The sequence below is a fragment of the Thalassotalea sp. Y01 genome, assembly GCF_012932945.1.
Lineage (GTDB): Bacteria > Pseudomonadota > Gammaproteobacteria > Enterobacterales > Alteromonadaceae > Thalassotalea_A.
In genome coordinates, this window is record NZ_JABBXG010000004.1 from 288357 (window position 1) to 378518 (window position 90162).

General features: G+C 44.1%; 87 protein-coding genes, 1 pseudogene and 1 riboswitch (1 of these 89 cut by a window edge). Of the genes and pseudogenes, 20 read left to right on the forward strand and 68 right to left on the reverse strand.

All coding sequences use genetic code 11. The features are described 5' to 3' along the window. Nucleotides 1-134, forward strand: partial view of an EAL domain-containing protein gene (locus tag HII16_RS07915; RefSeq protein WP_169129039.1) — the 3' end only. It extends 1864 nt beyond the left edge of the window; 134 of the gene's 1998 nt are visible here — the last part of the coding sequence; its start codon lies beyond the left edge, outside the window; the stop codon is at nt 132-134. A 111-nt stretch (nt 135-245) separates the two neighbouring features. After that, nucleotides 246-1331 carry a GGDEF domain-containing protein gene (locus HII16_RS07920; protein WP_169129041.1) on the forward strand — a complete coding sequence of 362 codons (1086 nt, stop codon included), beginning with the start codon at nt 246-248 and terminating at the stop codon, nt 1329-1331. 63 nt (nt 1332-1394) lie between these two features. Here the strand turns inward: HII16_RS07920 and rep are convergent, their stop codons facing one another. Further along, entirely contained in the window at nt 1395-3425 is a 2031-nt protein-coding gene (rep, locus tag HII16_RS07925; RefSeq protein WP_169129043.1) for a DNA helicase Rep, read from the reverse strand. Between the two features lie 163 nt (nt 3426-3588). Between rep and HII16_RS07930 the strand changes: the two genes are divergently transcribed. After that, nucleotides 3589-3855 (forward strand): accessory factor UbiK family protein, encoded by a 267-nt coding sequence (locus HII16_RS07930; protein ID WP_169129045.1) that lies wholly within the window; start codon nt 3589-3591, stop codon nt 3853-3855. A gap of 52 nt (nt 3856-3907) precedes the next feature. Here the strand turns inward: HII16_RS07930 and ilvA are convergent, their stop codons facing one another. The 3 genes from ilvA to HII16_RS07945 form a co-directional block, all read right to left on the reverse strand. Beyond that, a complete protein-coding gene (ilvA, locus tag HII16_RS07935) occupies nt 3908-5419 on the reverse strand; it encodes a threonine ammonia-lyase, biosynthetic (RefSeq protein WP_169129231.1) in 1512 nt (503 codons plus the stop codon). Nucleotides 5420-5512: 93 nt separating this feature from the next. Continuing rightward, a complete protein-coding gene (gene ilvD / locus HII16_RS07940) occupies nt 5513-7369 on the reverse strand; it encodes a dihydroxy-acid dehydratase (protein ID WP_169129047.1) in 1857 nt (618 codons plus the stop codon). Between the two features lie 129 nt (nt 7370-7498). Next, complete coding sequence (locus tag HII16_RS07945; protein ID WP_169129049.1) at nt 7499-8425, reverse strand: branched-chain amino acid transaminase; 927 nt, start codon at nt 8423-8425, stop codon at nt 7499-7501. Nucleotides 8426-8602: 177 nt separating this feature from the next. Here HII16_RS07945 and HII16_RS07950 point away from each other — a divergent pair, with 177 nt between their 5' ends. Both HII16_RS07950 and HII16_RS07955 read left to right on the forward strand, forming a co-directional pair. Then, nucleotides 8603-8821, forward strand: coding sequence for a hypothetical protein (locus HII16_RS07950; RefSeq protein ID WP_135438572.1), 219 nt, complete (start codon nt 8603-8605; stop codon nt 8819-8821). Between the two features lie 167 nt (nt 8822-8988). After that, on the forward strand, nt 8989-10527 hold the full coding sequence (locus HII16_RS07955; RefSeq protein WP_169129051.1) for a YifB family Mg chelatase-like AAA ATPase: 1539 nt from the start codon (nt 8989-8991) through the stop codon (nt 10525-10527). On the opposite strand, the gene ilvY is transcribed toward HII16_RS07955, so the two are convergent. Continuing rightward, entirely contained in the window at nt 10524-11414 is an 891-nt protein-coding gene (ilvY, locus tag HII16_RS07960) for an HTH-type transcriptional activator IlvY (protein WP_169129053.1), read from the reverse strand. The genes HII16_RS07955 and ilvY overlap by 4 nt on opposite strands. Nucleotides 11415-11546: 132 nt before the next feature. Here ilvY and ilvC point away from each other — a divergent pair, with 132 nt between their 5' ends. Next, nucleotides 11547-13031 (forward strand): ketol-acid reductoisomerase, encoded by a 1485-nt coding sequence (ilvC, locus tag HII16_RS07965; RefSeq protein WP_169129055.1) that lies wholly within the window; start codon nt 11547-11549, stop codon nt 13029-13031. 134 nt (nt 13032-13165) lie between these two features. Next, entirely contained in the window at nt 13166-14242 is a 1077-nt protein-coding gene (locus HII16_RS07970) for an asparaginase (protein ID WP_169129057.1), read from the forward strand. A 56-nt stretch (nt 14243-14298) separates the two neighbouring features. On the opposite strand, the gene HII16_RS07975 is transcribed toward HII16_RS07970, so the two are convergent. Next, nucleotides 14299-15552: a glutamate-5-semialdehyde dehydrogenase gene (locus HII16_RS07975; RefSeq protein ID WP_169129059.1), complete on the reverse strand. Its 1254-nt coding sequence runs from the start codon at nt 15550-15552 to the stop codon at nt 14299-14301. A 2-nt stretch (nt 15553-15554) separates the two neighbouring features. Then, nucleotides 15555-16667, reverse strand: coding sequence for a glutamate 5-kinase (proB, locus tag HII16_RS07980; RefSeq protein WP_169129061.1), 1113 nt, complete (start codon nt 16665-16667; stop codon nt 15555-15557). A 305-nt stretch (nt 16668-16972) separates the two neighbouring features. On the opposite strand from proB, the gene HII16_RS07985 reads away from it, so the two are divergent. Next, nucleotides 16973-18223, forward strand: a complete 1251-nt coding sequence (locus HII16_RS07985; protein WP_169129063.1) for a mechanosensitive ion channel family protein — start codon at nt 16973-16975, stop codon at nt 18221-18223. Between the two features lie 91 nt (nt 18224-18314). Here HII16_RS07985 and tesB read toward each other — a convergent pair whose 3' ends face one another. The 4 genes from tesB to HII16_RS08005 all read right to left on the reverse strand — a co-directional run bounded on the left by tesB (nt 18315) and on the right by HII16_RS08005 (nt 23529). Next, nucleotides 18315-19172 carry an acyl-CoA thioesterase II gene (gene tesB / locus HII16_RS07990; RefSeq protein ID WP_169129065.1) on the reverse strand — a complete coding sequence of 286 codons (858 nt, stop codon included), beginning with the start codon at nt 19170-19172 and terminating at the stop codon, nt 18315-18317. 128 nt (nt 19173-19300) lie between these two features. Further along, nucleotides 19301-19400, forward strand: a riboswitch (cyclic di-GMP riboswitch). A 127-nt stretch (nt 19401-19527) separates the two neighbouring features. Further along, complete coding sequence (locus tag HII16_RS07995; protein WP_248289540.1) at nt 19528-21291, reverse strand: DUF885 domain-containing protein; 1764 nt, start codon at nt 21289-21291, stop codon at nt 19528-19530. After that, nucleotides 21284-21775, reverse strand: a complete 492-nt coding sequence (locus HII16_RS08000; RefSeq protein WP_169129069.1) for a DUF523 domain-containing protein — start codon at nt 21773-21775, stop codon at nt 21284-21286. The genes HII16_RS07995 and HII16_RS08000 overlap by 8 nt, the downstream gene beginning before the upstream one ends. After that, entirely contained in the window at nt 21775-23529 is a 1755-nt protein-coding gene (locus HII16_RS08005; protein WP_169129071.1) for a monovalent cation:proton antiporter-2 (CPA2) family protein, read from the reverse strand. Before HII16_RS08005 ends, HII16_RS08000 begins: the two co-directional genes overlap by 1 nt. Nucleotides 23530-23656: 127 nt before the next feature. On the opposite strand from HII16_RS08005, the gene HII16_RS08010 reads away from it, so the two are divergent. Next, nucleotides 23657-24301, forward strand: coding sequence for a peroxiredoxin-like family protein (locus tag HII16_RS08010; protein ID WP_248289541.1), 645 nt, complete (start codon nt 23657-23659; stop codon nt 24299-24301). Between the two features lie 25 nt (nt 24302-24326). Here the strand turns inward: HII16_RS08010 and deoA are convergent, their stop codons facing one another. Beyond that, nucleotides 24327-25640 carry a thymidine phosphorylase gene (gene deoA / locus HII16_RS08015; protein WP_169129073.1) on the reverse strand — a complete coding sequence of 438 codons (1314 nt, stop codon included), beginning with the start codon at nt 25638-25640 and terminating at the stop codon, nt 24327-24329. A 30-nt stretch (nt 25641-25670) separates the two neighbouring features. Continuing rightward, nucleotides 25671-26090: a cytidine deaminase gene (locus HII16_RS08020; RefSeq protein WP_169129075.1), complete on the reverse strand. Its 420-nt coding sequence runs from the start codon at nt 26088-26090 to the stop codon at nt 25671-25673. 178 nt (nt 26091-26268) lie between these two features. Here HII16_RS08020 and HII16_RS08025 point away from each other — a divergent pair, with 178 nt between their 5' ends. Continuing rightward, nucleotides 26269-27036 carry a hypothetical protein gene (locus HII16_RS08025; RefSeq protein WP_169129077.1) on the forward strand — a complete coding sequence of 256 codons (768 nt, stop codon included), beginning with the start codon at nt 26269-26271 and terminating at the stop codon, nt 27034-27036. A gap of 38 nt (nt 27037-27074) precedes the next feature. Here HII16_RS08025 and HII16_RS08030 read toward each other — a convergent pair whose 3' ends face one another. The 6 genes from HII16_RS08030 to pulA form a co-directional block, all read right to left on the reverse strand. Further along, complete coding sequence (locus HII16_RS08030) at nt 27075-27911, reverse strand: fused MFS/spermidine synthase (protein ID WP_248289557.1); 837 nt, start codon at nt 27909-27911, stop codon at nt 27075-27077. Nucleotides 27912-27939: 28 nt separating this feature from the next. After that, nucleotides 27940-28572 (reverse strand): fused MFS/spermidine synthase, encoded by a 633-nt coding sequence (locus HII16_RS08035; RefSeq protein WP_169129081.1) that lies wholly within the window; start codon nt 28570-28572, stop codon nt 27940-27942. A gap of 148 nt (nt 28573-28720) precedes the next feature. Further along, the gene (locus HII16_RS08040; RefSeq protein WP_169129083.1) at nt 28721-29752 is read right to left on the reverse strand and encodes a LacI family DNA-binding transcriptional regulator; all 1032 of its coding nucleotides are present in this window, start codon (nt 29750-29752) and stop codon (nt 28721-28723) included. Between the two features lie 131 nt (nt 29753-29883). Next, the gene (locus HII16_RS08045; RefSeq protein ID WP_135438590.1) at nt 29884-31341 is read right to left on the reverse strand and encodes an MFS transporter; all 1458 of its coding nucleotides are present in this window, start codon (nt 31339-31341) and stop codon (nt 29884-29886) included. Nucleotides 31342-31367: 26 nt separating this feature from the next. Beyond that, complete coding sequence (locus HII16_RS08050) at nt 31368-33374, reverse strand: glycoside hydrolase family 97 protein (RefSeq protein ID WP_248289558.1); 2007 nt, start codon at nt 33372-33374, stop codon at nt 31368-31370. A 68-nt stretch (nt 33375-33442) separates the two neighbouring features. Further along, nucleotides 33443-36229: a pullulanase-type alpha-1,6-glucosidase gene (gene pulA / locus HII16_RS08055; protein WP_169129086.1), complete on the reverse strand. Its 2787-nt coding sequence runs from the start codon at nt 36227-36229 to the stop codon at nt 33443-33445. A gap of 428 nt (nt 36230-36657) precedes the next feature. Between pulA and HII16_RS08060 the strand changes: the two genes are divergently transcribed. The 5 genes from HII16_RS08060 to HII16_RS08080 all read left to right on the forward strand — a co-directional run bounded on the left by HII16_RS08060 (nt 36658) and on the right by HII16_RS08080 (nt 44959). Continuing rightward, complete coding sequence (locus HII16_RS08060; RefSeq protein ID WP_169129088.1) at nt 36658-39414, forward strand: TonB-dependent receptor; 2757 nt, start codon at nt 36658-36660, stop codon at nt 39412-39414. A 117-nt stretch (nt 39415-39531) separates the two neighbouring features. Beyond that, nucleotides 39532-41022, forward strand: coding sequence for a tryptophan halogenase family protein (locus HII16_RS08065; protein ID WP_169129090.1), 1491 nt, complete (start codon nt 39532-39534; stop codon nt 41020-41022). A gap of 1 nt (nt 41023) precedes the next feature. After that, the gene (locus tag HII16_RS08070; RefSeq protein ID WP_169129092.1) at nt 41024-42529 is read left to right on the forward strand and encodes a tryptophan halogenase family protein; all 1506 of its coding nucleotides are present in this window, start codon (nt 41024-41026) and stop codon (nt 42527-42529) included. Between the two features lie 11 nt (nt 42530-42540). Beyond that, complete coding sequence (locus tag HII16_RS08075) at nt 42541-43458, forward strand: aldo/keto reductase (RefSeq protein ID WP_169129094.1); 918 nt, start codon at nt 42541-42543, stop codon at nt 43456-43458. Between the two features lie 82 nt (nt 43459-43540). Then, nucleotides 43541-44959: an MFS transporter gene (locus HII16_RS08080; RefSeq protein WP_169129097.1), complete on the forward strand. Its 1419-nt coding sequence runs from the start codon at nt 43541-43543 to the stop codon at nt 44957-44959. A 15-nt stretch (nt 44960-44974) separates the two neighbouring features. Here the strand turns inward: HII16_RS08080 and HII16_RS08085 are convergent, their stop codons facing one another. The 3 genes from HII16_RS08085 to HII16_RS08095 form a co-directional block, all read right to left on the reverse strand. After that, the gene (locus HII16_RS08085; protein ID WP_169129099.1) at nt 44975-45721 is read right to left on the reverse strand and encodes a transposase; all 747 of its coding nucleotides are present in this window, start codon (nt 45719-45721) and stop codon (nt 44975-44977) included. A gap of 106 nt (nt 45722-45827) precedes the next feature. Next, the gene (locus HII16_RS08090; RefSeq protein WP_169129101.1) at nt 45828-46019 is read right to left on the reverse strand and encodes a helix-turn-helix transcriptional regulator; all 192 of its coding nucleotides are present in this window, start codon (nt 46017-46019) and stop codon (nt 45828-45830) included. Then, nucleotides 46016-46444, reverse strand: a complete 429-nt coding sequence (locus HII16_RS08095) for a hypothetical protein (RefSeq protein ID WP_169129103.1) — start codon at nt 46442-46444, stop codon at nt 46016-46018. Before HII16_RS08095 ends, HII16_RS08090 begins: the two co-directional genes overlap by 4 nt. A gap of 198 nt (nt 46445-46642) precedes the next feature. Between HII16_RS08095 and HII16_RS08100 the strand changes: the two genes are divergently transcribed. Beyond that, nucleotides 46643-47947, forward strand: coding sequence for a M24 family metallopeptidase (locus HII16_RS08100; protein WP_169129105.1), 1305 nt, complete (start codon nt 46643-46645; stop codon nt 47945-47947). A gap of 81 nt (nt 47948-48028) precedes the next feature. Here HII16_RS08100 and HII16_RS08105 read toward each other — a convergent pair whose 3' ends face one another. The 5 genes from HII16_RS08105 to HII16_RS08125 form a co-directional block, all read right to left on the reverse strand. Beyond that, nucleotides 48029-49873 carry an alpha-amylase family glycosyl hydrolase gene (locus HII16_RS08105; RefSeq protein WP_169129106.1) on the reverse strand — a complete coding sequence of 615 codons (1845 nt, stop codon included), beginning with the start codon at nt 49871-49873 and terminating at the stop codon, nt 48029-48031. A gap of 37 nt (nt 49874-49910) precedes the next feature. Then, entirely contained in the window at nt 49911-52094 is a 2184-nt protein-coding gene (gene malQ, locus HII16_RS08110; protein WP_169129107.1) for a 4-alpha-glucanotransferase, read from the reverse strand. Between the two features lie 4 nt (nt 52095-52098). Beyond that, entirely contained in the window at nt 52099-54246 is a 2148-nt protein-coding gene (gene glgX / locus HII16_RS08115) for a glycogen debranching protein GlgX (RefSeq protein ID WP_169129108.1), read from the reverse strand. A gap of 13 nt (nt 54247-54259) precedes the next feature. Further along, on the reverse strand, nt 54260-56449 hold the full coding sequence (gene glgB / locus HII16_RS08120; RefSeq protein ID WP_169129109.1) for a 1,4-alpha-glucan branching protein GlgB: 2190 nt from the start codon (nt 56447-56449) through the stop codon (nt 54260-54262). Between the two features lie 102 nt (nt 56450-56551). Then, nucleotides 56552-59011, reverse strand: coding sequence for a glycogen/starch/alpha-glucan phosphorylase (locus tag HII16_RS08125; RefSeq protein ID WP_169129110.1), 2460 nt, complete (start codon nt 59009-59011; stop codon nt 56552-56554). Between the two features lie 435 nt (nt 59012-59446). Between HII16_RS08125 and HII16_RS08130 the strand changes: the two genes are divergently transcribed. Beyond that, nucleotides 59447-59995, forward strand: coding sequence for a PH domain-containing protein (locus HII16_RS08130; protein WP_169129116.1), 549 nt, complete (start codon nt 59447-59449; stop codon nt 59993-59995). Further along, entirely contained in the window at nt 59988-61535 is a 1548-nt protein-coding gene (locus HII16_RS08135; RefSeq protein ID WP_169129127.1) for a PH domain-containing protein, read from the forward strand. The genes HII16_RS08130 and HII16_RS08135 overlap by 8 nt, the downstream gene beginning before the upstream one ends. A gap of 66 nt (nt 61536-61601) precedes the next feature. On the opposite strand, the gene HII16_RS08140 is transcribed toward HII16_RS08135, so the two are convergent. From HII16_RS08140 to HII16_RS08240, 21 genes are all read right to left on the reverse strand, one after another. Beyond that, nucleotides 61602-63377, reverse strand: a complete 1776-nt coding sequence (locus HII16_RS08140) for a sodium:solute symporter family protein (protein ID WP_169129129.1) — start codon at nt 63375-63377, stop codon at nt 61602-61604. Between the two features lie 3 nt (nt 63378-63380). Then, nucleotides 63381-63668: a DUF4212 domain-containing protein gene (locus HII16_RS08145; RefSeq protein WP_169129236.1), complete on the reverse strand. Its 288-nt coding sequence runs from the start codon at nt 63666-63668 to the stop codon at nt 63381-63383. A 390-nt stretch (nt 63669-64058) separates the two neighbouring features. Further along, nucleotides 64059-64574 (reverse strand): GNAT family N-acetyltransferase, encoded by a 516-nt coding sequence (locus HII16_RS08150; protein ID WP_169129131.1) that lies wholly within the window; start codon nt 64572-64574, stop codon nt 64059-64061. A gap of 83 nt (nt 64575-64657) precedes the next feature. After that, on the reverse strand, nt 64658-65797 hold the full coding sequence (gene chrA, locus HII16_RS08155) for a chromate efflux transporter (RefSeq protein WP_169129133.1): 1140 nt from the start codon (nt 65795-65797) through the stop codon (nt 64658-64660). A 137-nt stretch (nt 65798-65934) separates the two neighbouring features. Continuing rightward, nucleotides 65935-66285: a DUF5329 domain-containing protein gene (locus HII16_RS08160; RefSeq protein ID WP_169129135.1), complete on the reverse strand. Its 351-nt coding sequence runs from the start codon at nt 66283-66285 to the stop codon at nt 65935-65937. Between the two features lie 14 nt (nt 66286-66299). Further along, nucleotides 66300-66761, reverse strand: a complete 462-nt coding sequence (locus tag HII16_RS08165) for a cupin domain-containing protein (RefSeq protein WP_169129137.1) — start codon at nt 66759-66761, stop codon at nt 66300-66302. Nucleotides 66762-66775: 14 nt separating this feature from the next. Then, complete coding sequence (locus HII16_RS08170) at nt 66776-67147, reverse strand: VOC family protein (RefSeq protein ID WP_169129139.1); 372 nt, start codon at nt 67145-67147, stop codon at nt 66776-66778. A 179-nt stretch (nt 67148-67326) separates the two neighbouring features. Beyond that, complete coding sequence (locus HII16_RS08175) at nt 67327-67599, reverse strand: DUF4242 domain-containing protein (RefSeq protein WP_169129141.1); 273 nt, start codon at nt 67597-67599, stop codon at nt 67327-67329. 56 nt (nt 67600-67655) lie between these two features. Next, on the reverse strand, nt 67656-67907 hold the full coding sequence (locus tag HII16_RS08180; protein ID WP_211183448.1) for a superinfection immunity protein: 252 nt from the start codon (nt 67905-67907) through the stop codon (nt 67656-67658). A gap of 57 nt (nt 67908-67964) precedes the next feature. Then, nucleotides 67965-68468 (reverse strand): GNAT family N-acetyltransferase, encoded by a 504-nt coding sequence (locus HII16_RS08185; RefSeq protein ID WP_169129143.1) that lies wholly within the window; start codon nt 68466-68468, stop codon nt 67965-67967. 49 nt (nt 68469-68517) lie between these two features. Beyond that, the gene (locus HII16_RS08190) at nt 68518-68886 is read right to left on the reverse strand and encodes a cupin domain-containing protein (protein WP_169129145.1); all 369 of its coding nucleotides are present in this window, start codon (nt 68884-68886) and stop codon (nt 68518-68520) included. A gap of 30 nt (nt 68887-68916) precedes the next feature. Continuing rightward, entirely contained in the window at nt 68917-69306 is a 390-nt protein-coding gene (locus HII16_RS08195) for a hypothetical protein (protein WP_169129147.1), read from the reverse strand. Between the two features lie 245 nt (nt 69307-69551). Further along, entirely contained in the window at nt 69552-69989 is a 438-nt protein-coding gene (locus tag HII16_RS08200) for a DUF1353 domain-containing protein (protein ID WP_169129149.1), read from the reverse strand. Between the two features lie 44 nt (nt 69990-70033). Further along, a complete protein-coding gene (locus HII16_RS08205) occupies nt 70034-70447 on the reverse strand; it encodes a nuclear transport factor 2 family protein (protein ID WP_169129151.1) in 414 nt (137 codons plus the stop codon). Between the two features lie 28 nt (nt 70448-70475). After that, nucleotides 70476-70907, reverse strand: a complete 432-nt coding sequence (locus tag HII16_RS08210; protein ID WP_169129153.1) for a GNAT family N-acetyltransferase — start codon at nt 70905-70907, stop codon at nt 70476-70478. A 110-nt stretch (nt 70908-71017) separates the two neighbouring features. Continuing rightward, complete coding sequence (locus tag HII16_RS08215) at nt 71018-71377, reverse strand: nuclear transport factor 2 family protein (protein WP_169129155.1); 360 nt, start codon at nt 71375-71377, stop codon at nt 71018-71020. A 63-nt stretch (nt 71378-71440) separates the two neighbouring features. Continuing rightward, a complete protein-coding gene (gene bla, locus HII16_RS08220; RefSeq protein ID WP_169129157.1) occupies nt 71441-72187 on the reverse strand; it encodes a subclass B1 metallo-beta-lactamase in 747 nt (248 codons plus the stop codon). A 9-nt stretch (nt 72188-72196) separates the two neighbouring features. Then, nucleotides 72197-72814 (reverse strand): DUF1287 domain-containing protein, encoded by a 618-nt coding sequence (locus HII16_RS08225; RefSeq protein WP_169129159.1) that lies wholly within the window; start codon nt 72812-72814, stop codon nt 72197-72199. Nucleotides 72815-72834: 20 nt separating this feature from the next. Then, nucleotides 72835-73629, reverse strand: a complete 795-nt coding sequence (locus tag HII16_RS08230) for a PhzF family phenazine biosynthesis protein (RefSeq protein WP_169129161.1) — start codon at nt 73627-73629, stop codon at nt 72835-72837. A gap of 28 nt (nt 73630-73657) precedes the next feature. After that, nucleotides 73658-74062: a hypothetical protein gene (locus HII16_RS08235; RefSeq protein WP_169129163.1), complete on the reverse strand. Its 405-nt coding sequence runs from the start codon at nt 74060-74062 to the stop codon at nt 73658-73660. A gap of 31 nt (nt 74063-74093) precedes the next feature. Further along, nucleotides 74094-74399: a hypothetical protein gene (locus HII16_RS08240; RefSeq protein WP_169129165.1), complete on the reverse strand. Its 306-nt coding sequence runs from the start codon at nt 74397-74399 to the stop codon at nt 74094-74096. Between the two features lie 159 nt (nt 74400-74558). On the opposite strand from HII16_RS08240, the gene HII16_RS08245 reads away from it, so the two are divergent. After that, a complete protein-coding gene (locus tag HII16_RS08245) occupies nt 74559-75284 on the forward strand; it encodes a hypothetical protein (protein ID WP_169129167.1) in 726 nt (241 codons plus the stop codon). A 15-nt stretch (nt 75285-75299) separates the two neighbouring features. Here the strand turns inward: HII16_RS08245 and HII16_RS08250 are convergent, their stop codons facing one another. Next, nucleotides 75300-75584, reverse strand: a complete 285-nt coding sequence (locus HII16_RS08250; RefSeq protein ID WP_211183449.1) for a hypothetical protein — start codon at nt 75582-75584, stop codon at nt 75300-75302. Between the two features lie 129 nt (nt 75585-75713). Then, the gene (locus HII16_RS08255; protein ID WP_169129169.1) at nt 75714-75998 is read right to left on the reverse strand and encodes a DUF3861 domain-containing protein; all 285 of its coding nucleotides are present in this window, start codon (nt 75996-75998) and stop codon (nt 75714-75716) included. A 233-nt stretch (nt 75999-76231) separates the two neighbouring features. On the opposite strand from HII16_RS08255, the gene HII16_RS08260 reads away from it, so the two are divergent. Beyond that, entirely contained in the window at nt 76232-76888 is a 657-nt protein-coding gene (locus HII16_RS08260) for a methyltransferase domain-containing protein (RefSeq protein ID WP_169129171.1), read from the forward strand. A 9-nt stretch (nt 76889-76897) separates the two neighbouring features. On the opposite strand, the gene HII16_RS08265 is transcribed toward HII16_RS08260, so the two are convergent. The 18 genes and pseudogenes from HII16_RS08265 to HII16_RS08345 form a co-directional block, all read right to left on the reverse strand. Beyond that, complete coding sequence (locus HII16_RS08265) at nt 76898-78175, reverse strand: cellulase family glycosylhydrolase (protein WP_169129173.1); 1278 nt, start codon at nt 78173-78175, stop codon at nt 76898-76900. 93 nt (nt 78176-78268) lie between these two features. Next, a complete protein-coding gene (locus HII16_RS08270; protein ID WP_169129175.1) occupies nt 78269-78463 on the reverse strand; it encodes a DUF4177 domain-containing protein in 195 nt (64 codons plus the stop codon). Between the two features lie 47 nt (nt 78464-78510). Then, complete coding sequence (locus HII16_RS08275) at nt 78511-79035, reverse strand: GrpB family protein (protein ID WP_169129177.1); 525 nt, start codon at nt 79033-79035, stop codon at nt 78511-78513. 2 nt (nt 79036-79037) lie between these two features. After that, nucleotides 79038-79715 (reverse strand): alpha/beta hydrolase, encoded by a 678-nt coding sequence (locus tag HII16_RS08280; protein WP_169129179.1) that lies wholly within the window; start codon nt 79713-79715, stop codon nt 79038-79040. A gap of 25 nt (nt 79716-79740) precedes the next feature. After that, on the reverse strand, nt 79741-80244 hold the full coding sequence (locus HII16_RS08285; protein ID WP_169129181.1) for a rod shape-determining protein: 504 nt from the start codon (nt 80242-80244) through the stop codon (nt 79741-79743). A gap of 45 nt (nt 80245-80289) precedes the next feature. After that, a complete protein-coding gene (locus tag HII16_RS08290) occupies nt 80290-81456 on the reverse strand; it encodes a serine hydrolase domain-containing protein (RefSeq protein ID WP_169129183.1) in 1167 nt (388 codons plus the stop codon). A gap of 68 nt (nt 81457-81524) precedes the next feature. After that, nucleotides 81525-81635: pseudogene (locus tag HII16_RS16915) on the reverse strand (aldehyde-activating protein); the annotation flags it as partial. 104 nt (nt 81636-81739) lie between these two features. Beyond that, nucleotides 81740-81952: a hypothetical protein gene (locus tag HII16_RS08295; protein ID WP_169128580.1), complete on the reverse strand. Its 213-nt coding sequence runs from the start codon at nt 81950-81952 to the stop codon at nt 81740-81742. 23 nt (nt 81953-81975) lie between these two features. Continuing rightward, nucleotides 81976-82185 carry a hypothetical protein gene (locus HII16_RS08300; protein ID WP_169129185.1) on the reverse strand — a complete coding sequence of 70 codons (210 nt, stop codon included), beginning with the start codon at nt 82183-82185 and terminating at the stop codon, nt 81976-81978. A 343-nt stretch (nt 82186-82528) separates the two neighbouring features. Beyond that, on the reverse strand, nt 82529-84058 hold the full coding sequence (locus HII16_RS08305; protein ID WP_169129187.1) for a serine hydrolase domain-containing protein: 1530 nt from the start codon (nt 84056-84058) through the stop codon (nt 82529-82531). A 56-nt stretch (nt 84059-84114) separates the two neighbouring features. Beyond that, complete coding sequence (locus tag HII16_RS08310) at nt 84115-85017, reverse strand: alpha/beta hydrolase-fold protein (RefSeq protein WP_169129189.1); 903 nt, start codon at nt 85015-85017, stop codon at nt 84115-84117. Then, entirely contained in the window at nt 85001-86047 is a 1047-nt protein-coding gene (locus HII16_RS08315; protein ID WP_169129191.1) for an acyltransferase, read from the reverse strand. Before HII16_RS08315 ends, HII16_RS08310 begins: the two co-directional genes overlap by 17 nt. Before the next feature lie 50 nt (nt 86048-86097). Continuing rightward, entirely contained in the window at nt 86098-86451 is a 354-nt protein-coding gene (locus HII16_RS08320; RefSeq protein ID WP_169129193.1) for a GFA family protein, read from the reverse strand. Nucleotides 86452-86468: 17 nt separating this feature from the next. Beyond that, nucleotides 86469-87260: a polysaccharide deacetylase family protein gene (locus HII16_RS08325; protein WP_169129195.1), complete on the reverse strand. Its 792-nt coding sequence runs from the start codon at nt 87258-87260 to the stop codon at nt 86469-86471. 201 nt (nt 87261-87461) lie between these two features. After that, nucleotides 87462-87902, reverse strand: coding sequence for a hypothetical protein (locus HII16_RS08330; protein WP_169129197.1), 441 nt, complete (start codon nt 87900-87902; stop codon nt 87462-87464). A 28-nt stretch (nt 87903-87930) separates the two neighbouring features. After that, entirely contained in the window at nt 87931-88302 is a 372-nt protein-coding gene (locus tag HII16_RS08335; RefSeq protein WP_169129199.1) for a hypothetical protein, read from the reverse strand. A gap of 124 nt (nt 88303-88426) precedes the next feature. Further along, the gene (locus tag HII16_RS08340; protein WP_169129201.1) at nt 88427-89629 is read right to left on the reverse strand and encodes a hypothetical protein; all 1203 of its coding nucleotides are present in this window, start codon (nt 89627-89629) and stop codon (nt 88427-88429) included. Between the two features lie 123 nt (nt 89630-89752). Next, a partial coding sequence (locus tag HII16_RS08345; RefSeq protein ID WP_248289542.1) for a VOC family protein occupies nt 89753-90162 on the reverse strand: 410 nt, incomplete at its 5' end.

Sequence of the window (90162 nt, forward strand, 5' to 3'; positions counted from 1 at the left end):
CAGAGGGTCTGGAAAATAAACGCCAATGGCAAAAAGCCATCGATGCCGGTTGTCACTTTGGTCAAGGCTATTACCTTGGCCAGCCAAAATTGTTAAACAACAAACAAGATGATGACATCGACCATTGCGCTTAACACTTTACATAGCGTTAAATGCCCATTCAATATGATTTCCCATAATACATTGTGTATCTTTGTCTGGAAAAGGTAGAATCGATACTTCACCTTCTCTAGCAAAGTGGCGCTATGCTTAAACAGATTGTTCAATATGGTACAGAGTTGAAGCCGTTTCATCAGGCTGCACGAATTCGCATGTCTAATTACGTGTCAATTTTTACCGTATTCATTGCCCTTAGCTATTCACTACTTTATTTGCTGGTATTGGGTAAACCGCTTGTCGGCATTATTAACCTTACCTTCACCTTCGCTTACACCATTGGCCCGTGGCTGATGAAGTATAATCGTATCTACTTAGCGAAAAATTGGTTCTTTGGCGTATTGTTATTGCATTTGTGGGTAACCACCAATGTCTATGTCGATAACCAATCTGGCATGCATCTGTACTATTATCTAGTGCCTACTGGGGTGTTCTTATTATTTGATACGGCGCAAATCAAAACCAAAGCCTTGCACAGCATTACCGCCATTGCCTTGTTTTTGTATTGCGAAAATGTGCCTAACCCGCAGCCATTAATTGTGCTTGATGATGCAATGAACCATGCGATTTATCAGTCCGTGGTACTGTTTACCATGGTCGAAGTTATTATCGTGTTAGTTTTATTCTCGCGCCAATCACGGGTGTACGAAAATCAGCTCAGCATCTATGAGACAACCGATATGCTCACCGGCTGTACCAATAAGCAATACTTCTTAATTGAATCAGCAAAGCTGTTTAACGATGCCCGCAAAGCCCACCGACCATTAAGTTTAATGGTGGTGCTTATTAGTGAATCACAACAGATGATTAAGAACTATGGCCACCAAATCACCGAACAATATACGCGTCATGTCGCCGATAAGTTAAAGTCCTTGGTCGGTGAAGGCATGTTATTGGCACGAGTCAGCGATCGAGGGTTTGCCCTAGTGATGCCGGAAACCACTATGGTAGAAGGTAATCATTTACAAGATCGTATTCAGAATATATTTGCCGATGATGTCATGTCCGTCGCACAACTTAAGGTACAAGCGCCGATTCATACAGGCATCAGTGCCATGCTGTCAGATGCTGACGACGTTGAAGAGTTATACCATCGCGCCGAATTAGATATGTTAAAGCAACAACCTGAGCACAAACCTGCCGAGACGGTGGTTGATAAATTAGTCACCACCTAATGTTAACGACTTAGCGTTAGAGACCTCGCGTTAACGGCCTGATGCTAAAGACCTTAAGCGAGGTTACTCTGAACTATTTTTTTGTGCCAGCATCGCACGTAAGCCTGCCACTCCAGCCTTGCCTTTGGCTTGGGTTTCCTGCGCACTTTGTTGGCGTTTGCCACTTTGTTCCCACTGCAAATCGTCTTGCGGCATTTCATACAAAAAGCGTGATGGCTCGGTACGAATCACTTCACCGTACTGACGACGTTCTTGTGCATAGGTGAAAATAAGTTCACGTTGCGCTCGAGTAACGCCAACATAAGCCAGGCGTCGTTCTTCTTCAACATTATCCTCATCAATACTGGTTTGGTGCGGTAACATGCCTTCTTCCATGCCAATCAGATAGACATAAGGAAACTCCAAACCTTTAGAGGCATGCAAGGTCATAAGTTGCACCTGATCTGCGTCGTCCTCTTCTTCGCCGCGCTCCATCATGTCACGTAAGGTTAAGCGAGTTACCACTTGCGCTAATGTCATCGGCTCATCACGTTCCGTGCCTTCGAGCATATCGGTCACCCAACTAAATAAGGTGGTGACGTTTTTCATGCGCATTTCCGCAGCTTTTGGGCTTGGCGAGGTATCGTACAGCCAATCTTCGTAGTTGATGCTCTGAATAAAACTACGCAAGACTGCGGCGCTGTCACCTCGGTTAGCGTTGTCTTCAGTTTCAACAATCATGCGGCCAAATTTTTGCACCGCGGCCAAACCACGGCCAGACAAAGATCGCTCCAAGTCAGGGTCAAAACTGGCGGCAAACATACTGATTTGTTTGATATTGGCAAAGCTTCCCAGCTTTTCTAATGTCGCTGGACCTATTTCACGCTTTGGCACATTCACAATACGCAAAAAGGCATTGTCGTCATCGGGATTAACGATAAGACGCAGGTACGCCATAATGTCTTTGATTTCCGAACGCGAGAAAAACGACGTGCCACCACTAATCTTGTATGGAATACGGTTTTGCATTAACACCTTTTCAATCACTCGCGACTGAAAATTACCGCGATAGAGAATGGCGTAATCTTTGTACTTACTTTTATTTAGGAAGCGATGCCCCAGTAATTCACCGGCGACCCGTTCAGCTTCATGATCTTCGTTTTTGGTTTTAACCACTCGCAACTCTGGACCATAACTTAATTCACTAAACAGTGATTTGTCATAAACATGCGGATTATTGGCAATCAATACATTGGCACATTTGAGTATACGGCCGCTGGAACGATAATTTTGCTCCAACTTGATCAACTTCAAATTGGGGAAATCTTTACCCAAAAGCACCAGATTTTGCGGCTTCGCACCACGCCATGAATAGATAGACTGATCGTCGTCACCAACCACGGTAAAGCGTGCGCGTTCGCCAACCAAGTACTTAACCATCTCATATTGGCTGGTATTGGTATCTTGATATTCATCGACTAACAGGTATTGAATTTTTTTCTGCCAACGTTGTTTTACCTCATCATAATTGCGTAATAATAAGGTTGGAATTAAAATCAGATCATCGAAATCAAGTGCGTTATAAGCACGCATATGTTGATGATATCGTTGATAAAACTCAGCAAACAAAACCTCGTCGGCACCATTAGCGCGTTTTAATACGCTATCCGGCAACAACAGGTCATTTTTCCAATTGGAAATCGTGCTTTGCAACCGTGATAATAGTTCTTTATCACCATCAAGTTCTTTTTCGGTAAGCTCTTTTAACAATGCCAAGGTGTCTTGGTCATCAAACAGAGTAAAGCCGGGTTTAAAGCCTAATATTTTTAGCTCACGACGAACAATATCTAGCCCCAAAGAGTGAAAGGTCGAGACCGTTAGACCACGACTGAGGTCGCGACCGAGCATTTTGGTCATCCTTTCCTTCATCTCGCGCGCCGCCTTATTGGTAAAGGTCACCGCAGCGATATTACGCGCCTTGTAATCACATTCCTGAATAAGGTAGGAGATTTTCTGACAGATAACACCGGTTTTACCTGAGCCGGCGCCAGCAAGCACTAGGCAGGGTCCACTCACATAATTTTTGGCTTCGTTCTGTCTGGGGTTGAGCTGCATAAAAGACAATATTGGTTGATCAACAAAAAACAAATTTTACTTGGTTTTTGATGTTGATCATAGAATTTTAGCGCCATCGATGACTATTATTTTCGCTGATTCGCTACCATTTAGGATAATCAGGCAGTATTATTGTCACAGTCGTAAAAATGAGAGTAACAAGATGATCAACGCCAAGAAAATTGAAGACATAGCCAAACAAATCACCGAGGCGATCCCTCCTCAGGTTAAAAATGTCGCCAATGATTTTGAAAGTAAGGCTAAACAGGTACTGCAAAGCAAGCTATCACAGCTAGATGTGGTCAGCCGCGAAGAGTTTGACGTACAGACTCAAGTGTTAATTAAGACACGCGCAAAGCTTGATGAGTTAGCCGCTAAAGTCGCTGAACTTGAAGCCAAATTAAACGACGAAAACGGTTGTAACGACTAAGTTATTAGGGCTCTGTTATAAGAGCTAAGCTGTTAGGGCTAGGCTACTTGGCCTAATCCCCTAAAAACAGCTGATATGCCGGGTTGTCGGTTTCTTCTTTAAACTGATAACCCAAGTCTTTCAAATGGCGGAAAAACGCCAGCTCGTCGTCATCTTGCACCTGCACCCCTGCTAACACCTGGCCAAATGCTGCACCATGGTTGCGGTAATGAAACAACGATATATTCCAATGCTCACCTAAAGTATCGAGAAACATCTCTAATGCACCGGGATGCTCGGGAAATTCAAAGCTAAATAATCGCTCATCAACGGTATCATGGCTAGAGCCACCAATCATATATCGCACATGCAACTTAGCCAATTCATTATCGGTCAAATCATTGACTTTATAACCACTGCTGCGCAAATCAGCAACGATGTCTTGCAGTTCTTGCTTACCCTCAGTCAGCCGCACGCCGACAAAAATATGGGCATTATCCGACTTACCGTAGCGGTAGTTAAATTCGGTGATGGCTTTACCACCTAAGGCTTTGCAGAATTGCCGAAAACTGCCCTTTTGTTCCGGAATTTCAACCGCTAATACCGCTTCTTTTTGCTCACCCAATTCACATCGCTCAGAAACATAACGCAAAGAGTGGAAATTCATATTCGCGCCAGATAGCACCGCCGCCAATTTTTCATTACCTTTGGAGGTTTGGCAGTATTTCAATAAACCAGCTAGCGACAATGCCCCAGCAGGCTCGGCAATAACTCGAGTTTGTTCGAAAATCTCTTTAATCGATGCACAGATTTCATCACTTGAAACGGTGATAACTTCATCGCAAAAGTGACGGATTAACGAAAAGGTATGCTCACCAATGCGTTTTACCGCGACCCCGTCAGCAAATAGACCAACATGACTAAGATCGACAGGTTTACCTGCGTTTAACGCAGCCGCTAAACAGGCGGAATCTTGTGCTTCGACGCCGATGACTTTTACCTGAGGGTTTAATTGTTTGATGTAAACCGCCATACCGGCAAGCAAACCACCGCCACCAACAGGCACAAATACCACATCCGCATCCGGTAACTGCTGCATTAATTCTTTGGCAACGGTACCTTGACCGGCAATCACATCTTCATCGTCAAAAGGATGAATCATGGTTTTTTGCTCATCAGCCGCCGCCAACAATGCCGCTTGCGCCGCTTCATTAAAGCTTTTACCGATTAAACGCACTTCGCCGCCAAAGCGACGTACATTGTCGACCTTAATATCAGGGGTGGTGATTGGCATCATAATGGTTGCCTGCACGCCAAGACGTTTTGCCGCCAAGGCCAAGCCTTGCGCATGATTACCAGCAGACGCGGCAATAACCCCCAAAGACTTTTGCTGATCGCTTAACTGACACAAACGGTTGTATGCACCACGCAATTTAAATGAGTGCACAGGTTGTTGATCTTCACGCTTTAAATAGATGTCATTGCCGGTTTGCAGCGACAGTCGCGACAATTCCGTTAAGGCGGTTTCTACCGCCACATCATAAACTGGCGAGGTTAGAATACGGCGTAAATAATCCAGTCCCATTTCATTAACCGCGAGTTGTTCATTGGCGGTTAGCGGCACGTTATCAGCGTGCCATGAGCCTTGGTTTGCATCGGTATCAGCCATAACTGGCTCCTAGTCTTGCTCGTCGAGTAACTGGGTATTACGCACCGCGCCCATATCGGCACTAGTAGCTAACATTGCGTAGGTCTTTAGTGCATAACTTATTGGTCTAACACGATTGACCGGTTTGAAGGCGTGCTTGCCTTTTGCTTGCATCGCCTTGCGACGCTCAGCCAATACGTGATCATCGATTTCAAGATTGATTTTACGGTTAGGAATATCGATGGCAATGGCATCACCATTTTCAATAAGTGCTATCGCGCCACCGGCAGCGGCTTCAGGAGACACGTGACCAATTGAAAGACCCGAGGTACCACCTGAGAAGCGACCATCGGTTATCAATGCACACTTGGTGCCCAAGCCCATCGATTTCAAATAGGTCGTAGGGTATAGCATTTCTTGCATACCTGGACCACCTTTAGGCCCTTCATAGCGGATAACAACCACATCACCTTCAACAACCTTACCGCCAAGAATGCCTTCTACCGCATCATCCTGACTTTCAAATACATGGGCAGTACCATTAAAGACTAAATTTTCCGGGGCAACACCAGCTGTTTTCACAATACAGCCATTTTCAGCAATATTACCAAACAGCACCGCCAAACCACCGTCAAGGCTAAAGGCATTATCTAGACTACGAATACAGCCTTGCTCTCGATCAACATCTAGGCTGTCCCAACGACAGCTTTGTGAGAATGCCTGCGTAGTACGAATGCCGGCAGGACCTGCGCGATAAAAAGTTTTTACCGCTTCATCGTCCGTCACTGCGACATCATACTTGCTGAGCAATTCTTCTAACGAGCTACACAATACATTGCGCGCCGAGGTATCCAGTAAACCGGCCCGGGCCAGTTCACCTAAAATACCCACCACACCACCGGCACGGTGCACATCTTCCATATGGTATTTTTGCGTGCTTGGGGCAACTTTACACAAATGCGGCACTTTGCGAGATAAGCGATCAATATCACTCATATCAAAATCAACATCACCTTCAATCGCTGCCGCCAATAAATGCAACACCGTATTGGTCGAGCCGCCCATGGCAATATCGAGACACATGGCATTTTCAAAGGCACGCTTGGTGGCAATATTGCGTGGCAATACCGAGTCATCGTCGCCAAAATAATAACGCTTAGTTAGCTCAACAATTTGTTCGCCAGCTTTTAAAAACAGTTGTTCACGATCCGCATGGGTAGCCAGCATTGAACCGTTACCAGGCAAGGCTAAACCAAGTGCTTCGGCAAGACAGTTCATACTATTGGCGGTAAACATGCCCGAGCAAGAACCACATGTTGGACACGCTGAGCGTTCAATTTGCGCCGACTGTTCATCAGACACACTTGGATCGGCGCCTTGAATCATGGCATCCACCAAATCCAATTTAATGATTTGCTCACTGAGTTTGGTTTTACCGGCTTCCATTGGTCCACCGGAAACAAACACAACCGGTATATTAAGACGCATTGCTGCCATTAACATGCCTGGGGTGATTTTGTCACAATTGGAGATACAAACCATGGCATCAACACAGTGTGCATTGATCATGTATTCCACAGAGTCGGCAATCAGCTCGCGAGATGGCAATGAATACAGCATGCCGGAATGCCCCATGGCAATGCCGTCGTCAACTGCGATGGAATTGAATTCTTTGGCAACACCGCCGACTTTTTCTATGGCACCAGCAACCAGCTGTCCCATATCTTTGAGATGTACATGACCAGGAACGAATTGTGTGAACGAGTTTACAACCGCAATGATCGGCTTTCCAAAATCATCATCGGTCATACCTGTGGCGCGCCATAGGGCACGGGCGCCGGCCATATTTCGGCCCTGCGTTGAAGTTGCCGATCTCAATTTAGGCATAGTGTTTTCCTTAAAACCAAAAAAATTTGTTTTATACCAGGACAGGCTTAACGCCTGCCCTTTGAACACCTGCCTGAATCAGAAATCAACTTAGTTGGAGATAGTTGAAATCCGAATTAACGAGACAGGTTATTTAACAGGGTCTAACCAACCCCATTTGTCTTCGGTGCTACCGTCAAACAAGCCAAAGAATGCATCTTGTAGCTTCTTGGTGATTTCACCACGTTTGCCAGTACCAACGGTCATACCATCAACGGTACTTACCGGTACGATCTCTGTCGCTGTGCCACACATAAAGAATTCGTCGGCAAGGTATAGACCTTCACGAGCAATTAACTCTTCACGTACTTCAAAGCCTAGCTCTTTCGCCAACGTGATAACCGTATCACGGGTCAAACCAGGCAAGATTGAACAGGTCGCTGGTGGCGTGTAAATAACACCTTTGCGTACCAAGAATAAGTTCTGACCTGCGCCTTCACTGACATAGTTGTTTACGTCAAGGGCGATGCCTTCGGTGTAGCCGTGACGCGCCGCTTCACGTGAAATAAGTTGTGAAGAAAGGTAGTTACCACCAGCTTTAGCGCCAGTTGGCATGGTGTTTGGCGCCAGACGATTCCAGCTTGATACACCAACATCAACACCGCTTTCCATAGCATCAGCACCTAGATAGGCATCCCAGCTAAACGCGGCAATCATTAAATCCGCAATGGCATCATCCGCTGGACGCAAGCCCATACCGATATCACCAAGAAACGCCAATGGGCGCAGGTATGCAGATTTCAGACCATTTTCCGCGACTGAATCACGACACGCTTGCATCACTTGATCAACCGAGAAAGGAATGTTCATACGATAAATCTTGGCAGAATCGAACAAACGCTCAATGTGCTCACGATGACGGAAAATACACGTACCTTTGTGCGTGTCATACGCACGGATACCTTCAAATACTGATGAACCATAATGAAGAGCATGACTCATTACGTGTACCTTGGCATCACCCCAAGGCATCAAATCACCATTAAACCAAATTTGCTCAGCGTTTACTTTAGCCATTGTTTTTTCCTAACTATTTGTCGTGTCTGGCCACAGGCCTGAATTTTGCTGGCATCGATCTTCAACATTTTTATGCTCTATGTCGACCTTTTTAGTCAATTTGGTCAATTTTATTTCGACTTTTTTGTCCACTTCTGGTGACACTTGCTCTGTTACCCTTATTTTTCAAGAATAACTATGCAAGAAAAAATAAACCCCCCGGTTCTTATCGAAGCGGGGGGTTGTAACATCGGCAAACCGAATCAACAACGCACCCGCGTGTGGAGAATAATCACCACGCGAATTAGTTTAATCAGTTCAAGTTTGCTAAATTTCATACCAGTTTCTTTTATTTTCGTTTTAAGTAACGACAAAGCAAAAATCGCCATTAATGCCCTGTCAGTAACGATTCATTAATATTTAGCATAGCTGATTCTGCGATACAAGATATTTTTTATAACTATTTAAAACCATTGAAAGCGAATAGTTATGCATTCAATTCAACTCAAAATTCAATTTTACAGTTATCACCATTGCCAACTAGACTTAATGGCATAGGGAAAACATCTTGATAAGGACATCAAATGAGTTTAGCCAGTATTTACAGTCGTGCCCGTATTGGTCTCGACGCACCGCAAGTATGTATTGAAATTCACCTCAGTAATGGCTTACCGGCATTTCACATGGTCGGCATGGCAGAAACTTCGGTAAAAGAAGCGAAAAACCGAGTACGCAGTGCCATCATCAATTGTGGCTTTGAGTTTCCACAAAAGAAAATCGTCGTCAACCTCGCACCGGCTGACTTGCCAAAAGATGGCGGCCATTTTGATTTGCCTATCGCTGTCGGTATCCTAGTTGCATCGCAACAATTACCAAAAAACCAAATCGACGATTATGAGTTTGCCGGTGAACTGGCACTGAATGGTCAATTACGAAAAATCGTTGGCGATATTCCTATGGCAATGGCGGTTAGAGAGGCTAACCGGCAATTGTTTTTACCAAAAGCCAACGCCGCGCAAGCCAGTCGAGTTGACGGTGTGGCGATCATCGCCCTGCAGCGTCTTGATCAGTTATTCGCGCATTTTAGTGGTCAGCAACGGTTACCATTGCATCAGCAAGCCGAAGATGCCGCTGCTCAACAAGCCCTCAAACCACCATGTCACTCTGCCGATATGCAAGATGTCATTGGGCAACCGCTTGCCAAGCGCGCACTCGAGCTTGCTGCTGCAGGATCACACAACCTTCTGTTTATCGGCCCACCGGGCACCGGTAAAACCATGTTGGCATCACGTCTACCTGGCATATTGCCCGCGATGACCGATGAAGAATCATTACAAGCAGCGGCAATTCAATCGATTTGCAGCGATGATTTTGATACCAGCCGTTGGCATATTCGGCCATTTCGCGCGCCGCACCATACTGCGTCATCAGCAGCCTTGGTTGGCGGCGGTTCAACACCGATGCCCGGTGAAATATCCTTAGCCCACAACGGCATTTTATTTCTCGATGAACTGCCTGAGTACGATCGCAAGGTGCTCGATGTATTGCGCGAGCCAATGGAGTCTGGCGAGGTGACCATTTCCAGAGCGTTACACAAAACCACCTACCCGGCTCAGTTTCAATTGGTGGCGGCAATGAATCCCAGCCCAACCGGTTTTTACAGCGATCGACGCAGCACCCCCGAGCAAATATTACGCTACCTCAACAAACTGTCAGGGCCGTTTTTAGATCGTATTGATATTCAGCTAGAAGTGGCTCGTCTGCCCAAAGGCGCTTGGAATCAAGCCAATGGCAATGAAGAGAGTAGTGAGTTTATTCGACAACGTGTGGTCGCCTGTCGTCAGCGGCAATTAACACGCCAAGGCAAAGCCAATGCCCACCTAACCAGCCCGCAGCTAAAGCGTTACTGTCGATTGGTCGATGACGATGCTGAGTTTCTTGATTTGGCAATGGAAAAACTCGGTCTGTCGACCAGAGCACATCATAAAATTCTAAAAATTGCCCGTACCATTGCCGATCTTAAACAACAAACCGACATACATCGAGCCGATTTAGTCGAAGCGTTAAGCTATCGAGCCATGGACCGGCTGATACGTCATCTGACCGAAAGTGTTGGCCCTTAATCCGCTGTGTTGTTTTGCAACGATTGATAAAATGCTGCTATCAAGGGTTCGCTGCGACGCTTTTGCTGACAACAAAGTCCAAGCACAAATGGCGCAATAGCGACATCACTGGCTAACGAGCGAATGCGCTCTTTAACTGGGCTGTTGTCAATTACCACCTGTGGCGCGATACCAATACCACAGCCAAGCGCTACCATAGATACCAAGGCTTCATGCCCGGATACCGTGGCGTATACCTGTGGTTTACTGACCCCATGCGCCTTTAAAAATCGCTCAAAGCGTTGTCGTGCAGGACCGTGATCGGGAAAAATAATCGGTAGCTGTTGCCATTGCCCGCCTTCATCGAGTTGCCGTGTTATCTGACAATCTATGGTGGGTGCAATCAGCGTTAGTGGGATATGTGCTAAGTCTTGAAAGCACACAGCGTCGGATTGTTTATCATCTTGCGCGGCAATGGCAAGATCGGCTTGCCCCTGCAACACCTTGTCTATGGCGTCATTGGCATTACCGGTTTGCAGCATGATTTCCACTTTGGGATGTTGGCGACGAAAACCATCAAGCATGCCAGGCAAATGCGAATAGGCCGCGGTCACCGAGCAATAAATGGTTAATCTACCGCTTAATTCGTGCTGGTCTTTGGCTAATGCCAATGCAAATTGTTGCCACTGAGCCAACTGGGCCTTGGCAAAATCACGAAATTTTTCACCTGCATCAGTCAATATGACGCTGCGATTATCACGAATCAGCAAGCGCAAACCAATGTCATCTTCAATACGCTGAATCATCCGCGACAAAGTCGACGGACTGACATGATGTGCCTGTGCTGTTTGGCCAAAGTGCAACGAATCACACAAGTGCACGTATACTTGTAATAACTTTTTATCCACCGTCAGCCCTTAAAAACAAACATCATTTCACATAATGAAACATAATAATGCAAATATATCATTTTAAGCAATACATGTTTTAGGCTAAGGTTATGGCTCATCCTAAAATCTGCCACCTCAATGGAGTCCGTTATGGCAAATTATTTCAATACCCTAAGCTTGCGCGATCAACTTAAACAGTTGGGCAAGTGTCGTTTTATGAAACGCGAAGAATTCAGCGATGGCTGCAACTTCATCAAAGACTGGAACATCGTCATTGTTGGCTGTGGTGCACAAGGTCTGAATCAGGGTCTGAATATGCGTGACTCTGGTTTGAACATCTCTTATGCATTGCGCGAAGCAGCAATCAGCGAGAAACGTCAATCTTGGCAGTGGGCTACTGATAACGGTTTTACCGTTGGTACCTATGAAGAATTAATTCCTCAGGCCGATTTGGTATTGAACTTAACTCCTGATAAGCAACACACCAATGTTGTTACCGCTGTTATGCCATTGATGAAGCAAGGTTCAACTCTGTCGTATTCGCACGGTTTTAATATCGTTGAGGAAGGTATGCAGGTTCGTGAAGACATTACAGTTGTGATGGTCGCGCCAAAATGCCCAGGTACTGAGGTACGTGAAGAATACAAACGTGGTTTTGGTGTGCCAACCTTAATCGCTGTTCACCCTGAAAATGATCCAAAAGGCGATGGCTTAGCGATTGCCAAAGCATACGCAAGCGCCACCGGTGGTGACCGTGCGGGTGTATTAGAGTCATCGTTTATTGCCGAAGTTAAATCAGACTTGATGGGTGAGCAAACCATTTTATGTGGCATGTTGCAAACCGGTGCCATCCTCGCTCATGAAAAAATGATCAGTGACGGCTTAGACAGCGCCTATGCGGCAAAACTTATCCAGTATGGCTGGGAAACAGTAACCGAAGGCCTGAAGCACGGTGGCATCACCAATATGATGGATCGCTTATCGAATCCAGCAAAAATCCGTGCCTTTGATATGGCAGAACAATTGAAAGTGATTTTGCGTCCGTTGTTTAACAAGCATATGGATGACATTATCGATGGTCACTTTTCACAAACCATGATGGCCGACTGGAACAACAATGATGACAACTTGTTGACCTGGCGAGAAGGCACAGCCAATACCAGTTTTGAACAAGCTGGCACAAGCGATGCCGAGATCAGTGAACAAGAATTCTATGACAAAGGCATTTATCTGGTTGCTATGGTCAAAGCCGGTGTCGAGTTGGCATTTGAAACCATGTGTGCTGCCGGTATTATCGAAGAGTCAGCCTATTATGAATCACTGCATGAAACGCCATTGATTGCCAACTGTATTGCCCGTAAGAAGTTGTACGAGATGAATGTTGTTATCTCAGATACTGCGGAATATGGTAACTACTTATTCTCGCATGCGGCAGTGCCTATGTTGAAAGACTTCGTTGCCGATTTAACAGCCGAAGATATTGGCTCAGGCTTGGCGTCAGCATCAAACGGTGTAGATAACGTGCGTCTAATTGAAGTCAATGAAGCGATTCGTAGCCACCCTGTCGAAGTGGTTGGTAAACAACTGCGCGGCTATATGACCGATATGAAACGTATCGTCGAAAGCGAACAATAGTCTTATACTTAAGACTGTCGCAACAAGACAGTCGCAAGCACTGAAAATAAACGTCGGCATTACCGGCGTTTTTTTGTTTGTGTGTATGAAAAAATTGCGTAAAATGGCGAAAAATTTAACGGCGAAACATTATCATGAATCAAAGCAGCAATAAGATACTGGTTATCAATACCGGCGGTACCATCACCATGGCGGCAAAAGCCAGTGGTGAACTGCAAGCTTCCAAAGGCGAAGTATTGGTTGAGCTTATTGAAGATTTGACCAGTGATTTATGTTCAAAAATTGAAGTAAAGCCATTGCAACTTAGCAATGGTGAGGTGATTGGCACCAGCGACTCCAGTGAAATTGGCCCAACCCATTATAACGCCATGGCGGAGATGATCATTCGTGAGAATGATGACTACGATGGTTTCGTTATTTTGCATGGCACCGATACCATGAGCTATACCGCCTCGGCATTATCGTTTGCCTTGGCGCAAAACAACAAACCTGTGGTGATCACCGGGGCTCAAGTGCCACTTAGCAAGCCAGGCAGTGACGGTTTACAAAACCTGCGCCTAGCCCTGTTTGTTGCCGACCAAGCCGGAAAGTCTTTACCGCAATTAACCGAAGTGATGATTTGTTTTGCGGGCCAGTTATTTCGCGGTAATCGTTCACGCAAATCCAGTACCCGCTCGGCGATTGGCTTTAGTACCCCGAACGCACAAATTCTTGGTGAACTGTTTCCAGTGCCAACCATTTTTGCCGAACAATTGCGTCGCCAGCCGAACAGTTATCCGCCATTAAACAGTGACTCACTAGGGTTTAGCGACAAAGTATTGAGCATTAATCTTAGCCCAGGTTTTAGCGGTGAAATGCTGTTAAAGATCATTGAAGGCAGTGATATTGAAGGCTTGGTGGTTCGCGTATTTGGTAGCGGTACTGCGCCAAATAATTTTAATTTAGCCGAAGTGGTTAAAGAAGCCAAACAGCGTACTGGCGATCGCTTTAAGTGTGCGGTCATTGTTACCGATGTATACAATGGCAGCCTTGATATCATGCGTTATGCCGCCGGTAAAAACCTACGCAGCGAGTTTATTATTGATGGCCGAGATATGACCCCTGAGGCAGCGACGACCAAGCTGATGTGGGTATTGGGCTCAACAGAACGTAAGAAGCAACTGGTGAAAATTCTCGGTACCGCAATATGCGGCGAGATGAGTGGTCAATAACAACCACTCATTTATATTAGCCACAGATATAAGCCAGGCATATAAAACACGCTAGATTACGGTCGCACCTGACCATCGCCTAAAACCACAAACTTTTGCGTAGTCAATGCTTGTAATCCCATTGGCCCATAGGCATGTAATTTACTGGTGGAAATACCAATTTCAGAGCCCAATCCAAGTTCTCCGCCATCGGAAAAACGCGATGAAGCATTGACCATCACCACCGAAGAATTTACCGCACTAACAAAGGCATTAGTACGAGAATAATCTTGGCTAACAATCACCTCGGTATGATCCGATGAATAACGCTCAATGTGAGCAATTGCCGCAGCAAAACTATCTACCTGTTTAACCGCCACTTCTTGCGCCAAATACTCTGCGGCATAATCTGCGTCACTGGCAAGGCTGGCTTGCTGAAAATAATCGATACTGTCAGCACAGGCATGCACACTAACCGCAAACGGTTTTAACGCAATATTTGCCACAGGTAAAAACTCAGCGGCGATGTCTTTATGAACCAGCACAGTTTCAATGGCATTACAGGCGCTAGGTCGTTGGGTTTTGCCATTAATAAGAATATTAACCGCTTTATCCAAGTCGGCGTATTTATCAATGTATAGGTGGCAAACCCCTTTAAAATGTTGAATCACCGGTATGCGCGAGTTGTCGCTGACAAAACGAATTAAGCCTTCGCCGCCGCGCGGGATCACCAAATCGATGTACTGATTTAAGGTCAACATCTCACTGATCACTTGTCGCGATGGATCAGGAATGACGGTGGCAATGTCCGCGCTTAATTGACACTGTTGCAAGCTTTGGTGCAACAATTCAGCGATGGCCAAATTCGAGTGTAATGCCTCAGAGCCACCACGCAGAATCACCGCGTTACCAGATTTTATGCACAACGCCGCCGCCTCAGCGGTGACATTAGGGCGAGCTTCATAAATCATCGCCACCACGCCTAATGGAATACGCATTTTGCTTACTTCGATACCATTTGGGCGCTTAGTGACTGCCGACTTATTGCCGACGGGATCGGCCAAATTCACGATATCAATAATCGCCGCGCGAATACCATCGATGCGCTCGTTGGTTAACAACAAACGATCTAACATTGCCTCGGATAAGCCTTTACTGCGCCCAGCGGCAATATCTTTGCCGTTAGCATCAAGTATTTTGCTTTTGTTGGCAGCAATGGTATCGGCCATCAAGGTTAACAATTGGTTTTTACTGTCTGTGCTGAGTTTAGCAATCTGTAATGAGGCTAAACGAGCCTGTTGAGCTGCTTGCTCAATATTGAAATTTGTCATGCTTAGTCCTCTTCTACTTCTTCAACTAATAGCACCATATCGTCGCGATGTATCACCTCAACCGATGGGCAAAAACCTAATATTTCAACAATTTGCGCTGAGTTTTTGCCCATGATGCGTTGCAGTTCATTACTGCTGTATTGGACAATGCCTTTGGCTAATATGCGTGTGCCACAATGCGCGGTGATATTGACCGTTTCACCTTTGACAAAATCACCGTAAATCTCCTTGATACCACTGGCGAGCAGTGAGGCGCCACGTTCAAGCAAGGCGGTTATCGCCCCTTTGTCGATAACAATCGAGCCCTGACTGAGCAAGGTATGTTTAAGCCAATGCTTTTTCGCTTTCTTTAAGCTGCGATTGGCAACAAAATGGGTACCGGGATTTTGCGCCGCTAAAAACGCTTTAAAACTGTCACTGTCAGAGCCATTGATGATATAGGTATGAATACCATGTTCACAGGCTTTTTGTGCCGCTTCAATTTTGGTGCGCATCCCGCCAGTAGCAAGGTGATTACGTGTGCCGCCAGCCATGGCAAACACCGAATCATCGATATGGTCAATTTGATTGATCAATTGCGCATCTTTATTGCTGCGTGGATCGGCATCATAAACGCCATTAACATCACTTAAAATCAATAACGCGTCGGCATCACACACCATAGCAACCAAGGCCGCTAAATTATCATTATCGCCTACTTTCAGCTCTTGCGTGGCGACAGTGTCATTTTCATTGACAATAGGCAGGATGTTATTTTCCAGCAACAAACGCAGGGTATTCTTAATATTGATATAACGCGCACGGTCTTTTAGATCGCCATGGGTGATCAACAACTGTGAACATGGCCCGTCAAAAAATCGCTGCCATTGCGCCATCAATTGTGACTGACCAACCGATGCCATCGCTTGTTTTGCGGCAATCGAAGGATTGGCACTGCCGTGGGCAATATGGATACGTCCTGCCGCCACTGCGCCAGACGACACTAACACCACTTCAATACCTTGCTGCTGAAACTCACGAATAAACTGGGCAATGGGCAGCATATGGCGAGAATTACAACCCTTGCCATCCGGTGCGATTAACGCACTTCCCACTTTTACCACCACCCGCTTCATTTTTATGTCCTTAATATAGGTTATCTTGTTTTGACTTATGACTGATTGCACCGAATATGGCGACAACCTTTTGACAACAACTTTATGGCAACGACAGATGCCGGATGCGCAATCGCTACCCGGCCAGGATTGTTACCCACTCGCTATTACCTAAAGAAACCAGAAACCGCTCAATTAAGCAACAACCTTTTAATAAACACTTATAATTACTTGTGTTTTCTTATTCCTTTCACCTGAAAGTAAAGGTGTTGCCGTTTGCATGCGACAGAGTTAACCTATTGGAAAACTGCTAATAAACTAAAAATATGTCTGAACTTATCCAACATTATCTATCGTTAACTGGCTTATCCGCCAGAATGATTCCGTCTGTCTCCGCCGCAATTGGCTTTTTCTTGTTGCTCATGGTGTGCTGGTTCAGTTTCTATATCGCTAAAAACCAAGTATTAGCACTGGTACATCGCTTGGTCAGCAAAACCCGCAACGAATGGGATGACTTGCTGGTCGAGCACAGTGTGTTTAGTCGTTTTGCTTGGTTGGTTCCTCTGGTTATCATGCTTGGCGCCAGCGGCTTTTTTATTGGCGAAAATCCAAGGTTAATGTCGGCATTAGATTTGTTTGTCAAAGTGCTGATCGCCATTCAGGTAGCTCGCTGTTTTAGTGCCATCCTCAATGTTATCTACAGCCTGTTTGAAGAACAAAGTAAAGAAAAGTATCTGCCGCTTAATGCCACCATTCAATTAATGAAATTGGCGATATACATGGTCGCGGTGATCCTCGCTGTCTCCATCGCCATCGATAAATCGCCGGTCATACTACTAAGTGGTTTAGGTGCATTAACCGCGGTATTGTTATTGGTGTTTCAAGATACCATCAAAGGCTTGGTTGCTAGTATTCAAATTTCTGCCAATCGCATGGTGGCGCCGGGTGATTGGATCTCGATGCCACAATATGGCGCCGACGGTGATGTTTTAGAAATTGCGCTGAATACTGTAAAGGTCAAAAACTGGGATAACACCATCACCACCATCCCAACCTACGCATTGATCAGCGAGTCGTTTAAAAACTGGCGTGGCATGAGCAAATCCGGCGGCCGTCGCATAAAGCGCAGCATTCGCATCGATATGAACAGCATCAGCTTTTGCAGTGACGAGCTGCTCGACAAACTGTCGCAGTTTGAGTTTTTAAACCAATACCTGCAGTTGAAGCAAAACCAGATAAGTGAATATCATCAGCAAAAAGGCATTAACGATTTAAGCAATCCAAATAGCCGACGATTAACAAATATTGGCACATTTAGAGCCTATATCACCGAATATTTGCGTCATCATCCAAATGTTCACAACAACATGACCTGCATGGTTCGCCAACTTGAACCAACTGAGCTTGGTGTGGCATTGGAAGTGTATTTCTTCTCCAATGACATTGTCTGGGTAAATTATGAAAATTTACAGGCGGATATTTTTGACCATTTGATGGCTATCGCACCATTATTTGAGTTGCGACTATTTCAAGCACCTACCGGTTTTGATTGGCAAAGTACACAAGCGAAAATCTAACCAGGCGATAGATATAACAACGGGGCTAACAGTTATCTGCTAGCCCCGTTTTTTATTTCACTAAATCAAGTTTGTATGCCAAAAGCGTTAATTAGCGCTGGCGAATAACCCCTTCTTGAATGGTCGATGCCACCAACTGACCATCGCGATTAAAAATCTTGCCTCTGACCAGACCGCGACCACCACTTGCCGATGGGCTATCAATGTCATACAACAACCAATCGTCAAAACGAAATGGGCGATGAAACCACATGGCATGATCTATGGTGGCGATTTGAAAGTTTTTCGACCAAACACTGCGTCCATGCGGGTGCACCGAAGTTGGCAAGAAATTATAATCTGAGGCATAACCGAGCACGTATTTGTGGATACCTAAAATATCCGGCATATCACCTTTGGCACGCATCCATACTTGATTCCAAGGTTCGGATTTTTGCGGGTTGAGCCAGTCATATTCTTTAACGGGGCGAAACTCGATAGGTCGCTCGGCAAATATGGTGGCGTGCATTGCTTCTGGGATTTTATCTTTATGTTTAAGCTGCAAGTCGTAAATGCTCATCAAACCATCAGGACCAGGCACATCCGGCATCTCATCTTGGTGCTCAAAACCATCTTCGACGATTTGAAACGACGCCATTAAGTTAAAAATAACCTTACCATTTTGCATCGCTTGCACCCGGCGAGTCGAAAAACTTCTGCCATCGCGACTAATATCCACCATATAAATAACTGGTTTTTTGGCATCCCCAGGCAATAAAAAGTAGGAATGAAAGGAGTGCAAAGAACGCTCTTTTGCCACGGTTTGCCTAGCCGCAGACAATGCCTGTCCAATAACCTGGCCACCAAATAAGGCGCGAAAACCCAAATCCTGACTTTGACCAACAAATAGGTTGTCATCCAATGTCTGCAACTTTAATAAACCGAGTAATTCGTTTAAAACTTGACTCATAACTATTGATAATTCCCTTAAAAATCATGTCTTTTAGACAATAATGGTAAAATTTTACCACATTTTTTTAATATTTTATTTACAGCGCGAACTTTTTGGCTATAATCACACATAGGGCTACTTACCTAGCTCGTCCAAGGCAAACCTAGTGAAAACTAGGGACGCAAAGTTACCGGTCTTAGATCATTTCTCGCAAGAGTTAATGATGATGACAGCGGGACTGCCGACTAAGGTACAGTGGGGGCTTACCTTGCTTTGCACTCTTAGTTGTTATTGATCGTATCTTTGCGTGCCTTGTCTTATCCTCTGAATTTCTTCATTGTTTCCAACAAAACACACAATCTACAACATGGCCTTATTGCGCCATTGTCGCTTGCTTTTGCTCAGCAATATAATCATTAATACGTTGTTCCAGCAATGACAGTGGAATAGAACCGTTTTCTAAAATGCGGTCATGAAAATCACGTAAATCAAAATGACTGCCTAGCTCTTGCTCTGCTTTGAAACGCAACTTCTTGATGGTGATCTCACCTAATTTGTACGAAAGCGCTTGCCCCGGCCAGCTGATATAACGATCAATTTCGGTCTTCACATTATGTAATGACAAGGCCGAATTGCTGGCTAAATAGTCCATCGCCTGTTGTCGAGTCCAGCCTTTCATATGCATACCCGTATCAACCACCAGACGCACTGCTCGCCACATTTCATATGTCAGGCGACCAAAGTCTGAATACGGATCTTGATAGAAGCCCATTTCGGTACCTAGGTATTCACTGTACAGACCCCAACCTTCACCAAACGCGGAAATATACGTCTGACGACGAAATTGCGGTACATTCTCCATTTCACGGGCAATCGAGCCTTGCAAATGATGGCCGGGAACCGCTTCGTGCAAAGTTAACGCTTCCAATACATACAGAGGACGACGATCAAGGGCGTAGGTGTTTACCCAGTAATTACCCGCCTGATCATCACGGCTAGGGCCTGAGTAACGACCCGTGGTATATTTAGGGGCAATGGATGCGGGTACTTCAATCACACCGTACGGAGTGCGTGGCAGAGTTTTAAATAGGCCGGGTAATTTTGCATCAGCCTTTTTCGCGATAAAAGACGCTTCTTTTAACAGTTGCTCTGGAGTTGTCGCATAAAATTGCGGATCGGTACGTAAAAATTCAACAAAATCGGCAAAGCTGCCGTCAAAACCAACGTCTTTAATAATTGCTTCCATCTCACCACGTATACGCGCCACTTCATTCAAGCCTATCTGGTGGATTTCATCAACGCTTAAATCCAAGGTGGTGTAGTGCTTAACGCGATTTTTATAAATGGCTTCACCGTTAGGCCAGTCTTTGGCGGCAATAGTCTGTCTTGCCCCTGGAATATATTCATTGACCATGAAGTCATAGAACTTTTGATACGAGGTCGTTACCGACACGCTGATCGCCTGTTGCGCCAGCTTTTGCAGTTGCTGCTGCTCAGCGACATCGATATACGCTGGCATTTGTATAAATGGTCGATAAAATTGGCTTTTGCTAGGGTCGCTGACAATAAAGGCACTGATAGAATCTTCAAAGCCCTTTAACACCACTTGCGGTTGAGTGATTCCACTTTTAAGTCCCTGCTGCATCCAATAGATTTGCTGTTCAAAATACGTAGGTAAAGCATTTAGACGGTCAATATATAATTGATAATCTTCTGCCGTTTTAAAACTTGAACTCGATACCATAAAGGTTAAATAGGCGTGGAATCCGGCTTCGGCGGTGATCGGTAAATAGTGATCAAAATTATCATAAGAATCGATGTCATTTTTTATACGATAGGCCAGAATCGAATGATTAATTTGCTGCTCGCCTGACAAGGTGGCGACATCAATTGCCATCAATCGCTGATAGATAGATTCTAAAATGACGTTATGATTTGCCAAGGTTTCTGCCGACAGATCGTAATAAAGAATGTTATTTTCTTTGATAAACGGGTTATTGCTGTCGCGAAACACCTGTTCTTCATCGATTAATTGACGCAATTCAGCGTCCGCTGAATATTGCTCGCTGTTGTCCAATTGCGCACAGGAAAATAATAGGGTTGAAAATAATAGCGGTAACCAACGGTTTTTAATCATTGTTTTTCTCATTAAGTCTTTGTTCTATATCTGTAATCATTTGTTCTAGGGTTAACTCGCTATAGACACGGATGCCATTAGCATTAAGTAATTTTGCGGTTTCGCCCATACCATTAATGCGCTGCCCAGAAAAACTACCATCGTAAATTTGTTGCGAGCCACAAGAAGGACTGAATTCTTTAAGCAAAGCATAACCAATATTGTGCTGCTCGCATAACGCCAGCGCGACTAGTGCACCGCGCTCAAATGCCGGAGTCACATCATCGCCAAACTCATTCACTACATGGCCGTCTTTTTGCTCTGCTCGTGGTCTTGGCGTTGGCAAACCACCGGCTTGCTCAGGGCAGATGACCACTAATCGTTGTTGTTGTTGCCACAAGTTAATCTGTGGATGACGCAACCCTTTGCTTTGTCCGTCATAGCGCACAGGGTTGCCCAACAGGCAACTGCTGATCAGTATCTTGTCACTGACGCGTTTGCGCATTAGTTATCCTGCTCATGGTCATTTTTAAATAAAGTCTCAAGCTCGGCACGGCTTTGCTTCGACATTTTTATAACTTCGTCTAAGTCATAATGTTGCTTGTGATAAGCCTTATCTAATAGCTCTTCATCATGGATTTTAAACACCTGCACCATGTTTTCGGCTCGCGCTTCATCAAAACCATACTCTTGTAATAACAATTTAGCTGCATACAACGAGCTGTCAAACATTTCGCGAACACTGGTATATACATCCAGATCACGAAATTGTAAGACACTTAAACGACTTTTGGCTCGAGCGATAATACGAATATGCGGGTAATGCTCTTTCACCACTTTGGCAATGGCCAAACCGTGTTTATCTGAATCGGCGGCGATAAACATGATTCGCGCGTGATCAACGCCAGCGGCCTTAAGCAATTTTAATTGCGTTGCGTCACCATAAAACACCTTATTACCAAACTGTTTAACAAATTCAATATGCTCGGCATTATTATCTAAGGCAGTGAAACGAATATTGTTGGCAGATAGGATACGACCAGCGATCTGACCAAAGCGGCCAAAACCAGCAATGATCACTTCAGGGTCAGTTTCTTCGCGTTCATTATCATAAGCTGGAGCCTGATGTTTTTTGCGTTGCAGGTATTCATAAATCATCACCAACGGAGACGTTAAGGCCATTGATATACCCACCACCAAGGTCGCTTGGTCAGTAATATGTTCAGGCAATAGGCCATCGGCTATGGCGACACCAAAGATAACGAAAGCAAACTCACCACCTTGCGACAACATCAAAGCCAATTTTACAGGGTGACTGCCAGGTTCCTGATTGGCGCGCACCAGAAAATAAATAATCAAGGCTTTTACTGCCACTAAGGCGACTGCCATAGGCACTATATACGGATTACTGGCAAACAGCTTTAAATCCATATTCATGCCAATGGCTATAAAGAATAAGCCCAGTAATAAGCCCTTAAATGGCGCGATTTCAACTTCCAGTTGATGCCTAAAACTTGAATTAGCCAATAATACACCGGCTAAAAATGCCCCCAAGCCCATGGACAACTCGGCCATTTGCATCAACATCGCGGTGGCAATAACAATCAACAACGCAGACGCCGTCATAACCTCAGAGCTGCCATAGCGCGACATCAGGCTTAATACAGGATTAATCAAATAGCGACCGCTTAATAACACCCCAGCAATAGCTAAAATACCAACCCACCAAGGAGCACTATCTGCAGCTGCCGCGCCGGATAAGCTGGACACCAACAACAAGATAGGAATAACGGCAATATCCTGCATCAGCAATATTGATAAGCCTTTTTGTCCTAGCGGCGATTTAAGTATGTGCTTTTCTTCCATTAAGCCAATCGCGAACGCCGTCGACGATAACGCCAATGCCAGACTCATCACCAGTGACACTTGCCAGCTGAAATCGAATAAGAATAACGGAATGGCTATGGCTAGGGCACATAATAGTAACTGGCCGCCACCTATAAACAATATTTTATTGCGCATGCGCAACAATTTTTCAGGCTCCAGTTCCAAGCCTATAATAAATAACAGAAAAACAACGCCTAACTCGGCGAAGTGCAAAATATCTTCTGGATCACTAATAAAACCAAGAACAGATGGACCAATAATAAGGCCTGCGGTGAGATAACCTAAAATAGCGCCCATTTTAAAACGGGTAAAGATGGGTACGGCAATTACAGCTGCCGTTAAAAAGACCACAACAGAAGCTAGAGAAGACATGAATTTCCTGAAATATTCTTTATTTAGCGAATCATAGCAAAAGCGAGCGGCATTTAGCAGATTTTATGAAATTTATTCTCAGTCATCGGGTCTATTGAATCAAATAGTACAAAAGGAAAACACCATTATGACACTAACAAAAATGTTAACCACTGCGCTTTTCTCGGTAACGGTTGCCGTATCGCTGCCAGCAATGGCCAATAAAACCGTTGCCGAAAGTGCCGATCAGGTTAGCCCACTGCTACCAGGACAAATGATACCCGAGGTCAGTGCCACCAATATCGATGGCGTCAGCCAGCCATTAGCGAACACATTAGCAGGCAAGCCAACCATATTATTTTTCTACCGCGGTGGTTGGTGTCCATTCTGCAATACTCAGATGGGTCAATTGCAAGGCATTAGTGATGATTTGAAAAATATGGGCTATCAACTAATTGGTATCTCCACAGATAACCCAGAAGATTTGCAAAAAAGTCTAAAAGATCAAGAATTGAGCTATCAGTTGCTGTCGGATTTCGATTCACAAGTCAGCCAAGCCTTTGGTCTGGCATTTTTTACCTCGCAAAAAGTTACCGATCGTTATCTAGCAAAAATGGATTTAAAGAACCCACTGCAAAAGAACGCAGCGGGTGAAGAACGATTAGTATTGCCAGCACCGGCAGTATACGTGATCGACAAAACTGGACTTATTCAGTTTCAGTACGTCAACCCAAATTACAAAACTCGTTTACACCCTGATTTGTTAATTCACGCCGCCAAATTAGCCCTGTAAGCGCTACCCACCAATGATAAAGTGATCAGCTGATCACTTTATAAATCACTGGATTTAACGCTTCAAACTTATCCGCTAAGGTCAGCGCCTGAATATATTCGGCACTGGCCTTATTGGCGGAGTCTTGATCTTTGGCATGAATACGCGCCAACACGTCGCCTTTACTGACCTTAGTTCCAATTGGCAAAATACGGTCAAAACCGACACTGTGGTCAACATCCTGATCGTTACTGACACGGCCGCCACCTAAACCAACCACTAACATACCGATATCCCGGGTTTGCATACCAGCGATAACACCGTCGCCAGGACTGACAATATCTTGAATCACATTGGCTTTTGGTAAATAGGTTTCATAGCGCTCAAACAAATGTGCTGGACCGCCCATGGCGGTGATCATATTGGCAAAGACTTCCGCCGCTTTACCATTGCCAAGCACATCTTCTACCATACGCTCAGCTTGGGTTTGATGTTTCGCCAATTTGCCATCAATCAACATACTGACGGCTAAGGCGCTGACGATTTCATGCAACCGCGGCTCTCTGAACTTGCCACTTAAATAATCGAGTGTTTCGACGATTTCCACCGCATTACCAGCACTCACTCCGAGTACTTGGTTCATATCGGTGATCAACGCTTGGGTTTTCACCCCTGCGCCATTGGCAACGTTAACAATACTGCTAGCCAAGCCGACGGCATCGTCCATGCTTTGCATCATAGCGCCGTTACCAACTTTGACGTCCATCACCAAGGTATCTAGCCCTGCGGCTAATTTCTTCGATAGAATCGAAGCGGTAATTAACGGGATAGAATCGACGGTGGCGGTGATGTCGCGAATACCATATAAACGTTTGTCCGCGGGAGCGATGTTGCTGGTTTGGCCGATAATTGCCACGCCGACTTCTTTAACTAACTGCTGAAACTTGTCTTCGCTGGGTTGCACGTCAAAGCCGGGAATCGATTCGAGCTTATCGACAGTACCGCCGGTATGACCTAAACCACGGCCAGAGATCATCGGCACATAACCTCCATTGGCCGCTACTATCGCCGCCAACATAAAGCTAACTTTATCACCGACCCCACCGGTAGAGTGTTTGTCGACGATTGGACCATCAAGGTGGTCCCAATTAAATACCTGCCCTGAGTCTTTCATTGCTAGCGTTAGGCTAACCGTCTCTTCAACAGACATGCCTTTTAAAATCACCGCCATCGCCATAGCACCAACTTGAGCATCATTAAATGAGCCGTTCGCTAGGCCATCAACAAAGGCTTTGATTTGATCCTGTTTAAGGTTTTTGCCATCACGTTTATCACGAATAATCTCTTGGGGAATGAACATGTGCAGTCTCTCTATTTAACAAGGTTTGAGTTAATCATCATTTAGGTTTTTTGGCGTAAACGCATCCGGCAGCAAGGTCTTTACCCGCCACTCGACTTTGTCTCCCAAGTGATTACAGGCAAATACACTGGCATCGGGTTGCAAAAATTCCGCGATTACTTGTCGACAGGCGCCACAAGGCGGGGTTAATTTTGCCATTTTGGTAAAGATCACGATGGTTTTAAATTGTTGTTCGCCATTAACGATAGCTTGCGCTAAACAATTTCGCTCAGCGCATACCGTTAAACCATAGGATGCGTTTTCAACGTTACAACCGCTGACGATATTATCGCCAAAGGTTAACGCCGCAGCACCAACTTGGAAATTACTGTAGGGCGCGTATGCATTGTCATAAGCGGACTTGGCGGCAGCTAATACCTGCTCAAACTGGTCATCGTTTTTGTTTGCCAAAATAGCCTCTCTTACAAAAATTGACAGAGTTTATCTATAAATTTTCTTTACCGGTTGTTAAAAAGCCTGTTATAAGTTTAAGGGGCATCAGGATCCTTTGATGCTTGGATATTAATATAGCAAAAGCTGATAATTCTGGATGATAATCTGCGCTGTATTGTCAGAAATCGAGGTGGCTATGAAAAAAGTACTGATTTTGTTATTGCTATTAATAATCAGTGCTGCAGTTTGGTGGCAGTATCAACAGCAATCGGCAGAGCAAGAGATTGATCTTGGTGAAGCCATTGAAGATATCGAAGAAGTCATCGACGACATAGTCGAAGACGAATCATTTTCGCAGTCAGCAAAAAGCAAAGCTGAGCCAGAAAAAACTCAAAAGCCCATCAAACCAAAATTAAAAACCTCAATTGAATCAATGTACTCACAAGCATTTGAACCACAAATTGCCTATATCGAGTCACGCAGTAACCTTTTTGAATTAGCGAAACGCAGTGAGTATCAAATTGAGCTAGATGCGTTACAGTTTAATCCTTACTTCGGCTTGGAAGCTGAATTTGCTAACCTAAATGTGGCTCATAAAGGTCAAGAAGGTGTGCTCGATAAAGCCAGCGAAGTCAACTATCGCAAAGGCACCGAATCGGCGGCGTTATTGCTGAATATCAAAGGCATTTTACCGCTGACCAATAAATCGGCGATATTTGCCAAAGTCGGTCTAAATAGCTGGCAGATAGAAGAATCGCAACTAAACGGTGGTCAAGTGGCGGCAAATCGTGGTTATGGTCCAGCCAATTTTGGTGTCAACAGCAACCAAGGCACCGATGTTTTTTACGGCGTAGGGTATCAATATACCTACGAACAATATGTATTCTCTTCAGAAGTAAAAGTATTTGAAATTGAAGGGGAAACTTACGAAATTTATACCATAGGTGGTGGTTTTAGATTCTAGAGCTTAGTGCTCCAGAATCTAACCATATACGTTTCATTTTACAGCAGGTTGGCTGGCGAATATTGGTCGGTCAGTACTCTGACATCCTCATCGACATCATCGTTTAATTCCATTAACGCCAATACCGTATTGATATCAACGCCATAAGGGCGCAACGAGCCTTTTAGCTGCTCAATGGCTTTACTGACATCGCGCGATTTGTTGTTATTGGTGGCAACAATCACTCGATTGCCACGTTTAAAGCCTTTTTCGATTTCATAAAAACTGCCAAACACTGCATGATAGGTGGCGGTTTCATGATCATAAAGCTTGCTTGATGAAAAGGTATTGGCAACCAGCACACCATTTTCAGATAACACGCCTTGAGTTTCCTGCAAAAACTCTTTAGTTAATAGGTGTTCTGGGATGTATTCACCATTAAACGCATCGAGGATAACAACATCATATTGCTGCTCTTTACGTAGCGCTCGCTTGATAAAAATACGGCCGTCTTGTGGGTAACTTTTTACCTGTTCGGATTCTTTAAAGTCAAAGTACTTGCGCGCAACTTTGATTACCGCAGGATCAATCTCAACATTATCAATAACGATACCTGGATACATTTGCGCCAGGGTATTGGACAAGGTGCCTCCACCTAACCCTATGATAAGCACGCGCTTAGGGTTAGGGTGAAATACCAAGGCTGCCATCATATATTTTGTGTAATCAAACACCAATGTATCTGGACTTGCCATATTGATACAGGATTGGCTTGAAGTTTTGCGTTTGACCGAAAATTTTAAGCAACGCAAATCGCCTTGCTCTTCTACCAAAATATTACGATATAGAGAGCGCTCTTCGCTGATCACCTTAGCTTGAGCGCTACTGATCACCATAATGGTGAAAACCAGCAGTGCCAAAGATTTAGTTTTTAACAAGGACTTGCGCATCTTTTCCTTCCAAATGATTCAGACTAATGGCGGCAATACCTAATGCCACCAACAATAAACAGAAACTGATTAAAATCGTGTTTACTTCAAACCATAACACCAGATAAAACGATGTTGCCAAAGTTCCCAAGGCAGAGCCTAACGTCGACACAAAGTAAAGAACACCGGCGACTTGGCCACTTTCGTGCTCATTGGTGACCAATAAACGTACCGAATATGGCGATATCATGCCTAAAATCACCGTAGGTATAAAAAATAATAATGTCGAGGCGACTAGCGAGCCATAACGCGCGTCTTCTATTCGATCAAAGACCCACTCCAACATCGGTAATGCCGCCATTATCAGCGGTAATAACATCGCACCTGCGGCAATAAAAATAGTGCCATATTTTTTCAAGCTAGGCTGATGCAAAGACAATCGACCACCGAGCAAATAGCCTAATGATAAGGCCAACATAAACACGGTGATAATACTGCCCCAAACATGAACGCTGGAACCAAAATATGGTGCAAGAATACGACCTCCAAGAAGCTCGATACCCATGATCGAGAAGCCGCTGGAAAACGCGAGAACATATACGAAATAATTATGCCAACGAGATTGCATTGTCTTTAATAAACTACCTAGTTTTTAATACTATGCATCAAGACTACCAGAGAAAACAGGGGAACAAAACCGTTAAGTAAACGTGTTGTAAAAAGACTTTTGTTAAGCTGTCACGACTGAGCTAGTTATTAGCAAAACATGTCTACGATTATTTCGCTAGAGAGGAATCGCGCACTACCAATTGACTTGGTAACAGGGTGGTTTGCGGTGGTTGACCATTGATCAAGCCTAAAACATTATCCACCAACATTTCACCGGCCAATAAAGTGTCTTGTTTGGCGGTGGTTAAACTTGGTCGGGTAAATTGGGCAATGGCAATATCATCAAAACCGGCGACGGCAATATCCTCTGGAACTCCAAGGCCTTTTTCGCGTATCGCACGGATAGCACCAATGGCAATCAAGTCACTGGCAGCAAACAAGGCATCAATCGACTTATCAGACTCTAACAATGCCTTGGTTGCCGCAAAGCCAGCTTCTTCGGTCGAAATAGCATCCCGCTGCAGCTCCGCGTCAACTTGTATACCGGCATCACTAAGGGCTTGGCAATGACCTTTGTAACGGTCAAAAAACTCCGGAGCACGCCGCGATGCAGTGCCAACAAACGCACACGTTTTACGATTTTGTTTTAATAAGTGTTCAGTAACCTGATAGCCTCCATGCACGTTATCGCAACCTAAGGTAGCGATATTCATGTCCTTTACTTCGGCTCCCCAGCGCACAAAATGCGTACCTTGCGCGTGCAGCTGCACCAGCTTTTCCTTGTAATCAACGTAATCACCATAGCCAAGCAATATAATACCATCGGCTTTATTGGTGTCTTCGTAATCAGAATGCCAGTCACTGTCCATCTGCTGAAACGATACCAACAAATCGTAGCCACGATGAGCTGAGGCACGGGTAATACTACCAAGCATGGTCATGAAAAAAGGGTTAATTTGTGAATCGTCTGAGGTTGGGTCTTCAAACAAAAGCAAAGCAAGGGTTTTGCTTTCCTGTGAGCGTAAACTACTGGCGTTTTTATCCACTTTATAGTTGAGCTCTTTGGCGATCGCTTGAATTTTTAGTCGAGTTTCCTCGTTCACCAGCGGACTATTGCGCAAGGCACGCGAAACGGTCGATTGGGAAACACCCGCACGATAGGCAATATCAAAGGAAGTAGCTTTGGAACCTGATTTCACGAATTATCTACAGCAATTACAAACTGAGAAAATAGTAACTGAGAAAAATTCAATTGTATAGCTTTACATATCAAGGGGTCAGAACACTTGAAATTTCATCTGTTCTGACCCCTTGAAAATGGAAGGGCGTATTATTCTGCGTCGTGTTCTTTTACGAGGAATACCGACAATGATGCGAGCACCATAGATACACCGGCCAACATAATGATATAGATGGCTTCATTATCAAACACCGAGCTTAAAATCCAACCGGAGAAGATACCAGAAACGATTTGCGGTGCCGCGATAGTGAAATTGAAAATCCCCATATAGACACCGGTTTTACTGGCAGGCAAAGAACCGGCCAAAATCGCATAAGGCATTGCCAGGATAGCCGCCCAAGAAATACCAACACCAATCATAGGTAATAATAAGCTGACCGCAGCTTCTGGCACTTCAACCGAGGTGATCAGTAAATCAACCATTACTGGTTGCGGGTTATCAAACGCCATAAAACCAAAGTAACCTAGGGCACCGGCCATTAATGACATTGAGTACACCAATTTACGGCCAAATTTGTCAGCAAGCTTTGACAACACCACGGAAAATACCGCGGCAAACAAAGAATAAGCGGCAAAGATAATACCAACCCAATCACCGGCTGCGCCTTTCGCCGCGGCAATATGTTGTGGCACGCTACCGACCGACTCAAGATAGGCAGGGTCAAACCATTTAGCTTCGACACCCCAAATATACTGAGTGATCGCCGGCATCGAGTAAACCCACATAATGAACAATGCGAACCAAGAAAAGAACTGTACCACCGCCAATTGACGCATGGTATCTGGCATGGTTTTCATTAACTGCCAAAATCCGACTAAACGCTCAGCGATTGATTTTTTCTCAGCGTGTTCTTTCGCCACAGCCTCATGATCTTCACCACGATACGCATAATAATCTTTTGGCTCATACTCTTTGGTACGGAACGTGGTCCACAATACTGAACCAAGTAATACCGTCGCACCGATGTAAAATGCCCAGGTTACCGATGGCGCAACTTGACCAACTTCTGCGGTGTTTTCAAGTCCGACAACATTGGTCAAAACGAACGGTAAGATCGAACCAATAACCGCACCAATGTTAATCAGCAAGGCTTGGATAGAGTAACCTTTGTTACGTTGTTTGGCAGGCACCATATCCGATACCAGTGATCGGAACGGTTGGAAGCTCAAATTAAATGACGCATCCATAAACGCCAAGATTAGCGCACCAAACAACATTGGCGCCATAAAGGCTACCACCATCGAAGCATTTGGCATCAAAATCATACCTAATGCTGCACATATTGCACCGGCAAGAATATATGGCTTACGACGGCCGACGCGATTCCAGGTGCGGTCCGAGGCGGCACCGACGATAGGTTGAACAATCAAGCCCATAATCGGCGCGACTAACCAAAACAGTGACAGAGAATGCAGGTCAGCACCAAGATCCGACAGGATACGGCTAACGTTGGCGTTTTGCAGGGCGAAACCAAATTGCACACCAAGAAAGCCAAAACTGACATTCCAAAGCTGCCAAAACGATAATTGCGGTTTTTCTTTATTCATTAGCTCATACTTCTGATTATTGTTTGTTACTGCGCCACTTTAAAGCGGATCGCAAAGCCACCACTGGCAGCCATATTTAATGTTAATGTTTCTGTGTTGGTGACCGGCTTTTGCTCAATAACCATCTCATAAGGATTGGTTTCCCAATGCGCCTTGTCACCATCACGATAAATTTCAGCGATATAGCGTGTGTCTTTCGCAAGAAAATCTAAGTCTAAGGTAAACGCTCGCTCCTGTTCATCGGACAAGCCACCAACAAACCATTCTTCGCCATCGCGTTGTTGACGAGCAAACACCACATAATCACCGATTTCCCCAGCCAGCGCAACGGACTCTTGCCAATCTGTTGGCACATCACGAATAAACTGAAATGCGTCTAATTTTGCTTGGTAATTACGCGGTAAATCTGCCGCCATTTGAATTGGGCTATACAACACAACATATAATGCCAGCTGTTTAGCTAGCGTGGTTTGTGGTCGATCTGAGTCTTTGTCTAAGCCATTGAAGCCCATATCAAAGATACCGGGAGTGAAATCCATTGGGCCGGCTAACATACGAGTGAATGGCAATATCGCCGTATGTTCAGGCGGGTTTGGCGGACTGCCCCAAGCGTTAAACTCTTGGCCTCGGGCACCTTCACGGGCGATCCAGTTAGGGTATGTGCGGCGCAATCCGGTATCTTTTACCGGTTCATGGGTATTGATACTAATGTTACGCTTTGCCGCTTGCTCAATGTTGTAGAGGTATTCACCCACCATAAATTGGCCATCGTGCCATTCTTTATAGACCACACCATTTTCATCAACACGTTTGATGTTGCCACCGTCTGCAACATAGCCGGTTTTAACTTGTTCAACACCGATGTCGGCATACAAATCAAAGGCATCTTGCATTTGATTGCGGTAATTTGTGACATTGCCTGAGGTTTCGTGGTGACCAATCAGTTTAACGCCCGTCTTTTTACTGTGTGCTTTGATTTGCTCGATATCAAAATCAGGGTAAGGCTCGGTAAAGCTGAACACATCACCATTAAAGAACCAGTTACCGTCCCAACCTACATTCCAGCCTTCAACTAAAACGCCATCAAAACCATATTTAGCGGCAAAGTCCATGTAGCGCTTCACTTCACTGGTGGTTGCACCATGAGTGTCGCCACTGCCCCAGGTATTTTCTTTAACGTGCATGCCCCACCAAATACCAATGTATTTGCCCGGGTTAACCCAACTGACATCGCCAAGCTTATTTGGCTCATTAAGGTTGAGAATCAAGTCAGAATTTAACAGGCCGGTGGCCTTATCGCTGATCTGAATCGTGCGCCAAGGGGTTTTAAAGTCGGTTGTTGTTTTAACCAAGATGCCATCTGACCACGGTGCTAAATCGGCTTTAAAAGTGCCTGGACGACGCTGATCTAAAGACATACCCGCGTAATCTATCAGTGCGGCTTCATGGATGCTGATGTGTACACCATTGGCCATTTTCACCGTAAACGGAGTATGCGCACGGTCTACATCCTTAATGCTGCTGGTATTATAGACGTATTCATAACGATTCCAACCACGACTCGGAATCCAATATGCGGTGCCGTCTGTCGCCGCTTTTTGGCCCAAATTAAATTCCGTTAATTCGTTAATAATAGCGACGCTATCTAAACCAGCTTGCTTGCCGACTTCATAGCGAAAGCCAACACCATCATCAAACACGCGAATTCGCAGTTTATATTCATTAACGGTGTCACGCTCATGGCTCAAGGTCAGCAATAATTCATTATGGTGATCGGTGACCGTTTTGCGCTCGCCCCAAGGCTGTTGCCAGTCTTGTTTGACTGCAACGGTTTTACTGTCGCTGATTCGAAAACCTTCGGTGAGGCCATGATTGTCTTTAAACATCATGCCCAAATTTGAGGCGTCAATCACCGTTTCACCTTGAAAATCGACTTGGTACTGCACCATAGCCGCGTCATCAGACACGCTAAAACGCAACTCGCCATCAGGTGAGTCTACTGCGACGGTTTTTGCTAAGGTTTGCGATGTCATTAACAGGCTTGTTAACGTCAACGCCAGTGTCGCTTTGCTTACAGTAATCATTGCTTATCTCCCTGACATTATTTACGTACAAATACCGCGGCGCTGAATTTCTCAACTCGAAAGCTGTCGCCTTGTGCTGCATGTTGCTGGGCCAATGTGTCGCTGCTTTGTTGCAATACCGGATGCAAGCTAAACTCCGCGGCACCTTGATACGCAAACGTTTGTGTTGTTGGCGACGAATTAAAGATCACTATCATCTGTTGATAGTCTGGGTCGATGTCATCGCTATCCGTAAGCTGCATAACGATAAGACCTGGTGTTTGTTTACTACCGGTATTTAAAAAGCGCAATTGCGAGTTAATTTGTTCGACACTGCTTAAGCGCAATAGCGGTGATGTCATACGAATATTCAGTAGATCAATAAATCGCTCTGACATAAAGCTGATGTGTTGCGCATTGACGATATCTCGACCTTGGTTTTGGTCAATAATTTTGCCAATCACTTGCCAATTTTGCTGATCTTTTTCTGCAGGCGGTAAGCCGACATTGTAATTATTACCTTGTTTGCCAAAGTCGACGGCATTGAACCAGTCGCCATAGTCATAACTATCGCGTAAGTAGGATTTCGAGCGCAACAGCTCTGACCCCATATGGATAAATGGTATACCTTGCGCCAACATTGCGTACGACAAACCTAACGCCTGCATACGAACACGATCTTCGGTGCTGGTGGCAAAATGGATACGATATTGGTTGTTATCCCACAATGTTTGGTTATCGTGTTTTGATACATAGTTAATGGTATCGGCCGGATCCAAAGCATAACCGCTCGGCTGATCACCATAAGGTACATCGGCACCAGTGACTTGCTTGTCATTGCGATCAACAAGACGATAGCTGGCCAAGTTAGCCGCCAAACCGACACGCAATTGATCGGCAAACAATAAATATTGTTGTAACGAGTCTTGTTCGCTACGTAATTCATTTGGCAGGGTATAAAGACCGTTACCAATACCTTGTTGTTTGCGGATATCATCGCCAGCAGAGGTCATGCCACCACCGCGCACCGCATCGCGTAAACGGTCGGTAAAGGTACCAATTTCGGTGCCGCCTAAATTGAGTTGGCTGGCTTGTTCAAAGCGCTGATTATTGGCCACTTCACCAAAATTCCAGCCTTCACCGTAAAAATAGGTATCTGCGTCAACCGCTTGTACTGCTTGACGACTGGCCAGCATGACATCTTTCGGTTGATGTGCCATTAAATCAAAACGAAAACCGTCAATCTTATAATCACCAGCCCAAACCACTAATGAATCGGTCATCAATTTGGCCATCATCTTGCGTTCGGTCGCGGTATTATCACAACAGGTTGATTGTTCAATGGCACCGGTTACTGGATTAAGGCGCTGATAATAGCCCGGTACAATTTTATCGAGTACCGCAGTCGGCTCAAGACCCGCTTGGTGAGTGTGGTTATAGACCACATCCATGATCACCCGAAAGCCCATATTGTGCAGGGTTTGCACCATGTCTCGAAATTCAACGATGCGACTTACGCCATCAGGGTTTTGCGCATAGCTGCCTTCTGGCACGGTATAGTGAAATGGATCGTAACCCCAGTTGTAATCATCAACGCTGCGTAACTGACTTACCACCGCCTGCGCGTGTTGCGTTTGGCTGTCATAGCTTTGCAATACGCTTGCAATGGTTTGTGACTTTTCGACGCTTTTATCGCTACAAAGCAGGTGGCTTTCTTGAATTTCACATAATTTAGCCACCGTATCGCTCAAACTAACCCGTTGTTCGGAGACTTCGTTTACGGTACCAATATCAAACGCCGGTAAAAGGTGAATATTGTTTAATCCAGCCTGGCGCAATTGTTGTAAATGACGCGCACCATCACTGTCGGCTTCTTTAAATGCCGCGTATTTACCACGTACAGCTTCTGACGACAACTTGTTATCTGCTGCGCTGAAATCGCGAATATGCAATTCATAAAATACGTTGTCTTCAAAATTTGCCACACTAGGATCGTCTTGCTCATCCCAGCCTTCAGGCTTGCTTGACGCCGAATCTAAGTTGATAACCTGCGAGTGTTCACTGTTAGCTGACAAGCTCAGTGAATACGGGTCGGTAGTGACTATGGTTTCAATATTACCGGTCGCTGGGTGAAACACCTCAATCTGGTACTGATAATAATACTCGCTCAAATCTTGCTGTGCGGTTGCCTGCCAAACACCGGTTTGCACATCAAATTGCATGGCAAGCTGCGCCGGTGAATAGCGGGTTTTGTCTTTATTGAACAGTAAGACATCAATCGCACGGGCGGTCGGTGCCCACAGTTTAAACTGGGTATTACCGTTTACCACCATACTGCCAAGATCAGTAACCTCGTCAGCGTCATTGTCACCATTGGTGTAAAGTGCATCAATTGCATTACCGGTTTGCACGCGTGTTTTACTAACTAGATTGCCGTTTGTATCACGTACTTGCACAAATAACGGCGCTTTAAGCAATTGCTTTTGTTCACTCAAGCTCGGTTGTTCTGCAAAGCTTAATGCTTGACCATTGGCCACTAGGTGTGGAAACTGCTTCTGCTCACCATCTGACAAGATAGCTGCATTTAGCGTATATTTAACCGCATTTTCACCGCCGTTAACTAATTCATAGCTAACACCTTCGACCTTGTCACCGTAATAAAACAAACGTTCATTCGACAAAAAATGTCCTTGCGCAGCGGTTACTTTAATCGTATCGCTGGTGACATTAACAACAGGTTGCTGCTTATTGGTTGATGGCTTGTCAGAACAGGCTGTGATTGCCGCTAACGCCAATAAACTTATTGATAATTTGTTATGCATCATCCCCACCACAAAGCATATTTGGTTTTTTCAAAGTGACTCAAGGGTGTTCTATGGCATGCTATAAATCAACTACATACGTATGCAGTACCATGGCAATTCCCTCAAATCACGCTATTTTCGGTCAAATACACTACACTTACCGGCAAATGTTAAATTACTGTAAACCTTGTAAAAACAAGGTGTATATAAACATGAATACGTATGCATGCAGTTCAATCTGTAACGGATTGTAACTAGAATCTGCGGCCAATTGGTGTAAGTGCCTGATAATGAATACGTATGCAATCTGTTCATATTGTAATCAATTGTAATTAGAATTAACGAAAATAACTTATTGAATAAAAACATTCGGTAAGGAATACAAAAAATACTCGTAAAGGGAATACGGGTCAACCAAAACTACCAGGATGGTACGGGGAGATAAAAATATGTTTACTTTCAAGAGGAATAAATTGACCTCTGCTTTGCTTTCGGCAGGCTTAGTGTCAATGAGTTCAATGGCTATTGCTGCTGAAGAAACAGAAGCATTAGCTGAAGAAGATGTAGAAATCATCGAAGTTACCGGTATTCGCGGTAGTCTTCAAAAAGCTCAAGCTATCAAAATGAGCACCAACTCTATCGTTGAAGTTCTTTCAGCAGAAGATATCGGTAAACTACCAGATACCTCAGTAGCAGAATCTTTAGCACGTCTACCAGGTCTAGCCGGTGAACGTCGTAACGGTCGTACAAGTGGTCTATCTGTTCGTGGTTTCAATGAAAACTACGTAGGTACCTCATTAAACGGTCGTGAGCTTCTAGGTATGGGTGACAACCGTGGTGTTGAGTATGACCTTTACCCTTCAGAAATCGTAAGCAACGTTGTTGTATACAAGACGCCAGAAGCTGGTCTTGTTGCTCAAGGTATCGGTGGTACGGTTGACCTACAAACTGTTAGCCCATTAAACGCTGACTCTACTTTGGTTGTTAACGCTAACTACGAAGAAAACCAAGAAGACGCTGCTAACCCAGATTTTGACAACGACGGTCACCGTTTCTCTCTAAACTTCGTAGAGCAATTTGCTGATGACACCATTGGTGTTGCATTAGTTCTTGCCACGCAAGAAACACCACGTCAGGAAGAAAACTTCCGTGCATGGGGTTACGCTGATACTGAAGACGGTAACAAAGTTTTAGGTGGTCACGATTCTTATGTTCGTTCTGCACTACTTGAGCGTGACTCAGTTGCAGCTATCATCGAATGGGCGCCAAACGATCGCTTAAACGTGCAACTTGACGCACTATACATCGACTTTGAAGAAAGTGACGCACGTCGTGGTATCGAAGAAGGTGGTCCGGTATGGGGTGGTGTTAACTACACTGCAACTGAAGTTGAAGACGGTCTAGTAACAGCTGGTTACTGGGATGGTTTCCATTCAGTAATCCGTAACGATGCACGTAGCCAAACGTCTGAACTCACCACATTCGGTTTGAACGTTGATTACGCTCTAAACGATGACTGGTCTGTTGAACTTGACGTTTCAACTGGTGAAGTAGACAAAACTATCTTCGACGTAGAAAGCTACTCGGGTGTTGGTCGTGCCGGTGTTGATGGTCGTCCTACGGCAGCTCGCTCTTGGGAAATGACATCATCTGGTGTGTACTACACAGATCACCCAACATTATCTTCTCCAGATTACACAGACGAAAACTTAGTTCGTCTAGCGGGTCCTCAAGCTTGGGGTAACCCAGCTGCTGCACCGTCTGATTCACAAGATGGTTTCGTTAACCGTCCAGAATACGACGAAGACTTAGACAGCGTTCGTTTATCTCTTGCTGGTGTGGTTGAATGGTCAATCATCTCTGGTATTGAAGCTGGCGTAATGTACTCTGACCGCAGCAAATCAAAAACTAACGAAGGTGACTACCTAACAGCACCTGAGTACCCAGGTGACGGTCCAATCCCTAACGTATTAGGTGTTGCAGATCTTGGTTTCATCGGTCTTGGTGGCATCTTGGCATATGACTCATTAGGTCTATACAAGTCTGGTTACTACACTGCAGTTGAAGCATCATTGGTACAAAATGACCGCTTAGGTGATACCTACACTGTTGACGAAGAAATTACCACTTTCTACACCAAGTTAGACCTTGATGCAGAATTCTGGGGCATCTACATGTCAGGTAATTTTGGTATTCAATATGTTGACGTTGACCAAGAATCAAAAGGTTTCTCTACTACAAGTGATGAAGTAGGCCGAACGGTAGCCACGCCAGTTTCTGGTGGTGCAAGCTACTCAGACGTACTGCCAACTCTTAACTTGAGCTTTGAAATTGCTGAGAACCAATTTATCCGTACTGCTATGGGTAAAGTACAAACTCGTCCACGTATGGACCAAATGCGTCCTAACAATCAGGCATCATTCTCGTTCAATGATAACCAAATCAATAACCCTGATCCTGAAGGCGGTCCTTGGAGCGGTAGTAAAGGTAACCCAGAGCTTAAGCCTCTAGAAGCGAACCAGTTCGATATCTCTTATGAGAACTACTACGCTGAAGACGGTTTCTTCGCTACGACGTTCTTCTATAAAGATCTAACTAACTGGCACCGTACTGGTAGCACCGTAACTGATTTCTCTGACGTTTACATGCCAGACTTCCACCAAGGTACCGAAGGTCAAGCACCTGCGACTCTTGAAGGTTTGGTTTCTGAAACTCAAGACGGTTTCGAAGGTTTCGTACGTGGTTACGAATTCCAAGCAAGCGTTCCATTACGTTTAGCTGCTGACTTCCTAGAAGGTTTCGGTCTTGTTGCGTCTTACACCTTACTTGACGGTGAACTAGACGACGGTGGTCGTATCCCTGGTCTTTCTGAAGAGACTTACTCACTAACGGCATACTATGAATACGAAGGTTTTGAAGTTCGTGTATCTGGTACCAAGCGTGATGAATTCCTAACAGAGACTCGTGGTACTTCACTTGCACTTGTTGAAACAGAAAACTTAGGTGTTGAAATTTGGGATGCACAAATCGGTTATGACTTCAGTAAGTCTGGTATCGAATGGCTTGACGGCCTACGTGTTACTCTACAAGGTCAAAACCTTACAGATGAAGACGACATCACAGCGCAAGCTGGTGACTCTCGTCAAATCAACACGTTCCAACACTACGGCCGTAACTTCTTGCTAGGCGTGAACTACAAGTTCTAATCTGGCGATGTTATAGTCTAATGGAAAACCTGCTAGGATAACTTCTAGCAGGTTTTTTACTAAATACAGGTCTAAATCCTTGTTTTTCTTACACCTTGTTAACACGGTATTAATTTCATGAATAAAGCAATTAACAAAGTCGTCATATTAGGTGGTGGTACCGCCGGTTGGATCTCTGCCTCGCTATTGCAAAAGCTTATTGGTCCGCAATTGCAGGTTGAATTAATTGAATCAAATGAAATTGGTACAGTCGGTGTCGGTGAAGCAACCATTCCACCTATTCAAAATTTAAATCAGGTGCTTGGCCTCAATGAAGCCGAGTTTCTGCGCGAAACCAAAGCAACCATCAAACTGGCCATTAAGTTTGAAAACTGGAAAGAGCAAGGCCACAGTTATTATCACACCTTTGGCGCGGCCGGTAAGTCATTAGCATTTTGCCATTTTCATCATCTACTAAAACGTGCAGGGCAATTAAATGACGACAGTCACCTTTGGCAATACGATTTAAACGCCTTGTGTGCCGAGCAGGGTAAATTTGCTCACATCAAAGCCAAAGATCCTATTTTAGATTTACCTTACGCCTATCATTTTGATGCTGGCTTATACGCCCAATATTTGCGTAAAGTCTCAGAAAAAATGGGCGTTAAGCGCACCGAAGGCACCGTTGTTGACGTCAAACAATGCCAACAAAGTGGCTACATTGAAGAGCTAACCTTAAAAGACGGTCGCAAAGTACAAGGCGACTTGTTTATCGATTGTTCTGGCTTTGCCGCTTTATTGATTGAGCAAAAACTATCAACCGGTTATGAAGACTGGAGCCATTGGCTGCGTTGTGACCGTGCAGTAGCCGTTGCCTCAGAACGTTTTGAACACACCTTGCCATACACGCGTTCCATCGCCCATAAAGGTGGTTGGCAATGGCGCATCCCATTACAACATCGCAATGGTAATGGTCTGGTATTTCAAAGTAATCAATACAGCGAACAAGAAGCCATCGACTTGTTGATGAATAATCTCGACAGCAAGCCTCTGACCGACCCAAAAGTATTGAAATTTAAAACCGGTCGACGTTACCAGCAATGGAATAAAAACGTCATTGCCGTTGGCCTATCCAGTGGCTTTTTAGAACCGTTAGAATCCACCAGTATTCATCTGATTCAATCGGCGATAGTGCGTTTAGTGCACTTGTTCCCGCATGCTGGTATTGCCGATACCGATGTCACCGAATACAACAAACAATCGAAGTTAGAATTTGAACAAATTCGTGATTTCATCATCCTGCATTACCATGTTAATGAGCGCAACGACAGCTTGTTTTGGAAAGACATGCGCAATATGCAAGTGCCAGAAAGCTTGACCCATAAGATTGAATTATTCCGTCAAACCGGTCGTCTGTTTCGTGAACAAAACGATTTGTTCCATGACAGCTCTTGGTTACAAGTAATGTTAGGTCAGGGCATTATCCCACAGGATTATCACCCAATCGCCAACACCCTTAGTGATGAGATGTTAAAAACCAACCTACAACGCATCAAGGCAATCAAAAACGAGCCGATTGCGCAATTACCAAGCCATGATCAGTTCTTAAAAAACTATTGCGGTATGTAATATGAGCAACGACAAAGCGTTTGATATTGTTATTGTTGGCGGTGGTACTGCTGGCTGGATGACTGCAACCTTGATGGCGAAAAAGTGGCAACATCTACCAGTTCGTATTACCTTGGTCGAGTCGCCAGATGTCAACATCATCGGTGTTGGCGAAGGCTCGACACCAACCTTAAAACGCTTTTTTGAGATCATTGGCGTGGCTGAATCCGAATGGATGGCAAAATGTAACGCCACCTATAAGGTCAATATTCGTTTTGCTAACTGGAGCCCTGCGTCAGGCATCGACAGCTATTGCCACCCGTTTCCAGCACAAGTCGATAGCTTTAGCAGTCGTGCGTTTTTGGTCAATGGCCGTACCCGACGTTTAGGGCTGGATGTAGAAACGCAGCCAGAGAAGTTTTTACTTAATGGTCTGTTAGCCGAGCAAGGCAAAGGGCCATTAACACCGGACAACTTCCCATTCAAAATTGAATACGGTTACCATTTTGATTCTTCATTGCTGGGGCAATACTTGCGCAGTGTGGCAGAATCCCTTGGTGTACGATACCAACAATGCCATATCGATCAGGTGCAGCAACAACCAAATGGTAACATCAGTCGTTTGTGCACTAAACAAGGCGAGACCATAGACGGCGACTTTTTTATAGATTGCACCGGTTTTGCCTCCTTGTTGATGCAAAAAACCCTTGGCGTTAAATTTAAATCATTTAAAGACAACCTGTTTAATGATTCGGCGGTGGTCATGCCAACACCGATCACTGAGCAGATCCCAAGCGAGACATTATCAACGGCATTATCGGCTGGCTGGTGCTGGAAAATCCCGCTGACCAACCGCTTTGGTAATGGCTATGTATTCAGCTCTGATTTTATCAATCAAGATCAAGCCGAAACCGAGTTCCGTCGCCATATTGGCATGCTCGACAGTGAACAAGAGTGCCATCATTTAAAAATGCGAGTCGGCCAAGTCGAAAAGCATTGGCATAAAAACGTGTTGGCTATCGGCTTATCACAAGGCTTTATTGAGCCGCTCGAAGCAACGGCTTTGCATCTGGTGCAGATTGCCATCGAGATGTTTATCATCGACATGGAAAAAGGTCAGTTTACCAATCAGCTGCAAGACAGTTACAACCAAAAAGTCAGCGAACGATTTGAACGCGTGCGCGATTATATTGTGGCTCATTACAAACTCAACACCCGCAATGACAGCGACTACTGGCGCGCCAATCGCGACAACAATCATATTTCTGACTCTCTTCTTGGGGTGCTTAAAACCTGGTACAACCGCGAAGATTTAGCGGCAGAGATTGAGCGCCAGAATATCTCCACTCACTTTGACAGCATGTCATGGAACTGCTTACTGGCAGGTTATGGCGCATTCCCTAAACTGGCGCCAAACCAACCAGGCCAAGGTGATCTTTACCACGAAAAAAATATCCAAAGCTTTGTACAGGGCTGTGCATTGAACTTTCAAAGCCATCAGCACAACCTGAAAAGCATCAGTAAATAATAGAGAACCCTATGAAAACCATTCAAATAGGCCATTTAAATCAGCCATCTTCCCGATTAATTTATGGCTGCATGCGCATTAATGGCGATAACTCAGCCGACGCTATTGAGCAAGGTAAAAACGCTATTCGAGCAGCGGTTGACGCTGGATACAACCACTTTGATCATGCTGACATTTACGGCAATGGCGAATGTGAGCGAATTTTTGGTGCAGTGATCAAAGAATCACCTGAGTTGCGCGATCAGTTAGTCGTCACCTCCAAAGCCGGCATCCGTTTTGCGGGCACTCCAACCGCTGACGATGTTGGTCGTTACGATTTTTCAAAAGAGTACATCACCACGCAAGTGGAAGCCTCATTACAGCGTTTGAATATTGACGCGTTGGATTTGTTTCTGTTGCATCGACCAGATTATTTATTCGACCCACAAGTGGTTGCGGAAACCTTCGAGCAATTAAAACGCCAAGGTAAAGTGAAACAATTCGGTGTCAGTAACTTCAGCCCGTCACAAGTTAGTATGTTGCAATCGTTTAGCACCGAAAAGCTGGCGGTAAATCAAGTAGAGATCAACATCCACAATATCAGTGCATTTGAAAATGGCACTTTAGATCAATGCCTTGAAAAACATATGGTACCAATGGCTTGGTGTCCAATTGCTACCGTGGTGTATGAGGCATGGGGTAATACCTTTGATCAAGATACCGTAAACCGCATTCATCAGGAACTGGATCGTCAAGCGCAATTCTATAACGAAGAAAAATGGATTGTGATTTTAGCCTGGCTGATGATTCATCCTGCCAATATATGTCCTATTGTTGGCTCTACTAACCCTGAGCGCATTAAAGCCGCTACCAGAGCATTAGATATTAAATATCGTCGAGAAGACTGGTATCGCCTGTTACAGGCGCGTAATGGCCAGCCTGTGCCTTAGCCACAACTCAGACACCCAGCGGCGAGCAGATTAATAATAACAATAACGCTCGCTTTTATTTGCCAAATGATAGTAAGAATTTATGTTAGATATTCAAAAAAACCTCTCTAGGCGTTTTTATGCCTTACTCAGCCTGCCGTCGACGGCGATGGGCTTTGCGTTATCGGTACAAATAGCCGCGCTAAGTTGGATCTTGACCACACAATACGGTCTCGATATCCATGAAGTTGGTCTGGTATGGGCGGCAGGCCCTATCGCCGGTATTTTGGGACAAGTGATCATCGGTATCATTTCCGACAAAGTATGGTTCTGGAATGGTCGACGTCGACCATTTATTGTTATCGGTGGTGTGCTGGCAGGCTTAATGCTTTTGGCTTTGCCAAACATCGACATCGTCTCAACATCCATGGGAGTCGAAAGCTTATTGGCGATGGCTATTGCCATTGCCTTAACGTTAGATTTGGCGATTAATGTTAGCTTTAACCCAACCCGTTCGATTATTGCTGACGTGACGCCAGAAGGCGACAAGCGCACCTTAGGCTACACCTGGATGCAAACCATCTCAGGTACTTTTGGTATTCTCGCCTACGCTATCGGCGCGGTCTGGGGTAACTACGTACTGATTTATTTGGGCGCTGCATTGGTGCTGATTCTATCGGTTATTCCACCATTTTTTATCACCGAACCGAAGCAATTACCGGTCAGCGTAGACGGTCAGCAAGGCTCATTAAGTTTCAAAGAAATTCTCATTAATATTCGCCCGTTATGGGGTTTTATCATTTACGATGTTTATGCCATGGCGCGACAAATATCCCGTGTTGAAGTAACCCATTACTACGCCGAAATGGCCTGTGCCTTTTTAACCTTAATGTTTGTTTTGCAAACCATTATGGCAAAAGAAGAAGGCCACAGTGACGCTAAGGCCGGCTTGATTGGTTTTCGTAAAGTATTGGCAGCGCATTCCTTTAGTTGGGTTGGTGTACAAACCATGTTTGTCTTTATGTTTGCCTTTTTACAAGACAAAATGCCCGCCATTAGCGATAAAGAATTAGGGCAAATCATCTCCATTGCCTTTCTTATTTTAAGTATCGTTGCCGCCTACTTACCAGCCTTATTGCTTGAGCCTATGGCGAAAAAATTTGGCCGAGTTAAAGTGCATACCTATGCCATCGCATCCATGGCGGTCGGCTACTTCGCTGTGGCGATGATTGGTGAGAGCAAATACACCTTGTATGTATTGATGGCGATTTTGGGCATTGGTTGGTCATCAATCATTTCATTGGTATTTGCAATCATGTCGGAGAAAATCGATCAAAACAAAATGGGCATGTACATGGGATTGTTCAACCTCTCGGTTGTTCTGCCACAATTGTTGGTCAGCTTAGGTGTTGGTTTGTTTATCTCACAAACTGGCGACAAGAGCGCCATATTCTACTTGTGTGGTATCGCCTTAACCCTATCAACTATTTGTTGGACTCAGGTAAAAGAGCACCGCAAATAACTTCAAGGGGTCAGATCACTTGAACGGTGAATCTGGCCCTTCCCCCTTTTTCAAGGGGTCAGATTGGTTGAAACGGTGAGATCGTCGGTCACCTCCATGGCAATTAACGCTGATCTTTATTTTTAATTCGTCTTTCAATTGTCGTTTATAGCTATCACTGCCATACACAGTGGCTCTATTAATTGAATCTCGTAACTTTTCTAAAACATGGTCACTGAGTTCGTCTGCAAATAAAGCCAAATACAATTGCTGTCTTTTGGCATCTGAATTTGCGATTGCCAAATAGCATGAATGGAACTCTATAAAATCAGACTTTTGCCCCAATGCATTCACTGCAAAACTACTCCACATAAAATCTCCAGGATTTTCCACCATAAAAGCGCGCACAGGGTTTAACTCGATATAGCGACTAACAGTCAGGAAATATAAACCCGTTTCAATAATACAAGACTTAAATCGACCTTCCCAAAGCGTACCTGTGCGCTCATATTTCTTATTAAAGTAACGAACATATTTTCGACCGATAGCCTGCATAAAAAGACTAACAGCACCATTTTTTCGAGGTGTTAATAATAGATGAACATGATTAGTCATCAAAACATAGGCGTGGATGTCTACCTCAAACCTTTTGCCATATTGGCCTACTAGTTTTAGATAGTATTGGTAATCTTTTGCCTCAACAAAACAGTTGCTGCGATTATTACCACGCTGAATCACATGAAGGGGGATATCTGCTATGCAGAGTCTATTTGAACGAGGCATCCTTTTGTTCCTTTAAATATCATCCATGATATTTAAAGGATAGGTTAGCTTAATTTAATTTGCAGATTAAAAGAGAGTTAGTTTCAAGTGTTCTGACCCCATGAAACTAGTCTTCACTAAATATCTCTTCAATCTTTAATTCAAACAGTCGGGCTATTTTAAACGCCAGTGGCAAACTCGGGTCAAACTTACCTTTTTCGACCGCATTGATGGTTTGTCGCGATACCCGCAGTGCGGCGGCGAGATCAGCTTGAGTCCAGTCACGTTCAGCCCGCAATACTTTTAAGCGGTTGTTCATCGATACTTCACTCCACCTTTGATCATGCCAATCATATAGGACAGACACATGACGATAACCATATGTGCCAGTTCAGGTTCAAAGCTAATCAAGCGCACATTGTGCAATAATTGATAACAACAGCCGACCACCAATCCGACACCAAGTGATAAGGCCATCGCCTCACTTTGAATTTTCTGCTGCATCTCATCTAGTGAGCGCAAATGAGCACGATTGGCCATGATCATCGCCGTACCGGTTAGTAAGTTAACAATTACCGCGATAACCGTTAGCAGCGTATTAAAGTCCCATAAAAATTTAGGGCCAAATGCCAATAACGCCGTTGCGATCAACCAGACAAATGTACATAGGCCAAGTGTTTTGACCTTTTGCTTTTGCTCTGTCTGCCACTGTTGATGTTCATTTTGTAAATCTTGCTTAACCATTGGTATACCTCACTTGTCATAATGTAAAATAAACTTGACTTAACACAACAATAGAGTGTTTTTTAAACCATGTCAAATAAACTTTACTTTATGTATTATGTATTTTACTTAAAGTTCGATATTTATCGGTCATTAGCTATTTGCATTTACGGCAATTGTCAGTACAGTTAATGCAAATAGAATCAAGGAATTATCGATATGAGACGTTTTTTATTGCTCGCCTTAATGGTTATAGTCAGCAGCGCTAATGCAGCTGGCCAATATGATTTTAAAGGCCCATCACCTTGGCCTGAAATTCGCAAACAACGAATCGCACAGCTATTACCTCAGGCGATGCAAGCGGCGAATGTCGATGCCTGGGTGGTTATTTGCCGCGAAAATGACAACGATCCATTAGCGGATCATGTCGGTGGCGAAAACGCCGGCGGTGAAGCCAGCCTGTTGTTTTATATCAGCGACAAGGGCTTACAATCCGTGGCCTTTTCACCTGAGAGTGAATCCACCGCCTTAAGCGAAGCCGGTATTCACGATAAAGTCATCGCCGTGAAAAAGGGCGAGTCGAGCATGAAACAAGCGGCAGCTTTCATCAAGCAGCAACAATTTCAACGTATTGCTGTTAACAATTCTGACAAGAATGCTCAAGCCGATGGCCTCAGCTTTAGCCAACGCATGCGCTTGCAACAGGCGCTTGGCAAAAGTCTAACCGATAAGTTGGTATCATCTGAAGAGCTGGTATATGAGTGGTTATCGATTAAACTGCCGGCAGAAATCGACATCATGACCGCGGCGGCAGAGCTGACCGCGCAATGGCAGCTAGAAGCTTATCAGCAGGTTATACCCGGTAAAACCACTGACGCCGAGGTTGCTGCGTTCTTAAAGCGAAAGATGCAACAATATGGTGTCAGCGATGGCTGGGCGCCTGATCAAAACCCTAACGTGAACTCCGGTGTCGATCGCGGTCACTCCCATGCCACCGACAAGGTGATCATGCCCGGCGACGTGATTCAAACCGATTTCGGCATTCGCGTTTACGATCGTTGGGTAACCGACATTCAGCGCTTTGCTTATGTACTCAGAGCCAATGAAACAACAGCACCAACTGACATCGCTAGTTATTGGCAACACGCCAAAGCGGGCGGTTATCAAGCGTTTAAAGCAATGAAGCCTGGCGTAAAAGGCGTTGAGGTAGACGCGGCGCAAAAAGAGTTAATGGTGCTGGCCAAATCACTACCTGTGATCTGGAGTACCGGGCATCCGGTGGGTTATGTTGCCCATGATACTGGACCAAATCTTGGTGGCTCACACAGCCCAAGTTCGAGGCCTGCAGCACAAAAAAAGTTAAAGCAAGGCATGGTCTTTGCCTTTGATGGATTTCATAGCTGGCATCTTGAAGATGGCGGCGTGAAAACCATTTCCGTTGAAGAAATGGTGGAAATTACCGAAGATGGTGCCCGCTACTTGATTCCCAGACAACAAGACTTGGTGCTGATAAAGAGCAAATAAAACCGTTGCGATGGCACCTTCGCTGAGAATAAAAAAGGCCGGATTATCCGGCCTTTTTTTTCTATTTACTTACCGCTAAAATTATTTCTCACTACGGTAAATAGCGTAACTAAGTGGTGCCAAATTTATGTTGATGGCGCCAGCTTGTTCGGTCTTATCTTTGGCAACAACGATAGGACGATAATCCTGTAGTGACATCTGTAAGTCGACATTTTGCTCGCTATTGGCCGTATTTGCGACAACCAAATATTGATATTCATCGTCAGTACGAGTAAACGCAAAGATGCCCGGCGTAGCTTGTGAATACATCACCTCTTGCGAACCTTGACGTAACGTTTTGTGCTGACCATAAATGTTGGCTAGACCAACCAAGTCTTGATACAACACATGGCTTTGGTCAAAGTTGTCGTCGGCGGTGGTTTTGTCGGTGCCAAGCAAGTCGTCGTCGTTATAGATGGCTACTTTTGATGGCATCATATCCTGACGCGCGTTTTTGTCATTACCGTCTCCAACAAAACCCTGTTCGTCGCCGTAATAGACCACAGGAATGCCGCGAGAGAAGTACATTAATGCGTTCGATAATTTGATACGCTCGAGCTTTTCGGCTTCCGTCATTTGCGGGTGTTTGTCATTAAGCATAAAGGCAAAGCGACCCATATCATGGTTACCGGTAAAGGTTACCAAGGTCGAGGCATCGCCATACTCACCATTGTATAAATGGTCTTGATCAAACAGCTTTTGCAATTCGTCACTGCCTTTACCTTCGATCAACGCACGATGAACCGCACCTTGGAAGGCAAAATCAAGAATAGACTGTAATTTACCGTCATTAACAAAGGTGCTCAGATTTTTCGGTTCACCGTCGTACACTTCACCAAACATAAAGAATTGTGGAATGCCTTCAGCTTTAGCATGCTCGAGAATCGCCGGTGAAAACTCTTGCCAAAATTCCATATTAACGTGCTTAACAGTGTCAATTCTAAAACCATCCGGTTTGAATTCAGAGACAACGCCTTTAAATACTTCGATTAAGCCGCTAACAACCTCAGGATCTTCGGTATTGATATCATCAAGGCCGGCAAAATCGCCGTATATCGCACTTTCACCTTTCCACAGGCTATCACCCTGATTGTTATAATATTTAGGGTCATTTAACCAAGCAGGTACTTTAAGATTTTCTTTGCCTTCAGGCACAAATTCCGTATAGCTATCGCCATTCGCAACTTGCTCTTTGGTTTTATAATCACAAAGACCAGGGGTTTCATGTAGCCACTGATCGCCGTTTTCGCCGTGACACTCTTTAAACTTGATCACGTCGGCTGTGTGGTTGGCGATAATGTCGAAGAACACTTTCATGTTTAACTTGTGTGCTTCATCAATCAGATCGACAAGATCCTGATTCGAGCCTAAGTGCGGGTCGATTTCGGTGAAATCCAACACCCAGTAACCATGATAGCCAGAACTGTCGCCTTGCACCGCCTGATTACGCATAATAGGCGTCATCCACAATGCGGTAATGCCCATTTCCTGTAGGTATGGCAGTTTTTCTTTCAGGCCTTTCATATCACCACCGTGGTAGTGACCATTACTGCTGCGATCAAAGCCACCATATGACTCAGGCTTGTCTTTGCTGCCCAAGTCATTGTCAACATCACCATTGTGGAAACGGTCTGGCATAACAAAGTAAAACACTTCATCACGAACATCACGTTCTAGGTAATGTGGTAATTGGCTGCTGATCGGCGCAATGCTAATTTTTTGCTGCTGATCATCCGTTGCGGTTACTTCAATCTCTTGTTCTGCTTGCGTGACTTGTTCTGTTTGCGCCACTTGTTCTGCTTGTTGCTGTTTGTTATCGCTGCTATCACAGCCGCTTAAGGCTAACGATAGTGCGATTGCTGAAGATACTAACGTTAAATGTTTCATTAACTCCCCCATAAAATCTTCATTGTGAAAGGTGCCATTAGGCACCCTTTGGACGTTCTTGATTCATAACATCAACCAGGTTTAACATATCGGTTTGTGACCAAAAATCATTGATATTAATAGGTAAACGACGACGCCAGTTTGGATGCTCATCAACCGTACCAGGAATATTTACTTGCTCATGTAAGCCTAGTGAGTCTTCCAATGGCACCAACAACACACGACTTGGCGCTTTCGCTAAGAACGCTTGTGCTGCTCGTGACAGGGCATGATTCATTTGCGCCGGCTTGGCTGATGGAAACTCATCACGATTAAGCACGCCTTCGTATTCCAATGCCGCTAATAATTGTTCACGGTCGGTAACTCGGCCAGCACGTTCGTCGATACCCATTTGCTCATTCGGGTATAAATTCAAATCCTGACGCCATTTCAGGTCATTGCCTGTCCACCAACCAGCTAGGGTTGATAAATCATGGGTAGATACCGTAACCATAGATTGCTCAGGGTATAACTCTGGACGGAAATATAAGCCATTTTCCCAACGCTCAAAAAACAGCACTTTGTACGACAACAAGCCAGACTCGGCCATAACATCGCCAAAACCGTCCGGCACATTACCCAAGTCTTCGCCAATCACCACACAGTTATTGCGACGTGATTCTAGGGCAATTATGCGGAAAATTTCTTCCAGTGGGAAGGTAATATAAATACCCTGATCTGCCGCCATACCTGGTGCAACCCAGTATTGACGCATCAAACCCAATACGTGGTCAATACGCAAAGCGCCAGCGTGACGCATGTTACTGCGCAAAGCTTTCACCAAAGGCATATAACCTTTCTCGATCAGTGCCACAGGATTAATTGGCGTTAAGCCCCAGTCCTGACCTAAAGTGTTCATTGCATCAGGTGGCGCGCCAACCGCTGCACCGGCAACATAGCTGTGTTTATCTGCCCATACTTCAGCACCTGAACCGTCACAACCTACCGCCAAATCCATATACAAGCCAACAGGCATGTCATTATTTTTCGCCTCACTGGCCGCATCGCCCAACTGGCTATCCGCTAGGAATTGTAAAAACTTGAAGTAACCAATACGCTCAGCGTTTTCTTTCTTAAAGGCTTCAACTTGTTCACTATGTGGGTCTTGAAACTCTACTGGCCATGCTTTCCAGCCATAAGCGTTCTCGTCGATATTGCGAAAATGCTCATACAAGGCATCAAAGGTGGCAAGCTCTAACAGGTCATCAGCCATCAAGCTAACAAATTGATTGAAGGCATCGGCAAAAGCACTGTTTTTCGGCAAATGATTGGCGACAAAGTCACGGTACAATAACTCTAAAACCTGAAATTTCAGGTGTGCCGCGTAAGGGTAATCAATGAAGTCCTTACTGTTGGCGTCATTCACGTGCTTTTTAAAGTCGGTTGAATTAACCAAGTCCTGTGCCGGCTTACAGCTAGCAAAGTTGGCAACACCCGTCACATCAATGTACATGGTGTTTAAGAAACAACGACTAGTTGGTGAATACGGGCTAATGTGACCTGGGTTATTTGGATACAATGGGTGTAAGGGGTTTAAACCGATGGCGGTAACGCCGCGCTTGGCTGATTCAGACACTAGGTTTTTCAGATCGCCAAAATCGCCCATGCCCCAACTGTTGTCCGATTTAAGCGAGTATAATTGCGCCGCTAAACCCCACATGCGGTAATCTGCCACTTCATTAGGCGACAAACAAGTTTTTGGCGCAACAATGATATGACAGCTTTCGCTGCTGCCATTCACGCTGACCGTTAAGGTGTGGTAACCCTCAGTCAGCGGTGGTAATGGCAAATCTAATTTTTGGTAATGCACACCATCAACGTTGCCTTCATTGATAATTGCCAAATCAGCGAGGTCTTGGCTGCCATTTAACGACTGGCCATTCTCAAGCGCCAAAGTCCAGTTAACGGTGTTGGTTTTTAAGGCACTGTTGATACTTAGTGGTGCGGTGAACTGGCTCAATTCCGCTTTAACTAAATGGGTAGCGGGAAGCATGCGTTGCCACACACCATTTTTTAATTGTTCTGCTGCTGCCAGAATTACTTCATCAGAAGATAAGTCATAATCCATTGCTTCTAACAGGGCTTTTAGCGCATCCTGATTAGCAAATACGGTATTGCCGTAGCAATCCTTATAACTCGGGTGAAAGCCCACTTGTTCAGCAAGCTGTTGCATTGGTGTCATAATATCATTCCTGAGTATCAAATTGGCTATATGTCAGCACTATCATGCTGTGCGCCTCTACGCTGAGCTCGGTATCATCTATGCGATTGCAGGTGATAACGGCGTCCAGGTTGGCGGTATTTATTATTTCGGTCCATACGCCTTTCAACTTAGGCAATTGAAAGCGAGTCGGGTGACTGTGCGCATTGAATATGATCAACAAGCCGTCATCGACGGTGATGTCACATATGTCACAGAACTGACTTTGTTTGGCGTACAAACTTCTGCGGTCATGGTTCGTTTCAGCAAGCATCATGGCAAAGCTCTTTAGGGCTTTATTGTGCCAGTTGCTTTCATCCATGGGTTCACCATGACAATTAAACCAACTCAAATCTTTCAGGCCGGTTTTCTTTGAAACCTTTTGACCGTGCTGATAGTGCAAGCGGTTTAATAATGGATGTTCTTTGCGCAGCTTGATTAACTGCTGGACGAAGCGCAATTGCTCTTCATCTTCTTTATGCCAGTTAAGCCAGGTTATTTCATTATCCTGACAGTAGGCGTTGTTGTTACCATGTTGGGTGTTGTTGCGTTCGTCGCCCGCCAACAACATCGGCGTGCCTTGCGATAGGAACAAGGTGGCTAGAATATTGCGTTTTTGCTGACTTCGAACTTGATTAATTCGGCGATCTTGGGTTTCACCTTCAACACCGTAGTTGCAACTGAAATTGCTACCATGGCCATCGCGATTATTTTCACCATTAGCATGGTTGTGACGCTGCTCAAAGGTGACCAAATCGTGCAAGGTGTAGCCGTCGTGTGTGGTAACCACATTAACGCTGGCATACGGTCGGCGACCGTGGTGTTCAAAAATATCTCCACTGCCGTGCAAGCGTCTCGCTAACTCCGGCACCATACCTTCGTCACCACGCCAATAACGTCTTACCGCATCACGGTAGCGGTCATTCCACTCCTGCCAGTTACCCGGGAACTGCCCCAATTGATATCCGCCGTGACCGATGTCCCAAGGTTCGGCAATCATGCGCACATCGGCCAGCACAGGGTCTTGACGTAAGGTGGTAAAGAACGCGGTATAGGAGTCAAAGTTATCGTTGTTTTGATAGTTTTTGCGACCAAGGATCGGCGCCAAATCAAAACGAAACCCGTCAACGCCCATAATCTCTACCCAGTAACGCAAACTGTCCATGACCATTTGCAATACTCGTGGATGAGCCAGGTTTAAGGTGTTACCGCAACCCGAGTGGTTTACATAAAGACGCTTGTCTTCTTTTTCGAGACGGTAATAACTGGCGTTGTCGATGCCTTTAAAGCTGAACGTTGGCCCAAGGTGATTGCCTTCGGCAGTGTGGTTGTATACCACATCGAGGATCACCTCCATGCCAGCGTCATGAATGGCGGCCACCATATTTCTAAATTCGCTAAGCTCTTCTTGTTGGGCGTATCTCGGCTCCGGCGCAAAAAACGCCATCGAGTTATAACCCCAATAGTTTTTCAAGCCTTTTTCTAGAGCGAACGCTTCGTCAAAAAAGCCATGTATCGGCAAAAGTTCAATCGACGTGATACCAAGTTCTTGTAGGTATTTGATGACTTTTTTGTCAGCCAAACCTTGGTAAGTACCGCGTTTTTGCTGAGCAATGTCTTTATTTAATTTGCTGAAGCCTTTCACGTGTGCTTCGTAAATGATGGCTTCGTTATCTGGAATACGAACCTTATGCTCGACTTTCGGTAATGGCTCTGTAACCACGCATTTTGGCATAAAACCGGCGTTGTCAGTATGCTCAATCACTAGGTCTTGCTGACGTGATTGCACGTCATAACCGTAATGATGATCGGACCAACTAAAGCTTTTGGTGAGCTTTTTCGCGTACGGGTCAAGCAACAGCTTTGATGGATTAAAGCGATGACCATTATGCGGTTCGTAAGGACCATAAACACGGTAACCATACAAACAACCAGGCTTCACCTCAGGCAAGTAAATATGCCAAACTTCATCGGTATATTCGCTCAGTTCAATGCGTTCAATTTCACTTTCGCTGACGGTATCAAACAAGCACAACTCGACTTTGGTTGCATTCGCTGAAAACAACGCAAAGTTGGTGCCTTGACCATCAAAATTGGCACCAAGCGGGTAGTTTTTACCGGGAAGGATGTGCATTTGCTGTTATGCCCTATACCAGCTCAAAGATTAAGGTTGCCAATGGCGGTACGGTTATTTCGATTGACTGATCGAAACCTTGCCATGGTGTTGCTTGGCTATTTGCACCGTCGACATTGCCGACGTTGCTGCCACCATAAATGCCAGCATCTGAATTAAATATCTCTTTCGCATAACCAGACTTTGGCACGCCTAGTCGGAAATTGTGGTGCACGGCTGGGGTAAAGTTACAAACCACTAACACCGGGTTGCTGCCATCTTTGCCGTAACGAATGTAGCTGTAAATTGATTGTGCTGAGTTTTCATAATCGACCCAGTCAAAACCTTGCTTTTCACAGTCCAACTGATGCAATGCAGGGGTATCTTTATAAATACGGTTTAGGTCTTTGATCAGCGCATGCACACCTTTGTGGCTGTCATGATCTAGCAAGTGCCAGTCTAGCGCTTGTTCATAATTCCATTCGGCAGATTGACCAAACTCACAACCCATAAATAGCAACTTTTTGCCCGGATGAGTCCACATAAAACCGTAGTACGCACGTAAGTTAGCAAAACGCTGCCAGTCATCACCAGGCATACGACCTAAGATAGAGCCTTTACCATGCACCACTTCATCGTGGCTCAAAGGCAAAATAAAGTTCTCATCAAAGGCATAAACCAAACCAAAGCTGATTTCGTTGTGATGATGCTGACGATAAATTGGATCACGACCTATGTATTCTAAGGTGTCGTTCATCCAACCCATATTCCACTTATAACCAAAACCAAGGCCGCCCATCGACGTTGGCTTGGACACACCAGGCCATGACGTTGATTCTTCAGCTACTGAGAAGGCACCTGGGTAATCGGCATACAACTCTTCATTGAATTGCTGCAAAAAGGCAACCGCTTCTAGGTTTTCATTACCGCCGTGCTCATTGGCAATCCATTCACCTTCATTTCGGCTGTAATCGAGATACAACATAGAGGCAACTGCATCAACACGAATACCGTCGATATGATAATTGTCTAACCAATGGGTTGCACTGGCGCGCAAAAAGTTAGCCACTTCGGTACGACCGTAGTTGTAGATCAAGGTATTCCAGTCTGGGTGAAAGCCTTTACGAACGTCTTCATGCTCGTACAAACAGGTACCGTCAAATTTACCCAAGCCGTGGGCATCAACCGGGAAATGACCGGGAACCCAGTCAATCAATAAGCCAATACCAGCACTGTGACAGGCATCGACAAAATATTTAAAGTCATCGGCATTACCAAAGCGCGCCGTCGGGGCAAACAAACCAACCGGCTGATACCCCCAAGAACCATCAAAAGGGTACTCACTGATCGGCATCAACTGAATATGGGTAAAGCCCATGTCCAGGGTGTAAGGGATCAGCCGATCAGCGATATCTCGGTAATTTAAAAATTCATTATTGTCATCACGCTGCCAAGACCCTAAATGCACTTCATAAATCGAAATCGCTGCATCACGGGCATTGCGAAGCTCGCGAGTTTGCATCCATTTTTTGTCTTGCCAGTTATAGTCACTCGGCGCCGCTATGACAGATGAAGTGTCTGGACGATATTGTGCTTGAGCACCATACGGATCAGATTTTAATGGCAATAAATGGCCATATTGGTCTTTCACTTCGAACTTATAGTTACAACCATCGCCAATGGTGTTGGCACTGCTGTTTTCAGGAATAAATATTTCCCAAATACCAGCATCAAGACGCTTGCGTAACGGGTGGACGCGACCATCCCAGTTATTGAAATCACCAACAACAGCGACATGGCTTGCATTTGGAGCCCAAACCGCAAACGACACGCCTTTCACACCTTCATGGGTAACCACGTGCGCACCAAGCTTTTGATACGGCTGCTTGTGCTTGCCTTCGTTAAACAAGTAAATATCCAAATCACCGAGCACTGGCGCACAGTTAAATGGGTCAATAAATGTTTTCTCAGAATGGGCAAACTCTGCCTTTAGCTGATAGTCAAAAGGCTTCTTACGGCGAGTGGTTTTACTGAAAAAACCCGCATCATCAAGCTTATCTAACTTGGCAACCACCTTGCCGTTACTATCAACCACACATACCGACAACGCGCCTGGAACAAAGCTGTTGATTTGCAAATAGCCTTTGTCAGTGGCATGCATGCCCAAAAATCCATACGGGTTTTGGTGGCGGGCCTGTAATATGGCATCGATTTGCTGTTGCATCGGTAGTTTTCCTTTCCTGAACTGCGTTTATTTATGTTTAACGATTTTTTAACAACGTCTTTAAAATGACAAAAGGCCGATGCAAGCACCAGCCTAATTTAGTTACTCGGCCATGGGCTCGAGCTTCCAAATATTATCGACATAATCTTGTATTGATCTGTCGGAGGTAAATTTACCCATTTTGGCGGTATTAATAATCGCCATCTTCGCCCAACGCGCCTTGTCTTTGTAGGCCTTATCTAAGTCGATATTGGCCTGACAGTATTCGGCAAAGTCAGCCATAACACGATACGGGTCACCGCCATCAAGCACGCTATTGGCAATGGCACTTAACTCGCCCGGATTACCCGGTGTAAAGTAATCGGTGTATAACCAATCCAATACCGCTTTTAGTTCTTCGTTGGTTTCGTAATAGTGATACGGGTTGTAGCCATTGGCGTTAAGCGCCTTTATTTGGTCAACCGTATTACCAAAGATGAATATATTGTCATCACCAACTTCTTCGGCAATTTCAACGTTGGCACCATCTAGCGTACCAATTGTCACGGCACCGTTAAGAGCCAGTTTCATGTTACCAGTACCTGACGCTTCTTTACCGGCGGTAGAGATTTGCTCAGATACATCGGCAGCTGGGATAATTTTCTCAGCCAAGGTCACGCGGTAGTTTGGCATAAAGACAACTTTCAGCTTGCCTTTAATGCGCGCATCGTTGTTGATCTTGTCAGCTACCTTGTTGATTGCATATATAATTTCTTTCGCCAAGTAGTAACCCGGAGCCGCTTTCGCACCAAAGATATAAACACGAGGATGCATGTCGTAATCAGGGTTATCAAGCAAACGACGGTACAAGGCTAAAATGTGCAAGAAGTTCAAATGCTGACGCTTATATTCATGTAAGCGTTTGATTTGTACATCAAAAATAGCATACGGGTCAACTTCTACGCCGGTCGTCTTAACAATTTCTTCAGCCAACTTAACCTTGTTCTCATGCTTAATGTCCATAAATTGCTTTTGGAATTTCGCATCATCAGCAAACTTGGCAACATCCGCTAGACTTGCCAAATCTTTTGGCCAGTCAGTTTTCACTTTGCTGTCTAACAATTTAGACAGTGCCGGGTTACATGCTTTCAACCAACGACGCGGTGTCACACCATTGGTGACGTTGGTTAATTTACCTGGGTAAAGGGCATTGAATTCTGGGAATAAATCGCTTTGCACAAGATCAGAGTGAATTTGCGCAACACCATTTACTTTAAATGACGAAACAACACATAAGTGCGCCATACGTACCATTTGTTGCTGACCTTCTTCGATCAATGACAAACGACGACGAATTTGGTGATCACCAGGCCATGCTGCGGCAACTTCTTTGTTTAGGAAGAATTCGTTAATTGAGAACAAAATCTCTAAGTGACGCGGCAACACACGCTCAAACATGCGCACAGACCATTTTTCTAATGCTTCTGGCAATAAGGTGTGGTTGGTATAAGCGAAACACTTACGACACAATGCGAACGCATCATCCCAACTAAAGTCATACTCATCCATTAAGATGCGCATTAACTCAAGAATGGCGATGGTCGGGTGGGTATCGTTAAGTTGGATAACCATTTTGTCAGCAAAGAACGACCAGTCATCACCGTGCATATCTTGATAGCGCTTGATGATGTCTTTGATAGAACAAGCACAGAAGAAGTACTGCTGGATAAAACGCAATTCTTTACCGGCTTCGGTTTCATCGTTCGGGTAAAGTACCTTAGAAATAGTCTCCGCAGCATTTTGCGCTGCGTGTGCGCTTTGGTAAGCACCGGTATTAAACTCGTCCCAATCAAAAAAACTTGATGCACGAGATTCCCATAGACGTAGGGTATTTACCGTTTTTGAGTTATAGCCAACAATTGGCACATCCCATGGTACCCCTTTGATGGTTTGTCCTGGATGCCAAACTTTCTTTTCGCTGCCATCGGCATTAACGATAGTTTCAACGCTACCGAACACACCAATGACTTGCACAGCTTCTGGACGACAAACTTCCCAGGCATTACCGTATTCACGCCATTCATCTGGCGTTTCAATTTGACGACCCTCATGGAATTGCTGCTTGAACAAACCGTGTTGGTAATGAATACCGTAACCGTAGGCATTGAAATCCATGGTCGCTAACGAGTCTAAGAAACAGGCTGCTAGACGACCTAAGCCACCGTTACCTAACGCCAAGTCATGGCCTTCTTCGAACACGTCTTCGATTTCAAAACCTAATTCAGCAACGGCTTTCTTCGCCGTATCAAACAAATTAAGGTTATGCAGGTTGTTCGATAACATACGACCCATCAGATATTCTAATGACAGGTAATTTATCGAACGTGTTTTATTGTCTTGATGATAGTTGTTTGTTTGCGATAATTTTTCATAAACAACTTCATTTACCGCCATACAGACAGCGCGCTGCACCGCAGAAGGGTTATCTTGGAAATCCTGTTGAGAACAGGTGAAGTTTAAGTGCTGTAAAACTTTCTTTTTGAACTGCGCCGCTGTGAAGGGCTTTTTGTTTGCTGTTGCCATATTCCAACTCTTGCTTAATTCAGGTCCCTTTGGGACACGGGCTAATCCGTCCATTTCCTATCAACATATTCCTTCAAGCGTACTGCCAGAACAGGATATCCTCGGATTAGTATAGTGCTTAAAAAACCGGCAATTTTAATAACTAATGTAAAGTTACGTTAATTTGCAGTTTCAAGGCAAATGACTACATACGTATGCATAAGGAATTACGCCTGCATACGTATGCAATATTGCTGTGGAGATGTTTGTCTAACCTTTTTGCTGAGAAACAATAGCTAAGGTGTTCTAAATAAAAAAGAATACCCTTGATTAGATAAAGTACAAATGAATTATTTTTGATCGTTTTATGAGCATTTTATTTTTGCCAAGGTTAAGTTAAATTTAGGCTGAAATTGGGTTAAGCTAGGCAAAATAAAAAACTTTGGCAAAACCACCATGGATAGTGATTCTAGCGATTTTGAAAATCGGCAAATTGACCATAATCAATTCACCTCGTTGCAGCAGCTGGATTTTCAGCCCTTGTCAGAAAAATATCCTCCTGCACACCGTATGGTTAGCTTAGCCAGTACCTTGGTGATTTTACTGCTATTGGTTTTTATTTTGTTTCAGCCTTTTGTTGAACTGCCCGATAAGCTGCTTACCTTCTTTAGTATTGTCTGCTTCGTCTGGTCTTTTATTGGTTTAATTATTTTTGCCTATCGTTATTTCGCCGATCCGAAAAAAGCCTTTGCCATACGCCAACAGGATATTAGTTATAAAAGCGGTCTCATTTTTCGCTCGATAATTACTCAGCCGATTCTGCGTATTCAACATGTAGAGTTAAAACGAGGCCCGATCGATCGCAAGTTAGGCTTGGCCTGTCTACAAGTATTTAGCGCCGGTGGCAGCATGCATACCTTTGAAATACCGGGGCTAGAACTTGCTGACGCAGAAAACATGCGTCAATACATTTTGTCGCATAAGGACCTAGGGCTACATGGCTAATAACAGCGTAGCGTGGCAACGCATATCGCCGATTGCCATTATTTATTTCATTCTTATGCTGATCAAAAATCTGGTTGGCAATGTCGTCTATATCCTGCCGGGCTTATTGGTTCTGTACAATCAGGTAGAGAAAAACCCCGGATTTTGGTGGCCTTTCATCTACGCCATGTTGGCCTTGTTATTGATATCAGCGATTCTTAGCTTTTACTTTTTTCAATACCGCTTATCGAATCAACAAATTGAGATCCGCTCGGGCGTACTCTCTCGCAAATACATCGACTTACCCTTTGCCAAAATTCAAAACGTTGAATTGAGTGAGCCGTTCTACTATCGTCCTTTTGGCTATACCTGCATTCAATTTGATACCGCAGGTTCAGCTCGCCAAGAAGCCAAAGTCGTCGCCATTAAAAAAGACTTTGCCTTGCAACTCAAACAAGAAATTCTCGCCATTCATAACAGTGCAAGTGCAGAAATGGCGGTTGATGACGACAGTGAATCCATACCGGCAGAGCCAACAGAGCATCATAATGAAGCCGATGAAACCGTACTAGATAGACGCAACCTCGATGATTTAGTGATCCATGGCCTAACCAATAACCGAGTATGGATTTTACTCGCCGGTATTGCGCCATTTATGGAGCAGGTCATCGACAAGTTGATCAGCTGGAGTATGTATTGGGGGATAAACCTAGAGCAATACTTTGATTTTGCAGAAAAGTCGATTTGGCAAATTATCGGTACCTTTCTCAGTATCTTTCTCACCATCATGCTGGTGGTCAGTTTGCTCAGCATTATTGGTTCGATCATCATGTTCCACAATTTCAAATTGTCTCGATATGAAGATAAATACATTCGTCGCAGTGGCTTGTTTACCCGCACCGAAGTAACCATGCGCCTGTCTCGACTGCAAAAGATTGTTTGGCAACAAGACTGGCTTGATGTGTTATTACGACGTATCAATTTGCGCTTTGAGCAATCAAACGCCAATATTGCCAATGTTCAGCCAGGACAAATCAGCAATAAAATCATCGTCCCTTCGGTGACGCACAAAGAGTGTCATCACTTAATTGATGACGCCTACCCGGATGCCGATTTAAAAAATGTACGCTTTAATCGCGTCAGTATCCGCTTGTTTGTCCGTAATATATTGCTGTTCGTGTTACCTGTCAGCGCCACCATTAGCTACCTTGCAATTAGCCATAATGATTATCAGGCACTGGCGCCTATTGGCGCGGCAACTGCGTTTGTGAGCTTTTTGTTTTATATGCGCTATCGTCGTTGGGGCTGGGCCAGCGATGGTAAATACCTCTACATTCGCAAAGGTTGCCTCGGTGTAAATTACTATATTTTTGAAAGTTATAAAGTACAGCAAACCGAGTTTATACAAAGTTGGTTTTTAAAACGACGTCAGCTTTGTTCACTGCAATTAGTGTTAGCCTCGGGCAGTATCAGCGTGCCTTACATACCAGAACAACAAGGCTTTGAATGGCTCAATAACACCCTCACGACAGTAGAGAGTACGCGCCGAAATTGGATGTAGTAAAAGCTGATTAGATTAACTTTGTCTGTTAATTATTACCGTCATTGCGGCGTAGGCCGCAATGAACTAATGCTCAACCGCCTTGCGCGCTCCGGCTGGAATACGAATATCATCAATCATATCGGTTACCTCATTCGGTACATCATCTTTGATGTGACTGACGATAAAGGCGGTAATAAAGTTGACAAATGCTCCCAACAAGCCAATACCAGTAGGTGAAATCCCCAATAACCAGTTATCCGTATTATTAAGGCTTGGGTTAACAAACACAAAGTAAATAATGTAGCCCAAGGTAAAGACCAAACCCGCTAGCATGCCGCAAATCGCACCAAATTTACCGATACGTTTGGAAAAAATGCCCATCACAATCGGCGGAAATAATGACGCCGCCGCCAAGCCAAAGGCAAGAGCCACCACTTGAGCCACATAACTCGGTGGGTTAACACCAAAGTAACCAGCGATAAGTAGGGCAAATACAGCCGCCAAACGAGCATAAAACAGCTCTTTGCGATCGCTTAAATTGGGTTTAAAGGTGCTTTTCAATAAGTCATGCGCAATTGAGCTGGATATCACCAACAGCAAGCCGGCAGCGGTCGACAATGCAGCGGCAACCGCACCCGCGGCAATTAACGCCACTACCCAGTCAGGTAAACTCGCTATTTCAGGGTTGGCCATAACCATAATGTCGCGATCAACATAGATCTCGTTGTCATTGTCGGTTAACTGGTTGGTAAGTTGTCGCTCTCCCCACTCACCACGCTGATCATTAAATTGCGGTTTTACCGGGGAAAAGGCATTACCCGAGCGGTATTGCATTACCCCGTCACCGTTTTTATCTTGCCAGGCGATCAAGCCAATATTTTCCCAATTTTTAATCCATGCTGGCGCGCTTTGATAAGCGGTTTCATTGACACTTTCCGATAGATTAATACGTGAGAACGCCGCTACCGATGGGATGGTGGTGTACATCACACAAATGAATAACAACGCCCAGCCAGCAGATGCTCGTGCATCAACGACTCGCGGTACAGTAAAAAAGCGCACGATAACGTGTGGCAGACCTGCGGTACCTATCATCAGACAGGCCACAATGGCCAAAGAATCAATCATGGTGCGGGAGGTAGAGGTATAGGCGTTAAAACCCAGCTCTGTGGTTACTTGATCAAGCTTTTCAATGACGGTCATGCCTGAGCCGTCATTTAAGGTATCGCCGAGCGCAAACTGCGGTATCGGATTATCAGTCCACATAATACTTAGGAATACTGCCGGCACTAAAAAAGCAAAAATCAATACACAGTATTGCACCACTTGTGTGTAGGTGATGCCTTTCATGCCGCCTAATACCGCGTAAAAGAAGACAATGCCCATACCGATATAGACGCCAACATCAATGTCGACTTCTAAAAAGCGAGAAAAGACGATACCAACACCGCGCATCTGTCCAGCAATGTAGGTAAATGAGATAAAGATTAAGCAAACAACGGCAACAACCCGCGCTGTTTTTGAATAGAAACGTTCGCCAATAAAATCAGGAACCGTAAAACGACCAAACTTACGTAAATAGGGCGCCAGTAACATCGCCAATAAAACATAGCCACCGGTCCAACCCAATAAATAGACCGCCGCGTCACGGCCAGCAAAGGCAAGCAAACCAGCAACCGATAAAAACGATGCGGCGCTCATCCAATCCGCAGCCGTCGCCATACCATTCATCACCGGAGGTACGCCGCCACCGGCGACGTAAAAATCCTTGGTAGAACCGACTTTTGACCAAATGGCGATACCAATATATAACGCAAATGATAAGCCGACGAACAAAAACGATAATTGCTGCGCATCCATGGCTTAAGCTCCTTTGTCGTTTTCTCGCAACAACTGTTTGGTTAATTTAACCGGATCTTGTTCAATAAAGCCGCAATAGCGCTCTATTTTTTTCATCCAAAAATGATAAATAAAAATCAGTGCAACGTAGAAGATCATGGCACCTTGCTGAGTAAACCAAAATCCTAATGGAAAGCCGAAAAATTGAAACCTATCAAGCCAATCGGCCAGCAAAATACCGCACCCGAAAGTAACAAAGGCCCATACTGTCAATAAGGTATAAAGCACACGCTTGTTTGCATTCCAATATATATCGAGCCGTTCTTCTACAGGTAGAGATGCCACGACCGTGGCCTCATTTGTATTATCCACACCCAACCCCTTGAGTTTTTTATTGTTTTTATTGGTGATCTTTGCCACCTTTATCAAATGCACTTGGTTATTTTTTGTGTAAGTGCTTACATCACCTTAGCGCAAAATAATCATAATTAACATTGTGCAAACAGCAATTTAGCATCAATTTTTTGTCTATCTTGTCAAAAAGTTGTCCGCAAGCGTATAATTTTTCACCACACGAGCATTGGATACGTTATTTTTTCTTGTTTAGTTCATTCAGCAAGTCAGCCAATACCGACTGCTCGTTATAACGTAAAAAGCTCAGCATAGGCTGAGCTTTTTTTATGGCTGCGAAGGGAGAAGCAGCTAGCTTTGTAAACGTATTTGATAGTGATTCATGTTAAAACCGAACAAAGGTTGGGTTTTAACAAATTCAAACCCATGGTTAAGCAGCACTTTATTCGAGCCGGTATTTTCAACAGCCGCATCAGCAACCACTAAATCTAGGTTGAGAGTATCTCTGCCATAGGCCAATAACGCGCTCACCGCTTCTGAAGCGAGCCCTTGTCGCCAATAGGCAGGCAACATACGATAACCGAGATCCGGTGCATTCAGCTCTTCATCATATTTAAAACCACAAAAACCAATCACCTTATTTTCGCGTTTATGAACAAGCGCATAGCGGCCATAGCCATGCTTTTCGTATTCGTTTAGCCAAACGTTTTTAATGATGCGCATCGCATCATCTTTACTGCTCACAAAACCTGCGTCACCGGTGTAGCGGCTTACTTGTGTATCGACTGAAAACTCAAAGACCGCGTCGACGTCTTCGCGTGTGAAGTGGCGCATTTGCACTCTTGGGCAATCAATTAATATATCCATGATGTTGTTTTCCTTAACTTTTACTCGGCATTAACGGTATATAAAAAGCTCAAATTTAAATTACCAAAGCTAAATGGTCAAAGCTAAATAACCAAACCAAATATAGCAAAACCAACGACCATCAAGCCGATTGGCAATTTATAGACCCGTTGCAATAATAGGCCACCGGCAACCAAGGCCATATGTTGTGGCGCGGTTACGGCGCTAACAAACACCGGCGAATACAGTGCGCTCAGCAATAAGCCAACAACTGCGGCATTTATACCAACCACCGCGCCGGCCACTTTAACGTTAGAGTTTAACGATTGCCAAGCCCCTTGTAGCGCTAAGATCAATAAGAACCCTGGTAAGAATATCGCCAATGTAGCTACGATTGCGCCTATCAAAGGCATGCTTGGTTCGGCATGCACACCAAGAAACGACGCCAACGAAAACATCGGTCCAGGCACGGCTTGTGCTGCCGCATAGCCCATTAAGAAGGTATCGTTATTCATCGTTTGCCCAGCGGTTTCTTGCAATAATGGCAATACCACATGACCGCCACCAAATACCAAGGCACCGGATTGATAAAAATGGGCAAAGGTTTGCTGCAGGCCAGACATGCTGGCTAAGTAAGGCGTCGCTAAAAACAAAACGGTAAACAGAATAAGTGGCACAAATTTAACCTTTTGTGTGCGATGTTGGGCAATTTGCTCAGGTTGACAATAAAGCGCGCCAATTGCGGCAGCAAGCAGTAATACCAACATTTGTTGGCCAATACCTGAAAACAGCACCAATAGCATAAAACTGGCAACGGCTATGCTCGCTGTCAGTCTGTTCTTGCAAAAACTTTGATACATACTCAAGCATGCATCGGCCACCACCACGACGGCCAATAACTTCAGACCATGTATGATGCCATCGAGCACATCACCTTGAATAAAGGTCTGACTTTTAGCTAAGGCATACATCAACAGAAATGACGGTAAGGTGAAACCGAGAAATGCGGCGAAACCACCCAACAAACCGGCGCGCTGCAAACCAAGAGCAAAACCGACCTGACTCGAACCCGGCCCAGGTAGGAATTGGCTTAGCGCAACTAACTTGCCATAGGCTTGATTGTCTAACCATTGATGTTTTTCAACGAAGGCTTTTTGAAAGTAACCTATATGCGCTGCAGGACCACCAAAGCTGACCCAGCCTAGCATGAAGAAATGACGAAAAACCTCAATAACTTTATTCATTTACCTAGAAAACCCATAAAACGACCACGCCTGTAACGGCAATCTTATGAGCACCATTTTACACGCAAATTAATGAAAGTAATGTGATTATATGAAGCAATTATGACAGTTATATGGCAACGCCTTGGTCAGAACGCTTACTTATCACGAAAACGTGCTAACTCAGCCAAAAGCCAGTCTTTGCTTTTTACTTTTGCCTGTCCTGGGCACTGAATATAGTAATATTCACCAGACATGGTGCTTTTGGTCGCAGCGTATTTTATAAAGTCTTCTGTGGTTTCAATGTCATCCTCATAGTAATCATATTTTTTCTTAATATGCTGCTTGGCCTCTGTGCCTTTATGAGCAGTACCATTGCGTTCATATAAACAATCTGTGGTTGCAACGTATTGCAACAAATGGTTTATCTCAGGCTCTAAATTCACGCTTTTGGCTAATGCCATCGTTGATATAAAAGTAGCGATAATGATGCTAAATGCTTTAATCATCTTGCTATACACACCTATTTATAGGGTTTACCCTGTTTATTAAAAGCTTGCCATTGACCATCTTGTTGGCGCCAGCAAATATCATCATCGGGGTATTCGACCTGATCATTTGGGTGACAGCTTCCTACTGCCAAATACACAGCGGATTGCTCACTGTCATTAAGCAAATGATGGGCGTTATTATCCCCTGCGGCAAAGCCCATACACATACCTTGTGTCATGGTAAAACGGCCCTCATCGGTCATCAATATTAGCTCGCCGCTAATAATATAAATAAATTCATCGCTATGGCTATGCCAGTGACGCAACGATGATTGACCGCCAGGCTCGATGGTTTCCATATTCGCCGCCAGTGCCGACAAATTAAAGGGCGCTGATAAACGACGCCAATGGCACTTCTCTAACTTATGACGAAACGGATCAGGAAAAGGTTTACCTTGTTGGGAATTAATTTTGTCGGCAGCGATAGGTTTCATAAAGCCTGCTTTATTTAACGGTGCTGATCGACAAGAATCGGATTACCATCAGGATCTTCGATGATAAAGCTGGCTGGCCCAGATGTAGACTCATCGGCCTTGGAGACAAACTCAACCCCTTGCGCTCGCAATTGCTTTTGAATATCACGCACATCGGTAAAATTATCCACTTGTTGTGCATCGTTGTTCCAGCCTGGATTAAAGGTCAGCATATTTTTATCAAACATGCCTGCAAACAAACCAATCACATGACGACCGTTTTTCAGTATTAACCAGTGTTCCGCCTGATCGCCGCCGGTCACTTCAAAACCAAGTTTTTGATAGAATTTCTTCGATGCTTCAATATCTTTTACCGTTAAGCTCAGTGAAAACGCGCCTAATTCCATACCCCCTCCCAATATCAGGTTCATATTTTAATAAGTAATACATATATATCTAAATAGTTGACCTTATTAGACAAAATTACCAGTTTATTTTTCTACACAAACAAAAAGCCCAGAACAATGCAGCTCTGGGCTTACCTAAAGTTATTTGCGTCGTCTGGTCTTGGCCAGATAACTCAGTGTTATTCGGCGGTAGATGGATCGATGATGTTACGAACCTCATTCACCGCATCTACTGGAAAGCCGCCCATTTCACCATGCTTGCGCAGCACGCCTTCATCTGGGGCAATGTAAACACAATATACTTTATTGTCGGTTACATAGCTTTCCAACCACTGTACACCTGGCCCTAATTCACTTATCACACCACACGACTTTTGCGAGATGCCTTGCAAGTCGGCAGCGGTTAACTGACCTGCATCGTCAATGTTGCGTTCAATAACATATTTTGGCATATGTCCCTCCTTAGTGTTTGCGCCTCAAGTATAGGTCAAAATAACGATTCTTCGCGCTATTGGCTATCTGGTTTTACCTCTCTGATTTTGCCCGAAACAGCCCACACCAGCACGCCCCCCCAGGCCAGCATCGACAACCCCGCAGGTACGCAAGCGAGCAATATATATTTAAATTGTTTGCGATTAAACACCAAGGCCAATAGCGCCGGTAAAAACCAAAGCACTAACATGGCCAAAAATACAATCGCTAACACCAGATAGTTTTGTTGTTGCCATGTTGAGTCTAAAACCTGAGTCATACTTTCCATAAATTAATCCATTATTATCATTTAGATAGCAACACAGTCTCGGTAACATGGGATTTATTACAGTTGTTTTTGATACAGCTTATTATCGCTGCCATAAAGACTTTTATGACCAATAACAGTAAAGCCTAACTTGCTCAATAAGGCATTTGAGGCGATGTTATCGGGCTTGGTCACGGCTAAGATATTATCGACTTTATGCTGCTTAGCCGCATCTGCAAGTACAGCGTGTGATGCTTCTTCGATATAGCCTTTGCGCCAATGCTCTGGCAGCAGCGCATAACCAAGATCAGGGTGTGCTAATTCTGGCCGTTTTAGCAAGCCACACATGCCAATAGGGGTATTATCGTGCTTTAATTGCACCATGTTCAAACCAAAACCATAAGTTTGATAGCTGGCAATAGGGCCACTGTTTAGATAATTAATGGCATCACTGTGATTACGCACCTGCTTATCGCCGATATTGTTAATAAACGACGGCTGATTAAGTAGGTTGATAATAAAATCAGTATCTTGGTGGTTGAAATGGCGAATGATTAATCGTGAGGTTTGCGCAACTAACATAACAGTCGTGAATCAATAGCAGCTGAAGATTAGCTCAACATACCTTGTTTTACACCCAGATGTCATTATCGGCGGTAAGTTCGCTTTGTACCTCACCGGTGTTCACCACACCTTTAGGTTCAATTAGCATTATTTGGCAGTTTTTCTTGGCCACCGGTTTATGTTCGACGCCTTTGCTAACAACAAACATTTCACCCGCGGTTAACTGCACCTCACCATCACGAAATTGAATGCAAAGACTGCCCTCAATCACAATAAAGACTTCATCGGTATGCGGGTGACTGTGCCAAACAAACTCGCCTTCAACTTTGGCTAATTTGAATTGGTAGTCGTTCATCACAGCGATGACACGAGGTGACCAAAGATCATCAAATTTGCTGAGTTTGTCTTTAATATTGATGGCTCTATGATTCGACATGATATCTACTTAATCAGTAGGTGCGACCGACTAAGCCTCAGTATTGCTGACATTAAAGGCAATAATCGATGCGCCAGCTGCTGGAATAAGCGCATACAAAATAGCAGTAAACGACATTTGCGCCACCATAAAGGTATAGGCTAAGTAACCTAAGGTCGGCAATAACAGCAACATCAAATGTTTGCTTTCTCTTAATTTATAGCGATTGCATGCCAATTTAATGGTGAAGAAGCTAATTAATGCGGTCACAAATCCGGTAACTAGCGATGAAAAATAGTGAATTGGGAATTCAGGATAAGGCTGCAAAATATCAGGCACTGGCGTTGCCGCCCCCCAATCTATAAATTGCATGTATATGGTTGTTAAGAAAATTCCGACTACCAACGCGAAAAATCCCTTTCCTTGTTTTGCGGTTAACATATCGCTTACCTTGTAACTGTTATTGTTGTTAAATTTTGATGGCTCACTTACTTAAATGAGCACAGCGCGTACAACAAAAATGCGCGGCGATGCTTTTCAATAGCCTTATTTTTTTATAGTCGCAGATGTAGAAAAATAAAAGTTTTTCAACGATTTATTAATGAATATTTTGGTAAATCCGTGTTGGCGGCCGCCGTAAAAAACTATTTAGAACAAATAGTAAGGTTTAGAGGGCGCTATAGCCCCTAAATTTGTTGGCAGTCTTTAGGGGCAATAGAAATCGACTTGCGGTTGTCGGGACTTGCGGCAAGATTGCCACCAAGACGTAAACCTAGATACACCAACCATGCCCGCAGCGAGCTCATGCCATCTTGTTTACACATGTCTTGTAGCAAACGATCGGCGGCTTCTCGAGTATTGGTGTTATCAAGCAACTGCTCACGCATCAATTGATACAAGGCGTCGTGAACCAATGAGCCACGCATGAAATTTTTACTGTCTATAGTGGGACCTGACGGACCATCCCATGCATAGCCCTTTTTAATCACCAACGCCCCGGTTGCAGACAATTTAATATAGCCACTTGGCGATTCAACATCTTTGTCTGGAGTTATCGGTATGTCTAGACAATAAGATTCAACCAGCTGATATTTATAGCCTTTTTTAAACGAAATACAGGTCATAATAAGTCCCTTTAATCACCTCAACAAACTCATCACCTATTGATCTACCAATATTCCCTTATCAAAGAAATTTTGCCGTCTTTAAATTCAAACAAACGCATCAGTGGTTTGCCATCTACTTCTTGTTTGCCATCCATAACCGTGGTCGAGACAAATGCAATGGTGATGGCATTGTCACCGACGATTTTATTGCTAATATTTGATGTCAGAGAATCTGCCATGCCCATATAATTCACCAGACCAGCGATAAAATCGGCTTTCGATAAGTCGGCACCATAATTAGGGTGCTGATAGCGCATATCGTCAGTTAATAATGCTGCAACAGCATCGATGTCGGCTTGGCTTGCGCCTTTGACCTTAGTGGCATCACTTAGGCTGACAAACTGTTCAACCGTCCTTAATGGCGAGGCATTGGCAAACAAAGGCAGACACAATAAAACGATCAGTAATTTACGCATGGAAACTCCTATAAAATGCACGTTCGCCTTACTTGGCGGCTAAGTCGGTAATAGAAAAATGATGGCTGGCGATATTAAAGCGGTTACGCAAATAAAAACGATGTGCGGGGAATTTTTGAATACCAGAGTCCAAATGCAACTGCTGGCAATTGTGCTCAATGCAGTAGGCCTTAAACCAATCGATGATAAATTTGCCCACCCCAGTTGATCGTTGCTGCTCATTGGTAACTAAGTCGTCAATATAAACATGCTTGCCCCAAGCGAGCTTTTCGCCAACCACAAACCCAGCGACACATAACACCTGTTGATTGGCCAATACATAAGCAATTTGATAGCCCGAGAGCCGTTGTTTTTGAATTTGAGCGATTATTGATGCTTGCGTATATTGTGGGCGTAACTGCAATAGCACATCCGCAACCGCAGCTAATTCATCGTCTGACTTGAGTAAGTGAACCTGCATAACTTCCCCAATAAAGCCACGCTAACCACATGACAACATTAGATATTATTAAACAATATACTGTACTGAAAAAACCACTAAAAGAAAACCAAAGACGTCAAATTCGGACATCAAAAAGCCGACTTCCATTGCTCGGTATCGATAAACCAACGCTCTTCATGCACTTTGTCACCGGTAAATTTAAACAATACCAATAGCTGTGACGACGATATTTTTTCAGACTTCCATTCCATAACGGTGATAACTTCCGCATCACCTGAAACTTGCCGCATGGCGGTGATTTCAAAACCGGGTGGTAGTATGTCACCTAAGCCATTCAGAGCTTGACGAAATGCTTGTTTACTATGCAAAACATCATTCTGACCAGGCATGATAAACGTCATATCATCGACATAATCTGCGACTAAAGCGTCAAAGTCGCCCCTGCCTACGGCATCCCAACCCCGCTGTACTATTTCAGCTAGATTCATGGCCTTGTCTCCTATGCAATTAGGACAGCTTAAATATAGTTGTTTTGTGCTGGTTTGTGTTGCTTAGATGCTGTTTTTTTCGTCGGCTTTATCTATAGCAAGCTTTTGCAGCGCCAACCTTTTGGTGTGATGTAATATATCGACTGTGCCTATTTTGCCATGCCCTGGTACCACCGTTTGAATAGTAGGGTACTGAGTTAACACTTTATCAATCGACTGCGGCCAGTCTGCGACCGACGCATCGGCAAGATTACCAAGGCTTTTACTGCCCAGGCTTTTGGCAAAGCAGCCGGCGAACAGTAACTGTTGTTGCGCTAGCCATACCACCACATTATCGTTTGAGTGCCCAGCGCCAGGGTAGAAGATCTCTATGCTATTTTCAGTTAACGCAAACGCTTGTTGTGTTATGACTACACTGGCCGTAGCTTGCTTTTTGCCACTCAAGAGTTGATTAGTCGCGACACTCGCATACGTTGCAATATCGAGCTTGTTGAACACCGCAAGTCCGCCACTGGCATCCTCATGAAAGTGGGTAGCAACGACGGCTTTGATCTCAAAACCTTGCGCATCTATCCAAGCAATCAGTTGCTTGCTATCCGCTTGCGTCCATGGCGTATCAATTACATAGGCTTGATTATTTTCAACCACAACCAACCCCGACGCGGCGACTAAGCCCCAAGGGGAAATATACTGATAAGAAACATGCTGATAGACATTATCGGCAATGCGTTTGACGTTTAAAGGTTGGCTTTTCTCAGTCGCGACAGCGCTAAAAGACAACATAATAAAACATAACAACAGCGTTTTCATATCAGACCTTTACGGATTTGATGCGGGTACATCAGTTTGTTTATACGTTGGCGGTACATATCGGTAATGGCCAGTAATTTGAAATGCGAATAACATATCATCCAGACTTGGGCCTGCACCTATATTATGGGCGATCAGTGGTACACCTTGCTCGGTTTGCTTGTCGGTAACAATACCAATATGCGGCAAGTTACCCGGTAGAAGCCAAGTAACGATATCGCCTGGTTGGTAATCCTTGGCCTGCTCACTGTTGGTTAAAACATCGCCGTGACGAGCAAAAAACACTTGTAGGTTAGGCACACGACGATGGTCAATGCTGGTGTCGGTTTTGCTCAACCCCCAGATCCGTTTTGATGGATATAAGGCAAAATTGTCAACCATATCCTCATGCACCAAGACTTGCAGGTCAACCCCTAAGGTCCGATACGAACGGATCACTACGTCGGTGCATACCCCGACATTGCTTGGCACATCACCATTCGGATAAGAAATGCCATAATATGAGCCATCGTAGTTTACCTGATGTGTTGTCCGCTCAACCGCTGCAGCGACAAAATCAGTGCTGAAGTTGTTTGCCAAACCTTGCTGGCTGAACAGGACAATTACCAGTACTAAGTATTTATTCATATAGAATTGATTACGCACGTTTAAATAAGTTCCTTTAGCGCTAACGAGTACTGCCTATCAAGGGTTGCTGCGGTTGAGATGACAATGGCATCGTTAGCACATTCAATAGAAAAGTCGCCACCGCGTTGCGATAGTTGCCGCGCGTTAAGGTGTGTTTTCGCAAGTTTTTTCGCCCAAAACGCCGCGATAGAACATTGTGCCGAGCCAGTAGCAGCATCTTCATCAATGCCAATGCTGGGCACAAAGTTACGTAATACATAGTCGCAGTGCTCGCCTGCTGCGGTAATGATAAGCGCATGCCAAGGCAATGATTTGATGTATTCAAGATTAGGAATAAAGTCTCGAACCTGCTCTTCGCTAGCCAAGACTAAAACCAAATCTCGACTGGAAAAAGCCCGCAGTGGGGCACAGCTGTTAATGGCACATAGACTAAAGTCTTGCGGTTCGGGCGTGATTGGCCAAACAGGGAATTGCAATGAAAACTGATCAGCGCACTTTTCTACCTGTGGGTTGCCATGCGCACTAAAAAATCGTATTGACATGGTTGCTTCTTCTGCTAACAAAACGCTTGCGGCGGCAATGGTGCCATGACCACATAAGTCGATTTCTTCGCTTTGTGTAAACCAGCGAATGTTGTATCCCTGTTTTGCCGGTGTGACAAAGACAGTCACTGGCGCCGCTTGTTGTCTGGCAATGGTTTGCAATAACTCGTCTGCAAGCCAGCTATCGAGTTCAATTACCGCAGCTGGGTTGCCACCATCGCTTTTATCAGAAAAAGCGCTGACCATTGAGACGGTAACCGTAGATAAAGACATGCTGACCTATTACTATCAGTGTTTGCTATTAATGCTTACTGTTACTGCTTATCGCCAGTATTGGAAACTTATTTTCACCAAATGAGATAGTCAGCGATTGGGTTTCGTTGGCATCAAAATTTAACTTAAAGTCGCTAGGCTGTTTGCGTTCACCGTTGGCAAACAACGCCAAAAGATGTTTGCTTTCAAGTTGGCGACTGCCACTGGCTAGGTTTTTTAAAGTGACAACCGCGTAACGCTCGCCAGCCTCATTGCTCATGATCACATAATTGAGTAATTCAAAATCACTCAAGGTCGGTTCGATACCACGATCATTAGCAAAGGCTAACTCAATATCGGCATTGACCGCGCGATCAACCGTTAATGTGTCGCTTTCAATGGTCAATGCTGAAAAAGATAAAAAGCACAGCAATATACTAAGTAATCGTTGCAAGCGAATTCTCCAAGAAATTATCTGTTCAATGCTAGTAAAACTTAAAATAGACGATACTAACCACTAAAACCGAGACCACATAAAGCTGAAACATAATACCGGCATGGCGGTGTTTTTTCGCTAACGCGCATACGGTTTCATTACGAATACTTTTAAGTAATTGCGCCCCTTTAGGCGAGACGAATACCATAGGTATTTTTAAAAATTTCGGCGCGCCAAGCTGCTGCCAAACATCAGGTTCTAGGGTTTTAACCGACTGGTAATATTTATACTCTGCTAAACCTGAACGCAACATTAACACCACCAAAATTGCGCTAAGTGCAATTGTAATAACCATAATCTCTGTTCTTTTTTAAAGGCTGGTAACCTCTATTTTTACACTGAAAGTCATCACAAATAAAGCATTAGCTTAGTCAACTTTATGGCTAATAGATTGAAATATAAGACCTTAGACCTAATATAATGAGCATAGCTATTATGCATGGGTCGCGGGTCTATGAAATTTCTAATTTGGTTTATTTTGTCTTTATCTCTGTATGGTTTTGCCGTGCAAACCAAGGCTGATAAGCAATCACCATATTCAATCGTTGCCATTGGCGAAATCTCGGCGCAAACCATTGCGGAAATAAAACAGCAAATGGACCAACATTACCACGCCATTTTATCTCGCTATAAAGTCGACACATTACCGCCCGTCACCATAAAAATATGGCAAGACAGAAGCGACTTTGAAGATGCCTACGGAACAGATGCGCAATATGTGCAAGGTTATGTGGTTGCCAGCGACTGGGAAATCCGTTTTTTTAATGGCCGACCAAAACTTGGCCTAGGTGTGGTACATGAGTTCACTCACTTGGTCACCCTAGCGGTCAATAGTGACTTTAATAACAACCCTAGATGGTTATGGGAAGCAACCGCGATTTATGAATCAATGCGGCCACCGGTGATTGCCATCGGCGAGTTAAAGTGCGTGTCGAGCAACAGAGTGCCAAGTATAGAACAACTGAACAATCACCCTTTTAACATTTATCGACTAGGCTATTACCTAAACGAATTTATCATCGCAACCTGGGGCTATGATGGTTTGCTGCGCTTAATCAAACACAATGGCGATATCAGCGCCGCATTAGGTATGTCAGAGCAAGCCTTTGTTGCTGCGTGGCAAACATTTTTGAACGGTAAATACACGTTATCTACGACTAACGTCAGCGACGATTGTTAAGCAAGCGAACGCCATCTACCATTTAACGATTTCTAAGGTGACTTTAATACCACCGACAAGGGGCGAACCACCAAAGCTTTTAGCATGGCGCAGCAGCGTGTCATGAAAACCTAAATTGGGGAATGCAACTTCCACGTCAGCAATGATGCGTTTATCTAACCCTTTGCAGATCATCCCTTTAGACGCATCAATCCAATCGGCTTTTCTGCAAGCCTCAATAACTGTTTGATGCGGCCCTGTATAAGGTGAGATTTTATGATGCCAAAAAATGCATAGCATAAATAATGGTGCGATAGACATGATTGCGATAACCAGGGAAATCTTCGCCTATCTGGTGTTTGTAACGCTCTAGTAAGTCATCAACTCGCGGGCACTGTTGTTTGATCTCTATTGAGCACATTGTTGGCTCCTGTAGACTAGTTAACGCGATTAAAGACTCTTTAGCCCTTTCATAAATACCGCAAACTGAGGTCTAAGTTCTTTAAATAACGGCTGCTTGGGGTGTTTTAACATCACTTCACCAAACAATTTCAAGCCCACAGCCAATGCCGTGGCATCACTTCTATCAAGATCCATTTTGCCTTGCATAGCCGCAACAATTTTAAACACATCGTCATGGTTTCTGGTCGTGAAACTCAATGCCTCACTGGCAACCAAATTACCTTTTTTATCTTCTACATGTTCGATAGTGAACTGGTATAAGTGACCTTTCATAATCAACTCCAATGCCTGTAATCGCTAATCAACGCATCAGTTAAGTGTAGCTAGGTATACCCGTTGCAGGTTAAATCAACCCCATGATCAGATTCGCCTATCAAAAAACTACGCTGTAGCTGGCTAATACATTAAATTCATTGCCTTTTAGCTTAGGTGCTGTAGTGTAGATACTACCCCGTTTGGTCACTTATCCTCGATAGTTGGCTTAGCGCTCAACTTTGAGGCAGCCAATGACACGATTACGTTTATGCTATCAAACCATCGAGTTTGAAAAGATCGACATCCACTTGTGTACCTTACGCAATCGACAAGAATTTCATGATCCCGATGGCGAAGCCGAAAAACTTGGCATCAGTTCTGCGTCTTGGCCGATATTTGGTGTCGTTTGGCCATCAAGCATCGTTCTTGCCCACTACATTTCAAAATACAACACCGCAACAAAACGCATATTAGAAATTGGCTGTGGTACCGCATTGAGTAGCTTGTTGTTAAATAAACAACAAGCCGATATCACCGCAACCGATCACCACCCACAAGCAGGCAAATTTCTTGAGCGTAACACTACACTTAATGAAGATGATGCGATCAGCTTTGTACGCACCGATTGGGCCGACGAAGATGATGATTTAGGCGAGTTTGATCTGATCATAGGCAGTGATTTGTTATACGAAGACCAACACATTGAATTGCTCGCTAGCTTTATTGACCAACACGCAAGAACCGCGTGTGAAGTTATTATTGTCGATCCTGGCAGGGGGCGAAAAAATAAGTTAACGGGTAGTATGCAAGCACTTGGCTATAGTGCATCGCAGTTTAAACCAGAGCATACCGATTACCTTAAAGATGACTTTAAAGGTTATATTTTAAAGTATGAACGTATCGCGTAAACGACTGATTTATTTAGGTAACTTGCCACCGATCGATTCGACAAATTCCGGAAGCAAGCGGCATTGCTCGGTCGCTAGGTTTTCCACCATTTTTAACAACACATCACTGGCAAACTCTTTACTCGGTTTAGGGCCACGGTTGGCTAAGTACGTGGTAATCACCGAAAACCCTTGTGGATGATGACATTGCCAAGGCTGCGTTGCACGGGCAAATTTTTTCGTAGTCCACCAACTCCAGCCAACCATGTCACGTTCCATCATGGTGGTAAATTTACGGTTGAATGCAAGCCAATCTTGCCACGCCAATTTATTCCAGTTTTCACCGCCTTCACCAAACCACACTGGGTGATCTGCGGCCATAACCTCTTTTACCGAGGCCGGCAATTGCTCGATTGACGTTGGTGCAGGGTAGGCATGAAAGGCGTAAACGGTATTGGCATCCCAAGCAGGCAATAAATCTTTCATGTTTTGCGCCCAAAATCCGCCTTCTAAAAATAGGATTTTTTTGCCTTGGTCAATATTACGCAACGCTTTTGATATTTGCATATACAACTCACGCAGCGGCATATTGTCATGCTGCTCAAATTTATCACCACCAAGCTCTTCTGTGCCGGGTAGCATAGGCTCATTTAGAACATCGTAACCTATCATCCAGGGGTTATCTTTATAACGACGGGCAAGGGTTTCCCACAACGCGATGGTTTGCGGCCAATAAACCTCAGGCTCATGCCATAATCGAGCGACTCCATCTGAATCAGCAATATTATGCGCGCTTTGTCCGCCAGGCGCGGCATGCATATCTAAGATCACATACAACTGGTATTTACTGGCCCAAGCGACAACATTATCCAGCAGTGCTAAGCCTGATGGGTCGAAGTAATAGGGTGCTGATTTACCTTGTTTATCGCGAGGCATGATTCTGTCGGCATTAAATGGTACCCGCAGCGAATTAAATCCCCAGCTGGCAATGGCTTTAATATCATCTTCGCTGACATAATTGGCTTCATACAGGGTAAAGAATTTATCGGCGGTTGCTTGATCGGTCAAATCAACAACGGCATTGCGAATGCGTCGTGGCGAATCGTAGGGTTTGGGTAAGCCAAGCATGTAGCCTTCGGGCATCAGCCAACCGCCCAGACCAAAGCCAGTCAATACCACGGCCTCACCTTTGCTGTTCACCAGCTTATTTTGCTCAACTTTAAGGTGCGATTTAGGGAGGTCTTGTGCGCTTGCCAGATTTGCAAAAAAACACAGTAGACTAAAAACTGACAGCTTAAGAAATTTCATGGCTTGCCTCGGCATACAATAAGTAGATATTTACATCTCATCAGCCCATCCGGCACCACCGAACATATGAGAACGCTGTTATATTATTGTTGGTTATAGTTCTTTTTTCATTACGCCAGCAAACTCAAAGCCGCCTTCCAGCTCTCTAAAATCGACATTGACCAGTTGCCAGCCTTCGGCACCTAACGAATTCAAATACGCTTCAATATCTTCACGTTGCCGACCTTTGAATAGGCCTGCGCTATCCACATCGCGTGTATCTATGATTTTGTACTGATAACTTTTCATGATTTGTCCCCTGTATATTTCAATGCCTTTATATGGCTCAGCATCTATTAATTTGCACAATTAAGGCGATCATAAAAACACTTTTTGTGCATTTTATAGGCCTCTTTATCGTTAGGATATTTGGCCGCTAAGCTCCGTTTTAGCTGATTTAGCTCAGCAATTAATGTGCTATTGCCTTGCATTACCTTAACAAAATGTAAGTGTTTATCGATTTGCATATCTCCAGCCTGATAGATATGCAAATGTGTTTTTCGTTGCGGGTTGCGCTGTTGCTTGCCCTGCTGTCTACTTTGCGGCGCAGCTTGTGGCCTTGAAAAATACTGCCGACCAACAATACCGTATTCACCTTTGTAAACGTAACCTAGGTCAATAAGCTGTTGCTTTGACTGTGCCACAGCAGATATATCGTCAACTACACCAAGTACATCGATGCAGTCCTTGGCATATAAGCCTTCGATTGCGGTCGAGCCAATATGAAACACATCGATTGCGCCACAAAAGGCCGATAAAATCGCCCGTTGTTCCCTTTCAAAGTCTTCCTGCCATTGGCTATTGTGAGGGAATAAATACATGGTTAGCCTTTATTGTGCTTGGTATCGCTGGCTTTGATCCAGCGCTTTACCGGTTGCAGCCACTCATCTCTGGGCAGATAGAACGCGCCATGTGACTTGCCGGTACTGATTGAGATCTCGGTAAATGAACTGACATTATCACTGCGTTGCACTAAAAAATCACAGGAGCCGACCTTATCTGAGGTTTCAAAAATCGAAAATACCGCACCATACACTTGAACATCGGCATTGTGCTTTATTAATCCTGCGCAACCGGCAAGAATGATGGTGTTTACCTTATCTGACTTTAACTCGTTTGCGGTAAGAATCGAAATGGCGCCGCCCCGAGAAAAGCCCAAAAGGGTAATGTTTTCAGCGTCAACGCCAGCCGTAATTAGCCTATTCACATCTTGCGCTAACAGCTTTGCATGCTCAAACGGATCGGTATGCGCGGCTCGATGGTACGCAATAAGGTGATAATCATCATCCTTGAGTTGTTGTTTTATAAGCGGGAAATCATACACCCCCCATTCTTTATGCCGTGGTGTTGAGTTTGCTCCTTCAACAATGTAGCCATGAGAATAAAACACATATTTATCTGCGGCGTTTATTGTTTGTGGAAAGGTATCATATGTATTCCCAGCATGAACCAGACCACACATCGATAACAACAATAGGACCAACATTTGTTTGCAACGCATAATACTCCTTAGAACAACCAACAGGTTAGATAGAGGCCGTCTCTGCCGCCAAGTCATCTTCCTGCTTAACAATATCTTTAAAGTTAATACTGGCAACGTCTAATGTCGCTGGGCCCTGATGAACGGCAACGTCTCTAGCACCAGCGCCGAGCGCCATTTCTTTAAACGCTCTTATCTCAATCATCGTTAATCCACCGTCAGTTTTTTCCATTGGCTGAATGATAATGGCCGGCGCTGGCGAAATAAATTTATTGCCAACCAGCTGTTTGACGATTTCTTGAAGCAGGCGTTCAGCAACAAAAAAGTTGCTTAATAGTGCTCGCGGGTGAGAAAAAGGGTTTAACGGGTTAACGTAAGCTGCATTGCCAATAGCGATAATTTTCTTCTCACCATTTTTTCTGGTTTCGAGCTGCAACAAAGGTTTTTCATCAAATACTTTATTGGTTTGTATATCAACAACCCTGATGCGATTTTCCCAAATCTGTACATACAATGTAGAACCAAACTTATTGATAATACTGCGAATCATTTAGTTGTCTTCCTAAAGGTAAATGCCTAATAACAAGGCTGTATATTATTGTGATCTTGCCAATCGTAGCTTGTACCCTTGAATTTCAGGGGAATCTGGGTCGAGCAATTTAAGAGCATCTATCATGCCAGCGATCCCAGATTTATTGGGGGCATTAAAAAAGATGATTAAGCCATCACCGCTGTCGGGGTAATAATAGGTCAGCGATACGATGCTCCAATTGGTGCCTCGATGACCAATAGTGTTACCGTTGGGCAAATGCGCCATGCTCCAACCTAAGCCATAACCAAGTTGGCTAGGGCATGCCGATGTAGGGGCGTCACCACAGATAATTTCACTTTGTGTAAACTGAATACCTTGCATGGTGTTGCGGTCTTGTATAAGCGCTGCCGATAAGCCTTCGCCTTGCATCGACGAAATTAAAAAACGAGCATAGTCGGCGACCGTAATCACCAAATTTGCCGCCGCCGAATAGCTACCTTCTTTACTGCAATACCCAGCAGGGTGACAGTAAAAGCCATAAAACTTGCCGTCTTTATCGAGCGGTTCAGCGATATTAGCGAAGTTGCTTTTATCCACCACAATGGCGGCGCTAGACATCGACAAAGGCTCGAAGATGGTTGATTGCACCAGTTTCGGAAACGGTACTCCAAGCTTGTTTTCAGCGTACTTTGCCAAGTACTCATAGCCTTCGCCGGAATAATTAAAGCTGTTGCCGGGAGCATCAATAAAACGCAGTTTGCCGTCATCAGCAAAATAACGCCAATTGATAAAGCCGCCAGTATGGGACAACAACATTCTTGCGGTTAGTTGGTGCACTCTGGGGTCACCGTTAAGATCAGGGTCAAGCCAATACGGTGCCACCGGTTCATCTAACGATAACTTACCTTGTGCGGCTAGCCTTAGAATGGTTTCAGCCGTTATGGTCTTTGTTAATGAGGCAATGTTAAATAAGGTGTTCGCCGTTGCAGGCACACCAGAAGATTGTTGGCCAAATTGATTTTGCCAAATGACTTTTTGTCTTTTAATGACCGCCACGCCAGCGGTATTTATATTGTGCTTAGCAATCAGCTCAGCAAACGCCATATTTAATTTAGCTGCACGAGCCGCAGAAATATCTTTGATATCGCCGAGCTGTGCGTGTGCTGTATTGCTCAATAATGACAAAAAGCACACGGTAATAACCTGAAATAAACGAGTGTTTGGCATCATATCCTGTAATTTCTGTGAACTAATTTATGACGTTGAATCACCGTCTGCTAACCGCAACGATCAACACTCTAGTTGCGCCGCGGTTCAAATGCATCATACCTTGGTAACTCAGCATCGAGGTCTTCCCAGTTCGCTTTTGATGAAACAAAATTATGAGATATGGGCCGTTCGCTAATGTCACCGCTAACTGTAATTTGTACGGCACCACATAAGCATTTTCCAAGGTACATTTCGAGATTACTCCTGCTCTTTAATGCACCAATAACCTATGTACAGAGAGTTATTACTGATCATCGTTGTTGTTTTTGCTGTTTTGTCCGTCGTTATGGTCGTTGTGCTTGGCTTTATTTGCTACACCAAAGGCGACACCGACTGCGGCACCAATCACTAACCCATAACCTGGCTCACCAAACAAAGGTTCGCCAAAGACAATACCAATACCAGCCCCCATGGCGATAGCCAACCCCATTTGATTATTACTTTTTGGCTTGCTCATATATTGCTTATATCGTGGTCATATTAAGATTGATACCAAACGCTGATCACTAAAGTCGATGGAAACCAAGAACCACCGCTTTGCGACTGACTGATTTTGGTGATTTTAATATCCGGCTTTGATGCGAGCCAAAGATTGACCTCCGCTTCTAAGCCACCATCCGTCGCTGATTCACTGCTTGGCCAAAAGCCGCGTTTGGGTTTTAATAATTTAGTAAATATTTTCACTTCCATCTGCGATCAAACTCCGAGTTTAATAAAATAATGTGATTAACCGCGTGCCCGCTTAGCGGCGCGTCGCGCAATAAGGGCATGGATAAACGCCCAAATCATGGTTTCATATTGACACTTATTACTTCCCCTTCAATAACCACATTGGCCAAAAGCAGGTAACAAGGCTTTTGCCTGTTTAACAACAATCAAATCCAAATAAGCTAAAATAACGCTCAATTATTGCACTTGCGACGAATTAATATGTCGAACAAGCTGTCTTAAACAATAAAATATTTGTATTCAAAGCCTAGCAAAAACAAATATTTATATCATCCTTTAGACATATTCTGTTACTGATTTGTGGTTACTTACCGTCGGCTATCGCCTTTAACTTAACAGCACGCTGACCATACAACTGAAAAGCCTGATAATCATCAGCTGGTAAAAACGACAGTGTTACGCCAGTATTTACGTGGATAAAATCCAGTTTCTCGCCTGCGATGGGGGTCAGCATATATTCATCACCATTGGGGAATATCAAGGCGATTTGCTCACTAGGTTGATCAAAACGAATGACAACATCAATTTGCTTATTCCATTTATAATTACCCGCCAAGCTCGCCAGCACGTCGCTATTAACCGCTTTACGCTGCACCTCAATTTGAGCAAATGATTGCCAGTCGTATACTGCCGCCGCAGACAGCAGTAATTCGTTGCCTAGCTGACCGCCGTTATCTGAATTAATCAAATACACAAGACCATTGCCACTGGTTAAGTCTATGCTCATGCCGGTGCGATAACCCGCATTACCACCATAATGTGTGATAGAAAGACCACCACCGGTTTTATCAACAATAAAGCCATAAACTGAACCATCACGCTCGTCGTTTAACAACGACTCAATATCAGATTTAGCAAACAACTTACTGTTGCCTTGATACGCTTGGTAAATCTCAATCATAAACTTAGCCATATCAACCGAGTTACTCCATAAGCCCGCCGCCGCTTGCTCAGGGTAATTATGCCAACCGCCGTCGATAACCTCACCAGTTTGACTATAGCCCTTGGCAACCTTGCTAGATTTTGCTGCAGGTAAAGGTTGTGTAAAATCAGATTGCTGCATGGCCACAGGTGCTAAAATCCAGTAATGCATAATATCGGCAAACGGTTTATCGAAGACATTTTGCAGTGCCAATTCAGCTAAGGTATAGGCACCACCGGAATAGGTTAATGTTTGGTTTGGCGCGGCGACAACCGCAATAGCAGGAGAATTAACCCCAGGGCTGCCTTTTAAAATGTCGCTGTCACTTGGTAGCGGTAGGTCTTGTGCATAGCCCATGTAGCCACCTGGAGTTATGCCTGATGTATGGGCGAATATATTGCGCAAGGTGACAGGGTTGTCTTCTGATTGCGCCCCTGATGGCAAGGTAAAGTCGGTTAAATAGTCTTGAATGTTGTTGTCTAAATTGATCTTCCCCGCAGCTTGCATGCGCACCGCGGCCATAACCGTTACCGGCTTAGACAATGACGCCGCTTGAAATAGACTTTGGCAGTCTAGGGGCTGTTGAGTGCTAAATTGGCTATTTTGGTAGGTGTCAGCCCAATCAATCTTGCCTTGCTTAATTAGCGCAAGCGATAACGCTGGGATTTTGTACTCCGACATTTTATCGCCAATGGTGCGCAACGATTCCGTCTCGGTCAGAAATTTAACCTTGCTGCGCAGGCCGTTGTCTAACTGATTTTTACCCGCTAAGGCTTGAGAATTCAGTTCGCAGCCAGCTTTAATTGGCGACTTACTGGTCTTGGAGTGTGGTTCTGGTTGCTCAGTTTGTTGCAATGCAACAGCTGAATTTACCCACATTATTGTTAACCCAGTAACGACCCATTTGTTCATAACGGCTTCCTGTGCTTAATATTTTTCTGCTGACTTGTCTGTTATACCGAATTCAATCAGGGTTTACCATAAATCCAATCCAGCCCTTGAATCAAAGTAGTCGGAAACGCTGTCGCATGTTTGGCGCCATCTATAACAACAAATTTGAGCGTGATTTGTTCACCTGATTGTGCGGTTATCTTTTTTACCAACTGTTCAGCGCCCACTACCATGTCATTTTTTTGGCCAAATTCAGGCCGCTCTAAGCTACCAACAGCGACATAAACCTTGACTGGCGACGTTGGCTTAATCACCTTGGCCACTAAAATGTCATGGTTATTAAACCAAACAGATGGGCTGCCCAAAATATAACTGGCAAACATGTCAGGGTGTTTAAACAATAGATATGCGCCAAACAACCCTCCTAACGAATTGCCCACAAACGTGCGCCTTTGCTGCTGCGTACGATAATTTTTTTCAATATAGGGGATTACATTATCGCGAATAAATAGCGCATGTTGCTCTGCATCACCGGTTTGCATTTTCCAATCAGAGGCTTTGCTCGGGGTATAATCTCGAACCCTGCTAGTCGCGCCTTTAGAGCCTTTTGAATAAGAAACAGCAACAATAATGGCCTCGTCCATGCGACCAATATTCATTGGGTATCTACTGGCACCAGAGGCTATTTGAAAACTGTACAACGCATCGGTTAAATAGATCACCGGGTAGTGATTGTCGGTATTGGCGTGATACGAGCGCGGCAATTTAATAAACAGTGGATACGTTCGCGAGGTTGCCTCATCTTGTAACTCGATAACCGTACTTCTTGGCACTTCAAATCTCGGATCGCTGGCACTGGTACTAGCAAAGCTATTGGCAGCCAAGCCCAAGCAGCAAAGCAACAAGCCGATGACACAAACACATGACTTCAATGATGATTCCTTAATCGCGTTTTTCTCGACCTTACACAGAGGCGGCATTAGTCACCGCTTTATTGGCTGCGCGCTTTGCCGGCAAGTTTCGTATCCAAGTGGCGACCGGTTTCTCAAAATATCGATGCGACAGAAAAGCCGCGAAAATGCTGAGCAATAAAGACAGTAGCAATTTCAACTCAACCGCCAGCGCGTACTGATTAACATGAGCGATGATGGGCATATGTAATAAGTACAATGAATACGATATTTTGCCAATAAAATCACCAAGTCGGTTGGCCAATAAAAGATTATTATTAGGCACCAAAAACACCAGACAAAAGAAAACGCTACTCATCACCAATAACACTTCATAGCTTAGCCACATTTTACGTTTGGCATCGGTTGTCACCGGTGACAAGGCAGGGTACAACAGCGGAATTAAACACAGTGCCAAGATAAACCAATGGCTTTTCAGGTAATCGGGTACTTTTAATGAGTCATAATGCATACCCATGATCACCCCAACAAAAAACAAGGGTAGGCTTCTAAGCACGTTGAATACATTGTAGGGCACACCATATACATCGCCATAAATACGGGGGAAGTTAGTGAAAAACAATAAAATCATCACCGCAATAATGGCCACATAAATATAGCCACGACGACGTTTAGCAGATAACCAAAACACTAGAAAAACAAGATAAAATTGAATCTCTGGTGGGATAGACCAAAGTACGCTGTCACCAAAGATAAACAACAAATGCGCTACTAAGCTTTGCTCATCGGGTATGTTATAAAGCAGTGGATTATCGGTTTGGGTTAAAATGTAAGAGCTCACCACTATCACCAAATAAAGCGGTAGCACTCTGCCTGCTCGAGCTAAAAAATAAGCCTGTATATTGGCCTTGTTACAGTCTTTACCTAAATACAGATAAGACATCAAAAAGCCACTCAAGAGAAAAAACAACATCACTCCGTATGCGCCAGAACCACCACCTAAGATGCCACCTAGCCAATTAGTGATGTCACTAAAGTGGGTAAAAAAGACAATCAGTGCGGCGATCCCACGCAGTGAATTTAATTTTCTTATGTGCAATTGGTTCCCTTTGCTCAAATGCAGGTAAGTTTTATTTTTACTTGGCTTGACTACAGCTCATTTCGGCCATCAAACTGGATAATCTCAAGTTCTCGTGGCTCAAGATCATCAACACAACCTAAGTTAATACGATAATGACCTGGTTGCTCCGTTGTATCATGAAACGGGTAAATACCACAGGTTTTACAAAAATAATGATTCACCTCATCATCACCCCAATGATATATGGCAAGATTTGCTTTTTCAGACAGTAACTTAAAATCACTAGGTGAGTAGCTTTGCTGCGACATAATGGCATTTTTGCGCAAGCAAATTGAACAATTACACTGTAATGCTGTGGTGATCTGTTCACTTTGAAATTCAAATTGAACAGCCTTGCAGTGACAACTTCCTTGGTAATTCATTTTTAACCTCTTTGTGGTTACTTTTTTGCGCCAATTTTTGCGCTGTGCTTGATGATATTAATGTATGTGTCGACGTAGTAGATGTCGAGATTGCTGGCTAAATACTGCAGCATTTCCTCATGTGCTTGCTGACTATTCGCAGAATGATCGCCACCAACACCATGAAACAAAATATTGAAGATTTGCGTACCTTTGTCGGCTTCTTGTTTAATACGTGCAATCAGTTGTTGCGCTGTAACGTTGTCGGGTGCCCATAACACAGCCGCACCATGCGGCAGTTGTTCATGGCCTTTTATGGCGACAAACATGGATTCGACATGGGGTAAGTAGTTTTCGCCGCTTACCTTTAGATCATTACACGGTGCGGTATAGGTGCGTTCGGTTTGGCCATCAAGCGCCATCAGAAACCCGTTAGCAATCTTAATTTCGTCGATGAACTCAGCCAATTTATAAGTATCGAGATTGTAGTAAGATTTAACCCAATCACGGTTGGCAACCGAGGCACTGCATGGGTGATACACTGTGTGGTTACCAAGCTCATGGCCATCTTTTGCCACTTGGCGCCATTCAGCTAATCGCGAGGTAAAAGCCTTGGATGCTAAAGTTGGATAAAAAGACGCTTTAAGGCCGTATTTATTAAGCGCGGGTAAGGCATGATCCAGTTGGCTATGTAGCGCGTCATCATATGACAAACTCACCGCCATGCGCTGATGTTTAGGCCAATTTATGTTTTGTGTCGCTCGCGTTTGCGATGACCATACAGACAACCCTATTGCGATAACGATGATAACGTTGTTGATATTGTTCATATGACTCCTTTGCCGTTAGCATCTCAATAATAAGCCCTTTTGTAAATTCAAAGCTGACTCAATGAAATACGACCAAGGCAAAAGCCTTTGAACTGGTATGTTTTTCTAGGTTGGGTATATTTAGGCATTTTTGCCTCCTCAAAGTGATGAGGAGGTGTCCACTAAAACGGGGGAAGAGCATTGTCCTGCTTGAGTGGTTTGTTAGGTTGTAGTTTCACTACAACATTTTAGTGAACGAATATATACATTATCAGGCTCATCCTCATCTTGATACTCAAAGCCGCAATCAATAATCAAATTGGATCTTATCAACTTATCTATATAAATATCAGTAACATCCTCAAAGTTATTCATATCTGATTTTTTACCAAATGAAAAAGGCCAGTCGTCATACGTATCAGATACAAACTGGATTAGATCGCCTTGGTTCTCAGACAGGTAATAAGTAACAAGTAATGAAGATACGGGGTTTCTAACTATTTCCATTTTAGTAATTACAGGCAAATGTAGAAACCCGATTGTTTCATTCTTTGATATGTTAACTAGTTCAAAACCTACAGCCATATTTCCTTTACAACCTAACGCCCCACTAAGAGGCAAATAACGCTTGGCTAAAATCTGGCACGCAGTGACAAAAGCCAAGCTTTATTTGTCCTGCTTAAGTGCCTTGTTATAGGGCTTTTCTATCCCAGACAACAAATGATGCGTTCTCAGCACTACTTGCAGATAACGCCAGTTGTTCATTGTCAAAACCATTCAACTCTTGAAACATTGACATAAACTCGGGTGCTTTGGGACTTTCAGAGGCTAAGTAAAAATCAATATTTTCACACTCAAACTTCCAAAACAAATCATCACTGAATGGGCCTTTATCGTTTGTGATGATTTTAATAAATCGAATAGTTTTTGGGTCAACATTGATTCTTTTACCAAATGAACCTTTACACAAAAATATATCACCAACTTCAATTAACCAAGGGCCACGAGGATAGAAATTTTCGTTACCTGATTTTTTACGAAATAGTCGATTTAACAATGACACTTATTGAGCCCTATAACGCCTCACTAAGAGGCAAATAATAGTTGGTTAAAATAAGCGACGCAGGAGCAAAAACCAACTGTTATTTGTCCTGCTTGAGTGACTTGTTAGGGGGAAGCTTGACTACTTAAGCTTTTTTTAATTCAATTTCTAAAAGATAAAGAGAAGCCATAGTTAAAGCTATTTGATTGCATTTCTCTAAATATTTTGAATAAGGAATAGTTCGTAAACTTCCTGTACCGCCACTACGATATTCTATTGTTTTGCCTTTATCTATCAGGTGCATAGATTGATGATGAGATGCATTTCTTAATGAACTGTCTGTACACAATAAAAAAGGAGACAAATCAGAATTATCTAGAAATGGATTACCTCGGTTCGCTTTATTTATTGTTAAATACTTTTGTAAATCCATACTTTGAAATTGATCGTACTCACGCCCTTGAATAATATTATTCAAGCATGCCAACACAGCTATGTTACTAGTAAAATGTTCATATGCATTTCCATAAAACATTTTTGTTTTATTAAAGCCGTATGATGTTGCAACATGTCCTTCTGGTGTTTCCATCTGGTTTTTTACATACAAAATAACCTGATCATATTCAGAGTAATCATCAAAAAACTCCGAGAAACAATCAAAATAGCGCTTCATATTACTTTGCATCATATTGCTTTTATAGTAAGTGACAAAAGAACTAAATTGAGTTGGAAAGCTATTTTTAGCAAGTTTCAAAGCATTCATTGCTCCGTCAGTTATTGGGTAAGCTTTTGGTAAGGTTAATCGATATAAGAAATCGTTGGTTACAGCTTCAATACTTTTGTTTGCGGCTGTAAAATGAGGAGGGTTATATTTTTTTAATACTCTCAAAGATAAAGAAGATTTATTTTTATTTGCTAAAGACCAGCCTTTTTTAACTATTTGCCAAGTATTGCTTATTTGATCTAAACCACCTAATTGTTCATAGATATCGCCTCGACCTTGGCGTTCTGGTTTTAACAATATTGGAGGGATATCACTATGCCTCATTATCGCCATTGCCTCTTGCATCCATGAAAAGTTTAAATCTGTATGAGCATTACTCTCATCCAACAAGAAGTGAGGATCAAGATTAATAATGATGCCTTCCTCATCTATTGCTCTACTATTTTCACAAAACTCAAATTTAGTGGAAACATTTTTAAAATCGATATGAATACCTAGACCTATAGGCTCTTCACAACCTTGACAAGAAAAGTCAAATCTATGATAAGAATTGTGCCCAAGCGACACCCTAAGTGTTAAAACTTCTTCGCATGTGATGCATTGAATAGATTGACGTAACTTCACGGACTCTCCCTGACCCCTAACGCTTTGCTAAGCGGCAATTAAATAATTGGCTAAAATTAGCGAGGAACGAGCAAAAGCCAACTGTTTTTTGTCCGTTTGAGCAACTTGTTAAGTTGCGCACCCCTAATCTACTACAGCCATTCCTGGCGTGTAATATGTAATTTCAAAACGAATACCGTCAGGATCTTTCATAAACAAAGCGACTGCATCTCCCCTATGTTGTGTTTCAGGAACCAAAAAACCAGACTCTTTCATCTGTTTTTGTACATCAATTACAAATTCAGGTGAAGGCGCGCAGAAACCTATATGGTTCATGCCTGCTCCATACCTTTCATATTCACTTGTACCAGCTTTAGCTTGGTCAAATTGAAAGAAAAAACCTTCCCCATCTGTCCACACATAATCCCGTAACTTTTCAAATCCTATTAAAGATAATAATTTATCGTAATACGGCATACTTTCTTCTAATGATGTAACCAAAAAAGTTAAATGATCAATCTTAAGCGGCATATTATCTCCATAGCAACTTAACG

What these genes read in the sequence shown, in the direction of transcription:
- HII16_RS08080 (WP_169129097.1), top strand. Translation starts at nt 43,541, where the DNA reads ATGTTAGATATTCAAAAAAACCTCTCTAGGCGTTTTTATGCCTTACTC.
- HII16_RS08085 (WP_169129099.1), bottom strand. Translation starts at nt 45,721, where the DNA reads ATGCCTCGTTCAAATAGACTCTGCATAGCAGATATCCCCCTTCATGTG.
- HII16_RS07930 (WP_169129045.1), top strand. Translation starts at nt 3,589, where the DNA reads ATGATCAACGCCAAGAAAATTGAAGACATAGCCAAACAAATCACCGAG.
- pulA (WP_169129086.1), bottom strand. Translation starts at nt 36,229, where the DNA reads ATGATGCATAACAAATTATCAATAAGTTTATTGGCGTTAGCGGCAATC.
- HII16_RS08275 (WP_169129177.1), bottom strand. Translation starts at nt 79,035, where the DNA reads ATGTATTTATTCCCTCACAATAGCCAATGGCAGGAAGACTTTGAAAGG.
- HII16_RS08135 (WP_169129127.1), top strand. Translation starts at nt 59,988, where the DNA reads ATGGCTAATAACAGCGTAGCGTGGCAACGCATATCGCCGATTGCCATT.
- HII16_RS08090 (WP_169129101.1), bottom strand. Translation starts at nt 46,019, where the DNA reads ATGAACAACCGCTTAAAAGTATTGCGGGCTGAACGTGACTGGACTCAA.
- HII16_RS08290 (WP_169129183.1), bottom strand. Translation starts at nt 81,456, where the DNA reads ATGATGCCAAACACTCGTTTATTTCAGGTTATTACCGTGTGCTTTTTG.
- HII16_RS07955 (WP_169129051.1), top strand. Translation starts at nt 8,989, where the DNA reads ATGAGTTTAGCCAGTATTTACAGTCGTGCCCGTATTGGTCTCGACGCA.
- HII16_RS08300 (WP_169129185.1), bottom strand. Translation starts at nt 82,185, where the DNA reads ATGGAAGTGAAAATATTTACTAAATTATTAAAACCCAAACGCGGCTTT.
- deoA (WP_169129073.1), bottom strand. Translation starts at nt 25,640, where the DNA reads ATGTTCATTCCCCAAGAGATTATTCGTGATAAACGTGATGGCAAAAAC.
- HII16_RS08035 (WP_169129081.1), bottom strand. Translation starts at nt 28,572, where the DNA reads ATGCAATCTCGTTGGCATAATTATTTCGTATATGTTCTCGCGTTTTCC.
- HII16_RS08000 (WP_169129069.1), bottom strand. Translation starts at nt 21,775, where the DNA reads ATGCGCAAACGCGTCAGTGACAAGATACTGATCAGCAGTTGCCTGTTG.
- HII16_RS08250 (WP_211183449.1), bottom strand. Translation starts at nt 75,584, where the DNA reads ATGTCTATCGCACCATTATTTATGCTATGCATTTTTTGGCATCATAAA.
- tesB (WP_169129065.1), bottom strand. Translation starts at nt 19,172, where the DNA reads ATGAGTCAAGTTTTAAACGAATTACTCGGTTTATTAAAGTTGCAGACA.
- HII16_RS08255 (WP_169129169.1), bottom strand. Translation starts at nt 75,998, where the DNA reads ATGAAAGGTCACTTATACCAGTTCACTATCGAACATGTAGAAGATAAA.
- HII16_RS08285 (WP_169129181.1), bottom strand. Translation starts at nt 80,244, where the DNA reads ATGATTCGCAGTATTATCAATAAGTTTGGTTCTACATTGTATGTACAG.
- HII16_RS07970 (WP_169129057.1), top strand. Translation starts at nt 13,166, where the DNA reads ATGAATCAAAGCAGCAATAAGATACTGGTTATCAATACCGGCGGTACC.
- HII16_RS08125 (WP_169129110.1), bottom strand. Translation starts at nt 59,011, where the DNA reads ATGGCAACAGCAAACAAAAAGCCCTTCACAGCGGCGCAGTTCAAAAAG.
- HII16_RS07920 (WP_169129041.1), top strand. Translation starts at nt 246, where the DNA reads ATGCTTAAACAGATTGTTCAATATGGTACAGAGTTGAAGCCGTTTCAT.
- HII16_RS08245 (WP_169129167.1), top strand. Translation starts at nt 74,559, where the DNA reads ATGAAATTTCTAATTTGGTTTATTTTGTCTTTATCTCTGTATGGTTTT.
- HII16_RS08075 (WP_169129094.1), top strand. Translation starts at nt 42,541, where the DNA reads ATGAAAACCATTCAAATAGGCCATTTAAATCAGCCATCTTCCCGATTA.
- HII16_RS08305 (WP_169129187.1), bottom strand. Translation starts at nt 84,058, where the DNA reads ATGAACAAATGGGTCGTTACTGGGTTAACAATAATGTGGGTAAATTCA.
- HII16_RS08205 (WP_169129151.1), bottom strand. Translation starts at nt 70,447, where the DNA reads ATGCGTAAATTACTGATCGTTTTATTGTGTCTGCCTTTGTTTGCCAAT.
- HII16_RS08065 (WP_169129090.1), top strand. Translation starts at nt 39,532, where the DNA reads ATGAATAAAGCAATTAACAAAGTCGTCATATTAGGTGGTGGTACCGCC.
- HII16_RS08175 (WP_169129141.1), bottom strand. Translation starts at nt 67,599, where the DNA reads ATGCCAAAATATGTTATTGAACGCAACATTGACGATGCAGGTCAGTTA.
- HII16_RS08325 (WP_169129195.1), bottom strand. Translation starts at nt 87,260, where the DNA reads ATGAACAATATCAACAACGTTATCATCGTTATCGCAATAGGGTTGTCT.
- glgX (WP_169129108.1), bottom strand. Translation starts at nt 54,246, where the DNA reads ATGCACATCCTTCCCGGTAAAAACTACCCGCTTGGTGCCAATTTTGAT.
- HII16_RS08095 (WP_169129103.1), bottom strand. Translation starts at nt 46,444, where the DNA reads ATGGTTAAGCAAGATTTACAAAATGAACATCAACAGTGGCAGACAGAG.
- HII16_RS08185 (WP_169129143.1), bottom strand. Translation starts at nt 68,468, where the DNA reads ATGTTAGTTGCGCAAACCTCACGATTAATCATTCGCCATTTCAACCAC.
- HII16_RS08025 (WP_169129077.1), top strand. Translation starts at nt 26,269, where the DNA reads ATGAAAAAAGTACTGATTTTGTTATTGCTATTAATAATCAGTGCTGCA.
- HII16_RS08280 (WP_169129179.1), bottom strand. Translation starts at nt 79,715, where the DNA reads ATGCGTTGCAAACAAATGTTGGTCCTATTGTTGTTATCGATGTGTGGT.
- HII16_RS08200 (WP_169129149.1), bottom strand. Translation starts at nt 69,989, where the DNA reads ATGACCTGTATTTCGTTTAAAAAAGGCTATAAATATCAGCTGGTTGAA.
- HII16_RS08160 (WP_169129135.1), bottom strand. Translation starts at nt 66,285, where the DNA reads ATGATTAAAGCATTTAGCATCATTATCGCTACTTTTATATCAACGATG.
- HII16_RS08170 (WP_169129139.1), bottom strand. Translation starts at nt 67,147, where the DNA reads ATGGAATTAGGCGCGTTTTCACTGAGCTTAACGGTAAAAGATATTGAA.
- chrA (WP_169129133.1), bottom strand. Translation starts at nt 65,797, where the DNA reads ATGAATAAAGTTATTGAGGTTTTTCGTCATTTCTTCATGCTAGGCTGG.
- HII16_RS08050 (WP_248289558.1), bottom strand. Translation starts at nt 33,374, where the DNA reads ATGACATCGCAAACCTTAGCAAAAACCGTCGCAGTAGACTCACCTGAT.
- HII16_RS08070 (WP_169129092.1), top strand. Translation starts at nt 41,024, where the DNA reads ATGAGCAACGACAAAGCGTTTGATATTGTTATTGTTGGCGGTGGTACT.
- bla (WP_169129157.1), bottom strand. Translation starts at nt 72,187, where the DNA reads ATGAAAACGCTGTTGTTATGTTTTATTATGTTGTCTTTTAGCGCTGTC.
- HII16_RS08320 (WP_169129193.1), bottom strand. Translation starts at nt 86,451, where the DNA reads ATGAATTACCAAGGAAGTTGTCACTGCAAGGCTGTTCAATTTGAATTT.
- HII16_RS08310 (WP_169129189.1), bottom strand. Translation starts at nt 85,017, where the DNA reads ATGCCGCCTCTGTGTAAGGTCGAGAAAAACGCGATTAAGGAATCATCA.
- HII16_RS07950 (WP_135438572.1), top strand. Translation starts at nt 8,603, where the DNA reads ATGCAAGAAAAAATAAACCCCCCGGTTCTTATCGAAGCGGGGGGTTGT.
- HII16_RS08150 (WP_169129131.1), bottom strand. Translation starts at nt 64,574, where the DNA reads ATGGATATATTAATTGATTGCCCAAGAGTGCAAATGCGCCACTTCACA.
- HII16_RS08265 (WP_169129173.1), bottom strand. Translation starts at nt 78,175, where the DNA reads ATGAAATTTCTTAAGCTGTCAGTTTTTAGTCTACTGTGTTTTTTTGCA.
- glgB (WP_169129109.1), bottom strand. Translation starts at nt 56,449, where the DNA reads ATGCAACAGCAAATCGATGCCATATTACAGGCCCGCCACCAAAACCCG.
- HII16_RS08030 (WP_248289557.1), bottom strand. Translation starts at nt 27,911, where the DNA reads ATGGTGATCAGTAGCGCTCAAGCTAAGGTGATCAGCGAAGAGCGCTCT.
- HII16_RS08225 (WP_169129159.1), bottom strand. Translation starts at nt 72,814, where the DNA reads ATGAATAAATACTTAGTACTGGTAATTGTCCTGTTCAGCCAGCAAGGT.
- HII16_RS08215 (WP_169129155.1), bottom strand. Translation starts at nt 71,377, where the DNA reads ATGAATCTAGCTGAAATAGTACAGCGGGGTTGGGATGCCGTAGGCAGG.
- HII16_RS08045 (WP_135438590.1), bottom strand. Translation starts at nt 31,341, where the DNA reads ATGAATAAAGAAAAACCGCAATTATCGTTTTGGCAGCTTTGGAATGTC.
- HII16_RS08060 (WP_169129088.1), top strand. Translation starts at nt 36,658, where the DNA reads ATGTTTACTTTCAAGAGGAATAAATTGACCTCTGCTTTGCTTTCGGCA.
- HII16_RS07985 (WP_169129063.1), top strand. Translation starts at nt 16,973, where the DNA reads ATGTCTGAACTTATCCAACATTATCTATCGTTAACTGGCTTATCCGCC.
- HII16_RS08260 (WP_169129171.1), top strand. Translation starts at nt 76,232, where the DNA reads ATGACACGATTACGTTTATGCTATCAAACCATCGAGTTTGAAAAGATC.
- HII16_RS08010 (WP_248289541.1), top strand. Translation starts at nt 23,657, where the DNA reads ATGACACTAACAAAAATGTTAACCACTGCGCTTTTCTCGGTAACGGTT.
- HII16_RS08105 (WP_169129106.1), bottom strand. Translation starts at nt 49,873, where the DNA reads ATGAAACATTTAACGTTAGTATCTTCAGCAATCGCACTATCGTTAGCC.
- HII16_RS08140 (WP_169129129.1), bottom strand. Translation starts at nt 63,377, where the DNA reads ATGGATGCGCAGCAATTATCGTTTTTGTTCGTCGGCTTATCATTTGCG.
- HII16_RS08165 (WP_169129137.1), bottom strand. Translation starts at nt 66,761, where the DNA reads ATGAAACCTATCGCTGCCGACAAAATTAATTCCCAACAAGGTAAACCT.
- ilvA (WP_169129231.1), bottom strand. Translation starts at nt 5,419, where the DNA reads ATGGGACTGGATTATTTACGCCGTATTCTAACCTCGCCAGTTTATGAT.
- proB (WP_169129061.1), bottom strand. Translation starts at nt 16,667, where the DNA reads ATGAAGCGGGTGGTGGTAAAAGTGGGAAGTGCGTTAATCGCACCGGAT.
- HII16_RS08295 (WP_169128580.1), bottom strand. Translation starts at nt 81,952, where the DNA reads ATGAGCAAGCCAAAAAGTAATAATCAAATGGGGTTGGCTATCGCCATG.
- HII16_RS08195 (WP_169129147.1), bottom strand. Translation starts at nt 69,306, where the DNA reads ATGTTAACCGCAAAACAAGGAAAGGGATTTTTCGCGTTGGTAGTCGGA.
- HII16_RS08130 (WP_169129116.1), top strand. Translation starts at nt 59,447, where the DNA reads ATGGATAGTGATTCTAGCGATTTTGAAAATCGGCAAATTGACCATAAT.
- HII16_RS08270 (WP_169129175.1), bottom strand. Translation starts at nt 78,463, where the DNA reads ATGAAAAGTTATCAGTACAAAATCATAGATACACGCGATGTGGATAGC.
- HII16_RS07995 (WP_248289540.1), bottom strand. Translation starts at nt 21,291, where the DNA reads ATGATTAAAAACCGTTGGTTACCGCTATTATTTTCAACCCTATTATTT.
- HII16_RS08210 (WP_169129153.1), bottom strand. Translation starts at nt 70,907, where the DNA reads ATGCAGGTTCACTTACTCAAGTCAGACGATGAATTAGCTGCGGTTGCG.
- rep (WP_169129043.1), bottom strand. Translation starts at nt 3,425, where the DNA reads ATGCAGCTCAACCCCAGACAGAACGAAGCCAAAAATTATGTGAGTGGA.
- HII16_RS08190 (WP_169129145.1), bottom strand. Translation starts at nt 68,886, where the DNA reads ATGTCGAATCATAGAGCCATCAATATTAAAGACAAACTCAGCAAATTT.
- HII16_RS07975 (WP_169129059.1), bottom strand. Translation starts at nt 15,552, where the DNA reads ATGACAAATTTCAATATTGAGCAAGCAGCTCAACAGGCTCGTTTAGCC.
- ilvD (WP_169129047.1), bottom strand. Translation starts at nt 7,369, where the DNA reads ATGCCTAAATTGAGATCGGCAACTTCAACGCAGGGCCGAAATATGGCC.
- HII16_RS08005 (WP_169129071.1), bottom strand. Translation starts at nt 23,529, where the DNA reads ATGTCTTCTCTAGCTTCTGTTGTGGTCTTTTTAACGGCAGCTGTAATT.
- ilvC (WP_169129055.1), top strand. Translation starts at nt 11,547, where the DNA reads ATGGCAAATTATTTCAATACCCTAAGCTTGCGCGATCAACTTAAACAG.
- HII16_RS08230 (WP_169129161.1), bottom strand. Translation starts at nt 73,629, where the DNA reads ATGTCTTTATCTACGGTTACCGTCTCAATGGTCAGCGCTTTTTCTGAT.
- HII16_RS08100 (WP_169129105.1), top strand. Translation starts at nt 46,643, where the DNA reads ATGAGACGTTTTTTATTGCTCGCCTTAATGGTTATAGTCAGCAGCGCT.
- HII16_RS08180 (WP_211183448.1), bottom strand. Translation starts at nt 67,907, where the DNA reads ATGGAAAGTATGACTCAGGTTTTAGACTCAACATGGCAACAACAAAAC.
- malQ (WP_169129107.1), bottom strand. Translation starts at nt 52,094, where the DNA reads ATGACACCAATGCAACAGCTTGCTGAACAAGTGGGCTTTCACCCGAGT.
- HII16_RS07945 (WP_169129049.1), bottom strand. Translation starts at nt 8,425, where the DNA reads ATGGCTAAAGTAAACGCTGAGCAAATTTGGTTTAATGGTGATTTGATG.
- HII16_RS08240 (WP_169129165.1), bottom strand. Translation starts at nt 74,399, where the DNA reads ATGGTTATTACAATTGCACTTAGCGCAATTTTGGTGGTGTTAATGTTG.